Source organism: Halalkalicoccus sp. NIPERK01 (genome assembly GCF_030287405.1).
GTDB lineage: Archaea > Halobacteriota > Halobacteria > Halobacteriales > Halalkalicoccaceae > Halalkalicoccus.
Genome location: NZ_JASVVV010000007.1, coordinates 1 through 109,904, shown reverse-complemented (window position 1 = coordinate 109,904; position 109,904 = coordinate 1). Strand labels below are relative to the sequence as shown.

Sequence of the window (109,904 nt, the reverse complement as noted above, 5' to 3'; positions counted from 1 at the left end):
TGGCCCGTGCGATCTCTCCCGTCCTCGGCGTCGTCCTCCTCGCCGCCTGCGCGGTGCTCCTGAGCGCCACCGTCGGCGCGATGGCGCTGGCCTACGAGCCCGCCGAACCCGCCTCGACGGTCCTGGTCATCGGCGCGGTCGACGCCGGGGACAACGAGGTGACGCTCACCCTCGATCGGGGCGGTCCCCTCGACGTCCGGCGACTCACCCTCGTCGTCGAGATCGACGGCGAACCGCTCGAGAAACAGCCGACGGTGCCCGCCTACTCCCAGAGCGGCTTCACGGGCTTTCCGAGCGGCCCCTTCAACGCGGGGACGGACCCCGAGTGGAATCGCGGGGAGTCGGCGAGCCTGACCGTCGCGAAGACGACCAACAGCCCCCAGCCCGACCCCGGGAGCCGCGTCGAGATCCGGATCTTCGAGGACGACCTCCCGATTGCGACGGTCGAGACGACCGCCTCGTGACCCAGTGGCTCATACCGTCGGTCATGGGAAATCCAACGATACTACCTGATGTGACGGGCGACAGCGCGAATACGTCCTGTTCCGTCGACGACCGGTGTTGGGTGTGACCGACGGTATCACCCGGTGACGCGCGCGACGGTGGTGATCGCGATGTCGGGGTCGTAGGAGGGACCCATCAGGCGGTGTTCGACCTCCTCGAAGCCCGCCTCGGCGAACATTCTATCCGCTTCCTCGGCGTCGTAAAACAGCATGATCGAGTCGGCGACCCGCTGCATGATCCCCGTTTTCGGGTAGTTCGGGCCGACGACGAGGACCTGCCCGCCGGGTTTGGTCACCCGGCGGATCTCCGCGAGGGTGGCGACCGGGTCCGGCCAGTACTCGATCGACCCCGACGACCAGACGATATCGAAGCTGTCGTCCGCGAAGGGGAGGCGTTCGGCGTCGCCCAGATAGAACCTCACGGGGTCGTGTTTGCCGAGTTTCGCCCACGCCTTCTCCAGCTGGTGGGGGCTCTGGTCGAGGCCGTGGACGTCCTCGGTGTACCCGAGCAGTCCCTCGGTGGCGAAGCCGGTGCCACAGCCCACGTCGAGGACGCGGTCGGTCTCGGCGATGTCGAGCATCGAGAGGGCCTGTCCGCGCATCTGCTCGTTCCAGACGAAGGGGTTGACCCGGTCGTAGACCTTCGAGAGGTACTTGTAGAACAGCCGCGCCCGTGCCTTGTCTTCGAGGACTCCCATTGCCGGCGCGTTCGGGCCGTGTTCATATATACTGTTGGCTGTACGTCGACCGTACGATCCCTCGCGATTCGTGGTCGAACGCGCGGATCGAGCCGTAGTTTTCGCAACTCCCTTATAGCCCGTCATGCAACCTTCCTCCTGATTACAGTATGCCGAGGCCAGAGGTTTTAGACCGGATCAAGGAGGCCGAAGCGGAGGCCGACGAGATCGTCGCCGAGGCCGAACGCGAGCGCGAGGAGCGCATCGCCGAGGCCCGCGCCCGCGCGGAGGAGATCCGCGAGGAGGCGCGCGAGGAGGCGGACGATCTCGCCGAAACACGCCTCGCCGACGCCCGCGAGGAGATCGACGCGGAGCGCGAGGAGATCCTCGCCCGGGGCGAAGAGCAGCGCGAGGAACTCGAATCCCGCTCGGAAGGCCGCAGAGAGGATGTCGTCGAGTTCGTCGTCTCGCGGTTCGAGGAGGCGGTGCATGCTCAGACCTGAGCGGATGAGCAAGGTCTCGGTGACGGGCGCAAAGCGGGTGATGGACGACGCCATCGAGACGATCCACGGGCTCAACCTCGTCCACGTGGTCGACTACGACGACCGGTGGGAGGGCTTTCGGCCCGGCGATCCGGCACCCGAGGCCGAGGGCATCTCCGAGAAACTCGTGACGGTTCGCTCGATCGAGAGCATCCTCGACATCGACGAGGAGGACGCCGGCCCGAGCCGGATCGTCACCGACGAGGAGATCGACGCGGAGATCGAGGAGGTCCGCGCCCGCGTCAACGAACTCGACGACCGCCGGGTCGAGTTGCGCGAGGAACGCCGCGACATCGACGACCGACTCTCGTCCGTTCGCCCCTTCGCGACGCTCGGGATCGACCTCGACCTGCTCTCGGGCTACGACTCGCTCGAAACCCGCGTCGTCGAGGGCCGCGAGGCGGAGATCCGCGACGCGCTCTCGGCGGCCGACGGGATCAACTCGTTCGAGACGTTTGCCGAGGACGGCGTCGTCGCCGTCTTCGCGCACCCCGAATCCGGCCACGAGGACGTACTGGACGACGCGCTGGTCGGCGTCGAGGTCACGCCGCTTTCGGTTCCGGAGGCCGAGGCGAGCCCCGAGGAGTACGTCGCGGACCTCGAACACCGCAGACAGCAGATCGACTCGAAGCTCGCGACCATCGACGGCGAGATCGAGGAGCTGAAACTCGACGTCGCGGGCTTCCTGCTCGCGGTCGAAGAACAGCTCTCGATCGACGTCGAGAAGGCCGAGGTTCCCCTCTCCTTTGCGACGACGGATCGCTCGTTCATCGCGGAGGGGTGGGTCCCGACGAAGCGCTACGACGAGTTGGAGACCGCCCTCGACGCCGAGGTCGGCGAGCACGTCGAGTGCGAGGAACTCGAACGCGTCGACTACGACGACGTCGCCCACGGTCACGGCCACGGCTCCCACGACGACGAGCCGGGCGACGCTGGCGACGCGGAGCGCCAGCCCGCGACCGCGGCGACCGACGGCGACGGGCAGGCCGCAGAGGTCCGCTCGGATGGCGGTGAGCCGAGCGACGCGAGGCAGTCCCCGTCGAAGGCTCGCTCCGACGGCGGTCACGCGAGCGCGACCAGCATGCACGGCGACGAGCCGCCGGTCGTCCAGGAGAACCCGAAGACCGCACGCCCGTTCCAGCTGCTGGTCGAGGCGATCAACCGGCCGCGGTACTTCGAACTCGACCCGACGATCGTCCTGTTTCTGACGTTCCCGGTGATGTTCGGGCTGATGATCGGCGACGTCGGCTACGGGATCCTCTACATGGCGATGGGCTACGGGCTCTACCGGGCGGTCGACAGCCCCGCGCTGAAGAGCCTCGGCGGGATCGCGCTGTGGTGTGGGATCTTCACGACGGTCTTCGGCGTGCTCTACGGCGAGTTCCTCGGCTTTCACGTCGTCTCGACGGTGCTCTGGGAGGGGATCGTCGGGCTCGAACACGCCCCCATCGAGAAGGGCCTCGACAGCGCCTTCGCGCTGTTCTGGCTCGTGGTCGCGCTGCTGATCGGGCTGGTCCACCTCACGGTCGGCTACGTCTTCGGGTTCGTCAACGAACTCGAGACCGACGGCCTCGTGCCCGCCGCCGCGAGCAACCTCTCGTGGGCGTTTCTGGCGGTCGGGCTCTGGGTCTGGATCTTCAGCACGAGCTACGCCTCCTACAAGCCCGAGTTCCTCTTCACCGTCTTCGACGGCGAGCCGATGGCGCTGGGCTTCGGCGGCTTCAGCCCCGCGGTCGGGACCGTCGGGCTGGTCGTCGCGGCCGCCGGCCTCGCCGGCGCGGTCTACGGCGAGTACCTCCACGAGGGCGGCGTCGGCATCATCATCGGCGTCCTCGAGAGCCTCACCAACGGGCTGGCCCACGTCATCTCGTACACGCGGATCACCGCCGTGTTGCTCGCGAAGGCCGGGATGGCGTTCGTGGTCAACCTGCTCGTGGTCGGCGCCTACGAGGACGAGAGCGGCCACTTCCACTTCATGACCGGTAGTCACGCGGAGGTGCCCGAGGGCGGCGAACTCATGTTCGGCGGGATCGTCACCACCGACGCCGGCCTCGCCGTCGCCGCGGCGACGGTGCTGGCGGGCGCGCTCGTCTTCGTCGTCGGCCACCTCGTCGTCCTGGGACTTGGTATCACGAGTGCCGGTCTACAGGGCGTACGCCTCGAATACGTCGAGTTCTTTGGGAAGTTTTATGATGGCGGTGGGGAGAACTACGAACCGTTCGGAACCGATCGAACCCACACGACTGAGTAACGAGAAAACTCACATCCACTACTAATGTACGAAATCGCTAACGCACTCGCAGACGCAGTCGTATTGCAGCAGGAAACCGGCGGCCCGGCCATCGACAGCACGGGCGCGGCGGCGCTCGCGGTCGGGCTGGCGGCGCTCGGTGCGGGCTACGCGGAACGCGGCATCGGCAGCGCGGCGATGGGCGCGATCGCCGAGGACCGCGATCTGTTCGGTCTCGGGCTGATCCTGACGGTCCTGCCCGAGACGCTCGTGATCCTCGCGCTGGTCGTCGTGTTCGTCGCCTGAACGCCCCCTTTCCCTTCATCAATGAGTTTAGAAACGGTCGTCGAGGACATTCGAGACGAAGCCCGCGCGCGGGCCCGCGACGTCGAGCGGGACGCCGACGAGCGCGTCGAGGCGATCATCGCCGAGGCCGAGGCCGACGCGGCGGAGATCGAAGCCGAGCGCGAGCGCGAGGTCGAGCGTCAGATCGAACAGGAGCGCGAGCAGCGACTCTCGAGTGCGAACCTCGAGGCCAAACAGAAACGCCTCGAAGCCCGGCGCGACGTCCTCGAGGACGTCCGCGAGCGGGTCGAAGGGGAGATAGCGGGGATCGACGGCGAGCGCCGCGAGGAGCTCACCGACGAACTGCTGGCCGCGGCCGCCGAGGAGTTCGACGAGGGCGCGTCGGTAGACGTCTACGGCCGGGCCGACGACGAGGCGCTCATCGCGGCACTGCTCGAATCGTACGACGGCTACGAGTACGCCGGCGAGTACGACTGTCTCGGCGGCGTCGTCGCGGAGAGCGAGGGCTCGCGGATCCGCGTGAACAACACGTTCGACTCGGTGCTCGCCGACGTCTGGGAGGACAACCTCAAAGAGGCTAGCAGCCGTCTGTTCGAGCAATGAGCCCCAGGACGCGAACGATCGGGAGCTCGAACCCGGAGTACGTAAACGCCCGCGTTCGGGCCCGCCGCGCCGCGCTGTTCGACGAGGAGGAGTACCGCAAGCTGGTCCGGATGGGACCGAGCGAGATCGCCCGCTTCATGGAGGAGACCGAGTACGAAACCGAGATCAACGCGCTCGGGGCGCGCCACAGCGGCGTCGACCTGATCGAGTACGCGCTGCACGCGAACCTCGCGAAGCACTTCGACGACCTGCTGGACTGGGCCGAGGGGCGCCTCTACGAGTTCATCGCGAACTACCTCCGGAAGTTCGACGCCTGGAACGTCAAGACGGTGATCCGCGGGATCTACGCCGGTGCGGGCCAGGAGACCATCGAGGCCGACCTGATCCGGGCCGGCGAGTTCAGCGATCGCGAGATCGACCGCCTGCTCGAGGCGCGCTCGATCGAGGAGGTCGTCGACCAGCTCGACGGAACGATCTTCGGCGATCCCCTCGAAGCGGCCTACGAGGACTACGAGGCGACCGACACGCTCGTCCCCCTCGAGAACGCCGTCGACCGGACCTACTACGAACACATCCTCGACAACGTCGGATCGGTGAGCGCCGAGCGCGACGACCCGGTCTCCCAGTACGTCGAGTTCCTGCAGGCGGAGATCGACTTCCGGAACGCCAGAAACGCGCTCCGGCTGGCGCGCACCGGCGCGGACATCGACCCCGGCGAGTACTTCATCGAGGGCGGGACGCTGTTCGACCGGCGCGAGATGTCGGGGCTCGTCGCCAACCGCGAGGAGCTTCTGGCCCGGATCGAGGAGAGCACCTACGGCGACCGCCTCGACGAGGCGCTCGTCGAGTTGCGCCAGGCCGAAAACGAGAGCCTGATCGCGTTCGAACACGCCCTCGACATCGCGCTGTCGGAGTACGCCGACCGCCTCGCGAACCGCTACCCGATGACGATCGCGTCGGTGCTGTCGTACATCCTCGCGAAGGAGCGCGAGGTCGACAACATCCGGGCGATCGCGCGCGGCCGGGAGGCCGGGCTGAGCGAGGAGGAGATCGAGGAGGAGCTGGTGATACTATGAGCCAGGAGATCGCCGCCATCGGCAGCCCCGAGTTCACGACCGGCTTTCGGCTCGCCGGGGTACGCGTCTTCGAGAACGTCCCCGACGACGAGAAGGCCGAGCGACTGGACGAGGCCGTCGCGAACGTCCTCGAGAACGACGAGGTCGGCATCGCGATCATGCACGAAGAGGACCTCGAGTACCTCTCGCGGAACCTCCGTCGGGACGTCGAGACGAGCGTCGAGCCGACGTTCGTGATGCTCGGCGGCGGCGCGGGCAGCGGCGGGCTCAGAGAGAAGATCAAGCGCGCGATCGGTATCGACCTGATGGACGAGGACTCCTGATTACTCTACCACCGTAACACACACCACACAATGAGTCAAGCAACACAGACCGACATCGACGTCGTCAGCGAGGGTCGGATCGAGAGCGTGAGCGGTCCCGTCGTGAGCGCCACGGATCTCGACGCCCGGATGAACGACGTCGTCTACGTCGGCGAAGAAGGGCTGATGGGCGAGGTCATCGAGATCGAAGGCAACGTCACGACCATCCAGGTCTACGAGGAGACCTCGGGCATCAGCCCCGGCGGCCCCGTACAGAACACCGGCGAACCCCTCTCGGTCGACCTCGGGCCGGGCATGCTCGACACCATCTACGACGGCGTCCAGCGCCCGCTCGACGTCCTCGAGTCGCAGATGGGCGCCTTCCTCGACCGCGGGGTCGACGCGCCGGGCATCGACCTGGAGGAGACCTGGGAGTTCACCCCCGAGGTGAGCGAGGGCGACGTCGTCGAGGCCGGCGACGTCCTCGGGACGGTCCCGGAGACGGAAAGCGTCGACCACAAGGTGATGGTCCCGCCCGATTCGGAGGGCGGCGAGGTCAGTTCGGTAGAATCGGGCACCTTCGACGTCACCGAGACCGTCGCGGAACTCGACACGGGCGAGGAGATCGCCATGCGCCAGGAGTGGCCGGTCCGCGAGGCACGGCCCACGGCGAACAAGCGCTCGCCGGACCGCCCGCTGGTGACCGGCCAGCGCGTTCAAGACGGTCTGTTCCCGCTCGCGAAGGGCGGGACGGCGGCGATCCCGGGCCCCTTCGGCTCCGGGAAGACGGTGACCCAGCAGTCGCTGGCGAAGTTCTCGGACGCCGACATCGTCGTCTACATCGGCTGTGGCGAGCGGGGCAACGAGATGACCGAAGTCATCGACGACTTCCCGGACCTGCCGGACCCACAGACCGGCAACGCGCTGATGGCCCGGACCTGCCTCATCGCCAACACGTCGAACATGCCCGTCGCCGCGCGCGAGTCCTGCGTCTACACGGGGATCACCATCGCCGAGTTCTACCGCGACATGGGCTACGACGTCGCGCTGATGGCCGACTCCACCTCGCGGTGGGCGGAGGCGATGCGCGAGATCTCTTCGAGACTGGAGGAGATGCCCGGCGAGGAGGGCTACCCCGCCTACCTCGCCGCGCGCCTCAGCCAGTTCTACGAGCGCGCGGGGCTGTTCGAGAACATCAACGGCACCGAGGGGTCGATCTCGGCGGTCGGCGCCGTCAGCCCGCCGGGCGGGGACTTCTCCGAGCCGGTGACCCAGAACACGCTGCGGATCGTCAAGACGTTCTGGGCGCTCGACGCCGACCTCGCCGAACGCCGGCACTTCCCGTCGATCAACTGGAACGAGTCGTACTCGCTGTACAAGGACCAGCTCGACCCGTGGTTCGTCGAGAACGTCGCCGAGGACTGGCCGCAGGTCCGACAGTGGGCCGTCGACGTCCTCGACGAGGAGAGCGAGCTCCAGGAGATCGTCCAGCTCGTGGGCAAGGACGCCCTGCCGGAGGACCAGCAGCTCACCCTCGAGGTGGCGCGCTACCTCCGGGAGGGCTTCCTCCAGCAGAACGCATTCCACGACGTCGACCAGTTCTCGCCGCCGGAGAAGTCGTACCTGATCTGGCAGGCGATCAAGACGTTCAACGACGAGGCCTTTGCGGCGCTCGAAGCCGGCGTGCCCGTCGAGGAGATCACCGCGATCGACGCCGCCCCGCGGCTCAACCGGATCGGGACCCAGGAGGAGTACGAGGCGTACGTCGAGGAGCTCCAGGAAGACATCGAATCACAGCTCAGGGAGAAATACTGATGAAAGAGTATCAAACCATCACCGAGATCAGCGGCCCGCTGGTGTTCGTCGAGATCGACGAGCCGGTCGGCTACGACGAGATCGTCGAGATCGAGACGCCCGGCGGCGAGGTAAAGCGCGGTCAGGTGCTCGAATCCGAGAGCGGCATCGTCGCGATCCAGGTGTTCGAGGGCACGACCGGGATCGACCGCAAGGCGTCCGTGCGGTTCCTCGGCGAGACGATGAAGATGCCCGTCACCGAGGATCTGCTGGGACGGGTGCTCGACGGCTCGGGCAACCCGATCGACGGCGGCCCCGAGATCGTCCCCGAGGAGCGCCACGACATCGTCGGCGCGGCGATCAACCCCTACGCCCGCGAGTACCCCGAGGAGTTCATCCAGACGGGCGTCTCGGCCATCGACGGCATGAACACCCTCGTCCGGGGCCAGAAGCTGCCGATCTTCTCCGCCTCCGGACTGCCCCACAACGACCTGGCGCTCCAGATCGCCCGGCAGGCCACCGTTCCGGAGGAAGCGGCCGAGGACGAGGCGACCGACGAACCCGGCGACGAGGACGGTGAACTCGGCGAGGGTGCCGACGACGAGGGCTCGGAGTTCGCGGTGATCTTCGGCGCGATGGGGATCACCGCCGAGGAGGCAAACGAGTTCATCGACGACTTCGAGCGCACCGGCGCGCTGGAGCGCTCGGTGGTCTTCATGAACCTCGCGGACGACCCCGCGGTCGAGCGGCAGGTCACGCCGCGATTGGCGCTGACCACCGCGGAGTACCTCGCCTTCGAGAAGGGGTATCACGTGCTGGTGATCCTCACGGACATGACCAACTACTGCGAGGCGCTCCGCGAGATCGGGGCAGCTAGGGAGGAAGTCCCGGGTCGACGTGGCTACCCCGGCTACATGTACACCGACCTCGCCCAACTGTACGAGCGGGCGGGTCGGATCAAGGGTCGCGAGGGATCGGTCACGCAGATCCCGATCCTGACGATGCCCGGCGACGACGACACCCACCCGATCCCCGACCTGACGGGCTACATCACCGAGGGTCAGATCATGATGGACCGCGACCTCAACAGCCAGGGGATCGAGCCGCCGGTGAACGTCCTGCCCTCGCTCTCGCGGCTGATGGACGACGGGATCGGCGAGGGGCTCACCCGCGAGGACCACGCCGACGTCTCCGACCAGATGTACGCCGCCTACGCGGAGGGCGAGGACCTGCGCGACCTGGTGAACATCGTCGGGCGCGAGGCGCTCTCCGAGCGAGACAACAAGTTCCTCGATTTCGCCGACCGGTTCGAACAGGAGTTCGTTCAACAGGGCTACGACACCAACCGTGACATCGCCGAGACGCTCGACATCGGCTGGGAGCTACTCGGCATGCTGCCGAAGACGGAGCTCAACCGGATCGACGAGGAACTCATCGAGACGTACTACCCCGAAGACGCGGAGGAAAGCGAGGAGGGCGAGGCGGTCGGCGTCGAAGCCGACGACTGATTCCCTCGGACCGGTCGTTCTTTCGTTTCACCGTCTCGGAGCCATCGCCCCTCGCGTAGCGCTCTCCCGACTGAAAAGGATTAACAGCGTTCGGGTGCAACACCCGCCTAATGGCCAAGGACGTCAAGCCCACTCGGAAGAACCTGATGGCGATCGAGGACCGGATCGACCTCTCCGAGCGGGGCCACGACACCCTGGAGAAGAAACGCGACGGGCTGATCATGGAGTTCATGGACATCCTCGATCAGGCCCAGGACGTGCGCTCGGACCTCGATTCCGACTACGAACGCGCCCAGCGCACGCTCGACATGGCCCGTGCGATGGAGGGCGACATCGCGATCCGCGGCGCGGCCGAGGCGCTCAAGGAACACCCCGAGATCACGCTCCAGTCGAAGAACATCATGGGCGTGGTCGTCCCGCAGATCGAGTCCACGCGGGTGAAAAAGGGCCTCGACCAGCGCGGCTACGGCGTGCTCGGCTCCTCGGCGCGCATCGACGAGGCCGCCGACGCCTACGAGGACCTCCTCGAAACCATCATCCTCGTCGCGGAGGTCGAGACGGCGATGAAGAAGATGCTCGACGAGATCGAGACGACCAAACGCCGGGTCAACGCCCTCGAGTTCACCCTGCTGCCGACGCTCTACGAGAACCAGGAGTACATCGAGCAGAAACTCGAGGAGCAGGAACGCGAGGAGATCTTCCGCATGAAGAAGATCAAGGACAAGAAGGAACGGGAAGAAGCCGAGGAAGACGAGCCGGACGTCACCGAAGCCGCGCCGATCTCCGCCGACTGACCGGGAACCCGGATTCGTTTTCGATCACATGGACTGTCCCACCTGCGGCGGCGAGACCCTGCTCGTTTCCGCATTCGATCTCGGCACGTATCTGCCCGGCGAGCCCGAAACCCTCGCCGTCTGCCGGACCTGTCTGACCGTCGCGCCCGCCGAGGCCGACGCGGTCGACGACCCCGAGTCGGTGGCCGCCCTCTCGACCGCGCTTCCCGACGACCCCGAGACGGCGCTGGCGATGGCGCTGGTGGTGACGCTCTGTGAGTCGCTCGCGCTCTACCGGACCGAGATCGAGGAACTCGTCACGCGGATCGAGCGGGCGGGCGTCGACCCCCTGTCGACGCTCGCGTACCTGCGGGACGATCCCGAACTCGACCTCGCGCTCGACGTCGAACGGCGGCGGCCACAACTGGTCCAGTTGCTCCGGTAGTCCGCGTGGACGGACCTCTCACGTTACTGTCGCGCGCTCGGCCCTTCTCCCTCGCGCCGTTCCCCGTCGTCGGAGTTCCGCTACCGAGCACGCGCGGCGTAGGCGACGCCACCGACGACCGACGCGACGACGGCACAGCCGGGCCCGTAGACGATCGCCACCGCGAAAAACGGGTTGAGGCCCCACGCCAGCATCGTCGGATTCCCCGACGCGAGCGCGAGTCTCACGCCCGTGCCGAGACCGAACACGACGGCGAACGCGAGCCCGACGAGCCCCCCGGCCCCGGCGCCCTGAAACAGCCCCGCCGCGAGGTCCGGGCTGGTCGCTCCGACGACGACACCCGCGACCCCGCCGCCGAGGATCCACCCGTCCGGGCCGAACGCCGCCGCGGCTACGGTCCCGGTGATCACCCCGGCGAGCACGCCGATACCCACGCGCCTCCCGATCACGTCCACTCGGACGGTCTTTCTCCGCCCGGCAAGTAGTTACTGCCCGTCTCCTGCTCGTCCGCCGGCACTCACGCGGCGATTCGTGCCGAGAGGGCGCTCCGCTCGGCACGTTCACGAAGGTAGCCATCGATGCCGGAAACGCGGGTTCAGACGCCGGTCTCGTAGCGCAGGATGCCCGCGATGCCGCCGAAGGCGTCGTAGAGCTGTTCGCCCTTCTCGAAGTCCGTCGAGATGAACTTGGGTTCGGTGCCGCGCTGTTCCGCGATCTCGATTAGGTGTTCGATGACGTCCGCGCGCTCGACGACCTCCGCCTTGGAACCGTCCTCGCAACTGTGTTCGGGCGTCGAGTGTCGACCGTCGACGACCTCGTATTCTTCCTGTCCCCCGCAGTCGTAGACGACGACGTCCTTGCGGAGGTCCTCGCTGATCAGCAGGCGGTCGACCGACCCCATCACGAGGTTCTTCCGGGTGGGTTCGAACCCGTAGGTCGCGAGGCCGCCGTCGTGAAGCTGTTTGAAGAACTCCTCCATCTCGGATTTGTCCTTCATCACCTCGGCGTCCGCGAGTGCGTCCTCCGCGGCGTCAACGAGGTCGTAGAGACCCGACTCGTCGGTGTACGAGACGTCGAACTTCCCCAGCACCTTGTCCTGTAGCTCGTGATGCAGGTAGTCGCCGTCGAGGAACTCGTCCTTCGTGGGCGAGGGACCCCCCACTAGAACGCCCTCGAGGTCGTGACGTTCGGGCACGAACAGGTCGTTCGCCATCCCCGCGACCTCCTGGTAGAAGTTGTCGATGGCCTCGAGGCGGAGGCGGGCGAACCGCTGGGCCGACTGGCCACCCTTTCGCTGCTTTCCGGGCACCAGCGAGGAGGCCGACTTGACCGGTTCGACGCGCTTGCCGCGCAGCCAGCCGACGTTGGCCTCCCGCCTGTCGAGGACGATCAGCCCGTAGAGGCCCTGGTCGGCGAGCATGTGCTCGAGGGGCTCGGTCAGGAAGTCCGAATCGCAGTGGTACCGGAAGGACTCGACGGGCTGGGGCGGCCCCTCGAGCACCCGGGTGACCATCTCGGTCTGGCCGCCGCCCGAATCGACCGCGCCTGAAAAGAGCACCATCCCGTTCTCCGGCGGGTTCTTGTAGTACTTCAGGCGGTCCTTGATGCTCGTCAGGGCGTCCTGGACGTTCGTCCGCGTCTGCTTGGACTTGATGTTCGAGGCCTCCGAGTGTTCCTGGGTGACGTGGGCGACCACGTCGGAGATCTGCCGGTCCTCGGGGACGTAGATGGTCACGAGCTGGGTCCCCGAGCCCTCGAACTCGTTCAGCTCCTCGATCACCCGCCTGAACTCGTATTTCTTCCGGTCGGACTCCTCCGCGTCCTGACTACTCATTACCCCATATAGCCCGTCCAGCCGGTAAGTACCCTTTGACCGCCCGTTTCGTCCCCCGTAGTCGGTCTCCGGACGCCCGATTGGTCGAACTCAGAGGGCTTGTCGTAGCCACCGGAGACGGGGCGCGTCTCGACGGGGCCGGTGTTCGAGTCTCAACGAGAACATCCCTGAACTCCGACGATACGTCCTATCAGGGGGTCACATCGACTCGGGCGCCTCGACCCCGAGCAGCCACAGCGCGTTGGCGATCGTGGTGCGCGCGCTCGCCACGAGCGCGAGGCGGGCCTCGGTCAGCGCCTCGTCGCCGGTGAGCACCTGACGCTCCCGGTAGAATGCGTTGAACGTCTCGGCGAACTCGCGGGTGTACGTCGCCACCTGGTGGGGCTGGCGGTCCCCGGCGGCGGACTCGACCACCGCCGGGAACCGCGCGATCACCTCGAGCAGGTCGCGTTCCTCCGGGCTGTCGAGCAGGTCGGGGTCGACCTCGCCGGAATCGACCGTCTCGGGGCCGTGACCCGCCCGCTCGGCCTCGTCGAGGATCCCGCAGGTCCGGGCGTGGACGTACTGGACGTACGGCGCCGATTGGGCCTCGAAGTTCAGCGCGCGGTCCCACTCGAAGGTGATCGCCTTCGAGGGCTGTTTCGAGACGATGTCGTACCTGACGGCGCCGATCCCGACCTGACGGGCGATGCGCTCGATATCGCCCTCGGTGAGGTCGTCGTCGCGGATCCGGTCGTCCATGCGGACCTCGACCTCCTCGCGGGCGCGCTCGACCGCCTCGTCGAGCAGGTCGTCGAGGTCGACGCCCGTGCCCGCCCGGGTGCTCATCTTGCCCTCGGGGAGGTTGACGTAGGAGTAGAAGACCGAGTCCAACTGGCCGGTATCGTTGCCGAGCAGGTCGAGCGCCGACGCGAGCTGCTGGGCCTGCAGTTTGTGGTCCTCGCCGAGGACGGTGACGGCGTGGTCGTACTGTTCGAACTTCCACTCGTGGTGGGCCAGGTCCCGCGTCGTGTAGAGCGAGGTGCCGTCCGAGCGCAGGAAGACGAGGTTCTTCTCGAAGTCGGGAAGGTCGAGCTGCCAGGCGTCCTCCTCGTAGACGGCCTCGTCGAGTTCCTTGAGCCGGGCCACGAGGTCGTCGACGCTGCCGTCGCGGATGAACCGGGTCTCCTTGACGAACTCGTCGAACTCGGCGGGCAACCGCGAGAGGGACTCGCGCATCCCTCCCAGAACCGTGTCGACGACGCGTTCGACGCGCTCGTAGACGGCCTCGTCGCCATCCTCGAGCCCCTGCATGATCGACTGGATCTCGGATTCGGCGGCCTCGACCTCGCTCTCGTCGGCCTCCTCGAGGAAGCGATTGCCCTCGCGGTAGTACCGCACCAGGTCGTAGTCGGCCTTCTCGCGTTCGGGCTCGGGGAGGTCGTCCTCGTCGAACGTCTCGTAGGCCCACGTGAAGACGGCCATCTGCCGGCCGGCGTCGTTGACGTAGTAGTGGCGATCCACGTCGTCGCCCGCGAACTCGAGCAGGCGGGCGATCGAGTCGCCGATGATCGGGTTGCGCGCCCGCCCGACGTGGACCGGTCCCGTCGGATTCGCGCTCGTGTGCTCGACGACGACCTCTCTCCCAGTGGGTTCGAGCCGTCCATAGGTCTCCTCGCGGGCGTCCCCGAGGGTCCCCGCGTAGTAGGCGTCGCTCGCGTGGAAGTTCACGTACGGCCCCTGCGTCTCGACGCCCGCCAGGTAGTCGTAGCCCGCGACGTCGATCGCCTCGACGAGGTCGGCGGCGACGGCCGGGGGCGCTCTTCCCGCTTCCCCCGCGAGGCGGAAGGCGACGCTGGATGCGAGGATCGCCTCGACGTCTTCGGGTGGTTCTTCGAGCCCGAGATCCCCCGTCGGCAGCGAGAGCGCCGAGAGCGCCTCTTCGAGCGCCTCGGCGGCCTGAGCGCGGAGCGAAAGGAACATACTCGCCGTTCAGGAGCGGCGGATAAAGCCGTTTTCAATCGGCGAGGCCGGCGAGTTCGCCGTCGGTTTCGAGCGCGGTCAGACAGTCCCAGACGCTGTAGGCCCCCTCCTCGTCCCGACACGGGAACACCCGGCTGAGCTCCTCCTCGACGTGGACGGCGATACAGATGATCGGGAAGACGATCTCCCGGGCGTCGGCCCGCTCGTGTTCCTGAAAGAACGGTTCGATGGTGTGACCGATCTCGGTCGCCCGCGTCTTGAACGCCTCGAAGGTCTCGACCGTCTCGTCCGACCCGTTTTGGACGACCACCCGGTCGTCCCAGTGGCGAACGCGCAGGTCCGAGATCCGTCCCTCGCGCTCGAGACGCTCGGCTCGCTCTATCACCTCCTCTTGGCGCTCGCGGGCCGGCAGCGATGCGGACGCCCGGAGATAGACGACGAGCGCCGGCCGTGTGTTGCTCTCGATCATGGTATTCACCCACGCGGAGTGGATGCGTACCGATTGGATAGCCAACTACAAAGGTGCGGGGGCTACTGGGGCTGTTCGTCGATGAGGACGACCGCCTCGCCGTCGATCAGCGTCGTCCCGTCGGCCTCCGTCACCTCGGCCGTCAGCCGGTAGCGGTCCTGCCCGAGGTCCTCGACGATCTCACAGCGGGCGGTCAGCACCGAGCCGATCCGGGCGGGCCCCTTGAACTCGAGGCTTTCGGAGAGGTAGATCGTCAGCCCCGGCAGCCGTGCGAGGGCGGCGCTGATCAGTCCCCCGACGAGGGTGCCGTGGACGATCCGCTCGCCGAAGCGCGTGTTCGCGGCGAACTCGTCGTCGAGGTGCAGACGGTTCGTGTCGCCGCTGGCCTGTGCGAAGGCGTGGACGTCCGCGTCGGTCAGCGGCTTGGTGAACTCGACGTACTCGCCTACGCCGAGTTCCTCGCGGGTGTCGACCGAGCGCTCCATCGACCAGCCGACCGACCCGTAGGAGAGCTCGTCGACGGGGGCGTTGATCCGCTCGGACTTGTTCGAGGTGAGCCCCATCCCCGCGAGGATCGCCCGGTTGGCCTCGACGTAGCTGTTGACGACGTGTTTCGAGACGTCCGACCACGAGTCGACGAACTCCGCTACCGGCGTCTCCTCCCCGTTGGAGGTCCCGCTCATCGTCGTCCTCCACGAACGGGGACGAGTGTCGGGCGACACGTGGACTGCACGGTGTGGTCCATGGTCACACCTAGGCCACGAGCACCTTAAGTACATTGAACCTAAGCGGGGGGCTTTTGAGGCCGCCCGCCCAACGGGGTTCCCATGAGCGGGCCGAAGCAGGTCTCCTCGCCGGAGTACCACAGCGAGAACCACACCGCCGCCCAGACCTGCGGGTGGACCGCGAACGCCCTCCGCGGCGAGGGCAAGTGCTACAAGTACGCCTTCTACGGCATCGAGTCCCACCGCTGCATCCAGATGACGCCCGTCGTCAAGTGCAACGAGCGGTGCGTCTTCTGCTGGCGCGATCATCGGGGTCACGCCTACGAACTCGGCGACGTCGAGTGGGACGACCCCGACGCCGTCGTCGACGCCAGCATCCGCCTCCAGAAGCGACTGCTCTCGGGGTTCGGCGGCAACGACGAGGTGCCCCGCGAGGTGTTCGAGCAGGCGATGGAGCCGCGTCACGTCGCCATCAGCCTCGACGGCGAACCCACGCTCTATCCGTACCTCCCCGAACTCATCGACGCCTTCAGTGATCGAGGAATCACCACCTTCCTCGTCTCCAACGGGACCGACCCCGAGATGCTGGCGCGGTGTGAGCCCACGCAACTGTACGTCAGCGTCGACGCCGCCGAACGCGCCACGTTCGACCGGGTGGTCCGGGCGGTTGAGGACGACGCCTGGGAGCGCCTGATCGACACGATGGACGTGCTCGCCGGGAAGGACGACACCCGCACGGTGCTTCGCACCACCCTCGTCGGCGGCGAGAACATGCACGACCCCGACTGGTACGCCGCCTTCTACGACCGCGCCGACCCCGATTTCGTCGAACTCAAAGCCTACATGCACGTGGGCCACTCGCAGGGCCGCCTCGACCGGAGCGCGATGCCCGACCACGAGGACGTGGTGGCGTTCGCCGAGGACGTGCAAGAACACCTGCCCGAGCACGACTACATCAACGACGTACCGGTCTCGCGCGTGGCGCTGCTCTCGAAGACCGAGGAGACGTGGGTGCCGAAACTGGAGAAGGGCAGCGAGTTCTGGGAGGACGACCCGCTCGCGGCCGACTAGCGTCTCATTTCCGTTACGCATCCCAGATACGATACGCTTATGCCGGGTGCTCCCGAAGCCCGAGGTATGTCACAGACCGCGGTACGGGAGGTCGAATCCGACGAACTCGTCGCCCTCCGGCAGTTGGGCCTCGACGGCGCGCTCTCGGGGGAGGCGAAGATCTCGTGTTCGGCGCTGGCCACTAGGTTAGAGACCTCCAGCCAGACCGCCTCGCGTCGGCTGCAGGCCTTGGAAGCGGCCGACCTGATCACGCGCGAGACGGTCGCGGACGGCCAGTGGATCGCGATTACCGACGGGGGCGAGCGCGCGCTTCGCACGGAGTATGACGCCTACCGGCGGCTGTTCGAGGGGAAATCGAGCGTCGACCTCGAAGGAACCGTCACAGGAGGGATGGGCGAGGGCAAACACTACATCTCGCTTCCGGGCTACATGGAACAGTTCGAGGAGCGACTGGGCTACGCGCCGTTTCCGGGGACCCTGAACGTCGAGTTGGGCGAGGAGAGCGTCCGGCGGCGCGGCGCGATGGAGGCGTTCGAGCCGGTCCACATCGACGGCTGGGAGGACGACGAGCGCACCTACGGCCCGTGTGTCTGCTACCCGGCGACCGTCGTTTCCGAGGCGGAGTACGACGGGGCGCACGTCATCGCCCCCGAGCGGACCCACCACGACGAGGGCCAACTGGAACTGATCGCGCCCGTGAAGCTCCGCGAGGAACTCGCCCTCTCGGACGGGGATCGGCTCACCGTCCGCGTGGAGGAGAAATGACCCAACACCAGACGCGCTCGACCGCTCGGGCCGTCGAGGCGTTCCGTAGCGGCTCCCCGGTGCTGATCCACGACGCCGCCGACCGCGAGGGCGAGACCGATCTGATCTACCCCGCCGGCGCCGTCGGCTCCGACGACGTCGCCCGCCTCCGCAACGACGCCGGGGGGCTGGTCTGTGTCGCGCTCTCCGCGAGCGTCGCCGATCGGTTGGGACTTCCGTTCGTCCAGGAGGCGATCGACCACCCCGCGGCCGAGAACCACGACCTGGCCTACGACGACCGCTCGTCGTTTTCCCTGACGGTGAACCACCGCGAGACCCGGACGGGGATCACCGACGCCGACCGCGCGCTGACGATCACCGCGCTCGCGGGGGTCGCGGCGGAACCCGACGCCGGAGCCTTCGCCCGGACGTTTCGCGCACCGGGCCACGTCCACCTGCTCCGGGCCGCCGAGGGCCTGCTCGCCGAGCGCGAGGGCCACACCGAGTTCGGGGTCGCGCTCGCCGACGCGGCGGACCTCCCGCCCGCGGTCGTCGTCTGCGAGATGCTCGACGACCACTCCGGCGGGGCGCTCTCGCCCGGCGACGCCCGCGCGTACGCCGAGCGCCACGACCTCCCCTACCTCGAAGGGCGCGACCTCCGCGCCGGTCTCGGCCGGTAGACCCCCGAAACCGCACACTCATTACCGAGGGATTCGACGGGTCGGGTATGGGATTCGACGAGATGGACGTCGACACGATCTGGATGGACGGCGAGTTCGTCGACTGGGACGACGCGCAGATCCACGTTCTGAGCCACGGCCTGCACTACGGCACCGGCGTCTTCGAGGGGATCCGTTGCTACGACACCGAGGAGGGCCCCGCGATCTTTCGCTGGGACGAACACGCCAAACGCCTCTACGATTCGTGTCAGCCCTACGGGCTGGAGATCGACCACGAACCCGACGAGCTAGAGGAGGCGACGAAGGAGCTCATCCGCCGCCAGGACCTCGAATCGTGTTACATCCGCCCCATCGCCTTCTACGGCTACGACAGCCTGGGGGTGAGCCCGAAGGACTGTCCGACCCGGATCGCCATCGCCGCGTGGCCGTGGGGTACGTATCTCGGCGAGGATGCTCTCGAAAAGGGCGTGAAGGTGAAGGTCTCCTCGTGGCGAAAGCACGCCTCGAGCCAGATCCCGACGAACGCCAAGACCACCGGGCTGTACGTCAACAGCCTGCTGGCCGGCGAGGAGGCCCGGAGCCACGGCTACGTCGAGGCGCTCGTCCTCAACAAGGAGGGCAACGTCGCCGAGGGCCCCGGCGAGAACCTGTTTCTGGTGCGCGACGGCGAGATCTACACCCCCGGGCTCGCCGAGGGCATCCTCGACGGCATCACCCGAAACAGCGTCATCGAGATCGCCCGCGACCTGGGCTACACCGTCCACGACGAGGCGACGATCAGCCGCGGCGAACTCCACACCGCCGACGAACTGTTCTTCACCGGCACGGCCGCGGAGGTCACGCCGATCAAGGGGGTCGACAACGTCACGGTCGGCGAGCGCGGCCCCATTACGGAAGAGCTCCAGTCGCGATTCTTCGACGTGATCGAGCGGCGAACCGACGACTACGACGAGTGGTTCAGCTACGTCTAAAAGGTTCTTGTCGCTCGCCGTCGTATGGTACGTGATGACACGCGAAACCGAGGGGACGACGATCGTGACCCGCGAGATCGGGGGAGCGACCGTGGGGGTCGGGACGGACGAGGACGAGATCTTCATCGACCTGCCGATCAACCGGCCGATCTACATCCGCGTCCGGGAGGGGGACCACGTCCAGGAGGGGGACGTTCGCGCCCGGGGGACGTTCGAACTCGGCTCGGGGGGCTCGGAGCTCGCCTCGACGACGCTGCGGACCTGGGCCGCCGAGGAGATCACCCCCGAGACGGTGACGGTTCGGGATCTGGCGACGGACGAACCCGAGCGGTGGGACCGCGAGGAGTGCGAGGAGAACCTCGCGACCGGCGTCGTGAGCACGAACCTCACCGACTTCGAGCGGCTGAGCGTCGTCCAGACCGGGCCGTGGGACGACGACGCCGACCGTGGCGATCCGCACGTCACCGCGACGGCCTACGGCGACGACGGGCGGAAGTTCTCGCGGACCTATCGCTTCGCCGATCCCGCGACCGACGCCCTCGAGTACTGGCACCAGGACCGCTCGATCGAGACGTTCGACGAGAACCTCGCCGCCCACTTCGAACGGCGGATCGAGCAAGCGCTTGCCGAGGACGGCTACTCGGTGCGGTGAGGTCGTCTCACGGCGTCGTCGCGTTCGTGATCCCGATGGGAGCGGGCGGGCTCATCTCCCGACCCACTTCAGCACGAGCAGCGTCCCCTCAAACAGCGACACCATCGTCAGCGCGATGATGATCGGGGCCATCCCGGTCGGGTCGGGACTGGAGACGAACGCGAGTCCGAGGAACGCACCCCAGAAGTAGAGCCGCCGATCGGTGAGCCACCGCCTCGTGGTGAGCCCCATCATGATCGCCAGCATGATCAGAAGCGGGATCTGGAAGACCACCGCGAGGTACGCCATCAGGACGAGCATCAGACCGAAGGTGTCGCCGAGGCCGAACGCGATCGCCCCGGCGTCCTGCGAGTAGGTCAGGAAGTACGTGAAGATCGCGGGCAACACGACGAAGTACGCGAAGAGCACGCCCACGACCGCGAGCACCAGGCTGGTGGGGACGGCCGCGAGGTAGTACTTGCGTTCGTTCCTGTAGAGGCCGGGGCGCATGAACCGATAGCTCTCGTAGACCAGCACCGGCAGCGCGACGATGAGCCCCGCCAGACTGGCGACCTTGATGCGGGCGAGGACGAACTCGAGGGGGCCGTAGACGCGGGGCTGGGCGACGTCGCCGCCCGGCAGTACGGAGTACCACAGGAAGGTGATGAGCTGGTCGGCGAGCGGGAAGACGACGATGCTGACCGACCCGGCGACGACGATGACGATCGCCAGGCGCTTGATCATCTCCTCGATGTGGTCGGCGAGGGGCATCTCCTGGTCCTCGGCGGGCGCGGAGATGCCGCCGACGTCGGCCTCGTCGTCGGCCGTGGCCGACGCCGTGGTCGTCCCGCCGTCGGTGACGGCCCGCTCGCCGTCCATGCGATGCTCGCCCATTCACCGAGAGGTAGGTGTCCGGGCGGTTATAGGCTTTCTTTCTCGAATGCGCCCGCACGCGCTATCTGGAGAGAGAAGATTGATAACCGCCTATCGGCTAGCGATACTGAATGTCGAGTTCGATCGTCGACGAGGACACCGCCCGGAGTCTGAACAGCGGGCGGGAGACGATCGGGGCGGTGTTATCGACGGTCCAGACGCACCTCCAGAAGGTCTTCATAATCTTCGTCGTCGGCTTCCTGGGCACCTTCTACGCGCTCAGGGCCGTCGTCTGGGACTGGCTGCGGGCGGTGACGGTCTCGGAGATGCCCCCGCAGGTGATCGAGCAACACGAGATCATCGTCACGACCCCCTTCGAGGTGATCCTGCTGCAGGCGAAGATCGGGATCGTCGCCGGGATCGTCATCGCGATCCCGCCGCTTCTCTACCTCTCCCGGCACGAACTCCGGGCGCGGGGGTACTGGCCACGGACGCCGATCGCGCGCTGGAAGCTCGCCGGGATCGCCCTCATGTCGATGCTGTTGTTTCTCGGCGGCGTCGCCTACGCCTATGGCCTCTTTTTCCCGCTCATCCTCGGCTTCCTCGCCGAGTTCTCCTACAACGTCGGGATCGACCCGACCTGGTCGATCGTCATGTGGACGGAGTTCCTCGTCCTGCTCACCATCTCCTTCGGCCTCGCCGCCCAGTTGCCCCTCGCGATGAGTTCGCTCGCCTACGCCGAGATCGTCCCCTACGAGACCTTCCGCGACAAGTGGAAGCACGCCGTGTTGGGGATCTTCATCTTCGGCGCGATGTTCTCGCCGCCGGACCCGATCTCCCAGATCATGTGGGCGGTGCCGCTGGTCGTCCTCTACGCGTTCAGCCTCGGGCTGACGCGCTTCATCGTCAACCTCAAGCGCGGCGGCCGGGCGAACGTCGCGGCGACCGTCAAACGCAACCTCCCCGCGTTGCTCGGCGTCCCGCTCCTGCTCGCGGCGGGCCTCTACGCCGCGCTCATCGCCGGGGCGGGCGAGTACATCAACGACGCGCTGCTCGAACCCCGCGGGGTCGTCCTCCCCGAGGCGCTCTGGCTCCAGGAGCTGCTGGGCGTTCCCCGCGAGGTCGCGCTCGCGGTCGGGGCCGCGTCGATCCTGTTCGCGGTGGCGTTCGCGCTCGTCGCGTTCTACCTGCTGATCTCCTCGGTCGAGCCCTCGCCCTCGGGACCGGCCGGCCGGATGGGCGATCCCGGTGCGATCGACCTCGCGGGACTCGACGCGGCGGGCGTTCGGGCCGCGCCCGAGGCCGCGTTCGAGGCGCTCTCGGAGGACGAGGCGCTCGCGATCGCCCGCGGGGCGATGGAGGCCGATGACCCCGAGAAGGCGCAGGCGGTCCTCGACCGGTTCGACGCCGTCCACGCCGGGGACGAACCGGCGGCCGAGGCCGAGACCGAGGCCGGGACGACGGCCGACACCACGGAGGACGAGGAGGACGTCGGCGGGATCCTGACGGGGACCGCGACGGGGATGTTCGCGGCGTTCTCCGAGGAGAAGGACGAAGACGACATCGGCGGCTACATCTACGACATCAAGTACATCGCCGACAGCCTCCGCTCGCGGCTGCTGTGGATCTTCGCGGTCTTCGGCGCGGTGCTCCTGGGCGTCTTCACCTTCTTCTACATGGGCGGGGTGCGCGTCATCACGGGCGATTTCGTCTCGCGGATGCCGCGGGCGGTCGTCAGCATCGACGACATCCGGATCATCGACCTGCATCCGGTCGAGACGCTGATGTTCATCATCAAGGTGAGCACGCTCGCGGGCCTGCTGTCGATCCTCCCGATGGTGCTGTACTTCGCGTGGCCTGCGATGAAAGAGCGCGGCCTGACACACGGTCAGCGCTCGGTCGTCTACGAGTGGACGATCGCGATCGCGCTGGCGCTCGCCGGCGGCACCTTCCTCGGCTACTACTACGTCGCCCCCGGCCTCATCGGCTTTCTCGTCTACGACGCGACGCAGGCGGGGATGTTGATCTCCTACCGGATCAGCAAGTTCTCGTGGCTGATCATCTACACCACGGTCGGGGTCGGCCTGCTCGCCTGCGTCCCGATCACGATGTGGATGCTCTTTCGCGGCAAGATCGCCTCCTACCGGGCGATGCGCGATCGCTGGCGCGAGGTCACCATCGCGGTGTTCGCGATCGCCGGCGTCTTCACGCCCGTGAGCGTCCTGACGATGTTTCTGGTGGCGATCCCGACGATGCTCGCCTACGGGGTCGGCCTCGCGGGGCTGTGGGTCGTCACCCTCGGCGGTCGGCGCGACTTCGGCGAGCGCCCCGACGTCGAGACGGAGACCGGGAGTTCGAAGTGGCTCGCGCTGATCGTCGTCGTTCTCGTCCTGATCGGCGGTGCCGTCGCGGTGACCGGCGGCGGCCTCGAATCGGTCCTCACCGACGACGCCCCGCCGGACGTGCCGGGCACCGACGATCCGGCCCCCGACGACGGGACCGACGAGGCCGCCGACGGCGACTCCACCGACGAGGACGCCGCCGCCCCGGACACGAACGACGACGAGGGGCCGCCGGACGACGATGAACCGGCCGAGGAGACGGGCGACGAACCGGCCGACAGCACCGACTCCGACGACGAATCCGACGGGAGCGCGTCCGAAGGCGGGGACTCCGGCGACGGGACCGGGGGGACGGATACGGACGCCGGTGACGATGCGGATACCGGCGATACCGACGGGGGCGACGAGGACGGTGGCTCGGGGATCGACGTCCGCGAGCCGATAGACGAGTGAGGGTTACTGCTCGCCCGGCGCGGCGTCCTCGCTGAGCGCGAGCGAGAACCCGAGGTCGTCGGGGGCCGCCTCGGGCGCCGATCCGGGGTCCTGATAGCCGACGGCGAACGCCGAGTAGACGTGACCGGCCTCGGGTTCGAGTTTGAAGCGGGCGAGCGTCTTCCCGTCGGCCGCCCGGACCGCAACGACGGTCTCGCCGGCGGGGACCTCCGCGGTCTGGGCGTCGCCGAACGAGAGCCCCTGGGCGATCGTCTCGCCGGCCTCGGTCCGGACGTCGATCGTCGGCGTGTCGGGCGAGGCGTGGACCGCCCGGAGGCGGGCGTGGTCCGCTTTCGTCTGTCCGAAGTCGCCCTTCAGCGCGACCAGATCGAAGGCGTTGCCGCTCAGCGCACAGACCTCGCCGACCGCCGCGAGGGTACACGGCCCCGGCTCAATGTCGATCTCGGTCTCGACGAGGGCGTTCTCGCTGTCCTCGCCCGTCGGGACGGCGGCCACGTCGTAGGTGCCCGGTTCGGCGGGGGTCGCCCCCTGCTGGAGCGTCAGCGGTTCGACCCCTTCGAACCAGAGTTCGCCGTCGACGTAGATATCGAGCGCCGGGGCGTCCGGCGAGAGGTGGACGACGCGGGCGACGTCCTCCTGCTTCCGTTCGTGATCGTCCGCGCCGGCGACGGTGGTTCCGGCCGTCAGGGCGATCCCCGCACCGATCCCCGCGAGGACGCCGCGTCTGGTGTAGTCGGTCATCGTTCCACCCCTCTCTCCTACCGAATAATAAAAGCCGCCGAATCGAGCCGGCGGACTTATGTCGCCCCTCGATATTCTCCGGGTATGCCCAAGATAAGCGTCGAGGTCCCACAGGAGCTACTCGACGACCTCGATTCGCACGTCGGCGACGGGGGAAAGTTCGTCAACAGAAGCGAGGCGATCCGTGCCTCCGTCAGGAAGACCCTCGATCTGCTCGACGAGATCGACGCACGCCACGGACGGCTCGACGATGACGCGGAGTGAGGGCGTCGCGCGCCTCGCGCTGGCGGCGACCTTCGTCACGGCGCTGGTCGTCGCCCAGGTGCTCGCGGTGAAGATCCTCGCGCTCTCGCTCCCCGTCGATCTGCCGGTCGTCGGGGGCGAGATCATCGTTCCCGCGGGCGTGCTGGCCTACGCGCTGACGTTCCTCGCCACCGACTGCTACGCCGAACTCTACGGCAAGCGCCCCGCGCAGGCGCTGGTCAACGTCGGCTTCGCGATGATCCTCGTCATGCTCGGGCTGGTCTGGCTCGCGATCCTCGCGCCCGGGTCGCCCGTCGGCGTCGACCCCGACCTGTTCGCGCGGGTGCTCGCCCCGAGCACCAATATCGTCCTCGGCGGCCTGCTCGCCTACCTCGTCAGCCAGAACTGGGACGTGCTCGTCTTCCACCGGATCCGCGAGCGAACCGGGACGGAGCTGCTCTGGGCCCGCAACGTCGGGTCGACGGCGAGTAGCCAGGCGCTCGACACCGTCGTCTTCGTCTCGGTGGCGTTCTCGCTCGCACCCGCCCTCTTCGGGATCGGGGTGGCGCTCCCCGCGGGCGAACTGCTGGCGCTGATCGTCGGCCAGTACCTGATCAAACTACTGATCGCGCTCGCGGACACGCCCGTGGTGTACGCGGTCGTCGGGCTCGTGCGCTCCCGGCGGGACGAGCGAGGGGCGACGCCCGCCGACTAGTCGAGCTGCTTCGCGAACCCGAATCGCGGCTTCACGTCCTCGATCTCGATCTCGACGGTCTCGCCCTCCTCGGCGTCCGGAACGAACACTGTAAAGCCCTCGACCTTGGCGATCCCGTCGCCCTCGTTTCCCGTCCCCTCGATCTCGACGGTCAGGGTATCGCCAGGTTCGACCGGAGCCGTCAAAAAGCCCTTGGCGACGAGGTAGACCTCCGAGGACTCGTCTCGGGAGGCCGCAGGCGACGTCGTGCGGACGTACTCGAACTCGTTTTCGATGTCCTCCCTGAGCGAGTCGAGGTCCCGTCCCTCGAAGACCTTCACGACGAGGTCCCCGCCCGGCGCGAGGAGTTCCCGTGCGGTCTCGAACGCCTGGCGCGCAAGGTGGACCGAGCGGGCCTGATCCAGCGAGTACTCGCCGGTCATGTTGGGCGCCATGTCCGAGAGTACCACGTCGGCCTCGCCGACCCGGTCGACGACCTCCTCGCGGGTCGATTCGTCGGTCATGTCGCCCCTGATCGTCTCGACCCCTTCCAACGAGCTGATCCGCTGGAGGTCCACCCCCACGACCGTCCCGGTGCCCACGCGCTCGGTCGCGACCTGGAGCCACCCCCCCGGGGCGGCGCCGAGGTCGACGACGCGGTCGCCCTCGGAGAGGAGGTCCGCCATCTCGTCGAGCTGTTTGAGCTTGTACGCCGCCCGCGAGCGATACCCCTGCTGTTTCGCCTTGTTGTAGTACTCGTCCTTGCCGGCCATTCGATCGTCGGGAGTACGCGAGCGAGCGGCTTACGGGCTTCGTTCTCGTGAGCCAACGCGCGCACGCGCGTGAGGGGAAAAGTTGCCTTTTTAAGTCGTGCTTTCGTAGCCGGGGACAAGATGTTCAATGCGATCGTGAGTGCCGACACGCTTGGGACGGCACTCGATTCGGTGAGCGCGCTGGTGGACGAGTGTACGATCCACCTCAACGAGGACGGACTGGCGATCCGCGCCGTCGACCCCGCGAACGTCGGCATGGTCGACCTCACGCTCGACGCGACCGCCTTCGAGTCCTACGAGGCCGACGGCGGGCAGATCGGCGTCAACCTCTCCAGGCTCGAGGACACCGTCGGGATGGCCGACGCCGGCCAACTGGTCCACCTCGAACTCGACGAGGAGACGAGAAAGCTCCACATCCAGATCGACGGCCTCGAGTACACGCTCGCGCTCATCGACCCCGACTCCATCCGCCAGGAGCCCGACATTCCCGATCTGGACCTGCCCGCGAACGTCGTCGTCGAGGGCCGCGACATCAACCGCGCCGTGAAGGCCGCCGACATGGTGAGCGACCACATCGCGCTGGGCGTCGACGAGTCCGACTCGCTGTTTTACGTCGACGCCGAGGGCGACACCGACGACGTCCACCTCGAACTCGACGAGAGCGATCTCATCGACCTGACGCCCGGGCCCGCTCACTCGCTGTTCAGCCTCGACTACCTCAAGGACATGAACAAGGCCATCCCGAGCGACGGCGAGGTCACCCTCGAACTCGGCGAGGAGTTCCCCGTCAAACTCCACTTCGAGATCGCCGAGGGGGAGGGCCAGGTCACCTACATGCTCGCGCCGCGCATCCAGAGCGACTAGACCCTACCGTTTTACCCGCCACCGCTCCCGTAGCGGGGCCGACTCACGATCGTGGTGGCCGGCGATCTCCGCGTTCCCGACGACGAGCAGCGCGCCGGCACCCGCCGCCATCACGGCCACCTGGAGGCCCGTGGGAACGGCCATCGCCAGTATCGTCCCGCCGACGATGCCGACCCCGAACCCGACCTGCAGGAGGCCGATCGCGACCAGGGCTCGTATCGGACCCCGCCCCGTGGTCACGTAGAGGCCGGCGACGGCGGCGGTTTCGAGCGCGACGTGCCCCGCTATCAGCAGCGCGCCGACCGTTCCGACGGCCGACCCCGCGAGGTAGACGGCCGCGAGCGCACCCCCCTCGATCACCCGGTGTGTGGCCAGCGCGACGAAGGTCACGTCCGCGTGGTGTGCGTCGGTACGCGCGGCGACCGACCACGCGACGAGGCCGCCGCCGCCGATTCCGGCGGCGGCGAGCAGCGGGTACTCGCCCACGGCGGAGACGGCGAGGGTGACGCCGAGGACGACGAGCACGATCCCGATCCCCCTGTCGAACCCCGCCAGCATGCGGGCCCGCAGCGAGAGCCCCGTGAGCAGGACCACCACGCCCGCGGCGATGCCGACCCCGAGGGCCGCGGCGACGACGACCCCGAACGATACGCCGACGCCGTGGTCGACATCCCCGTGGGCCCGGACGAGTGCTGGGGTCCAGAGCACCCCGATCGAGACGAGCGCCGTTATTCGGAGCAGTGCCACACTGCCTGCCGTCCGGCGTGTCCGCTCGCTCATCGCCACGGGTTCTCGAACAGGCGAGCGCGGATGTCCGTCCCCACCTCGACCGTACAGTCGACCTCCGGCGTCGCTATACAGGTCAGGACGTAGCCCGCTTCGAGGTGGCGTCCCTTGAGCGCCCGTGGCGGTTCGACGTGGCGCGTCCCCCCGTCGAGCGCCCGTCCGGTACACGTCCCACAGACGCCGATCCGACAGCCGAAGGGGAGGCCGATCCCCGCCCGCTCGGCGGCGTTGAGCAGGGGTTCGTCGGGGTCGACCCCGACCGTCTCGCGTCGCCCGTCGGGCCACTCGAGGCTCACCCGGTGCATGCGAGCTACTGCCAGACGTCGCTGGTGCAGTCGCCGTCGGGCCAGCGGATCTCGTGGGCGCGCGCCGGCCCCTCCGGGAGGGTCCCGAAGTCGACGAGAAAGTCCTCATCGAGCGTCAGGGTCCCCCGTCGGGGATCGACGTCGGCCTTCAGCATCACCGACCCGCGCTCTTTCTCCTCGGGGAAGAACTGGTCGTCCCACGTCGAGTACAGCGACGTGGTCCAGTAGAGGCGCTCGCCGTCGAGGCTCAACTGCACCATCTGCGGCCCGGCCGCGAGTTCGCGGCCCTTCACCTCCCTGACGTCGCCGAAGTAGCCCCCGATGGAGACCGAGTCGGCGTGTCGCGGGTTCGCCGGATCACTGATGTCGTACATCCAGACCTCGCCGTGGAGCCAGTTCGCCCCGAACAGGTAGCGGTCATCCATCGAGATCAGGATGTCCGTCGGGAGCGCCGGGACCGGCATGTCCCACCCCTCGAGGTCGCGTCCCTCGAAGTCGATGACCTTCTCGGCGCGCCACTCGCCGTCTGCTCGCGGCTCATCGCCGCTCGCACCCTCGGAGGCGCTCCGCGCCTCGCGGTCCTCGAAGAAGTGGAAGATGTTCGACGAGAGCGCCGCGTTGACGTAGCCGTGGGTCGCCTCGGGGCTGTGGAGGAAGCGCACTTCGAGCGGGACCAACCCCTCCTCGCCCAGATCGACCGTCTGCTCGACCGTCTTGTCCCCCCAGTTCCAGAAGTGCAGTCGGTGGCCGTACTTGTCGGCCTCGACGTCCTCCATGTCGAACCCCGGCTGATAGGTCTCGGGCGCGGCCCACTCCGAGGAGATCATCACGTTGTGGCGCGGCTGGTACCAGAAGTCGTAGTTCATCTCGATCTCGCCGGGGAGATCCCAGCGCCCCTCGACCTCGAGGTCCTCGTTGAGTTCGAGAAAGCCCCCCGGCAACTCCCCGTCGGCGTTCCCGAGCATGCTGATCATGACCCCACCGCCGGCGGGACAGTGGACGGTGTGTGGCGCCGAGAGATCGTACTCGAAGACCTCCTCGGGCTCGATCACCCGCACTATCTCGGGATGGGCCCTGTTCTCGGTGTCGACGACCGTGATCCGCGATGAGCGGTTGCCCGGGATCACGAGGTAGCGTCGCTCCAACCCCTCGATATGGCACGACGACGAGCAGGCGTTCCACCCGAAGTGGTGGAGTTCGTCGCCCTTCGTCGGCATCTCGATCCGGTCCGTTATCTCGCCGTAGGTCCCCGAATCGGGGTCGACGTCGACGACCGCGAGGAAGTCGGGCGCGTCGACGTCGGTGCCCGTGTACAGTCCGATGACGTACGCCACCGTCTCGCGTTCGGACTCCTCGATGGCGGCCTGCGGCGTCGCGTAGCCCGGCCCCTCGACCCCGTGATGTTCGTGTTCCAGTCCGCCGTGTCCTTCCGATGTGTGACTGCTCATGATCCCCTCCGTTGTGCCCGTCTTCGCTCCGTGGCGACGTCCAGACCAACGGTATACGTTGGTCTCACTAACATAAATAAAATGATATGTACTGGCAGTCATATGCGGGTGAGCGATCAACGGGAGAGCTTCGTTACGGCATACAGTTCGAATGACGGCGAAGACACACGATGGGTTGCGATCATGCGGTGGCGCGAATCCAGCCCTCCCGCCTCGTGACGACCCTCTCGCTCGAACTCCACCGTCTATCGACCGGGTATCGGCCGGGTTATCGTCGTTCCGGCGGGTCACGCGCTCGAGAGGGCGTCGTCGGTCCCGATGGCCGTATATAACTGCGGGCGTTCACACAGGTTTATCGGCCTCGCTATCATAGCCGTGCGCGGATGAAGGCGCTTCACGCCCGGTACCCGTTTCTCGCCGCCGCCCGCGAGGCCGTCGAGGAGGCCGAGGTCGACCTCACTGAGCTAATCCGCGAGGAGGCCGTCGTCGCGCGGGCGACCGAGCGGGTCACGGGCGCGCTGTGCGAGGGCTCGATCGGCGATCCCCACCGGAGCACGCGGGTCGAACTGCTGTCGTACCCCGTCGCCCGCGTGCTCGTCTCGCTGGTCGACGAGCGTATCTGCACCCGCAAGTACGCCCGCGCGGAGGCGAACCGCGCCATCTCGCAGTTCGGCGCCGCCCGGGGGGCCGCGGCCGACCTCAAGAGCGACCGGACCGAGCGACTCGCGCTCGCCGACCTCCTCTCCGAGTTCGATCTGGCGAGCGCAATCACGGAGGACGAGACGGGCTATCGCGTCGCCGTCGGGACGTATCTCACGCTCGCATCCGACGTCTGGGGCGACCAGTGGCGCCTCGTCAACCGCACGCTCGCCGACGGCGAGGTGTTCATCGAACGCGCGGAGCTGCACACGCTCCTAGAGGAGGCGATCGCCCAGCGCGTCGCCCGTGGACTGCCGCTGTCGGTGCCCGAGGCGCTCGCCGAACCGCTGGAGACCGAGGTCGAGGCGGTCCGGGAAACCCTCGCGGACCTCGATCTCACGCGGGAGATCGACACCGTCGTCCCGGAGCGGTTCCCGCCGTGCATGAAGGCGCTGGTCGACTCGATCCAGCAGGGCGAGCACCTCGCACACCACTCCCGGTTCGCGATCACCGCCTTCCTCACCAGCATCGGGATGAACACCGACGAGATCATCGACCTCTACATGGTCAACTCGAGTTTCGGCGAGGAGATGACGCGCTATCAGACCGACCACATCCGCGGGGAGACGAGTCCGACGGAGTACACTCCCCCGAGCTGTGCGACGATGCAGTCCTACGGCGACTGCGTGAACAAGGACGACATCTGCGAGGACGTGATCGACGAGTCCCACCCCCTGAACTACTACGAACACCGCCTGGAACAGGCCGACGAGGACGAACTGGTCGACTGGCGCGAGGAGAACGGGGACGGGGAGACGGCTCAGCCCTGATCGAGGTAGTACGCCAGACCCACGCCGACCAGCGACATGAGGATCACGAACGCGGTGATCGCGCCGACGAAGGCCACGCCGCCCGTCGTCGAGAGGCCGTCCTGGTTGTAGGCGGTGCCGATCCCGACCAGCACCGCGACGAACAGCCCCACCGCACCCACGGAGACGACGATTTCGACGACCGTGTCCCGGTCTACGTCCATGGCGTGGCGTTTCCCGTCCCGGAGTAAAAGCACTTCGAAGCGATTTCTCCGCTTCCGTTTCAGGTGGAAGACTTACGTTGCTCGGGCCCCTACGGTAGTTGTAGCGATTCGGGGGTTCCAGTGGAACCCCCGGTGATTCCATGACGCAAGCCAGAAACACACCAGCGTCACTGCCGACCAGCGACAGCGAACTCGACCGCCGCTCGATCCGTGCCAGGGCCGAGCCGATGACCGTCACGGCCCTCGGCGACGCCCTCTACGAGGTCGAGACCGACCACGAGGTCAGCTACCTCGTCGACCTCGACGCGCGGCGATGTAGCTGTCCCGACTACACCTTCCGGAGCGTGCGCTGTAAGCACCTCCGGCGGGTCGCCATCGAGATCACCGAGGGGCGAACCCCGCCGCCGGGCCGACTCGCCGTCGAGTGTGCGACCTGCGGCGAGGAACTGTTCGTCCCCGAGGAGAACGCCGACCGTTCGCACTACTGCGAGGACCACGCGCTCGAACCGGGCGCGTTCGTCAGGGACCGGGAGACGGGCGATCGCCTGCTCGTCGTCAGCGTCTCCGATCGGCGGGCCGACCGGGTCCGGATCGGCGAGTCGGCCTACTCGGTCGCCACGTACCCGAACAACCGCGCGTACGACCCCGCCGACCCCGTCGTCGGCGCGGTCTACCCGCAGTCCGTGACGATGACCGAGCGCGGGCCCGAACCCGACGCGCTTCGGGTCTACTCCTTTCCCCGCTCGCGCCTCGACCGGGTCGACCAATCGAACGTATTAAACGACCTGGGATCTCACTAACAACTCAGTACGTTGCCGTGTTTCTCAATCATAGTAATCGACGAACCTTTCTCAAGGCTCTCGGTTCGACGGCCAGTATCGCGGGTACAACGGGCTGTACGGGTTTATTGGAGCGATCTCGCTCACCTGCATTCGAGGACCAGTTCGATGAGGGGACGCTCGATACCGATCGTTGGAACGTCGGATACGGATGGGGAAATAGCACGAACTGGTCGCTAGAGGAGATACAGAGAGACCACATCTGGGTCGACCGGGAGAACGATCAGCTCGTTCTTCAGCAATCCTACGACGGCGAACGGTACGTTTCGGGAGCGATTAACACACGGGGAATCCATGCCCAACAGCACGGCTACTGGGAAGCTCGGCTTCGAATCCCCACAACTGTGAACGGCCTGCTCCCTGCGTTCTGGGCGAAACCCGACAACGAGGACTGGCCACCGGAAATCGATTTCGTCGAGTTCATGGAGGATACACGGACGTCTCGTCACACCGTCCACTACGAGGACTGTGACGGGATGTACGGTGAGGAGTACGGTCAGTACGACACCGGCGAAGATATGTCTAACGAGTTCCACGTATACGGTTGCGAGTGGACTCCCGAAGAAGTTGTGTGGTACATCGACGACGAGGAGGTCTATCGAACGACTGTGGCTTCGGATAATCGATGCCGGTATCTCGATTACGGTGAGCCGTTTTACACCATGCTGAACGTCCATATCGCCGACGCGGACTGGATCGGTAATCCCGCAACGAATGACGATTGGCCCTACGAATATCGGATCGATTGGGTTCGAATCTGGGAGCGAATGTAGTTCACTCGTTTAGCCGCGTCTGTCTGGGGCCGCCGACGAACGACTCGAAGTCCTCGCCCTCGGCGAGCGCGGTCTCTCGCTTCACGCGGTAGTTGCCGCCGTCGGTCGTGTAGAGGTCGCCGGGGTGGAAGAAGTACCAGTCCTCGCGGTCGAACCGCACGCCGACGCGTGCCTTCGCGCCGAAGTTCCGCGCGAAGTAGACCAGCGCCTCGACCTCCTCGCCGGTGAGGTAGATCGGATCGCCCGCGCTCGATTTCGCCTCGATCGCGTAGAAGGTCTCGCCGTTGCCCGCGAGCACGTCCGGCAGTTCGCGGGTCGTCGCGCTCCCCGACGCCGGCGCGCGCATCACCGCGAACCCGGCCTCGTCGAGCAGATTGACGAGTTCGCGCTCGCGTCTATCCCCCTTCCTGTTAGCCATCTACGTCCCGTGTTCCCAGCTACCCATGTACTCGCGCTGTTCGGCGGTGAGCGAGTCGAACTCGACGCCCTCCGCTTCGAGTTTGATCTCCGCGATCTCCTCGTCGAGCGCGTCGGGCACGTCGTGGACGCCCGCGTCGTAGGCCTCTCCCTCGACGAGTTCGCGCACGCACGCCGCCTGCACGCCGAACGATTGGTCCATCACCTCGACGGGGTGGCCGAGCGCGATCGGTGCGGCGAGGTTCACCAACCGACCCTCGGCGAGCACGTTCAGTCGGCGGCCGTCGGCCATCTCGTAGGCCTCGACCCCGTCGCGAGCTTCATACGAGCTGACCGCGAGATCCGACAGGGCGTCGAGGTCGATCTCGATGTCGAAGTGACCGGCGTTCGCGAGCAGCACGCCGTCCTGCATGGCCTCGAAGTGTTCTTCGACTATTACGTCCCGGTTGCCCGTCGTGGTGAGGAAGACGTCGCCGACCGCGGCGGCCTCGCCCATCGGCATCACGTCGTAGCCCTCCATGTGGGCCTCGAGCGCGCGGCGGGGCTCGACCTCCGTGACGATCACGTTCGCGTTCTGGCCCGCGGCCTTCTTCGCGACGCCCTTCCCGCAGTAGCCGTAGCCCGCGACGACGACGTCCTTGCCCGCCCACGAGAGGTTCGTCGTCATCGCGATGCTCGCGAGCGAGGACTCGCCCGTGCCGTGGACGTTGTCGAACAGGCGCTTCATCGGCGTGTCGTTCACGGCGAAGACGGGGTACTTCAGCGCGCCGTCGGCGTCCATCGCGCGCAGGCGGTGGACGCCGGTCGTCGTCTCCTCGCAGCCACCGAGGATCGAGTCGATCAGGTCGGGATGCTCGTCGTGGATCGCCGCGACCATGTCCATCCCGTCGTCCACCGTGATGGAGGGTTCGTGGGCGATGACCGACTCGATGGCGGCGTAGTACTCCTCGTCGTCGACGCCGCGAACGGCATACGAGGTGATGTTCTCGTGGGCGTCGAGGGCGGCCGAGACGTCGTCGTGCGTCGAGAGCGGGTTACAGCCCGTGATCGCGACCTCCGCGCCGCCGTCGGCCAGCGTCTCGACGAGGTTTGCGGTCTTGGCCTCGACGTGCATCGCCATTCCGATGGTCTGGCCCGCGAAGGGTTCGCTCTCGCGGAACTCCTCGCGGAGGTGCGTGAGGATCGGCATGTGTTGGAACGCCCAGTCCATCTTGCGTCGGCCCTCCTCGCGAGCGGCCTCGACGTCGTCGAGGTGCTCGCTGATCGGGGGATACGCCGTCTGACTCATGGTTTCGGGTGAGCGGTCCGCGCCCAAAACCCTACCGAAGGCCGCGCCGATCACGATGATACCGGGCCATCGCGTCGACGAACAGGAGTTTGAGCGCGAAGGTGACGAGAAAGCCGACGAGCGTCCGGATCGGGTACCGGCGGTACGCCGAATACAGGGTGTAGAGATACAGCGGGACGTTGATCGCGTTGAGTACCTCGGGATAGCCCGTCCCGAACACCGGATTCCCCTCGGCGATCCACGCCTGCTCCCCGAGGACGCCCTCGCTCAGCCAGTTGTCGGTGTCCTTGGGTTCGGGAAAGAGGACGGGGTTGAGGGCGAGGAACGCGATCACCGCCCCGAGGGATTTCCACGCGTGGCGATAGAGCGCGAGCAGCAGTGCCGCGCCCGCGAGCACGCGCGTCGCGCCGCTGTAAGGGTTCGCGTGGCGTCGCCACGCCCGCTCGGACAGCGGGTTTCTGATGGCCATGTCCGGTCTACGACCGCCGACGGCAAAACCGAACCGTTCAGCGGCAGGGCGTAGACCTTTGCGTTCGGCCCACGAGGCGACTCGTATGAGCTACACCGACTCAGGCTACCGGACCACGATCGGCTGGTCGCTTCTCAGTTCGGGGCTCGTCACGCTGCTCCTCAAGGTGCTGCCCTTCGACTCGCTGTGGTGGGGCCTGCTGTTGATCGCGGCCGGTATCGCCGTGATGGTCTACCGTTAGGCGCGTTCGGCCAGTTCCCTCGCCCGCCTCTCGGCGGTCCCGCGCACCCGTTTTTCGTCGAGCGTCAGCACCTCCCGGTCGCGCATGAGCACCTCGCCGTCACAGACCGTGTGGCGCACGTCCGAGCCCCGCACCGCGTACGCGAGGTGGCTCACGGGGTCGTGGGCGGGCGTGAGGTGTGGTTTCTCGAAGTCCACGACCGCGAGGTCCGCGTTCGCACCCGCTTCGATTTTCCCTGATCGGATCCCGATCGCCTCGGCGCTTCCCGTGGTCGCCATCTCAACGACCGCCTCGGCGGGGACAGCACTCGCGTCCGAAGCCGCGAGCTTGCCGACCATCGCCGCGTCTCGCATCTCGTCGAAGGGATCGAGGTCGTTGTTCGAGGCCGCGCCGTCGGTGCCCAGCCCTACGGTGACGCCCGCGTCGAGCATCGCCTGAACGGGGGCCATACCGCTGGCGAGCTTCATGTTCGAGGCCGGGCAGTGAACGACTCCCATCCCGGTTTCGGCGAGCAACTCGATCTCCCGCCCGTCGAGGTGGACGCCGTGGGCGAGGAAGTCCTCCTCGCTCAGCAACCCGAGTTCGGCGGCGTATTCGAGCGGCCGCATTTCCCGTTCCTCGACGATCGGGTCGACCTCCTCGCGGGTCTCGTTGGCGTGGAAGTGGACCGGCACGCCGGCCTCGCGGGCGCCCTCGACCGCGCGGGCGAGGTGCTCCTCGGAGACCGTCGTGAGGCTGTGGGGCATCACCGCCGTCGAAATCCGCTTCTCTCCTGTGCCGTCGAACTCCCGGGCGACTTCGATGCTCTCTTCGACGTCCGCGCGCGCGTCCTCGTCGTCCTTGCCGACCGTGACGATCCCGTGGCCGAGTCGCGCGCGGGTTCCCGATTCCTCGACGGCGGCGGCGATTTCGGGGACCTCGAAGTACATGTCCGCGAAGGCCGTCGTGCCGGACTTGATCATCTCGACGATCCCCAGTTCCGCGCCCGCGCGCACGTCCTCGGGGGTGAGTTCGGCCTCGGCGGGCCAGATGTCCTCCTGGAGCCACGCGTCGAGGGGTTTGTCGTCGGCGTACCCCCTGAGAAGCGTCATCGCGGCGTGGCCGTGGGCGTTGACGAGGCCGGGGATCACCAGCGAACCGGCGGCGTCCAACCGCTCGTCGCCTGTCGGTAGTTCATCGGGATCGCCGACCGCGAGGATTTCGCCCGCCTCCCGATCCACGAGGACGTCCGCGCGCTCGACGGTCATGTCGGGCAGGAGGACCCGCCCGTCCGCGATCCGTAGTGTCGTCATGTCTCCCGTTTCCCGTCGTGGTCGCCTCAATCTGCCGGTCCTTCCCCGAACTCACTCGGCCCGTTCGTCGCTCCAGGGGCGCAAAACCGCCTCGACGGCCTCGTTCATCGGGACGTCGACGCCCGCCGCCTCGGCGTGGCGGACGACCGCCCCGTTGAGCGCGTCGAGTTCCAGGCGCTTCCCGTGGGTCAGGTCGTAGTGCAGCGAGGAACACATCCCCGGATCGAGGTCCCGGGCGAACGCGACCCACTCCTCGACCGTGTCCGCGGGGAGATCCACGCCCGAGGCCCGCGCGACGGCGACGACCTCCTCGACGACCCGACGGTACATCCGCCAGGACGCGGCCGTCTCGCGAATGGCGCCGATGGGCTTTCGGGTCGCCGCCGTCATGCCCGACTGGGCGCAGATGAACGCGAACTTCCGCCAGAGCTCCACGCGGACGTCGTCGGCCAGCACGGCCTCGACGCCGTCGCACCCCGAGAGGGCGTCGTCGAGCGCGTCGATGCGGGCCGTCAGCGAGCCGTCGAGTTCGCCGTAGACGAAGCGGGCCGGCCCGCCCGTGTGTGCGACCACGCCCGGCGACTGGATCGTCGAGAAGACGTACGCGACCCCGCCGACGACGTGGGACTCGCCGACCGCCTCGGCGATCCACCGCTCGTTGTCGACGCCGTTCTGGAAGGAAACCACGGCCGTCTCCGGGCCGATCAGCGGGTCGAGATCGGCCGCGGCCTCGCGGGTGTCGTAGGCCTTCACCGTGAACAGGACGCAGTCGACCGGGCCGATCTCGCCGGGGTCGTCGGTCGCGGGGAGGTCGACGGCGGTGTCCCCGGCGACGCTCTCGACGCGAAGCCCGTCCGATCGGAGGGCCGCGAGGTGGTCGCCACGGGCGATGAGAGAGACGTCGTGGCCGGCGTCCGCGAGCCTCGCCCCGAGATACGCGCCGATACCGCCGGCGCCGAAGATTGCGAACTCCATCCCGACGTGATTCGCGCCCCGGACCCATGAAGGTCACCCCGACGACGGAGGAGCCGTCCGAGCGCGCCGTTCCCGACCCGATCGTTCCGAGAGGGCCCGTCGAAGCGCATCGCAAGGCAGTTGCCGCCCCCGGACGAGATGGGGGTATGCAGATCGCCGTTCCGAACAAGGGCCGACTCCACGAGCCGACCGTCTCCCTGCTCGAACGCGCCGGGCTCCACGTCGAGAACGGCGCCGAGCGCAAACTCTACGCCGACACCGTCGACCCCGACGTGTCGCTTCTCTTCGCCCGCGCGGCGGACATCCCCGAGTACGTCGCCGACGGCGCGGCCGAGGTCGGGATCACGGGGCTCGATCAGGCCAGGGAGAGCGGTCACGACCTGCCGGACCTGCTCGACCTGGAGTTCGGGAAGTGTCGGCTCGTGCTCGCGGCGCCCGAGGAGAGCAATATCTCCTCGGTCGCGGACCTCCAGGGGAAGTCGGTGGCGACCGAGTTTCCCCGGATCACCCGGCGGTACTTCGCCGAGAAGGGCGTCGAGGTCTCGATCGTCGAGGTCACCGGCGCGACCGAACTCACCCCGCACGTCGAGATGGCCGACGCCATCGTCGACATCACCTCGACGGGGACGACCCTGCGGATGAACCGGCTGGGGATCGTCGACGAGGTCCTCGAGAGCTCCGTGCGCCTGTTCGCCCGCGAGGACGTCACGGACGACCCGAAGGTCGAACAGCTCCGCACCGCGCTCGAGTCCGTGCTGACGGCGAACGGCAAGCGGTATCTCATGCTCAACGCGCCCGAGGATCGGGTCGAGGAGATCCGCGAGGCGCTTCCCGGACTCGGCGGGCCGACGGTGATGGACATCGCGGGGGAGGGCATGGTCGCGGTCCACGTCGTCGTCGACGAGCGCGACGTCTTCGAGACGATCACCGAGATCAAGAAACTGGGTGCGAGCGGCATCCTCGTCACCGAGATCGAGCGGCTGGTCGAGTGATCAGCGCAGATCGGGAAGCGCGACGTCCTCCTCTACCCCGATCGCCCCGTAGCGCCACCGCACCCACGCGACGGTCGCCAGACAGCCGACGACCATCGCGCCGAACCCGAGCAACCCCGCTTCGGGCCCGAACGAGCCGCCGGTCGCGACCGCGGGGCCGCCCTGTTCGATCCCGACGAGGCTCGCGCCGAGGTCGAGGCCGCTGACGGGGAAGCCGTAGACGGTGCCCTGAAAGAGGTTCCAGGTGATGTGGAGGCCGATCGGGATCGCGAGGTCGCCCGTCAGCACGTAGCCCAGCGCGAGCATCACGCCCGCAAACGAGATCGAGAGCGTGCTCACGAGGGTGGCGTTGGGGTTGCTCGCGTGGAGCGCGCCGAAGACGAGCGACGAGGCGAGGATCGCGAAGGCGACCGCGCCCCCGATCCCGAGGAGGCCGCGGGCGCCCTCCGCGAGGTTCGTCAGCAGGTAGCCCCGGAGGAGCAACTCCTCGTAGACCCCGACGATCAGAAAGAGCAGCAGGCTCGCCACGAGCGCCGAGAGCAGCGCCTCGCCCGCGAACGCCCCCGTCACCTCGATCCAGCCCAGCGCGAGTTCGAGGAGGAAGATCCCCGTCATCAACAGCCCGCCGAGCGCCAGCCCGAACCCGAAGTCGATCCACCACGCCCGGTCGACCCCGAACCCGAAGTCGGCGAATCGCCGCCGATCGACGTACCGGCCGGCGAGCCAGACGCCGACGACGGCGGCGACCCCCCCGAGGCCGGTCGAGAGCAGCATGGCGCCGACGCCGGCGCCCGCGAGCAGCCCTACCTCCAGCAACGAGAGGACGAACAGCGGCGGGATCGTCAGCAGACCGGTCACGATGGCGAGGATCACGACGCCGGCGACGATCCGCACCGGCGTCCGTGGCCGCCCCTCCTTCGCGTTCCAGACCGTCGCTTTGAGGTTCATGTCGGGGCCGTCCCGAGCAGCGCCAGGAGGTTCTGCAGGGCGAACCCGAGCAGGAAGCTCACGGTGAAGTGGACCACGGTGATGAACCCCGAGCGACGATACGAAACGTCGTAGACCGACTGGACGACGATCACCTCGGCGGCGAGCGCGAGGGCCGCCGCCGGAACCGGCTGGCCCGCGAGCGTCAGCGCGACGACGATCGCGGCGGGGACGAAGCCCGCGAGCGCGTTCCTGATCGGCACGTCGCCCAGGACGTACCGGGCGGCGATGTGGAGCGTGAGACAGAAGCCGAGCCCGATCACCAGAAAACTCGCAGCGAGGGTGAGGAGGGCGTCGAGGACCATCCGGCTACTCGAGGAGGCCGAGTTCCTCTAGCCGGGAGACGATCTTGTCGACGGCGTGTTCGGCGTCGACGGGCTGTTTGCCGCCCGTGATGACGAGCTTGCCCGAGCCGAAGAGCAGGGCGACGACCTTCGGCTCGTCGAGGCGGTAGACCAGTCCGGGGAACTGCTCGGGTTCGTACTCGATGTTCTCGAGGCCCAGCCCGATCGCGATCGCGTTCAGGTTGAGGTTGCGCCCCAGGTCCGCGCTGGTGACGATGTTCTGGACGACGATCTCGGGGTCGTCCTGCACCTGGATCTCCAGATCACGGAGCTTGTCGAAGACGATCTGGAGGCTCTCGTGGACGTCGTCGGTGCTCTTTGCGCCCGTACAGACGATCTTGCCCGAGCGGAAGATGAGCGCCGCCGACTTGGGGTTCTGCGTGCGGTAGACGAGTCCGGGGAACTGCTCGGGGTCGTAGTCGGCCCCTTCGAGGTCCATCGCAACGCTCTGGAGGTCGAGTTCCTGTCCGATGCCCGTCGACGCGACGACGTTCTCGATGTTAATAGTCTCCTTTGGGTCCATCGTTCTCTTTATAAGATGTATTTAACCTTTATAAAGGTTGGTGGAGACCCGTCGCGGTCGCCGGCGTCCGACGAGGCTCGCGTGAACGCCCGAAGACCTCCCGGGTTCGGTCATGCGGGAACCACGCGGACGGCCCTCGTCCGAATCGAGTCCCCCGAGCCGAGAGCCCTACTGCGGCTATCGGTCGAGACATCCACCGTCTTTATTACCGACGTGGCTGTACACGCGCCATCGATGAACGTGCTAGAGGTACTCACGGTAACGACCGCCCTGTACTTCGCCTGCGTCGCCGTGTGGGTCCTGAAACTGGAGGACCTCCTGGAGGAACGCACGGACCGCCGATCGCGCCGGCGTCGGGGTGAGTCCTGATGGCGACCGAGGCGGTGATTACGTACGGGTGGGCGTTCCTCGTGCTGTACGTGGTGTTGATCCTCGGGCTCGGCTACTGGGGCTGGCAGCGAACCGATACCCAGGACGATTACGCGACCGCCCGCGGGGGGTTCGGCTTCCTCGCGCTGGCGTTCGCGTACGCGGCGACGGTCGCGAGCGGGTCGACGTTCATGGGGATCCCCGGGATGGCCTACGACATGGGGTTCAAAGCCGGCTACTACGCGCTGATCTACCCCATCGGAATCTACCTCGGGATGATGCTCGTCGCCCGGATCACCAAGAAGGTCGGCGACCGTTTCAACTCCCAGTCGATCCCCGACTTCCTCGGTGATCGGTACGGGAGTCCGCTGTTGCGGCTTCTCGCCGCGAGCATCGCGCTGTTCTTGCTGTTCTACGTCATGGCGCAGATCGTCGCCGCCGGCTGGATGTTCGACGCCATCCTCGGCCTGCCCTACGAGTTCGGCATCTGGTTCGCCGGCGGGCTCCTCCTCCTCTACCTGGTCGCCGGCGGGAGCCACGCCGACATCATCACCGACGCGGTCCAGGGCGCGATCATGGTCGCGATCACGGGGCTGATCGTCGTCATGTTCGCCACGGGCTGGGGGCTCGACGGCGGGGTCGGCGCAGTCAACGCCGCGCTCGACTCCGGCCAGCAGTGGGACAGCCACACCGATCCCGACAACCCCATCTTCGCCAGCTGGTGGGTGATCGTCCTGCTGTTCGTCGCCCACATCGGCTTCACCGCCCAGCCGCATCTCGGCAACAAGTTCTTCGCGATCAAGGGCACCCAGTACATCAAGAAGTTCATGGTGGTCGCCTCGATCGCCGGGATGGCGCTGCCGCTGATGTTCCTCGGCGGGGTGCTCGGGGCGGCACAGGGGATACGGATCGAGAACCCCGACGCGATCATCCCCGTGTTGTTCGTCGAGACGATGCCCGCGGTCGTCGCCGCGTTCCTCGGCGTCGCGATCCTGAGCGCGATCATCTCGACCGCCGACGGGCTCATCATCGCCGTCTCGCAGGTGTTCGCGAACGACCTGTACCGGAAGACGTACGTCCCCTGGAAGGGCGGCGATCCAAACAGCGCGGCGGTCGGGCAGAAGGCGCTGTGGATCTCGCGCGCGTCGACGGTCGTCGTGACCGTCGTCGCCGTCGCGGCCGTCACCGTGCCGCCGCAGTACCTCTCGGTGTTCATGTGGGTCGGGATCGGCGGCATCATCTCGGCGTACAGCGGCCCGTACTTCGTCGGCAGCTTCGAGGAGACGACCTCGAAGCGGGCCGCGATCGCCGGGTTCGCCCTCGGGTTCGCGGTCTACTTCGCGATCCACCTCGGTCCGCAGGCCGGGCTCTACGCCGGGTGGTATCCGTACAACGAGAACCCGTTCGCCGCGACCGGGATTGGCTTCATCGCGAGCTGTCTCGGGACGTTCCTCGCGAACCGGTTCACCGAGCCGTTGCCGACCTCGCACGTGAACGAGGTGTTCGGCGGCCGGGAAGCCAGTACCGACGGCGGGGCTTCGGACCGGACCGAATAGCTGATACGGCTCGTCCCGTGTGTTTCCCCGATGGAGATCAGGGCGTTCGCCCCGCAACTCGAGGAGGCCGCCGCCGTCGATCGAACCGACAGGCTGACGGTCCGGACGTACCTCTCCGCGACGATCCGCGAACTGATCGGCCGCGGGTACGAGCCCGAAACCGTCACGACGGTGTACTATCCGGATTATTTGGCGTACACGACGGTCGAACTCGATCGGCTCGTCCGCGGCGAGCGGACGGTCAGGTTCCTCGTCGGTATCGACGGGATCACCGGCCGCGTCGGCGAGGTGGACGTGGACCCGCCCGACCGGGTGACGGTCGACGTCTCGCCCGCGTCCGTCCTCCCGGCGGCGGTCTCCGAAGACGGGGCGACCGACCGGTGGCGCGACTGGATCTTCCCCTATCTCGACCGGACCTACCGCCCGGTCAGGCGCCCGGAGTCCACGATCGACCGGCTCGAACTCGTCTACACGCCGTTCTACGTCGTCGATTACGGCGACGCGGGCGAGCGCTACGCCGTCAGCGCCCTCACCAGGCAGGTCGAACTGCTCGAGGACATCGAACCCCTCGAAGCCCGATACGACTCGCTCGGCTAGTACCAGACGGTCCCGGCGTCGACGTTCACGTCCTGGGCGGTGATGTGGCGGGCGTCGGGCCCGAGGAGGAACGACACCAGCGCGGCGACGTCCTCGGGCCCGACCAGCTCGCCCAGCGCGGCGTCGTCGGTGAAGGTCGCCCGTTTCGCCTCCTCGTAGCTCACGCCGCGCCTCTCGGCCTGGCGCTCGATCACGCGCTCGATGCGCGGGCCCCGCGTCGCGCCCGGACAGACCGCGTTGACCGTCACGCCGTCCTCGCCCAGTTCGAACGCGAGCGTCCTGGTGAGACCGATCACCGCCGTCTTCGAGGCCGTATACGGGGCCCTCCCCTCGAGGGGGCGCTTCCCGCTGATCGAGGCGACATTGACGATGCTCGCCCGGTCGCTCTCCCGGAGCGCGGGCACGGCGTGTTTCGCCAGCAGGAACTGTCCGGTGACGTTGACCGCCATCGTCCGGTCCCACTCCTCGCGCGAGACCTCCTCGACCGGCGCGGTCGGGCCGGCGATCCCGGCGTTGTTCACGAGCGCGTCGATACCGCCGAAGGTCGATTGCGCCTCGTCGACGGTCGCCCTGACCGATCGCTCGTCGGTCACGTCGGTCTCGACCGGCAGGGCGCGCTCGCCCGCGCCGGAGTCCTCGGCGGTTTCGTAGATCCCGTCGCTCCGGGCCGCGAGCACGACGTTCGCCCCCTCGTCGAGGAGCCGCAACCCGATCTCGCGGCCGATCCCGCCGCTCGCGCCCGTCACGATGACGGTCCGATCCGTGTGCATGCTTCCCGTACCGTCCCGGACGCCTAACCGTTATCGACGGGGACGAAGGCTACGGTGGCCGCAGTCACAGCCTTAAAGCGGATCCCTCACGATTCTCCCCCGAGCATGTGCGCCAACGTCGAGTATCTCAAACGGACCGAGAGCGCGTCGATCTCGATCGATCGGGAGGTCACCGAATCGGTACAGGACATCCTCGGGGAGGTACGGGAGCGGGGCGACGAGGCGGTCGCCGCGTTCACCGAGGAGTTCGACGGCGTCGAACGCGAGCGCTTTCGCGTGGACGACGACGAGATCGAGGCCGCACGCGAGGAGCTCTCGTCGGCCGACCGCGAGGCCATCGACAACACCGTCGCGAACGTCCGGGAGTTCCACGAGGAACAGCGCGAGCACATCGAGGGCTTCGAACGCGAGTTCGAGGAGGGGGTTCGACTGGGCCAGCGGATCGTTCCCGTCGAGTCCGCGGGCACGTACGTCCCCGGCGGCCGCCACCCGCTCGTGGCCGCGCCCGCGATGTCGATCGTCCCCGCGAAGGTCGCGGGCGTCGAGCGCGTGGTCACCTGCGCGCCGCCCCAGGAGAACGGCACGATCCAGCCCGCCCAGCTGTACGCGATGGATCGGGCCGGCGCCGACGAGATCTACTGCATCGGCGGCGCGCAGGCGATCGGCGCGATGGCCTACGGCACCGACTCCGTGCCGGGGGTCGCGAAGGTCACCGGCCCGGGCAACGTCTTCGTCACCGAGGCCAAACGCCAGGTGTTCGGCCACGTCGGCATCGACTTCCTCGCCGGGCCGTCGGAGGTGCTGGTCCTCGCCGACTCGAGCGCCGACCCCGACCTCGTCGCGACCGACCTGCTCGCACAGGCCGAACACGACCCCAACTCTCGTCCGATCCTCGTCTCCACGGATCGAGCGGTCGCGGAGGCGGCCGTCGAGGCCTTCCACGACGGCCTCTCGGAGATCCGGACCGCGGACGTCGCCGGGGAGTGCTGGGAGAACAACGGCGAGGTCGTCGTCGCCGAGACGATGGACGACGCCGTCGAGGTCGTCAACGACTACGCGATCGAGCACCTCCAGGTGATGATCGACGAGCCGCGCTCGATCGTCGAGGACCTCACCAACTACGGCTCGCTCTTCCTGGGCGAGCACTCGCCGGTCGTCTTCGGCGACAAGGCGGTGGGAACGAACCACTCGCTGCCGACCCTCGAGGTCGCGCGCTACAGCGGCGGCATCTGGGTCGGCACCTACACGAAGACGCTCACCCACCAGGAGGCGACCGCGGAGGGCGCCGCCCGGATCGCGCCGTGGGCCGCGAAGATCTGCGAGCTCGAGGGCACCCACGCCCACCAGCTCTCGGCCGAGGCACGTCTGCGCGACGACATCAGCCCCGATTACGGTCCCGGCGCCTGATCCGGTTCGCCTGCGGCTTAGTCCACCGGTCCGGGCCGATCGAGACGTCCCGCCCGTTCTCGACAGCCATCGCGTGACCGGCACGCTGATTACGCTATCCGAGCGAGAACGGGGCGTGTACCTGCTGGAACTCGCCGGCGAGGACGACGCGTTCGCCCGGTGTGAGGCGCGTTCCGCCGCCAGCGCCGTCTCCCCGCTCGCGCCCGGGCTGGCGACCGCCCGCGGGATCGACGCTCGAAGCGTTCGAGGACTCGCCTACACGCACCGCGCGAGCGAACTGCTCGGGACCACCAGCGGGGAGATCGACTCGGCGCGCCTCCTGCTCGAACTCGCGGGGATCGACCGCGAGGGATCGGTCAGGGTTCGCGCCCGCCGGGTGCGGGACACGGCGGTCGACACCCAGCGCGCCGAGCGCGAACTGGGCTCCGTGCTGGTCGATCGTGGGTTCTCGGTCGATCTGGAGGATCCGGATCACGAGCTCCGGGCCGTTTTCTCCGCCGACGGCGCGGAACCCCGTTCCGCGGAACGGTCGAGCGGTGTCCGATCCGGGACACCGGGAGACGGGATCTGCGCGCTGGGCTGGCTCGCCGCCGAGAGCCGACGCGACTTCGGCGAGCGGATGCCGACCGACAAGCCGTTCTTCCAGCCCGGCAGCATGGACCCCCTCCTCGCTCGGGCGATCGCGAACGTCGTCGGCGCGGGCCCCGATGCGACGGTCCTCGACCCGATGTGTGGCACCGGGGGCGTGCTCGTCGAGGCCGGACTGGTCGGCGCACGGGTGATCGGGGCCGACGCCCAGGGGAAGATGGTGCGGGGCGCGCGCGAGAACCTCGCCCACTACGGCGTCGGGTTCGACCTATTTCGCGGCGACGCCACCCGGATCCCACTTCGCGACGGGTCGGTCGACGGGGTGGTGTTCGACGCCCCCTACGGCCGCCAGTCGAAGGTCGAGGGCGATCTCGCGGCGCTCGTCGAAGGAGCGCTCGCCGAGGCTCGCCGCCTCGCGCCCCGCGCCGTCGTGGTCGCGGATCGTTCCTGGGCCGGGGCCGCCGAGAGCGCGGGCTGGACCGTCGAGGAGCGCTTCGAGCGTCGCGTCCATCGGTCGCTGACGCGCTACGTTCTGGTGCTGGGTTAGTGCTCGGCGTCGCGTGCAACGTCCCGGAGATCGCGCTCCTCGTCGGTTTCGACCGTCACGTCGGGAACCGCGACGGGCGAGCCGTCCGCGTCGATCGCGATGAACGTGAAGGACGCCTCCGTCGTGAGCGCCGCCTCGCCGGTCCGGGGGTTCTCGCGCCACGCACGGATCCGGACCCGCACGCTCGTCCGTCCAGCGTCGTAGGCGTAGGCCTCGATCCGCGCGGTCTCGCCGATCGGTATCGGCTGTTGGAAGTCGAGTTCGGTCACGCCCGCGGTCACGCAGGACTCGCCGGCGAAGCGCATGGCGGCCATCGCGCCGACCTCGTCCATCCACTTCATCAGGGTGCCGCCGTGGAGCGACTCGTAGTTGTTCGCGTGGTTGGGCTGGACCCGGTAGCGGTTCTCGATCCGCGTCTCCGAGAGCGTCGTCATGCCCGTGGTTGGCCGCCGACCGTGATTAGGCTACGGGCCCGGTTCAGAGGACGAGCAGGGACGCGCCCACGACGACGACGACGTAGACGGAGACGACGGCCGCGTACCGGGCGAACTCGCGCCAGTCGAACCCGCGGATCGAGAGGATCCCGCAGAAGAGAAAGCCGAGCCAGAGGTTCGAGAGCCCCGCACCGTACATCACGGCGGTGATCGAGGCGACGAGGTCCGACCCCGCGGCGACCAGCGCCGGACCCACCAGGACCCAGACGGACGCGGGGTCCGGGACCAGGAGGCCGACTCCGAGCGCCGCGAGGAACGCCCCGAGAGCGCCCCCGAGAGCGTCGCCGATCGCCCCGTAGAGGCCCGCCGCAGAGAGGAGCGCGAAGACGACCGCGTAGAGCATGAACGGGATCGCGACGTGGTTCGCCCACCGGGTCGCACGGGTGGTCTTGCTCCTGAACGCCATCGGGCGGACGTGGACGAGCAGGCCGAGTATCATCAGGGTGAACAGCAGCCACAACAGCGTCAGCGCCCCGCCGGCCGCGAAGTACAGCCCGGCCGAACCGAGGCCGATGGCCACCGCCACCAGCGAGACGAGCCGCGACTGTTCGAGCAGGTCGGCCGGCGTGTACTCCCCCTTCGAGGGGAGGGAGTAGTGGTCGAACGTCTCGGCGATGGTGCCCTCGAGTATCGACTCGCCCTCGATCTCCGCCCGGTTCGCCTCCGCGCCGGGGGCGAGGGCGACCAGCACCAGCGGCAGCGTCACGACCAGGACGACGCTGGGGACGAGGTTCGCCGGCGCGAGGAGGAACTCGCTCACGGCGAGGGTCGCCGACCCGTCGAGAAAGCCGGTCATCTCGGCGACCCTCGTATCGGCCATCAGCAACGCGCCCGGGCTGGAGGGGCCCTGGTTCGCGAGCACGAGCGAGAGCAGGCCGGCGGTCAGTACGGCGGGGTAGTGGACCGCGACGCCCTCCTCGCGGGCACGCCGACAGAGCCGCCGCCCGACGAACACGCCCCCGAGGAGGCCGAGCGCCCAGTTGACCCAGCCGAACGCCAGCGCGAGCAGGCCCGTCGAGTAGACGATCGCGGGCTGGCTCGTCGGGATCGCGCGCGCGATCCGGTCGAACAGCGCGCCGACGGGCCGCGCCCCGACGACGGTCGCCGAGAGGACCCAGTAGAGGATCAGCGCCATCTGGAGGACGAACAGGTCGTAAAAGCCCGTCGCGAACAGCTCCAGCTGTTCGAGGGGGGCCAGATACGGGATCGTGACGAGAAGCGCCGCGAGCGCCAGCAGCACCGACAGCGCGAGCGACTCCGGGAAGAACCGCCCGAAGAAGGGCACGAACTCCCGGTCGGTTCCCGACGAGGCCGTTTCGGTCTCGGTGTGTGTTGCCATCCATCGATCACCTCAGAGTATCCCGTAGCCCATCAGCAGCGTGCCCACCCCGAAGACGGCCCCGCTGAAGACGAACAGGACGGCCACGTAGCCCATCATGTCCCTGATGGAGAGCCCGGCGATCCCCAGGACGGGGATCGCCCAGAACGGCTGGATCATGTTGGTCCACTGATCGCCCATCGCGAAGGCAACCATCATCGTCTCGACGTCGGTTCCGGGGATGTTCCGGGTCGCCGCGGCCAGCAGTTCGCCGGTGACGGTCCACTGCCCGCCGCCCGAGGGGACGAAGAAGTTGACGACGCCCGCCGAGACGAACACCAGCAGGTACCACGTCGTCTCGGTGGCGTACTCGGCGGCGGTCGACGCGATCAGTTCCGCCAGTCCGGAGGCGGCCATGATCCCCATGATCCCGCCGTAGAACTGGAACTGGATGATCACCTGGCTCGCCCCCTCGATGGCCTCGCGGAACACCTCGAAGAAGCTCCGAAAGGAGGCGTGAAAGACGAAGCCGAGCCCGAGCATCCCGGAGATGAAGAGGTTGATGTCCAGCGCCTCGGTGAACGGCGAGGTGGCGAACACGTAGCCGAGGTAGACCCAGATGAGCACGCCCGTGCCGATACACAGCGCGTTGCTGTCGACGACGACCCGCTTCAGCGCCGCGTCCTCGGCGGCCGGCCGGCCGCCGTCGGCCATCACGTCCGAGCCGGCCTTGCGGAGTTTCTCCTCGGGGATCGTGACCCGATCCTCCTCGGGGGCCATGAGCGGCATGAGCACGAGCGTCAACACGACGACCGCACCGACGGTGGCGAGGTTCGCGAGCGTGAACATGGTCTCCGAGACCGGCACCACCCCGATCGTGCCCTCGAGGAAGTGCCCCGGCGTCGCGCTCAGCAGGTAGGACGCGCCCGAGAGCCCCTGGTGCCACGGCAGCAACCCGGCGTAGGCGGTCGCCACGAGCAGCGGGTAGTGGACCCCGATCCCCTTTCGGTCCATCGCGATCCCGACCTCGCGGGCGAAGATCGCCCCGGCGATGAGGACGACCCCCCAGTGGAACAGCCCCACCAGTTGGCCGACGACCGCCGTCGCGAGGATCGCCTGCCGCTGTGAACTCGGGACCCTCGCGAGCCGTCGCAACACCCGCTTGACCGGCGGCGAGTCGGCGAGCGCCCAGCCGGTCAACAGCGCGAGCGAGGCCTGCATCGAGAACTGGATGACGTACCAGAACCCCTCGCCCCACTGGGCCGTGACCGCCGCGGGGCCCGAGGGCGTGAGCGCGACGGCCAGCGCCATCGTCGCGAACGTCAGGAGCAGCGCGAAGATGAACGCGTCGGGGAGATACCGTTGGACGAGTCGGCTCGCGCCCGCGCCCAGCGCGGTGAAGAAGTCGCTGATCGGTCGGGGGATCCGCACGCTCATCGCGCGGTTCCCCGGCCGGCGTAACAGCCACTACCGTATATCGGCCATCCTCCTTCAGTGACAACCATACACACCCCTATTGTCCGGACACCGATAGTTAAAGGCCCTGCTTGCACCCGATCCCGACCGCTTCGGCCCGCGTGGCGGGGTTCGGCGCTCGTACCGTCGGTCAAACACACGGACCAAGCCGGTGGGGACGACGGGCAGGGAACGCGCTCGTGCCCTTCAAATCGACCGTCGCCGTCGACGGTCCCGTGACCGACGGTATCAGTCGGCGCCCAGCTCGGCGAGCAACTGCCCGATCTGGATCCGGTCGCTCGTGCCCTCGGTCAGGTCCATGTCGATCTCGCCGGCCCGCCGGTGGAGGGCGGCCAGATCCGCACCGTCGTAGCGCGATCGGGAGACGGCGAGGACGTCCTCCAGCACCTCGCCGCCGTCGTAGCCCTCGTCGATCAGCAGTTCGTCGAGCAGTTTGCGGGCGTCGGTGAACTTCCCGTTCTCGGCGTTGACGAGCATGTCGCTGACCCGGTCGTCGATTCCGACGCCGCCCAGCGCCTCGTAGGCCGCCTCCATCGTGATCTCGCCGTCGGCCTCGGCGGTCGTCTGCGCGCCGAGGATCGCCTTCCGGAGGTCGCCCTCGGCGTAGCCCGCGACGTACTCCAGTCCCTCGCGGTCGTACTCGACCCCCTCGCGCTCGGCGATCCGTTCGAGCACCTCGACGATCTCGGCGGTCGTCGGCGCGCGCACGGCCACCGGGAAACACCGCGAGACGATGGGCGCGATCAGCGCCGCGGGCTGGCGCGTCGTGATGACGAACTGGGCGGCCTCGTGGTGGCGCTCCATCACCCTCCTGAGGGCTTGCTGGAAGTCCTCGCGGATCGCCTCGGCATTATCCAGTAGAATGGTCTTGTAGTCGCCCGAGACGGGCGGGTAGCTCGCCGACTCCTTCAGGACGTGGTTGATCAGGCCCGCCTTCGAGGTCTCGCGCCGTCGTTTCGGCGTGATGAACGGGGCGAATCGGGGGTCCTCGCTGATCTCCTTTTTGGTCATGCCGAAGAAGTCCGCGACGTTGATCTCGACGAGGTCGTTCTCCGAGTCGTGGGCCTCGTGGGCGAGCGCGCGGACGGCGGCGGTCTTGCCGGCCCCCTTCGGGCCGTAGAGGACGAGGTTGATCGGCTCCTCGGTCGCCCGCGTGAGGTACTCCCTGACCCCCTCCTGTGGGAGCTCCGCGAGCGTCGGGGCGTGCGTCTCGGTCCACAGCGGCGCGTCCATCACCGGCCCTTCTCGTGGCGCGGATACAAAGGCGTCGCTATGCGTTTGGTGGAGCGCGACCGGCGGCCGCGGGTATCACGCGCTCGCGCGCCACGCCTCGAGACACTCCTCGTCGCAGAAGTGAAGCGACGACTCGTAGCCCGGTTCGTCCTCGATGGTCGTCCACTCCATCGGGTCGAGGACGTCGCCACAGTGCTCGCAGACCTCCCGCGTGGTCTCGTTGCTCGGGTTCGGCGTCGTGTCGCTGGGCTCCTCCATATCCCTAGTTGGAGAGCGCCGCTCAAAACGACAGGGGATCGGCCTCCTCCCAGCGCGGGGCGAACTCCTCGTGGATCTCGGCGGCGAAGGCGGGGTCCTTCAGGTCGATCACGGCGAAGACCTCGCCCGGCCGGAGGGGGTTCGACACCTGCAGAACGACCTCCGTGCCGTCGACGAGGTTGAACGTCCCGTCGAGGTTCTCCGTGGTGCGCACCGAGAAGGCGGGGTGATCCGAGAGCCGCGACCGGTAGCGCTCGCCGACGCTCCCGGGGAGGCTCTCGACGACCTCGGGGGTCATCAGCACGGAGACGTCGACGCCCCGCTCGACGGCGGCCTCCAGGCGCTCCGTGACGACGTCGCCGATCGCCCCGAGGTCGAACTGCGGCGAGCGGTCGGCGACGACCATGACGACGGTCTCGTCGGCCGCGGCGAGGCGCTCTAAGAGCAGGTCGAGCGTCTCGTTCTCGCCGACGGCGGCCGTCCAGAACTGCTCCTCGACCGGCTCGGCGGACTCGAGTTCGTCGCTCAGCACGTCAACGAGCTCCTCGTACCGCTCGAGGGTCTCCTCGGCCTCGCGGCGCTTGTCCTCCAAGAGGCGTTCGAGGGCGGTGTCGGGTTCGACGGCGACGTACTTCTTGGGTCGGCTCGCCGTCTGGCTCCGCACGAGGTCGTGTCCCTCGATGCTGTTCAACACGTCGTAGATCCGCCCCATCGGGACGTCGCTCGCCCGCGACAACTCCTTCGCGGTTGTCGGACCCGTGCGCAACAGCGCCCGATAGACGCGGGTTTCGTACTCCGAGAGGCCGAGATCCCTGAGGCTGGCCATGCTCCGTTCTACGATTCGAAGGGTATAAACACACCGGCCGTTGTCGCTCAGGGACCGCTCGCGAAGAGCGCGCTCACCGCCCGTTCGAGGGCGGCGGGGGTCGCCACCGGATCGGCCGTCCGTTCGCCGACGCTCGCGAGCGCCCCTTCGCAGTTCGCCCCGGGGACGACCACCGCTTCGTGGTCGGCGATCCGCAGGGCGGCGCGGTGGAGGTCCGACCCGGCGGGCGCTCCGACCCGGATCACGAGCGGCTCGTCGACCAGCCGCGAGGCCGCCGTCGCGTAGCCCGCGAGTTCGGGTCCCATCCGGTCGCTCGCGCCCGCGAACGCCGCGAGCGCCTCACGGGCGGCCGTCCGGTAGCGCTCCTCGCCCGTGATGAGCGCCAGATCACACAGGCCGTCGGCGAGTTCGGCGGTCGCATCCAGCGGGTACAGCGGGTACGCGAGCAGGCCCGCGCCCTCGCTTCGCCCGTCCCGGAACCGGCCGTCCGCCACCTGAAGCGTCTCGATGGTGTGATCCGCGACCGCTCGTGCGGTCGCGAGCGCCTCCTCGCTCCCGAGGACCTCCCGGCTCGTCGAGAGCGCCCGGAGGACGCGCGCCTGATCGCTCAACAGGTCGCGCTCGCCGCCGGCACAGTGGGCGACGCTCCCGCCGTCGATCAGGTCGTCAAGGGCGTCGAGGGCGCGTTCGGCGAACCGCCTCGCCCCCTCGTCGTCGGTGTAGGCGTGGTACGTGAGCAGCGCGTCGATCGCCAGCGCGTTCGACCCGGCGTAGACGGTCGTGTCGACCGGCGGGTCGGTGCGCTCCTCGGGCGCGCCGTAGGAGCCGTCGGGTCCGGGTGCCTGGCTCGCGGCGAACGCCTCGCCGGTCCACAGCGTCGTCGTCAGGTACTCGACCGTCCGCGAGGCGGTCTCCCTGTCGGCCTCCTCGCCGGTCGCGAGATAGGCGTTGGCAAAGGCTCTGAGGAGGGCGGCGTTCTCGTCCGCGAGCTTCTCGTGGGAGATGTCGCTCCAGTCGCGGTTTCCGGCGTACCTGAAGAAGCCGCCCTCGTAGTCGTCGTGGAGGTGCGTGCGGACCGCTTCGAGGGTCCGGCGGGCGGCCTCGCGGTCGCGTTTCAGCGCGAACTCGATCGTCCGGGGGAGGGGGAACTTGGGGGCGTCGCCCCAGCCGCCGTACTCGGCGTCGAAGGCGGCGTCGAGCTGACCCGCCATCCGGCTCTCGACCCGCTCGTCCAGGTCGCCGGCCGGCGGGTCGTCCTCCCGGAGCGCCCGTGGAACGCGTCCGGGATCCGAGCGCTCGCTCCAGACCTCCCGAACGCGTTCGAGGACGCCCCGCAGGCCCTCGACACCCAGTTGGGTCGCGCCGGTGAGGATCTTCCCGTCGGGGGTGCAGAACACCGTCGAGGGGAACCCCCCCATGTTGTACCGGTCGCGCACGCGAGGACGGCGGTCGGCGTCGACCTTGACGGGGACGAACTCCGAGAGGTTGGCGCGGATCTGGGGGTTCGAGAGGGTCGTCGCCTCCATCCGTGCACACTCCTCGCACCACGTCGCCGAGAGGAAGAGCACGATCGGGTCCCCGCGCTCGCGGGCGAGTCCGAGCCCCTCCTCCCACGAACGCCAGTCGATCGCGGCCTCCGAGTCGTCCATGCCCGCGGTAGGACCGGCACGCGTTAAGGCCCTCCGATCGGAGCGGTGCTCCTCGCCCTCGAAGCGGTACGCGCGCTCGAACTGATCGGTGTATTGATATACGTGGCTGTAGTGCAAGCAAGTGCAGGGGATATATGTACATCCACAACGTCACTCGGCGAAACGGGTCGCTCTCGTCGGTCACCGTTGCGGACCCCGACGGCCGCACGGCGTCGTTCGCCGTCGAGGGCGGCGAGAGCGGTGTCGTCCTCGCACACACGCCCCAGATCTCCGACTCGTGGCGGCGCGAGGCGTGGGCGTACGCGAACGTCATGCTGGCGACGGAACTCGATACGACCCCGTGTGCGGCCAGCGCCTGATCGGCCGTGGACCTGTCTCCCGCGCAATGTAAAGCGTTTTGAGCGCGCGTCCGGTAGGGACGGGTATGTGGAAGCGCCTGCTGGCGGCGTTGCTGATCGTCCCCCTCGTCGACGCGATCTTCCTGATCGTGGTCGCCGACTGGCTGTCGTGGCCGGTAACGGTGCTGCTGGTCGTGCTGACGGCGCTTCTGGGGACGCTGTTCGTCCGCGCGGAGGGCCGACACACGATCCGGCGCTTCCAGCGGGCGCTCGCCGAGGGCCGGCCCCCGACCGACGAACTGCTCGACGGGGGCTTTCTGATCGCCGCGGGCGCGCTGTTGCTCACCCCCGGGCTGGTGACCGACGCGATCGGCTTCCTGTTCGTCCTGCCGCCGAGTCGCTACGCCCTGCGGGGGCTGTTGAAGCGGTTCGTGATCACGCCCTACGTCGAGAAGAAAACGGATGGGTTCGTCAGCGGGAACGTCTACACCTACGGGTTTCCCGACGGCGACGACGACACCGTCGACATCGGCTCGGAGAGCTACGATGTCCGCGACGGCGAGGGGTCGTAGGCGAAAGAGAAACCCTTAAACAGCACACCGGAATACGTGTAGGTGCGTTCGGGCCGATAGCTCAGTCAGGTTGAGCGCTCGGCTGATAACCGGGAGGTCCGCGGTTCAAATCCGTGTCGGCCCACTGTCCCTGTCACTCGACAGGGCGGTTACGCCGCACGGATTTGAATCAGGGAGCAGTTCGTCTGCGACCGTGGTTCAAATCCGTGTCGGCCCATCCCGATCCCTACCGGCTTTCAGCCGGGAGGAATCCGGGACCTCACCTCCCCAGCCACCCAATCCTCGCGGTTTCAGAAGATCGCCAGATGCGTCCATCTAGATGACGTCCGCTCTCCGCGCTCTCGGTCGTGGAACCGGTGCGTGTCACCGGACGAAAAGCGAGAGAAACCACCGCCGGAGCGTGTGCCCGGTCGTAGGTGCCTCTGAGTCTCCGGCACTTGCCCTTGACGCCCCCACCGTATAGCTATTGTCGTGGCGTTCTATTGACTGGTGGGTTGAAAATAATGTATATCTGCTTGACAGAAATTACTATTCACTCGGATCGTTCTGACAGCGTTCGAGCAGCAGTTCGATCGCCCGATGCTGTGTGTCGAGGGCCACGCTCGGCGGGACCGACCCGCCGCTCGTCGCCGCCTCCCGCCCCTCGCTCGCCGCCATTTCGGGGGTGAGCGGCAGGTGGACGAACCCCGCGGGGGCGTCGGTCACGCTCCGCGCGGTGTAGAGGGCGTGATTACAGCAGTGGGTGCCCGCGGTGTTCGAGACCCGGGCGGGGATCCCGGCCTCGAGGAGGGTCTCGACGCACGCGACGACCGGGATCGACGCGAGATGGGCGTCGGCACCGTCGGGGTCGATCCGCTCGTCGCGTGGGCTCGCCCCGTCGTTGTCGGGCGTCCCGCCGGCGTCGACCACGTTGAGCGCGACGCGCTCGACGCCCATTGCGCTCCGGCCGGCCGCGAGACCCATCGAGAGCACGAGATCCGGATCGACCCGCTCGATCGCCGATCCGAGTTCCTCGCTCACGCGGTCGAACTCGACGGGGAGGACGCGCCCGATCACGTCGTGGCGCCCGATCCGCTCGCCGTCGAGACGGGTTGCGAGTCGCTCGCTGGGATTGGTTTCGTGCTCGGCGAAGGGTTCGTAGCCGGTCAGAAGCACCGTCATGCTCCCCGCGACGCGTCAGGGGGTGATGGTGCTTGCGATCAGAGCAACAGCGAGACGATCGCGAGGATGACGAAGACGATGATGAAGATGCGGGCGATCTCCATCGAGATCCCCGCGACGCCGCGTGCGCCGACCGCCGCGGCGATGATCGCGAGGACGAAAAAGACGATCGCGTACTGGAGGAACTCGCCCGAGAACTGCAGCGGTGCGAGGGCGTCCATCACGGTGGTGAGTCGAACCATACCCCACCTTCTCTATCCTCCCTTATATGAATGGTGGCGGATTCACCCCCGAGAGCCGAGTGCGTACGTTCAAGCCACCCTCGACGCAAGTGGCAACATGGAGCTCGCAGCCCGGACGTGGCCCGAACTCGGGAGCTACTTCGAGACGGAATCGCTCGCGCTCGTCCCCCTCGGCTCGACCGAACAGCACGGCCCGCACCTTCCCGAGGGAACCGACCACATCATCGCCGAGTCGCTCGCTCGGGCCGCGGCCGACCGGACGGGCTATCTCCGTACGCCGACCGTCGATGTCGGCGTCAGCCCGCACCACCGACAGTTCCACGGGACGATGTGGGTCGACGCGCCCGTCTTCCGCGATTACATGGAAAGCCTCGTCTCGAACCTCACCTACCACGGCATCGACCGCGTGGTCTTCGTCAACGCCCACGGCGGGAACGTCGCCCACCTCCGGGAGGTCGGCCGGCGGCTCCACGACCGCGAGGAAGCCTACGCGATCGAGTGGATGTGGGACGAGAGCATCCCCACCCTCGTCTCGGAGCTCTTCGAACGGAACGGTCCCCACGGCGGTCCCAAGGAAACCGCGATGATCCAGCACCTCGCGGGCGATCTGGTTCGCGAGGACCGGATCGAGGAGGCCGCCGAGGGCGGGGCGACGTTCCCGAGCGACGACACCCACCAGAACGGCGCGCGGACCTTCTACGACTGTCTCGACAACTCCGAGAACGGCGTGTTCGGCGACCAGCGCGACGCCACCGCCGAGAAGGGCGAACGCCTGTTCGAGGCGGCGGTCGACCAGCTCTGTGAACTCTGCCGGTGGCTCGACGAACGGCCCTTCGAGGACCTCGTCGCGAAACCACACGTGTAGTCCGTCACCTCCCTCCCTACGGGCGGTCGTCGTGTTGTCGTGAACGCCGAGGCACGTCCGTCGCGTCGGGGCTCGCCCGGGTCCGGTACTCTCCGTGTTCGATCCCGAACCGATCGTCTCGCCCGCCCCAGATAAGTAACAAAACTTATATATTTTTAGAATATTGTATAAAATGATATGACAGCTGATACGGGCGTGGCGAACTGCTACACCTACTCCCGGGAGTTCTCCCACGGGGGCTATGCGTTCCGGGTACGGATCAACGACGACCTGATGTCCTACACGGCGACGGTCTCGCGCGACGGCGAGGTCGTCTCCGTCGTCGAGGACCTGGGCCCCGAGGCCGCCTCGTGGTCCCATGCGTTCCTCGCCCGGGCGGTCCTCGACTGAGGCGACTCGGTCCCCCTCGGGGCCGCGTGCATACGGCGAGTCGGGGACCTGCCGGGCGGGTCGGGAACACGTCGTGTGCACTCGTCCCGTACCATCCGACGCCAGAGACGTGAAAAAACGAACTGCACGCGCTCGGTGTTCGCGGTGCCTCTGACAGACGCCCGTTGGGAGCGGCCCCTTCCACCCAACGTGTCAATCGAGCGCGCGAGTCAAATACGTTCGGATCTCTCCGATACCGGTGTGTGTTCCCATCGCGTCCGGTCGATTCGGACGGGAGCGATCAGGAGACGAACACGGAGTCGGTGTGGCTTTAGGTGTGGGTCCCGTTTCACTGGGGGTGAACCCGAACGAGATCCATCGACAGTGGGCGGAGCGGTCGGGGGAGTACTCCCCGGACTACTACGCCTACTACGGGTCCAACGAGGCGAGCGAACTGCTCCGTCGCACGCTTGACCGTCTCCCGGCGTCGGACCCGTCGGTTCTCGAACTCGGCTGTAGTTCGGGCCGCCACCTCGCGCATCTCCACGAACACGGCTATCGGGACCTCTCGGGGATCGAGATCAACGACGAGGCCATCGACGTGATGGAGGAGACGTACCCCGCACTCGCCGCGTGTGGGACCTTCTACCTCGACACGATCGAGGAGGTCGTCACCGGATTCGAGGACGGACGGTTCGACGCCGTCTACTCGGTCGAGACGCTCCAGCACATCCACCCGGACAACGAGTGGGTCTTCGAGGAACTGTCGCGCGTCACCGCCGACCTCCTCGTCACGGTCGAGAACGAGGGAAGCGGGGACGAGACGGTGAACTACGTCAACGGCGAGTTTCCGCTCTACTACCGGGACTGGGAGGCCGTGTTCAGCGATCTCGACTTCCGCGAGGTCGAATCCCACGCCCTGAAGCGGGACACGTTTCGAGCGTTTCGCCGCACGTAGCGTCCTCGGACCCCGCGGTCGTTACCACGGTATCTTTCCCGTCGGGTCCTGGTCGCGAAAAACGGATGCGCCGTCAGAGACACCCGGGCGAGGACACCGACACCGTGCAGATAGCTCATCCCCTGTCTCCGTTGTCGCGTGACGTCCTCGTCCGGGTTGCTACTAACTACTCGTCGGACCCACTTGGGTGGACGGGGTGATCGCTCATGGTCTTTATCCCTCGACCGCCTCGCCCTCGCGGCGCTCCTCCGGACGGAGGCCCCGTCCCCACTTCGTTTCTATTATTTAATATATAACAGAAAATATTAAATTAGTAGAGAACATAGTAGGAAAAGAACAGTCGTATGATGACCCATCCAGAAGGCCACTGTCGTAACTGTGGCGAGCCCCTCCGTTTCCGGCCCTGTCTCAACTGTCGACATCGTTCGGTCTCGGTAGCAGGTAGCTGAAGGTACGTCTCCCCTGACATGACGGGCCGGATTCGATGATCGACCGACGCCCATCGGGACGGGGAACACGGCGATAGGAAAAGAAAGCTATACCTCCCGAGGAGACGTCGTCGTTCGAATGGCAAACACGACGACGATCGAAGCGCCGATGCCCGGCGTGTTCTACCGCCGATCCGATCCCGAGGAGCCATCGTTCGTCGAACCCGGAGACCGGGTCGAGGCGGGCGATACGATCGCGCTCATCGGCGTGATGAAGAACTTCAACGACGTCACGACGGACGTCTCGGGGACCGTCCGCGAGTTCCTGGTCGAGAACGAAGCCGAGATCAAAGCCGGCGACGGCCTCGCCGTCATCGAGATCGAGTAGTTCTCCGAAACCGGTTGCGATCCACCAAGCGCTCAGTCTTCGAGCGCCGGTGCGGTTTCGGGCGGTCGGCGGGGGTCCGCTTTCTGCTCGTAGGCGTATGCGAGCCCCACCAGCGTCGCCTCGTCGTAGGGTTTGCCGATGAGTTCGACGCCCACCGGCAGTCCATCGTCGGTGAGGCCGGCCGGCATGGAGACGGCACAACAGCCCGACTGGGAGGCGATGACGGTGTTCGTCGGGAACGTCAGCGTGTCGAGTTCCCCCGCCTCGATGGAGGCCGCCGTCGGCGGGACGACCTGCACGTCGGGACACAGCAGTACGTCGAGGTCGTGGTCGGAATAGACGGTAAGCACCGCGCGCTGGAAGGCTATCTGGGCGGCGACCCGCTCCCAGTACTCGGGATCGCTCTCGGGGTCTTCGGGCCCCTCCTCGGCGATCCCGATCAGGAGGTCGAGGATCTCGTGGTACTGGCCCGATTCGTACAGTTGTGCGACCGAGTCGATCGGGGCGTCCTCGCGGGCGGCGAAGAAGTCGTTGAGATCGCGTTTCGACTGGGCGATGTACAACGACGTCCGCTCTACGTGTTCGTCCAAGGAGGGGATCTCCACGGGATCGACGACCTCGGCTCCCGCCGCCGTCATCGTTCCGATGGCCTCGTCGACGAGTCGAGTGACGGGGCCGCTGTCGGGGTCGTCGGAATCGCCGAACGCGCCTCGTAGGACGCCGATCCGCGCGCCCTCTAAGGAATCCGGATCGAGCGCGTCGGCGTAGGAGACGCCCTCGACGAACTCGGTGACGGCGGTGTACTCGTCGGCCGGGTCGTAGCCGACGGCGACGTCGAGCATCGTCGCGAGATCAGCGACCGTCCGCGTCATCGGCCCGGGCGTGTCCTGGGAGACGACGAGCGGCGACATCCCTGTTCGACTCAACAGGCCGGGAGTGACGCGGATCCCGAAGAGGTTAGTGTACGCTGCGGGAAGGCGGATCGATCCACCCGTATCCTCGCCGATGCCGATCGTCGCGAGGTTGGCGGCGACGGCAGCGCCGGTCCCGCTGCTCGATCCGCCGGGATCGCGGTCCAGCGCGTAGGGGTTTTTGGTCCGGCCCAGCACCGACGAGTAGCCGAACCACGAGGTCGCCCAGTCCGGGAGGTTAGTCTTCACGAGGACGACCGCCCCCGCTTCCCGTAGCTTCCCGACCAGCGTCGCGTCGGTACTCGGTTGATAGTCCGCAAACGCCTCGGAGCCGAACGTCGTCCGCACCTCGGCCGTCTCGACCTGATCCTTGATCGCGACCGGGATCCCGTGAAGCGGGCCGACGAGCCCCTCCGACTCGAAGGCGGCGTCGAGTTCCTCGGCCCGTTCGATCGCGTGTGGGTTCACCGTAATGATCGCGTTGAGTTCCGGGCCGTTCCGGTCGTAGGCCTCGATCCTCTCGAGATACCTGTCGACGAGTTCGCGACACGTGAGCGTCCCGGCCTCATAGGCGTCGTGGACGTCGCTCACCGTCGCTTCGACGAGATCGAATTCCTGTGTCATCGCTTCTCTCCCTTCACGATCGACGGCTGCTCGATTAAGCGTATCGTATGACAAACGGCAGGTACGGCCACTATCCGTCGTTTTTCGCTGCGGGACGAAAGCTATAGTGCATCCGATCGTCAACCTCCCGCATGGTGCGGATCGATATCAACTGTGACATGGGCGAGAGCTTCGGGAACTGGGAGATGGGACGCGACGAGGAGGTGATGCCCTACATCACCTCGGCGAACGTCGCGGGCGGCTACCACGCCGGCGATCCGCACGTGATGGGGCGGACCGTCGCCCTCGCGGACGAGCACGACGTGGGGGTCGGCATTCATCCGGGGCTCCCCGACAGGATGGGCTTCGGCCGGCGGAAAATGGATATCACGCCCGAGGAGATGGCCGAGTACGTCGTCTACCAGTTGGGCGCGCTCGACGCGTTCGCGCGGGCCAACGGCGCGAGCATCCAGCACGTCAAACCCCACGGCGCGATGTACTCGATGCTCTCCGAAAGCCCCGAGCACGCCAGAGCCGTCATGGAGGGGATCCTCGAGGTCGACCCCGAGATCGTCTATCTGGCGACGGACACGAACATCTTCGAGGTCACGAAGGAGTACGACTCCCTGCGGGCGGTCTTCGAGGGCTACGTCGACCTCACCTATCGCGCGGACCGCAGCCTCATCGTCGAACGCAAGAAGGAGTCGCTCGACCCCGACCTCGTCGCGGATCGCTTCGTGAGCATCGCCCTCGACGGCGAGGTCGAGGCCGCAGACGGCGAGGTCATCGACGTGCCCGCCGAAAGCATCTGCATCCACGGCGATACGCCCAACTCGGTCGAGATCCTCGAGGCGATCCACGAGCGGATCGCGACCCACGACATCGAACTCGTGTCGCTCTCGGAGATCGCCTGAATAGCCTACTCCAGCGTCCCTCGGATCGTTTTCAACCGTTCGCTTCGCTCCTCCCTCGCCGCCAGTGCCTCTTCGAGGGTCACGGACTCGAACGAGACGGTGCCGTGGGTCGGGCGTTGGGCGAGGCGGTCCCGGTCGGGGCTGATGACGGTGGCGACCGTCGCGTAACCCCCGCCTGTCACCGCATCGCGCATGACCACGATCGGCTCGTCGGGGACCTGGATCGAGCCGACGGGGTAGCCCAGATCCACGACGTTCGAGGGGTCCGGTCCCGCGCCGAAGGGCTGTTCGCGCTCGACGAACTCGATGTCGATCCCGTCGGTGAGCCGGTAGCCGACGCGGTCGGCCTCCGAACTCACCGTCCACTCGGCGTCGAGAAACGCCCGCTTACAGTCCTCGGTGAGCCGATAGTCACACAGCCCCATCACGATCCGGATCGGGTCGTCCTCGTCGTACCTCGGTCGATGACTCTCCTCGACGGCGCTCCCGGTCCGGTCGCTTCGATCCTCCGATTCCCCGAGCGCGAGGCTGTCGCCCGCTTCGAGCGCCCGGCCCTCGTGGCCGCCCAGCCCGATCAAGGTGTACGTCGAGCGACTCCCCATGATCTCGGGGACGTCGACCCCGCCCGAGACGGCGAGGTAGGATCGCGTGCCCTCGGTCGCGTACCCGAAGGCCAGTTCGTCGCCCGCCTCGACGGCGACCGCCTCCCACAGGGGGATCGGCTCTCCATTGAGCTCCGGGGACATGTCCGGGCCGGTGACCGCGATCACCCGCTCGTCCCGGAACTCGACCGTCGGGCCCTGATAGGTGCATTCGAGGGTCGCCGCTTTTTCGGAGTTGCCGACGAGGGCGTTCGCCACGTCGTGTGCGAACCCGTCCATCGCGCCGGAGGGTGGCATGCCGATGTGGTACTGGCCGAACCGACCGGTGTCCTGGACCGTGGTCGAGAGGCCAGCATCGCGGATCTCGATGCTCATTCGAGGGCCTCCACGAGTTCGCGGTTGTACTCGTAGGGTCGCTCGAAGAACTCGCCGGGGACGAACTCGGTTTTTCTATACCTGTACTCGTAGGTTCCCCCCTCGACGCGCTCGCGGATCGCGTCGTACTCCTCGCGATCTATTTGCCGGAATTTGATGATGTCACCGGGGTTCAGGAAAACCAGTGAGTCCTCGAAGCCCGGGAGATCCTGCTCGACGTCGAGCACTTCGACGGGGGTGCGCCCGAACAGCTGGTAACCGCCGGCCCCGGGGACGGGATAGATCGCGGTAAAGGCCCCCCCGAAGCCGATCGCCCGGCTCGGGGTGTGGGTCCGTGGGGCGACGTATTTCGGTACCTCGATCTGTCGGTCGCGGGGCACCATCTGGAAGGCGAACGGAAGCCCCGGGACGAAGCCCATCATCGTCACCATGTGTGGCTGGCCCGAGTGGGCGTCGACGAACGCCTCGACGCTCTCGTAGCCGTTGATCCGCGCGGAGTACTCGAGGTCGGTCGAATCGGGGTCCTGATGGCGCTCGCGGAATTCCATCAGCGCCTCCTCGGTCCACGGATCTCCGTAGAGGACGGGGATCTCGATCACGCGGGTGTCCCAGCGGTACTCCGTCAGTTCGACCGACTCCTCGAGTTCCCGCAACTCCTCGATCAGCGCGTCGGGATGGAGCCGTTCGGGATCGAACTGGATCAGATACGAGGCGTTCGCGGGACAGATCTCGTTGACGCCGTCGAGGTCGCGCTCGCGAATCTGTTGGGTGATCGCCATCGCCCTGAAGTTTGCGTCGAAACTCATCTCCTCGGCCAACTCGACGAACACGTGGTCGTCGCCGCCGTGTTCGTAGCGGACGTCGGTGAGTTCCGTCCGCCCAATGGTTGTTGCTGGCATACACCGAGGCGGTTTCGGCGGCGTGGGTATATACTCTGCTCGAAGCCCCGGTTTTTCGGCATGTCGTCGCTCGATTCGAGGGGAGGGTCCTCTCGATGGGTTCGGCGATCCGGGACCCACAACTGCGTGCTTATACCGCCGGTCGGTGTAGGGACGGTATGTTCGACCGGGTGCTGATCGCGAACCGGGGAGAGATCGCCGTGCGGGTGATTCAGGCGTGTTACGACGCGGGCGTGACGCCGGTCGCCGTCTACAGCGACACGGACGAGACGGCGAAACACGTCCGGCTCGCGGCCGAAGCCCGACATATCGGCGCTTCGGTCGCCCGCGAGAGCTACCTCGATCGGGAGGCGATCATCGGGGCCGCCCGGGAGGCGGGCGTCGACGCGATCCACCCCGGCTACGGCTTTCTCGCCGAGAACGCCGCCTTCGCCGCCGCCGTCGAGGACAGTGAGTTCGCCTGGGTCGGCCCGCCCAGCGACGTGATGGCCGACTTCGGCGAGAAGACTCGTGCGCGCACGCTCATGGCGCGGGCGGACGTCCCGATCGTTCCCGGGACGACCGACCCCGTCGCCGACGCCGAGGAGGTGAGAGCGTTCGGCGAGGAACACGGCTATCCGGTCGCGATCAAGGCCGAGGGCGGGGGCGGCGGGCGGGGACTGAAGGTCGTTCGCACGGAAGGCGAGATCGACGCGGCCTTCGAGGAGGCCCGTCGCGAGGGCAGGGAGTACTTCGACAACCCGAACGTCTACGTCGAGCGGTATCTCGACGACGCGCGCCACATCGAGGTGCAGGTGCTCGCCGACACCCACGGCAACGCGATCCACCTCGGCGAGCGCGACTGCACCCTCCAGCGCCGCCAGCAGAAGCTCATGGAGGAGACGCCCGCGCCCGGACTGAGCGACGAGGAGCGAACGGCGATCTGTGAGGCCGCCCGCCGCGGCATCGCCGAGAACGACTACGTCAACGCCGGGACCGTCGAGTTCCTCTATCAGGACGGCGATTTCTACTTCCTCGAGGTCAACGCCCGGATCCAGGTCGAACACACCATCACCGAAGCCGTCACGGGGATCGACCTCGTCGGCTGCCAGCTACGGGTCGCCGCCGGCGAGGAACTGCCCTACACGCAGGACGACATCGACTCCCGTGGAGTCGCCATCGAGTTCCGCATCAACGCCGAGAACCCCGATGAATCGTTCGCGCCGATGCCGGGCACCTTGGAGACGTACCGCCCGCCCCGCGGGTTTGGCGTCCGCGTCGACGACGGCGTGGATCAGGGCGACGCCATCAGCCCGTACTACGACTCGATGATCGCGAAGTTCGTCGTCACCGGTTCGGATCGTTCGGAGGCCGTTCGACGGGGGAAACGCGTCCTCCGCGAGGCCGAAATCGAGGGTGTTCCGACGACGATCCCGTTCCACCGCCGAATGCTCGAGGACGAGGTCTTTCGCTCGAACGGCCACACGACGACGTACGTCGACGATCGGCTCTAGCACTCCGATACGCTGGGGCGCCGGATCAGACTACGGCCGCTCGTCGGGGCGTTCGGCCCGGTACTGTACCTCCGTTCCGTAGCCGAAGGAGTCGGTCGAAACGGGCGAATCGGCGCCGGGAGCCGTGGCGCTGTCGGCCCCGCTCGAGGCCGTTGCTGGATCGCCGGCGATGCTCGCGACGGTGTAGCCGACCGCGAGCGCCCCGAGGACCGCGCCCGGGCCGAACTGGTAGACGGTGTACGCTTCGAACAGCTGGTGGACGGCGAAGCCGACCGCGAGCGAGAGCATCCCGACGTCCACCCGGTCGTACCGGACGATCCCCTGGACGAGCGGGCCGAGGACGACCAGACAGTACGCGAGTCCGCCCAGTATGCCGGCACGGATGAAGATCGAGAGGTACGAGTTGTGGACGGAGCCACCGCCGTCGAGATACGGCGCGATCGCCTCCCGCGTCCCGACGATCCCCTGGCCGAACAGGCCCGAGTCGTGGTAGGTCGCCTCGATGCCCGCCCGCCACAGCGTGAAGCGCTGGGCGGGGTCGATCGGGATGACCGAGTAGTAGATCGCCACGAGGAAGGCCGGCACGGCGACGGCGATGGCGATCAGCGCCACCGGCAGGAGCCGCCTGTCGGTCGCCGAGAGGGTGTAGACGCCGATCGCGACCGCGGTCGCGAGCATGCTCGCGCGGCTGTTCGAGAGGAAGAGGCCGAACGCCAGTACCGGGAGCGCGCTCGCCGGCAGGATCGTCAGAAGGGGTCGCGAGCGGAGCGTCCGGTGTGTCGCGACGTAGGCGGCGACCGTGCCGGGGAACAACAGCAGTCCGAGCGTGTTGGGGTTCGCGAAGATCGAGCGCACGATCGGGACCTCCCGTTCGAGAACCGGGATCGTCGTGCTCCCGCCCCAGGTGCGGACCTCGAACAGCCAGAAGCCGTAGTCGCCGACGACGAGCGTCGGCAGGGCGAGGACGACGACGGCGGTCCCGATCGCGGCCGTCGACCAGTAGACGGCGTCCACGGAGACGTATCGAGGGAGGACGAAGCAGTTGAACGACAGCACGACCCCGGCGAAGACGGGAAACAGCCCCAGCCCCGAGCCCGCGGGGTACGCCGCGGCGTGCGAGAGGAAGATCCCAAACAGGACGGCGAACGCCGCGACGTACGGCCCCGCCGTCGGGAGGTAGCCCCGAAGGTCGTCGCGCGCGAGGACGAACGCGAGCAGGAGGACGAAGACGGCCACCAGTTCGAGGACGCGAAACCCGAGGCCGCCGACCACCAGGACGATGAGGACGGTGCCGAGCGCGAAGGTCAGGCCGACCTGCAGCGAGAAGAGCGGCGAGATCCCGTCGTGGACGCGAAAGTCGTACTGGTTGAACGCGATGACCGCCAGGAAGAGGTACCCGAGCACGACGTGGACGGCGCTGATCCGGTCTACGACGGGGGCGAGAACGACCAGACCGAGGGCGGACGCGAAGAGGAGATCGGTGAGTTTGTCCATGACGAGGATTACGATAGGCTCGTTGACCGTTCGTCACGGGGGATCAAATAGCTGTGTGTACGATTCGTCTAGTTATCGTAAGCGGACGTCGGCCGAAAGATTCACCTCCGCCGTCACGTCCGGACGATCGGCGCGCGTGTCGTGAGCCCGCACACGGACGGGAGCCGCCGGTATCGGCTCACTCGAAGTGCCAGTCCGTCTCCATCGTCGGCGCGTTCGCGAGCGTCTGGTACACCACGCAGTACTTCTCGGTCGCGCGCTGGAGCGACGCGGCGGTTTCTTCCTCTACCTCCCCGTCGACCGTGACGTCCATCCGGATCCCCTCGAACCCCACCGGGACGTCCTCGTCGATCCCCATCGTCCCCCGCAGGTCCAGGTCGCCGCTCACCTCCGTCTCGATCGAGACGTCGAGGTCGAACGCGTCGGCGACCGCCTGGGCGGTGAGCTGTGAACACGCCGCGAGCGCCCCCAACAGCAGGTCGCCCGAACACGCGCCGGTCCCCGGCCCCGCCGCGCCCTCGTGGAGTTCGGCCTCGTAGACCGCCCGCCCGATGTCGACGTCGCACGAGCGGACGTCCGCCTGCTCGCTGCCCGTCGCCGAGAGCGTGATCTTCGCGGCCTCGGGGTTCTCCGTGTACTCCTCCTTCAGCGGCGCCTGCTCCTCCTGTAAGGTACTGTCTGCCATGCCTTTCGGCCTACGGCGCGATACTACTTAGTCGCTGTCGACGCCGCGCTCGAAACCGGCGTTCGTCACCCCCTTCACAACGCTTAGGAGATGTCCGTGAGAGTATCCGGAGTGAACGTCCTCTCGGACCCCACGAGACGCCGGTGGCTCGCGTGGGGGGCGCTCGCGACGGTCTTCCTGCTGGTGAACCTCCACCGCCTCTCGACGGCGGTCCTCTCGGGGCGTCTGAGCGCCGATTTCGGCCTGACGGCCGCCCAGTTGGGGACGCTGCACGCCTCCTTCTTCCTCGTCTACGCGCTCGTCCAGATCCCGACCGGCGTGCTCGCTGACCGGGTCGGCCCCCGCCACGTCGGATCGGCCGGCGCGGCCGTCCTGAGCGTCGGCGCGGTCGGGTTCGCGCTGGGCGAGAGCTACCTCGTGGCGCTCCTCTCGCGGGGGCTGGTCGGGCTGGGAAGCGGCGTGATCTTCGTCTCGATCCTCCGGTTCTGTGCGAACTGGTTTCGAACTGATGAGTTCGGGACGATGACGGGGCTGACCGCCGGCGTCGCCGGCCTCGGGGCGATACTGGCGACGACGCCGCTCGCGCTCGCCGCCGCGACGATCGGCTGGCGACGAACCCTACTCGGACTCGCGGCCGTCGGCCTGCTCGCCGCCGTCGCGGTCTACGCCCTCGCGCGGAGTTCGCCCGCCGACGCCGGTCTCGACCCCATCGAGGGCGTCCCCGAACAGCCCTCGGTGTCGCTCTCGGGAACCGCCACGTACCTGCGGGCGCTCGCGGGCGACCGCGACCAGTGGCTCCTCTCGTTCGTCTTCTTCGCGGGCATGGGGACGATTCTGACGCTCATCGGCCTGTGGGGCGTGCCGTACCTCGTGGTCGTCTACGGCCTCGACGTGACGACCGCGTCGTACTACACCCTGCTGGGGTCGGTCGGACTGCTCGCCGGGCCGCCCGCGATCGGCTGGCTCTCCGATAGAATCGAACGCCGTCTCCTGCCCATGAGCGTCGGCCTCGCGCTGTTCGCGCTCGCGCTCGGGGTCGTTCCGGTCGTCGGTCGACCGCCGCTTTCGGTCGTCGCCGGGATCTACTTTCTCTGTGGATTCCTCGTCGGCTCGGCGGTGCTCGCCCTCTCGGTCGTCAAGGAGCGGTACCCGCCCGACGCCAGCGGCGTCGCCACCGCGACCGTCAACACCGCCGGGTTCGTCGGCGCGACCGTCTTCCCGACGGCGATGGGCGTGGCGCTGGACGCCTACAGAACGGGCGACGTCGTCGGCGGCACGGTCGTCTACACCGAGTTCGGCTACCGGGTCGCCTTCGCCATCGTCGCCGGCGCGGTCGCGCTCGCCTTCCTGTGTTCGCTGTGGCTGCTCGCCCGGGAGTCGACGCGCCCGTAGGTCGGGTCGTCGGTGGATCGACCGGGCGGCCAAACATCCTTGTCCGTCCGTCCCGATTGGCGGGCATGGTCAGGGAGAAGGACGAACGGCTCCTTCTGGACGAGGTCGACCGGGGCATCCTGTACATGCTCCAGGAGAACGCGCGCACCACGACCCACGACGAGATCAGCGCGGAGGTCGGCGTCTCGCCGAGCACCGTCCGCAACCGGATCGGACAGCTCGAGGACGCCGGGATCATCGAGGGGTACGGGCCACAGATCGACTACGAACGCGCGGGCTTCCCGCTTCACGTCCAGTTCGTCTGCACCGTCTCCGCCTCCGAACGGAGTCAGCGGGCACGGGAGGCCCTGGAGATCAACGGCGTCGTGAGCGTCCGCGAGATGCTCACCGGCGAGCGGAACCTCGTGGTCGAGGTCGTCGCCGTCGGGACGCGCGACCTCGGCGCGATCACCGAGGCGCTCAACGAGTTGGAGATGACCATCCATACGTCCGACATCGTCACCGGCTCGTACAGCCAGCCGTTCAACTACTTCAAACTAGATTCTGACGAAAAAAAAATCGGCGTCGGCGAGAGACATAAATGACGAATAAATACTGTTGAATAAACGCCCTGCCTTCGTATCGATGCGTAATCCGCAACTGATAGTACGGTATCAGCAACGCTTATGCCGATGGAACGCATTTGGGAATTCGGAAGGGACGGGGAGTAAGAAGTAGTGCCTCTGACACCTACGCCATTCCCTTCCACTCATGGTCGCGGCGAGAACCTGACGTGCCCACACGAGCGTCGGGTCTGGCGAAGGCAGTATGAACGAGGGGGTTGTTCTACTTAAATCTTAGTCATTTCCGCCTGCGTTGCGAAAAGCGCAATCCCCGGACCGGGACGTGCGTTCCATCGCCGGTCTGGGGCGGCGCCGATGGGAGGGTCGGCGATGGCCGTGGGAGCGGGGCCGGCGCGTTCGGCCACTGGACCGCCGGGAGCGTCGACGGCGAGTCGCTCGCTCTAGGGAGTCTCGTTGCCGATTATCGTTGTTTCGCCAGTCGTTCGAACCACAGCGGCTGGTTCGCTCATCTGGAGTCTCTGGTTTCTACCGAGAATCCCTATCGCCACCGTCGGTCCGGAGCGCGGGCGAGGAGAGGAGTTATGGTGGCGGCTTCGGACGGTCGAGTATGAACTCCGAGCGGATGGACGCGCTTCTCGCGCCCGACTCGATCGCGGTCGTCGGCGCGAGTCCCGACTCGTGGTACTCCTCGAACCTGGTCGAAAATCTTCAGGAATACGGCTACGACGGCGACGTTTACTACGTGAATCCGGGCCGCGAGGAGGCGTGGGGCGCGCCGTGTCACGACTCGATCACCGACGTGCCGGCGGTCGTCGATCTGGTGGTGGTAAGCGTCCCCCGGGAGTACGTCCTCGGCGTCGTTGAGGACGCCGGCGGGATGGGCGTTCCGAGCGCGCTGGTCATCACCGCCGGGTTCGCCGAGGCCGACGCGGAGGGTGCGGCACTCGAGGAGCGGTTGGGCGAACTCGCAGAGGAGTACGGAATGGCGATCTGCGGGCCGAACACGATCGGCCTCGCGAACACCCACGACGAGACGGTGATCACCTCGACGTGCTCGCGAAAGCCCGGAAAAGGGTCGATCGGGCTGGTGAGCCAGTCGGGCGCGCTCGCCTTTACGACCTTCTACGAGCGGGCCGCAGACGAGGACATCGATTTCTCCTATATCGTCGCCACCGGCAACGAGGCGAGCCTCTCGATGGCGGATTACGTCGGGTTCATGGCCGGCTCCGAGCGCGTCGACGTCGTCTGCGCCTACATCGAGGGGGTCGACGACCCCCGGCGGTTCGTCGAGAGCGCGGGCGCGGCGGTACGGGGGGGAACGCCCGTGCTCGCCACGAAGGTCGGTAGGTCCGACGTCGCCGAGCAGGCCTCGCTCTCGCACACGGGGTCGGTGACGGGTGACACCGCCGCGTGGGACGCCGCCTTCGAGCATGCCGGAATCGAGCGCGTCCCCGACATCCCCGATCTACTCGGCAGATCGCGGGTCCACACGGCGTTCGACCCGCCCGAGAGCGCGAACGTCTGTCTGGCCTCGACCAGCGGCGGCCTCGCCAGCCTGCTCGCGGACATGGCCGCCGAGCGCGACCTCTCGCTCCCGCCGCTTGCGGGAGAAACCGAGCAGGCGCTGTTGGACATGGAGGACCTGCTGACCTTCGGCGCGATGCACAACCCCGCCGACATTCGGGGGTACGGCGCGGACGTCCTCCCCGAGATCGCGGAGGTCCTGTTCGCCGACGACGATTTCGACGCCTACGTCTTCGCGGTCGGACTGCCCGCGGTCGGCGAGCGCGCCGAGGACATCGCCGACGCCATGCTCCGAGTCAGAGACATGGCCGACGATCCCGTCCTCTTCCTCTGGACCGGACGGAAGGAGCCCGAACCCGGGGATGGGTCGCCGCTGCCCTACGATCGGGTGCGCCGGGAGACGCCGCTGTACTACGACCCTGGCCGGTGTCTCGACGCGCTGGCCTCGTTGGTCCGCTTCGGCGAGCGGACAGAGCGAGAGTCGACGCGGTCGCTGACCGAGGTCCCGAGAGTCGAGACGCCGGCGCTCCCCGCCGAGCGGGTGTTGACGTGGGACGAAGGATCACGACTGCTCGAATCGGGCGGGATCTCCCCGGTCGAGACGCGCCTCGCGACGAGTCCCGAGGAAGCGGTCGACCACGCGGAAGCGATGGATGGCCCGGTCGTCCTGAAGGTCGATTCCCGCGACCTCCCCCACCGCAGCGACGCGGGGGCGGTCGCCGTCGGCGTCGCACCCGAAAACGCGGCCGAGCGCTACACGGAGGTCGTGACAAACGCCCGCGAGTACACGGACGACGCGGCCGAGATCGAGGGCGTGCTCGTCCAAAAACAGGCGAACCTCGACTCGTCCACCGAGGTCCTGGTGGGCGTCTCACGTGACGAGGGGTTCGGCCCCGTGCTGACGGTCGCACCGGGCGGCGAACTCGTCGAACTGTTCGGTCCCGGCGCGGGCGTGACGCTGCTTCCCCCGGTGGATCCCGACGAGGTCCGCGAGGCGATCGCCAGAACTCCGCTCTTCGATCTCCTCTCGGGCTATCGCGGCCGACCGCCGGGCGATGTCGATTCCCTCACGGAACTCGTGAGCCGCGTGGGCGACCTCGCGGTCGGCGCGAGCGCTCCGGAAATCGACGAACTCGACCTGAATCCCGTGCTCGTCGGTAGTGATGGGATCTCGGTCGTCGATGTCCTCGTGCGGACCGGCCCCTAGACGTTCGGGAGCACCTCGTCGCCCATCAGTTCGATCGACTCGCAGGCCCGCTCGTAGGGGAGACCGGGCCAGTGCGAGCGCACGACGACGTGGCTCGCGTCAAGGTCCTCCTCGTAGCGTTCGAGCGCCGCACAGACCTCCGCCGGGGTGCCGAGCACGAACCGGTCCTCGGCGAGGTCCTCGAACGGCCGGTGGAGGTCGTTCGCGTCCTCCATCGCCTCGTCCTGTCCCCACGAGACGTACCGCCGGTACTTCTCTTCGAGGTGCTCGCGGGCGATTCCGACGGCTTCCTCATGGGTCGGCGCGACGAACGCCTCGCGGATCACCGGGACTTCCGAACTTTCCCCGCGCTCCTCGCGGATCGGGTCGTACCACTGCGCCTTCTGGTCCGCGATCTCCCCGACCGTCGCGTGGGGGTTGACCAGCCACGCGTCGGCGAGGCGGGCGGCCCGCTCGACGGCCCGGTCTGCGTTCGCGGCGAGCCAAACGGGTATGGGCTCCTCGGGCCGGATCGGGATCGCGGCGTCCTCGACGGCGTAGAACTCCCCGTCGTGGGTGACGTTTTCCTCGGTCAGCAGCCGTCGAGCGAGTTTCAGGCCCTCGATCAGGCGGGGGACGCGTTCGGCCTTCGGGATCCCGAACGCCTCGAACTCGGCGTCGCGGTAGCCCGCGCCGACGCCGAACGCCGTCGGGCCGTCGTGGAGCGCGTCGATGGTCGCCACCTGCTCTGCGATCTCGACGGGGTGGTAGAAGGGCAGGAGGACGATCCCGGTCGCGATCTCCATCCCCTCGAGTTCGCCGGTGAGGCGCCCGAGGAAGGGCAGGAGCTGTAGCTGCGTGAAATCCGAGAGGTAGTGCTGGCCCGCCATCACCTGGTCGAACCCGGCCGCCTCGGCCGTCTTCGCGATCCGGATCATCCCCTCGCGGAGCTCCCGACCAGTCTCGCTCGCGGCCGTCTGGGGATTGACGTAGACGCCGAATTTCATGGCACGGAATGACTCGCTCGTCGCTTAAGCGTTCGGACCCCCGTCTCGATCCGTCGCCACCGCCAACCCTAAGAGCCGACTCGCGGATGGAGTACCATGGTCGAGGAAGGCCAGCCAGCCCCCGATTTCACGGTCCCGATCGCCGGCGGAGAGGCGTACAACGACGTCGGCGAGTTCACCCTCTCGGAGCATTTGGGAGAGGGCCCGGTGGTCCTCGCCTTCTTCCCGGCGGCGTTCACGAGCGGCTGTACCGAGGAGCTCTGTACCTTTCGCGATTCCCTGAGCGCCTTCGATGCGGTCGACGCGAGCGTCTACGGGATCAGCACCGACCTCCCGTTCGCCCAGAACGAGTTCATCCGCCAGGAGGGGCTCACCTTTCCGTTACTGAGTGACTTCGAGCACGAGGCAATCCGGAGATACGACGTCGTCCTCGAGGGCTTCTACGACGTGATGTCCGTCGCCGAGCGTGCGGTGTTCGTCCTCGATTCCGAGGGAACGGTCGTCTACCGGTGGGTTCGATCGGGCGAGAACCCGGATTTCGCCCTGCTCGTCGACGAGGTTCGCGAGGCCGTCGAGGCGATCGCGGACGACTAACGGACGTGATGCCGCTACTCGTCGGCCAGTAGCGCCTCGTCGCCGTACCGCTCGCGCAGCCCCTGGAGGTACTCGCGTTGCTCCGCGAGGCGCGGGGTCGGCTCCTCGAAGGCGTGTTCGAACATCTCGGCCGGGTCGCTCACGAACTCCTCGGCCCGGTCGACGAGTCCCGTGATCGACTCCTCGATCCCCCCTTCGATCTCCTCGATCCGTCCGTCGTCGAGCACTCCTTCGCTTCGGAGGTACGCCTCGAACCGGTCGATCGGGTCGCGCTCTCTCCACCGCTCGACCTCCTCGTCGTCGCGGTAGTTCGATGGATCGTCGGCGGTCGTGTGCGCGCCGTAGCGGTACTGGACCGCCTCGATCAGCGTCGGGCGGGCCTCGCCCTCGGCGGGATCGAGCGCCTTCTCGCGGGCGGCGCGCGTCACCGCGTACATCGCCAGCGGGTCCATGCCATCCACCTGCACGCCCTCGAAGCCGTAGGCGCTCGCCTTCACCGCGAGCGTCTCGCTCGCCGTCTGGCGCTCCCTGGGGATCGAGATCGCCCACCCGTTGTTGTTGCAGACGAAGACGGCGGGCGTGTCGAACACCCCTGCAAAATTCAGCGCCTCGTGGAAGTCGCCCTCGCTGGTCGCGCCGTCCCCGAAGTGCGCGACTGTCGCGCGGTCGTCACCGGCGAGTTTCGCGGCCCACGCCCAGCCGACGGCATGGGGAAGGTGGTCGCCGATGGTGATGTTCAGCGGGAATACGTCGAGATCCGCGAGCGCGGCGTTGCCCGCCTCGTGGCCCATCCAGTACAGCAGGTACTCCCAGGGCATCCCGCGGGCGACGAGCGCGCCGTGTTCGCGGTACTGATAGGAGATCACGTCGTCGTCCGCCAGCGCATACGTGCTTCCGATCTGGGAGCCCTCCTGGCCCGCCAACGAGGAGTAGGTCCCCAGCCGACCCTGTCGCTGGAGGCTGATCATGCGCTCGTCGAACCGCCGGCAGAAGCGCATGTCGCGGTACATCGCCGCCAGCCAATCGGATCCGAGGTCGGGAACGAGTCCCGGCGCGAGGACGCTCCCGTCGGGCGCGAGCACCTCGATCCGATCGTCCGGTTTCCGGTCGAAGAGGGTTCGTGCCATCCCGTCGGTACCGTCGGAGAGGGGACATAAAAACGTCCACCCGCTGGATCGGCGACGGGAGTAGTTGTCCAGCTATCAGAAACCCTTATTATGCTGTGTGCTATACTACCTCACACACCCGCCGCCCCGTTCGAAGCGCGGTGGGTACCCGCGATCGAATCGTCCACCAACCACCACGGTACACCGATACATCGAACGAGACCGACACAACAACCCGACGGACTGGAATCGTACGCTAACTACGGTATCGCGCGGCAACCACGCATCGTCTGCCAATCACTGCGTCACGGCGGTCCGACTTCGGTCCTCCCTGTCGGATCTGCCGATCTCGCTTCCACCTCGCCATAGCGTCGCCGGTTTCTCTCGCCGTACCGTTCTCCTTGAGGACAGAATGGTTCACTACTTCGATCCACCCGTGGTCGTGATACCGTCGGTCAGAGGACATCCAACGGCACGTCCCTGATGTGACGGGCCACAGCGCGAGCGAGTCCCGCTCTGTCAACGACCGATGGAGGTATGACCGAGTATGAACGACACGGGACGAGAGAGACGATACGTGAACGAGACGTGGCATCGGTACGTCGGTCGGGCCCGGCGGTTCGAGAACGTCGGGCTGGTTCTCGCTGCGGTCGTCCTCGGCGTCCTCGTGCCGGGGCCGGGTCGGTACGCCGACGTGCTCGTCACGCCGCTGGTGATCTTTCTGGTGTACGGCTCGCTTCGCGGGATCAGCGTCGCGACCGTCGAGTACCGCTCGTACGGGCTCGTGATCCTCTGTTCGCTGGCCGTCTCGTACGTCCTCCTGCCGTTCGGCGGGATCCGGATCGCCGACGCGGTCCTGACCGGCGACGCCCTGATCGGGATGGCGATCGTCCTCGCCGCGCCGACGACCGCCGGGAGCGCGATCATCTGGACCCGGCTCGCCGGGGGCGATTCGGAACTGGCCGCGCTCGTCTCGATCAGTTCGCTCGCCGTTGCGCCCCTGCTCACCCCGTTCGTCCTCTCGTCGCTTCTCGATCGCCGGGTTGCGCTCCCGGTCGAAACCATGGTGGTCGACCTCCTGGTGATCGTCCTCGGCGGCCTCGTCCTCGTGATCGCCCTCCCCGAGCACGTGATCGGTGACGCCGCCGTCGACCGGGGGTCGGGCCTCGCCATCCTGTGTCTCATCTACTCAAGCATCGCGAGCGTCGACGTCGGGGCGATCGACCCGGCGAGTTTCGGCGTCGTCGGGGCGCTCGTCGTGTCGCTGCTCGGCGTCGGATTCGTCGCCGTCCGGGCCGCGAGCGCCGCCATGGGGATCGACCGATCGACCTACCTCCCGCTGTTCTTCACCGCCGGGCTGAAGAACCTGGGTATCGCGCTGCTGATCGCGTTCGCGTATCGCTCCGCGATGGTCGTCGTGGTGATCGTCACCTACTACGTGCTCCAACAGCTCGTCGGTGCGGTCATCGCCGACTTCGCATAGGACCGGGTCGAGACGTCTAGTCCGGCGAAGGTGGATCACGACCGTGTTAGACGGGGCTGTATGATCCCCCGTGTCTATGAGTCGTCGATCGGAGTACTGACCGGGCTAGCCCCGGCAGTCGATGATCGCCCGGGTAAGCACGTCCACCCCGATTCGGAGCGCCCGTTCGCCGATGTCGGGTCGTGGTACCGCGACCCTCGGAAGCGTTATCCGTGGCAGGGGGCTACGTTTGTTTGTAATGGCAAACGGTACGGTTGATTTCTTCAATCAAACTGGCGGCTACGGTTTCATTTCCACCGAGGATGCGGACGACGACGTGTTCTTCCACATGGAGGACGTTGGCGGCGCTGACCTCGAAGAAGGGACGGATATCGAATTCGACATCGAACAGGCCCCCAAGGGCCCCCGCGCGACGAACGTCGTCCGCGCCTAAGACACCGACCGTCACCGCGCGGTGACGACCGGTAACAGTTCAGTTTTCTCGGAACTTCCCTTCGAGTGGTAACGACGTGTCGTAGGCGACCGCCTGGTAGGGGAATCGTGTGGCGTACTCCCGCTGGGCCTACAGAGGACGAGAGATCCCTCTCCAGCGAGCGTCGGTACTTCGTCGAGGCGCGTTCGTCCTCACTCACACGCGGACTCCCCGGACGAACGCGATTTCGAGGACGGTGACGACCGACAAGCAGCTGTAACGGTGCACCGATGCGAATGAAGTCGGAGAACGTCTAACCACCGGGTCCGTAGACGACGAGACTCGTCTGATAGCCCACGGGCGTCATAAACGCCGTGGAGGCCGCGAACGTAACGGCGAGACGAACGCGAACGCGTTCGCACCGATCGATTGGGCGGCGCTGGCAGCCACCGGAATCATCAACACGACGCTCGCGTTGTTGCTGATGACGCTCGTCAACAGAACCATCACCAGAATGGCGATGACGTCGATCGGGAACCGTTCAGTCGCAAAGAGAACGAGCGCGAAAACGACGAGCACCTCGACAGTCACTGGCGTCGAGACCAGCCCCTGGGCTGCCAGAGAAGTCAAAGAGAAGGACATACCGAGAAGAGACTCTTACGGGGAAAAGCACTGGTATCTACATCAACCGATCGACCGAGCGTTATAACCCGTAGCAGGAGACGTGACTAGGGGTGTGAAAATCCCGGAAGAAATGCACTCTTCTCGTTACCATCCACTGACGACTCGTGTTCCCTGTTGATCGGCTCGGATAGACTCGCTTCCTCTCAACTCGAGAGATATGCTGTCAGGTCCGTCGTCGTGATGACACCGATGACCCGTCCTTCGTCGACGACTGGAACGTGGTGGAAGCCATATTCGAGCATCAGATCCGCAACGCTACGGATGGATTCGTTCGCGGTGGTCGTGGTGACGTCCGAACTCATAGATGTGCCAACGATCGCGTTCGGATCGGGGTCTCCTTCTGCGATGATTCTGATGAAATCAGTCGCAGTGAGAATTCCTTCGAGTCGATCGTCGTCGCCGACGACGATGACCGAGCCGATACCGTGATTGAGCATCGTCCTTCCAGCATCGCGAAGCGACGTCTCGGTGCCCACGGTGTACACCGGCGAAGACATGAGGCTCCCGACGAAAACATCTCCCATCTACGAAGATAGCTTGTGTCTGGGCATAAGGGTTTTCACCGAAGTACAGATCTCGGAGATGAATGCTCCATGCTGTAGTGTGGCCGACCCAAGTGTTCGATTCGATCTCTTCCGGTAACCGTTCGTCCCCAAGCGTTACGGGTGGTTGATCTGTACAATTCGATCGCTCAGACACGAACTTTCAGCCGACGATCCAGCCAACGCTTATTGCCCTCGTGGGCCTCCTTCTAAGAGACAAATGGGATTGTTCAAACGGATCGGCAGGCAGGTCGAACGGGTCAAGCGGACGGCAACGGAGACTGCCCAAGAGGACACGAACTACCGGTGTCAGGCGTGTGACGCACGCTTTCACATCCATCACGATCAGTGCCCGGAGTGTGAGGCCCGTTCGATCGTCTCGACGTCGACCGGAGAGTGACCGGGCCTGCTGTTTTGAGTACCCTATCGAATCCACAGGGAGGTCTCACAACGGAACGTATCGTCGTGCCCTTAGTCGTCGAATTCGCGGTCGTATTGCTCGTAGGTGATCGTCAGTTCGCCCGCCGTTGAGTGCTTCGCTGCGTCTCGAAGCGTTTTGAACTCTTGAAGAAGCACAGTCGCGTCGTCTGTGCCTTCACGAACGCTCCGCGATTCTTCTCGAATCGTGTCGTATACTTTCTCTAGGATGCGCTGAGCGGCGTACGAGTCGGTTTTCGAGTCGATCTCGAAGGAAGCTTCGTAACGTGACATACTCGTAGTTGGTACTGCACCGAGTTAACGCTCCTCATGTACTACGATGGATCGAGCCGTTTTCCTCCATCCGAGGTGGTTCCCGTTCTCTCGAACCCACTAGGCAGGATAGCAGTCGGGAGACGCGCGGCGTCGACTGATTCACTCCTGCGAAATGCACTAGCCGGTCTTCCCCAAGTCCGTGGTCCCCAACTCGCCTCGCTGGTTTGTAATATCAACAATACGAGAAAGAAGAATCTAACAGGCCAGAATAACCGCCGGGTACGTATAGATCTTTCGCTCTTTGGCCCGGATGAGTTTACATCCGTACGCATGTAATAACTTCCGTGTATCAGATCGGAGAACCGCGCGTACACGGTTCTCGAATGGGAGTACTGACGCATGGTTCCCATAGACGAGAGGCCTGTTTACCCGACCGGTTCGAATACCGATGTCCCGTCGAATGAGCCGAAAATTCGCATCGGGGGGGTGCTCTACCGGCGAACAGACCCACGGTGTCCGGTTGTTTCGCGAAGATCCGTTGAACCCACGCCGTCTCAGATACGTATGTCCGATAACAGTCCCGAATCCTGAGCAGAATCGTGGTTCGTTCACGCAGACTTCGATTCACGAATAGTGAATTATATATGCCTGTGTGTGTTTTCACCTGGCATGGCCGGCACATCCAGAACGACGGTGGCTTCCGTCGAACGGTCCTACGAAATCGTTCACGCCCTTCAGGAACTGAACGGGGCCCGTGTTCACGAACTCGCCACGCATCTCGATCTCGCACCGAGTACCATCCACAAACACCTCGTAACCCTCGAGCAGCTGGGCTACGCACGGAAAGAAGGTGACGAGTACCGGGTCGGTATGCGCTTTCTCACGATCGGCGGCCATATCCGGAACAGTCGGAGGGGATACCGGTTGGCGATCGAAATGGTCTCGCGATTGGTCGAGGAGGTGGACGAACGCGCGCAGTTCGTCGTCGAAAACGGCGGGCGTGGCATCTACCTCCACACCGAGATCAGCCAACACTCGGTTCAGATAGACCGCTATACCGGCAAGCGTCGGTATCTCCACTCCAGTGCTGCAGGCAAAGCGATCCTCGCATACCTCCCCGATGACCGCGTGGAGGAGATCATCGACCGCTGGGGACTGCCCGCGGAAACGGCCGAGACGATCACCGACCGCGAGGAACTGTACGACGAGCTCGAACGGATCCGATCCGTCGGCGTGGCGTTCAACGACGGTGAATCGATCAAGGGGCTCCGAGCCGTCGGAGTTCCAGTCATGACGCCCCACGATTCCGTTCTCGGCGCGTTCAGTGTCTCGGCTCCGGCCCATCGGCTGAAGGGGGACCTCTACGGGGAGGAACTCCCGGATCTCATCCTCGGGTTCGCCAACGAACTCGAACTGAACCTGCTCAACTCCCCACAGTAACCGATCCTGTTCACCAACTTGATTTATATACTTGCGATCTCATACGTGGAATCATGGCTGAGACAGCGCTGCTAGCCGACTTCACGGCTGAGACTACGTTTTCGGACATCACGACCGACGCCATCGATCACTCCCAAACGGCGATTCGGGACTACATCGGGGTCGCACTCTACGGGTCGCATCACGACGTCGGGGACCGAATCTCCGCCTACGTCGATCGTAGCGCCTCCGGCGACCAGAGCACCGTCTTCTGCCGAGGGACGGCGAGCGTTCCCGGTGCTGCTCTGGCCAACGGCGCGTTCGGGCACGCGATCGATTACGACGACACGTTCGAATCGATCGTCATCCATCCGACTTCACCGGTCTTCGCCGCTTCGCTCGCCGCTGCGGAGTCCATCGATACGACGACTCGGGACCTCCTGACCGGCTACGTCGTCGGTTGTGAGGTGGCGTTCAGAGTCGGCCACAGTACCTACCCCGAACACTACCGGAACGGGTGGCATGCGACGGGCACGATCGGTACGTTCGGAGCGGTCGCTGCTGCCGGCTCGGTTCTGGATCTCGACCGGACCGCGCTCGTGCACGCGTTCGGAATCGCCGCTTCCCTCTCGTCGTCGTTGAAGAAGAACTTCGGATCGATGACGAAACCGTTACACGCGGGGCATGCCGCCGAGATGGGCGTGAGATCGACACTGCTCGCCGACGAGGGATTTACCGCCGACGAAGCCGTCTTCGAAGGCGACCTCGGCTACGGGGAGGTGATGACGATGCACGACGGCTACGATCCGGCGGAGATCACGGAGGGGCTGGGCGAATCGTGGAACGTCACGGACATCGGGTACAAGCCGTATCCGTCCGGCGTCATCACCCACGCGGCGATGGATGCCATGCGTAACCTGGTGCTGGAACACGATCTGACGCCGGAAACGGTCGATCGGATCACCGTTTCCCTCGAGGATGCCGCTTCCGAGATGCTCATACACGCACAGCCGGAGAACGCCCTCCAGGCGAAGTTCTCGATCGAGTTCTGTCTCGCGGCCATCCTCCGGGAGGGCGAGGCCGGTATTCACGAGTTCACCGACGAGTACGTTACCGATCCTCAGACCCGGGCGACGATCGACAAGGTCGAGCGCGCGTTCGAGGACGACCTGTTCGGTGACGACTTCGCCGGCTACGGGGCGACCGTACGCGTTCAGACGACCGCTGGCGACGAACTCACCGCCCGAGAGCAATACGCACCCGGCAGCCCGAACAACCCGTTGAGCGAGGAGCGTCTTCGTGACAAGTTCTTCGAGTGCGCCGAGACACGGCTCGATCGATCGGCGGCCGAAGAGCTCGAAGCGACGATTCAGCGACTGAAGGACGACCTCCCGGTCGGCGAGCTCACCGCACAGCTCGATCCATAGGAGCGCTGACTCTCCTCTCGTTCTGGCAGGCGAGGCAGTGACGCGGTACCGCGCCCGTCCTCGACACCGGAATATTGATTAGCTGGCCGACAAACGACGGTCCATGCAGATCCGAGACGTAGAGGCCGTCGCGCTGTACAGAGACCTCGACGAACGGTTCGCAAACGCACAGAAGTGGATCGATAGCCGGGAGTACTGTCTGGTCCGGATCGAAACCGACGATGGCACCGTCGGGTGGGGCGAGTGTTGGGGGCCCGTCGCGGGCAACCGGGAGGTCGTTGAGGAGTACGTCACCCCCTGGTTGATCGGGAAGGACCCACGCGACGTCGAACGCATCCACGACGAGTTGACGTTCAAACTCCGCTCGTCGTATCACTCCTACGTGCCGGCCAGCGTCGTGAGCGGCGTCGATATGGCGCTTTGGGACTGTTACGGGAAGATCGCCGGCGAGTCGGTCTCGCGTCTACTCGGCGGTCGGCGGCGTGAGGCGGTCCAGGCGTACGCCACAGGCCATTTCTTTCCCGACGTCGATGGCACCGATGCGTTCAAACGAGCCGTCGTCGAGGAGGCGGAGGGCAACGTCGATGCCGGGTTCGACGCCCTGAAGGTGAAGATCGGGGTCGGTCGTCACTTTCCGTGGTCCATCGATACCGACGTCGAGATACTGCGCGCGATACGGGACGCCGTCGGGGACGATATCCGGCTGATGGCCGACGCGAATCACGGATACGACACGGCCGACGCGCGGCGGGTCGGGAGACGGCTGAACGACCTCGACATCTACTTCTTCGAGGAACCGATCGGACCACAGCACGTCGAGGAGTACGCGAGGTTGAACCGCGAACTCGACGTCCCGATCGCCGGAGGGGAGTGTTGGGCGTTCGTCGAGGAGTTCGACCGGGTGTTCGATCGGCAGGCGGTCAGCTACGCCCAGCCGGACGTGACGAGTGCGGGCGGCATCACGTCGATGCGGCGGATCGCGTCGCTTGCGGATGCCAGGAACGTGCAGTGTTTACCCCACGTCTTCGGGAGCGTCGTCGCCTTAGCCGCGAGCCTACAGGTCCTCGCTACGATCCCCGGAAACCCGATGCTCGAGTTCGACCGCACGCCGAACCCCATCCGTGACGAGCTCGCGGTCGACCCGATCGTCAACGAGGGGGCGTCGGTAGCGGTTCCCGGCGGTCCGGGACTGGGCATCGAGATCGATCACGGCGTCCTGGAACGGTTTCGCGTCGACTGATCGCTAGGCCCGCCAGGCGCGTGGTTCGAGCCGATCATCACCGTCTCGTGGGGTCTCAAACACCCCGAGCGACTCCCTCGATCCGAGGCCAACCTCTTTGTACGGGGGGATAGATGGCTGGTCACATGGATGCCGTCGTGTGTGAGGCGTTCGGCGAGGCTCGTGTCGAAGACGTTCCGATGCCATCGATCGGGGCGACCGACGTGCTCGTCGAGGTCAAGCGCGTTCAACTCAGCGTCACGGAATGTAACCTCTATCACGGGGAGGAGATCGCCCATTACGAGACGGTCCGCGATCGGCTCGACGGCGGGAGCGCTCGGCTGTTCGGTCACGAGTTCTGCGGAGAGGTCGTCGAGGTCGGCGACGAGGTAGCTTCCTTCGAGCCCGGCGATCGGGTCTATGCCCCCGGCAAGATCCCGTGTGGTGAGTGCAACTACTGTACGTCGGGCCGGGCACTCCACTGTACGGACAAGACCTACATCGGGTACGACATCCCCGGTGCCCTCGCGGAGTACGTCTCGCTTCCCGCCGAGCCGCTCTGTCGGGTACCCGAGGGGGTCAGCGATGCGGAGGCCGCCGCGATGCAGCCGCTCGCCAGTTCCGTGCTGTGTCTCAGAGACGCCGGTATCGAACAAGGTGATATCGTCGCCGTCGTCGGGACGGGGGTCATGGGGTTTCAGTCCGCGCAACTCGCCCTGCTCCAGGGCGCAAGCGACGTCATCGTCGTCGATATCGATCCACGGAAACTCGATATCGCTGCTCGCCACGGACTGTCGCCGATCGATGCCACTTCGACTGATGCGGTCACGGCAGTCCGTGAACGAACCGGTGGAATCGGCGCTGACGTCGTGATCGAGGCCGTCGGCGGCGATCAAGACCACGGGACGGACGGGTCCGACCCGCTCGCCCAGGCGGTCGACATGGTCACGCGGGGCGGTACCGTCCTGCAGGTGGGCTACATCATCGGCGATCTCACGGTCACACCGCGCACCCTTCGGTCGAAAAGCGTCGACTGGATCAACCCCGTCTCGGGACTGTTGACCCTCGGGCCCGGTCGGACGACCGGGACGCTCGCTGCACGGTTGGTCGAACAGGGCCGGATCTCCATCGACGACTACATCACCCACGAACTTTCGGGCCTCGACTCGTTCGAGCGCGCGGTCGAGATGACGCTCCACAAGGAGCAGTACGGCGCGCTGGGGCCGGCACAGATCGTCCTTTCCTGAGGTCTGGCTCGTTCCGAATCGGCAGGGGGCGTGTGACACGTGAAGTTATTTACGTGTCGGATGAGAGCGTGGGTCATGGAAATCACGAACGTCGAGCCGATCCGGCTAGAGCGTGCGCTCGATACGATCACACGACGAGGCGGCACGTCCGAGCAGAACATCACCGTCACCCCCGTCGTCGTGAAGGTCCATACCGACGAGGGGATCACGGGTCTCGGTGAATCGTTCGTCTTCGACCCCACCGGCGAGGAGGCGAAGTTCCTCGAGCACGGCATCAACGCCCTCTCGAAGAAGCTCGTCGGGCGGGACCCGCGCGAGGTCACGCGGCTGTGGCACGAGATGTACGTCGAGGTGAAGCGATCGGGTGCGTATCGCGCGCTCAGCGCGGTCGACGAGGCGCTCTGGGATATCAAGGGGAAGAACGCTGGCCAGCCCGTTTACGAACTGCTCGGCGGTCAGGTCAACGAGATCAAGGCGTACGCGACCTTTCCACATTTCAAGGAGAGCGAACGGCTGGTCGAGGACGCCGTCTGGCTCTCGGAGAAAGGGTTCGAGGCGATCAAGATCGTCGGTGCGAGCGTCGGCGTCAAGCACGACCAGGAGCGTATCGAAACGATCAGCGAGGACTTGCCCGAGGGGATGGACCTCGCGATCGACGTCAACACGTCCTACAACACCGCCGAAGCGCTCGCGGTCGCCGAGACCGCGAGCGAACACGATCTCGCGTGGTTCGAGGAACCGATCTCTCACCTCGACGTTCAGGGTATGGCCGAACTGAACGAGCGCGTCTCGGTCCCGATCGCCGCCTACCAGACGCAGACCCCCCATTATCCGGCCATCGAACACCTCCGGGCCGACGCCTTGGAGATCTATCAGCCGACCCTCGATCTCGTCGGCGGGATCACGTCCGCGAACCGCGTCGCGACGTTCGTCGAGGCGTTCGACAAACAGTTGGTCCCTCACACGTTCGGACCGCTCATCAACTACGCCGCGAGCCTGCACGTCGTCGCCGCCAGCCCGGCGTGTTCGCTCATCGAGTTCGCGGTGTTCGACGACGAGATCGACGACCCCGGGGAGTTCATCGCCAGTCCCTACGTGAAGAACCAGGAGGCGGTCTACGTTCAGGACGGGGGCACGATCTCGCCGCCCGAAGGCCCGGGCCTCGGGATCGAACTGGACGAGGACAAGGTCGAAGAATACCGCGTCTGACGCCCTCATCACCGAGAGCTCCTTCGGGCACACGCGTCCGACCGGATCGCCGAGTCGACCCATCTCGTCGAGCGCGACGTCGTCCAGTTCGACTGAGTCTCGACCGGTTTTCCGACTCCGGTTGGGAAGCGGGTGTGAGTAACACTACCGTGTGTTTTCATCTCAATTCTTAAGTAGTGGAACTGAGAATGAGCATCCGCAATGGAAATCACCGAAATAGAGACCGCCGTACTCGAGAGCCCGGTCGATGCGGCCTCGTTGCCGGCGCAGGTCGGCGATCGGTCACTCGACATCAGTTCCGTCCTCGTGCGGATCCACACCGACGAGGGGATCACCGGCCTCGGGGAGTCGTTCTACCGCTCCGTCGAGGACAACCTGTTCCTCGAACGGAGCATCCGATCGATGGCCCGCCATCTCGTCGGCAAGGACCCCCGTAACGTCAAGAAACACTGGCACGAGCTGTACCTCCACGTGAAGCGTGCTGGCGCCTACGGTGCGCTCAGCGCGCTCGACGAGGCGATGTGGGACATCAAGGGGAAGAACGCCGGCCAGCCGCTTTACGAGCTGCTCGGCGGCGAGTGTGGCGATATCCACGCCTATGCGACGTTCCCGGCCGAAAAGGAGATTGACGAGCTGATCGAGGACGCCCACTGGCTGGCTGATAAGGGCTTCGTCGCGATGAAGGTCGGCGCCGGGTTCGGCGTCGAGGAGGACCGAGAACGGATCCGCGAGATACAGACCAACACGCCCGACGAGTTCGGATTGGCGATCGACGCCAACACGTCCTACGATTTTCCCGACGCGCTGCGTGTCGCCAAGACCGCGAGCGAGTACGAACTCGAGTGGTTCGAGGAACCGATCGCTCACACCGACATCAGCGGCCAAGCCGACCTCAACCGGAAGGTCACGGTGCCGATCTCCGGGTATCAGACGCACACGCCGCACTACCCCGCGGTCGATCATCTGAAGGCCAACGCGCTCGAGATCTATCAACCGTCGCTGGATTACGCGGGCGGCGTCACCGGCGCGACCCGCGTCGCCGACCTCGTCGAGGCGTTCGGCAAACAGCTGATCCCCCACGCCCTCGGTCCGGCGGTCAACTACGCGGCGAGCCTGCACGTCGCAGCCGCCAGCCGGGCGTGTGAGCGGATCGAATTCGCCGTCCTCGTGGACGACATCGACGACCCCGGCGAGTACGTTGGCGGGCCTCACATCGCCAACCAGGACGATATCCGAGTCGAGGACGGCGGCGAGATCACGCCGCCCGAGGGGCCCGGCCTCGGCATCGAAATCGACGAGGACGTCCTCGCGGAGTACACCGTTTCCACGTCCTCGTAAACGGCGCCACAGCGGCGAGTGAGACGGGTTTTGGCGGAACCGGTCGTGCCCGCTCACGTCTCGAGCACGCTGATGACGGCGATCCCGAAGAGCAGACCGACGATGAGGACGACGAACGCAGCGGTAAATCCGACGGTATCCGACAGATAGCCAACGAGCGCGGGGGAGAGCGCGCCGATCACCGTCATAACGGTTCGGACGATACCGAGGGTGCCACCTCCGATGGACGAGGGGATGATGTCCATCAGGTAGGAGTCCCGAACCGGTCTGAACCCGTGGAGTCCGATGCCCATCACGACCGTGAGAACGAGGAGCGGGACTAACGCCTGTACCGCGATGATCAGCGCGAGGCCGACGATCATGAGGACGAACAACAGGAGCGCGACCCGAAGCCGGCCGAGCCGATCGCTGATATCGCCGGTCACCAACTGGCTGAGACTCGCCGCGAACAGGAGCGAGTACGCCAGCCCGGCCATGTCGGAGGACATCCCCTTCTGTGTCGCCAGGAACAGCGGAAAGAACGACGCGATCCCGTTCCAGACGAACGTGAAAAGCGTCGTCACGACCAGGAACAGGACGAGCCTCCGATCGGAGAAGATCGAGAGGTACGCCCGAACGCCGGGGTCATCGCTTCCGTCGGTCTCCGCACGGCTCCGTTCGGACTGTACCGTCGTCGACGAGGTGGTGCTGATGAAAAAGATCGCCCCGAGCCCGAGGCTTACGACCGTGATCAGGGTGAACACGACGTTCCAGTGAAGCGGACTCGCCAACAGCCCGACGACGACGACCGGTGCGACGATACCGCCGAACTGCCCGATCGTGTCCAGTACGCCGAGCGCCAACCCCGTCCGCTGGGGGTACTCCTTCGAGAGATAGGGGATCGCGACGGTCTTGTGTACCCCCGTACCCACGCCGATCACGACCGCTGCCGCGGTCAAGAGCGCGAACGTCGGCGCGAGAAACGCCCCGATCGCTGCCGTAGCGAACAGTCCCACCCCGCCGAGGATGACGCGGGGTTCGCCGAACCGATCGCCGAGCACCCCTGCCGGTAACTGAGCCGTCGAGTACCCTAGCATCAACAGCGTAAACAGCAGTCCCGTCTGCGTGTTGGACACGCCGTACGTCGCTTGGAGCGTCTCGAACAGTGGCGGGAACACGTACCGGACGAACTGCACCATGAACCAGATGAGCGAGACGAGGATGATCAGTCGGTATTCGACCGCTCGTCGTCCCGCCGTGACAACCGATGATCGTGCTCGCGACACGTTTCTCGTCTCTAGTGTGGTCATCGGCCATTTGACTCTTTGCTTCCCGGTGGTCCACACCGGGCGAACGGTTATGTCGGTCGGGCCGAATCCCACGGCCATGGGTCAGACCGTTGCAGAGAAGGTCCTCGCGAACCGATCGGGATCATCCGGCGTTTCTGCTGGTGAGTACGTCGTTTGTGGCGTCGACGTCGCGATGGTACAGGACGTCCACGCGCCGGCCGTCTTCAACCGCCTCGACGAGAGGGGGATTTCTGAGCTCTGGGACCCCTCGAAGGTCGTCGTGGTCTTCGACCACGTGGCGCCATCCCACGGCGTCGATGACGCCGATACGAAAGCCCGGGTTCGACGGCTGCTCGAATCGTACGGCGTCGAGCATTTCTACGACGTCGGCACCGGGATCAGCCACCTCGTCCTCCCCGAACGCGGACACGTCCGTCCCGGCGAGGTCGTCATCGGAACGGATTCGCACACGGTCTCGCACGGCGTTTTCGGGGCTGCCGGCACTGGCGTCGGCGATACGGACATGGTGTACGCGTTGTTGACCGGGGAGGTCTGGTTTCGGGTACCGGAGACGATACGGATTCACCTCACCGGCGACCTCCCCCCGCACGTCTCCTCGAAAGACGTCGTCCTCTCCTTGGCCGCCAACTACGGCCTCGACGTGGCCCGGTATCGGGCGATCGAGTTCACCGGGCCGGTCGTCGAAGACCTCTCGATCGACGACCGGATGACGCTGACGAACATGTCGATCGAACTCGGCGCGAAGTTCGGATTCACACCCGTCGACGAACGGGTCGAGGAGTACGTCAGGTGTCGCACCGACGAGCCGTTCGCCGCCGTCGAGGCGGATCCCGACGTGGACTACGAGACGGTGATCGAACACGACGTCACCGGGCTCGAGCCGCAAGTCGCGAGACCACACGACGTCGACAACGTCGTCCCCGTCTCCGCGGTCGAAGGTGTCGACGTCGATCAGGTGTTCGTGGGGACCTGCACGAACGGATCGTACGACGACCTCGCCGCCGTGGCGGCCCTCCTCTCGGGAAACGAAGTCGCACCGGATACCCGGATGATCGTCACGCCGGCGACGCGAGCGATCTACCAGCGAGCCACCCGTGACGGCCTGATCGAGACCCTCACGCAGGCAGGTGCGACGGTCACGAACGCGACTTGTGGGCCCTGTCTCGGGTTGGGGATGGGCATCATCGGCGAGGGCGAGACCTGCTTTGCCGCCCAGAACCGGAACTACCGGGGTCGAATGGGAAGCGACGAATCCGAGATCTACCTCGGTAGCCCCGAGACCGCCGCTGCAACGGCGATCAGCGGACACATCGCCGACCCACGGGAGGTGTGAGATGCGCGGCCGCGCGTTCGTCTTGGGTGACGACGTCAACACCGGCTACATCACGCCGGCCCAGTACGTCGGTCGACCGATGGACGAGATCACCGACCACCTCTTCGAGCCGATTCGACCGGATCTCGCCGCCTCGATCGATCGGGGTGACTTCGTCGTCGCCGGCAGCAACTTCGGTGCCGGAAGCAGTCGAGAGACCGCACCTGCCGCCCTCCATCACGCCGGTGTCGGTGCGGTCATCGCTGAATCCTTTGCTCGCATCTTCTATCGGAACTGTATCGCGGTCGGCCTGCATCCGATCAGGTGTCCCGCCGTTACCGACGCCGTCGCCGACGGGGACGTCCTCGACGTTCAACCTGAACGACGGCGGATCGAAAACCGCACCAGCGGCGAGACGATCGACTGTCAGCCGTTACCGTCCGCATTACGGGAGATCTGTGCGGCTGGCGGGTTGCTTGCCTATTACGAGGACCACCCCGAGGGGATCGTCCTCGAGAACGGGACCGGTTCGGATAGGACTAAATGAGTCGATCGAGTACACGTCCCATGGACCTTCGATTGGCGGATAAGACGGCGTTCGTTGCGGCGTCGAGCAAGGGGCTCGGTCGGGCGAGCGCGATGCGACTGGCGAAGGAGGGCGCGAACGTCGTCGTGTCCTCACGGAGCGAGGAGAACCTGGCGCGTGCACGCGATGCCCTCGTATCGGAGCCGGGCATCGAGGAGGCCCAGGTCCGGACGACGGTCTGTGATCTGAGCGACGCCGCCTCGATCGACGCGGCGATCGAGACGACCGTCGAGGAGTTCGGCGGACTGGACGTCCTTGTGAACAATCACGGCGGACCTCCAGCGGTAACGTTCGAGGCGGCAACCGACGAGCAGTGGGACACCGCGTACACCACCGTCATCAAGGCGAACGTTCGCCTCGCCCGTGCCGGGCTCCCCCATCTCCGGACGAACGGGGGCGGGTCGTTGATCACGGTGACGAGTGCGTCCGCCCGTGAGCCGGGCGAGAACCACGTCCTCTCGAACGTCTTCCGACTCGGCCTGTACGGTTTGACCAAGTCGATCGCCCACGAGTACGCTCCGGAGGTCCGTGCGAACTGCATCACCCCTCGGTTCGTGATGACGGATCGAATCGAATACAAGATCGAACGCCGAGCGGAACACCGAGGTATTTCGGTCGAAGAGGCGACCCGGTCGAGGGAGGACGAGGTCCTTCTGGATCGGCCCGGTGACCCCGACGAATTCGCGGACGCGGTCGCGTTTCTCGCCTCGCCGCGAGCCAGCTACACCACGGGGAGCGTTCTGAGTGTCGATGGAGGGTGGGCCCGAAGCGTGTTCTGAATACGCGAACGCAGGTATCGATACCAGTCCAACCGACGAAAGACCCACACCGATGACCGATTCGAATACACATCCCTCGTCGCGCCCGCTCGGCATCTCGCCGGACGAGCTCGGCGACCGACCGACAGCACAGTCCTCGAGGATCACTCGCATCCCGTGGATCGACAGCCACCAACACACGCAGACGCTCTCGTGGAACGACCAGGAGAAGTTCGCCTTGAGCGGGGCACAGGCGGTGGTGATGATCGCCGCGAACTACCACTGGAGCCCGTACCGTCCGGTCGACCCGGATGACGTGCGCTTTCTGTGGGACCTGGCGATCAAATGGGTGGACTTCCTGAACCGGAAACACCTCTTCGATACGTACGTCGCGATCGGTATCCACACCGTTGCTCGCGTCACCGATTGTGACGCGCTGTTGGAGGCGCTGCCGGCGTACTGCGACCTGGACGAAGTCGTCGCGATCGGCGAAACGGGAATCGAGCCGGTCCAGTACGCATCACGATGGCCCGTCGAGGAGCAGAAACCGATCGTTCGAGAACAGATGAACATCGCCCACGATACGGGTGTTCCGTTGATCCTGCATACGCCGACGAAAAAGAGCACAGCGGGCGCGTCGTCCGAGCGCGGGTGGGGCGGCCTGGGGCTGTCCGAACCGGATCCTGCGTTCGAATACGACACGCCCAAGCTAGAGGCGACGGAGATGGATGTCGAACTCCTCGACGAGTCCAAACTGTCCGATGAACGGGTGATCGTCGATCACGGAGCGCCTTCCATCGTGGAATACGTCATGGAGAGCACCGACTGCTACCTCGGGTTCAGCGTCAGTTCTCCGCTCAAGGGCGTCACGACCCGGGACATCGCAGCGGCGATCGAGACGTATGGTTCCGATCGAATCATCGTCGATAGCGACACCATGGGCTATCGTGACTGCGATCTTTTCTGTATCCCGCGAACGATACAGGAACTGTATCGCCTGGGGATCGACGAGGAGGAACTCCTCGACGTCGTCTATCGTAACCCCAACGAGGTGTTGTCGCTGGATTACACGATTTAATTCCTACTATAAAAATTGAAAATTAATACCAACGGATCGGGTATGGTACTACCCCAAGATTTATTATGAATTAATGCAGAGTCGTAGTTAGCATGGGAGAGAAGCTGTACCAAGCCAATAGACGTACGTTCCTGACAGCGGTCGGGAGCGGAGTCGGCGTGACCCTCGCGGGATGTATGGGTGGCGGCGGTTCCGGCGGAGGCGGTAACGGGGCTGGCGACTTCCCCAGCCAGTCGATCACCCACGTCAACACCTATTCCGAGGGAGGGGGAACGGATACGAACCTCCGACAGCTACAGCCATACTTCGACGAGGAGTTGGGTGTCAACACGCAGATCGAATACCGGGCTGGTGCTGGAACACGGATCGGGACCAACTACGTCGCGAACGCCCCGCCGGATGGCTATACGATCGGTGCGACACGGTCCCCGGCGTTCGAGTTCACCCTTCTCATCGACGAGGAGGACACCGAATACCAGCAGGACGACATCTACCCCATCGGAAGCCTGATGACCGAGCACGCGATCATCAGAGCCAGAAACGACGAGGACCGGTTCGGAACGATCGAAGAGCTCGTCGAATACGCGACGGCCAACCCCGGCGAACTCACGTGTGGGGTTTCCGGCCCGACCAACCGGAACATGCTGGCGATGGTCCTCCTGATGGAGGAAACGGACGCCGAATTCACGATGGTCCCGTTCGATGGCGGGGGTGCGACACAGACGGCACTGCTTCAGGGTGAGATCGACATCGCGAACCGAAGCGTGTACAACAGCGCGGACATCGCGGACCAGACGCAAGCGCTCACCATCTATGCGGAAGAAAACCAGTGGCCGGATCTCACCAACGACGCTCCTCCACTGAACGAAGCGCTTGGAACCGATATCCCGTATGGACCGACCGAAGGGCGACAGTTCGACTTCGCACCCGCAGGGCTGCCCGATGAGAACCCCGATCGGTTCGAGTACATCGTCGACGCGTACGAAAGCGCCGTATCGAGCGACGGGTATCGATCGGACCTCGAAGAGCTCGGTGAGGAGGACAAGATCTCGTATATGTCTCCCGATGAGACCTGGAATCACATCGAACAAAACCTCACCGACATGGAAGACTACGTGGACGTGATGCTCCAACAGGTCGAAGAGTGAGCTTCGACTACAGCCGAATCGATCCGATCGATCGGACGAACCGACGTGATGGTTCCGGATCCTCCTAACTCAACCATAGGTCATGTTTTAGAATGAACGAGAGAACCGATTCCCTGTTGGGGTACTGGATCGAATGTATCACACATCCCGATACATCTTCGTCACCGTTTCACGGTTTTCCGTCCAGGGGTGACTATGGTAAAGAGTAGCGTAGAGTACATCGACAGAGACGTCGAGGCGGCCGCTACCGACGACGAAGATGATCGAGAGCCGATGGCGTGGGAGTTGGCCGCGATACTGAAGCTGTTGATACCCGTATTCAGTACCGCTTTCGCGCTCCTCTATCTGAACAGCGTCTTCGGTCGAATCGCCCTCTCGAACCTCTATTACCCCCTGTTCGTTATCGTCGCGTTGTTGGCCCTTCTGGTGACGGTGTACATCGAGGAACTGATCGACGTCTATCGGATCTACAGGAACCACGATCGATCGGCGAAAGTGGAGGTGCTCGAGCTGTTCGAAGAGTGGAAACAGTCCATCGGACTGCTCGTCGTTTCCCTCGTGTATCTCTATCTGGTACCGCTTCTCGGGTTTTTCTCCGCCAGCTTTCTCGCAATGATCGTCATCATGCCCCTCGGTGGGTATCGTGACTGGCGGGTGATCATCGCGACGGCCGTCGGGGTCTTATCACTGATCTACGTCCTCTTCGTCGTCGTAGCGAACCTCCAGCCTCCGACGGGAGCGTTACTGTTCATCCAATAAAACGATGCAAATAGGAATAATCGTCGAGGCGGCGCAAGTACTGCTCACACCAGCGAACGTACTTCTGATCATCATCGGGGTCTGTCTCGGGATGGTCGCCGGGTCGATTCCGGGATTTACCGGCACCAACACCGTCGCGATCGCGCTTCCGTTTACCCTTCCGATGACGGCGGAGATCGCACTGGTGTTCCTGTCTAGCTTGTACGTCGGGGCGAACTATGGGGGTGCGATTCCCGCGATCCTGATCAATACGCCCGGGACCTCCGGTGCGACCGCGACCGTTCTGGACGCGTATCCGATGTCACAGAAAGGCCAAGCAGCGAACGCACTGGGGATCTCCCTCCTCGCGAGCGTCATCGGCGGGTTTTTGGCCGCGGTCGCGTTGCTCGTACTACTGGACCCCATCGGAGACATCGCGTTCATGTTCACGAACCGGGAGATATTCGTGCTGGCCCTGTTCGGTCTCGCTGCCGTCGCGGCCACGCTGGGGGACAACCTCCGGAAAGGACTCATCGCCGGATTCTTGGGGTTAACGATCGCGATGATGCCGGTCGATCCTACGACGGGGCAACGACGGCTCGATTTCGGGTTCTTCGCTCTCTACGACGAGGTCCCGTTCATCCCGATCGTCGTCGGGTTGTTCGCCATCTCGGAACTCTTCTTCCTGATCAAGCGTGAAGCGATCAGCCAGGACACCGATATCGATATCTCCTCCTACACCGAGGTGATCGAAGGCTGTAAATACGTCCTCTCCCGGCCGTTTCAAACGCTCCGTGCAGTAGTTATCGGCACGCTCGTTGGGGCGATGCCCGGCTCCGGAGCGACGTTGGCGAACTTCCTCAGCTGGGCGATAGCGAAGACGTCCTCCAAAACGCCCGATCGATTCGGGAAGGGTAATCCGGACGGCGTCATCGCATCCGAAGCCTCGAACAACGCCGTTACCGCCGGCGCGTTGGTCCCGACATTGGCATTGGGAATCCCCGGCAGCGGTACGACAGCCGTCATGTTGGCCGCGTTGTTGCTCCATGGCGTCGTCCCCGGTCCCGAACTGATGATCGACTACGAGCTCGAAGCGTACGTTATCATGGTCTCCCTCCTCCTCGCGAACATCATCCTCCTCGTGTTCGCGTTCTGGGTCTCGAAATACCTCGTCAGGGTCATCACGCTGCCGGCGAGTCTCCTGGTCCCGTCCATACTGGTGTTGACGGTTGTGGGGACGTATGCCGTCAGGGTCCAGATATTCGATATCTGGCTCATGATCCTATTCGGCGTCATCGGGTTCGTGATGCGGAAGAACGATTATCCGCTGGTCCCGTTGCTCTTGGGCGTGATTCTCGGTCCTATCGCCGAAGGCGCGTTCCTCCGCAGCATGCTGATCAGTGGTGACGATCCGCTGGTGTTCCTCGCCGGGCCGATCACGAAGATCCTATGGGTCTTGATCCTACTCGTCCTGTTTGGCCGCCCGCTTTACAATCGCGCCTCGGATCGGTTCCTCTCGTGATCCGCTTTCTGTGGTAACGAACGTGCGTGTTACCGATCTACCCTCTTCGACGCACCTGTTTCGTACGTATACAGTGTGATCACGACTCACGGATCGTTCGGACCACGTTCGAAGTAGTTCGAAGTTGTTCTTCCTCTCGTAAACGGGGGTGTAGATCATCACGCGACTAGCGGTACTCGATGGAACTGTCTTTTCGTCGTACTTATGAATACCGAGTGTGAAACAGATCCCATGACCATCGTCGCTGCCATCGATATCGATGACAACGCCGAGCGAATCGTTTCGGAAGCCGCAGAACTCGCGACGGCGTTCGACGAAGACCTACACGTCGTACACGTTAGGGAGCTCTCGGAACTGAAACAGGGTCCAGAGGGTGACGCGGCGGTCGACAGACGGAGTGTTCAACAACAGGTGCGCGACGAGGCCGCGCGTGTCGCATCAGCCATCACCGACGACTTCACCCCGATAGGGCTGATCGGCAAGCCGGCGTCCGAAGTCGTTTCCTATGCCGCTTCTCAGGACGCGACCTACCTCGTTATCGGCGGAACGAAACAGTCTCCCGTCGGGAAGGCCGTGTTCGGCAACACTACTCAGCAGATCCTTCTCAACGCCCCGTGTCCGGTCGTGACGACACCGATAGCAAAGTAAACGGCAGTTCCCATCCTCCGACCGATTGGAGAACTCCTGGAGGACCTCGAACCTGATTTCGTTCGAGATTCCCACCGAGAGGTCCGATAACTCCTAAGCAGATCGTAACCTCCTCAGCCCATACATTCGATACGGGACGATACTCGACGCGAGCACTCCCCCCTTCCAGACGCCGGTCGTGAAGGATCGATGAACCCATCAACTGGCGTCGGGTCACTAGCCTTCAATAAAGATACCTCTAACCGGACCTTCATTAGCCGTCAATATAATTCCTTCGTACGTGATTATTCGGCCCTCGGTCCATCCCGGCGATTATTACAAGCGTATCGATGTAATCATCCGCTGTATTTGAGGTTGAGTTCGATCTCGTTCGTCGCGCCGAGGAGGAGATTCGGGATCTCCTCGCTGAGTTTGTCGCCTTTGAACCGCTGTGCGGGACCCGAGATGCTTATCGCACCGAGGACCTGCCCATCCGGACGTTTGACGGCCGTTCCGGCCGCATTCAACCCCATCACCGACTCTTGCTTGTTGAACGCGACCCCGCGATTCGCGATCTCTTGGAGTTCCTCGAGGAGCGTCTCCCGATCGGTGATCGTGTTCGGCGTTACCCGTGAAAGGCCCCGTGTATCGATGATCTCCTCCACGCGGGTTCGGGGCAGTGCTGCCAGGATCGCTTTTCCTGCGGCGCTACAATGAAGCGGGCCGCGTTTACCGATATGGGCGTCCGTCTGGACCGCGTCTTCGCCGACGGATGCGTGGATGTAGACTCGCTGACCGTGTTCTTCCGTGATGAACTGGACTCGCTCGCCGGTCGTCAGCGCGAGCTGCTGGACTTTGTCCTTCGCGAGCTGGTAGCCCCGCTCGTTGTGTTGGATGTAGCCGCCGATCGTGAGAAACCGAAGGCCGAGGTGGTAGACGTCGCCCCGCTTCGTGACGTAATCGTGCGCCCGTAGCGTCGTGAGATGGCGGTGGATCGTGCTCGGTGCGGCGTCGAGGTGATTCGCGATCTCGTCTATTCGTCCCCCATCGAGTTCGTAGAGCGCATCGACGACTTCCAGGGAGGTTTCGGTCGTCTTGAGCCGTGAGGGCCCCGGTTCGTTCGCCATAGCCGACCGTTGGTGACGCTAGTATATAAGATCCCGCACAGTGGGATTCTCGCTTCGAGAGCGATAATTCCGCTCCTATGCGGTGAATATTAATCACGAACCCGGGATTCATCCCGGAGACTGGGATCACAGGGCTCGCAGCACGAGTCGATCTCGAATGTAGTACTTGTTCGAAAAAAGAGCGCTCGCTGTCGGGGAGCGAACTAGTCTAGCAGTTCCCGGCGGAGCGTACCGTCGTCGACCACCGTCGTGCCATCGAGTTTTACGGTCGGTGATTTGATCACGCCATCGAGGTGGATATCGCTCTTCGTCGTTCCGCCGAGCGATTCGTTGTCCCCGACCGCGAAGTGGATAGTCCCCTCGCGTTTCTTGTCCTCCGCCGTGTTTCCGATCAGCTTCGCCTTCGGGTTCGTTCCGATGGCGAACTCGGCGAGGTTGCGGGCGTTCTCGTCGGCTCCCTCGAATATCTCCTCCAGTTCTGCCGCCTGCGTCCCTCCCTCGACGTCGACGACGAACCCGTCTTCGAGGGTCAGCTCGATCGGCTCCTCAAGACGGCCGAGGTTGTCCATCGCGACGTCGATGACGATGGTCCCGTTGGCCGTTCCCTCCGCGGGATGTGTCGGTGCCTCGCCCGGCGGAAGCGTCGCGAAGCCGTACTCCTCGTGGAAGTAGCCGTCGAGGGAGAACGACTGACACCCCTCTATGCTGAACTCCACGTCCGTCCCTCGATCGCTGGTGACGACGGCCTCCTCGGCGTCCGTGATGATCCGGGCCATCGCCTCCGTTCGGCGGCGGAGCGACTCGAAATCGACGGTCATCGCGCCGTCGATCATCATCTCCTCGGTGACCCCTCGAAGCACTCCTATTCGAGTTCCCTCCTCGGCCGCCCGCAGTCGGGCCCGAGTATGGGTGATCGCGTGTGTCGTACAGGTGAACGCCACGTCGGCGGTCGCCATCGCGTCCGCGACGGTCTCCAAGGGTTCGTTGCCGTGACTCTCCAGCGTCGGCATGACCGACGTCACCACCTCGGCGTCGACACCGTTCGCCGCCGTTGCGATGCTCTTGCCCACGCCGAACGTCTTCGGGTCGGTGAGAACCAGCACTTCCTCTCCCGGCTGTACATCCAGGCATTGTTCGACGATTCCACGCGAGGCTGAGGCCATCTCCACATCGATCATGTCCTGTGACATTGTCCCACAATGCCGCTGCCGTACCATATATCTTCGTTTATCGGTTGGAACACGCAGGGAAGGACGGCCCGGCTTACGGGGTATAGAACCCGGTCCCTTCCATCAGGCGCCGTTGGGTCCGGTACACGGTGACGCCCTCGACCGTCCCGGCCTCCCGATCCACGTCCGCGCTCGCGGACATGGTCCCCTTCGGGTGGCCGAGCGTCACGGTCGCGCCGTCGAGGTCGGCCACCTCGTTCGGGATCGTCCCCGGCAGGAGCGCCGCCGCGGCGGTACAGGAGACGCCGGTGACGGCGTACACCGGGTGGAGCTTCTGCATGCTCATGTAGCGCGCGACGAGGTTCACCTCGTCCGCGTCGACCGAACCGCCCTCGGGCGTCTCGTAGTCCGTCGGCTCCGCCACGAAGACGAGCTTCGGGTAGCCCGGCGATTCGATCGAGGCCCGCTCGGGGTCGTCGACGAGCCCGAGTTCGGCACAGATCGTGGCCCGGATCCGTTCGAGACGCTCGAGCAACTCGGGGTCGCCGTCGATCTCCTCCCGTCCCTCGGTCGCCGTCAGCCCGATGTCGGCCGCGCGCACGAACGCGATCGGCGTCGTCACGTCGACGACGCTCATCTCGAGCGGCTCGCCGTCGATCTCGCGCTCGATCGTCGGCCCGCCCAGCGGGAACAGCTCGTCGGTGACGGCGCCGGCCGGATCGAGGAACGTCGTGTCGATCCGGGCCCCGGTTCCCGGCACGCCGTGGACCTTGAAATCGCCGCGCGTGGCCGCCCGCCCGTCGTTCGTGAGCGGAACGCGCTGTTCGATGTGGGCGTCGGTGTTGGTGTTGTAGAGGCGCAGATCCACGACGTCCGCCTGGGGATCGACGTCGACGAGCCCCTCGTCGATCGCGAACGAACCGATGGCGCAGGTGAGGTTCCCACAGTTGCCGCCGTAATCGACGACCGGCTCGTCGACGGCCACCTGCCCGAACGTATACGAGACGTCCGCGTCGGTATCAGTGGCTGGACCGACGAGCATCAGCTTCGAGGTGGTCGACGTCGCGCCACCCAGGCCGTCGATCTGCCGGTCGTCGGGGCTGCCGAACAACGAGAGGATCGCCTCGTCGCGGTCGTCCTCGGGTACCTCCTCGTCGCGGATGAACACGCCCTTGCTCGTCCCGCCGCGGACGAGGGCACACTCGAGCGTCCGCTGGTCTCCGATCATCGGTTGGCCTCCAGGTACTCCGCGCTCTCCTCGGCGGCGATCCGTCCGAACACGGCGCCGTTCGCGAGGCCCGTCCCGCCGGGATAGTTATCGAAGAAGAGGCCGCCCGTCGTGTTGCCGGCGACGTAGAGCCCGGGGATGGGTCGACCGATCGTATCGAGCGCGCGCGCACGGTCGTCGGTCGCGGCGCCGCCGAAACCGAAGGTGATGCCGCCGGTGACGCGATAGCCGTGATACGGCGCCTCGTCGAGCGGGAGCGCCCAGTTCGACTTCTCGAGGTCCAGTCCCTCCGTCCGATTGCCGTCGAGCGAGTCGGGATCGAACTCCCCGGGATCGGTCGCCGCGTTGAACGCCTTGATCGTATCGGCACCGGCCGCTGGCGACTCGCAGCCGAGCTCCTCGAGGACGCCCTCGACCGTGTCGCCGGTCACCCAGTCGCCCGGGCCCGTCGCCCGCATGTGTTCGGTGAGCGAGTCGTCGATGACGATGTACGCCTCGTGGCCGGGTTCCTCGAAGATGAGTCGGCCGAGTTTGGCGTAGGTGTGTGCGCGGGCGTCCTCGCCCTCGTCGAAGAACCGCTCCCCGTCGTTGTTGAGCAGCACGCCGTACTGGTAGCCGTCGACGCGGTTCGCCCCGCCCTCGTAGTCGGGCGCCTCGCTGTCGATCAGCGCCATGTGGGCGCCGCCCCACTGCCCGGTCGCGCGGCCGCCCGCGTCGAGCACCATCTCGATCCCCTCGCCCGTGTTGTACCGGCTTCCCCGCACCTTCATCGCGTCGTAATCGGGGCCGTAGTAGCGGGTCCGTTTCTCCTCGCTCGACTCGTAGCCGCCCGCGGCGACGACGACGGCGTCGGCCTCGAACTCGACCTCGCCGTCGTCGGTCCGGGCACGAACCCCCGCCACCTCGCCGTCATCGAACAGGAGTTCGCGGGCCTCGGTGCGGTACTCGAACGTCGCACCCTCGGTTTCTGCCGCCTCGACGAGCGCGCTCACCAGCTGTTCCCCGTCGAAGAACGTCCGCGCGACCGTGTACCCCGAGTTGAGCGGCTCCATGTCCCACTCGACGCCGCGCTCCGTGAGCCACTCGACGGTCGGACCGATCTCGTCGACGATCGTCCGGGCCAGGCCCTCGTCGGCCCGTCCGTTCGTCTGTTTCATGATGTCGTCGTAGAAGTCGTCCGGGGAGTAGTCGTCGATGTTGAACTCGTAGCCGTACCGTTCGAGGTCGGCCTCGGTGGAGGCGACGCGGAACGACTCGCTGTGCCACGTGTGTCCGCCCCGCTTGTCCTTCGGGGACTTCTCGAGGACGGTGACGTCCATCCCGAGTTCGACCGCCCGGTTCGCCGCGCTCAACCCCGCGATACCGCACCCTACCACCACGAGGCGCTGATCGTTAACTGCGTCCATCTCCACGAAGTACCTAAAAGGCGACCACCATAGACGTTTCGCCCTGCAGCCACGCCTCGCTGGATATCGTGTCCGAGGATATTTCTACCAGCCCATGGACTGAGTGGTATGGACGCGATCGTCGTCGAGGGATTCGAATCGTTCAGCGTCGAGGACGTTGACCGCCCCGAACCACGGGAGGGGGAGGTCGTGATCGACGTTTCCCGAGTCCAGTTGAGCGTCACCGAGTGTCTGCTCTACCGCGGTCGGGAGATCGCTCACTACGACGCCGTCGAACGGTCGATCCACGCCGAGGGGGGCGCCCGGTTGTTCGGCCACGAGTTCTGCGGCGAGGTCGTCGAGTGCGGTCCGGCCGTCGAGGCGTTCGGCGTCGGCGACCGCGTGTACGCACCCGGAAAGATCCACTGTGGCTCCTGTCCGTACTGCCGGGCGGGATACGCCAACTACTGTCCGGACACGACCTCCATCGGCTCGATCGGCCGGGAGCGCTCGCGGAGTTCGTCCGGCTCCCGACCGGGCCGCTGCGACGGCTTCCCGACGACATTTCCGACGCGGAGGGCGCCGCGCTCCAGCCGTTGGCGAGTTCCGTCCTCTGTACCGTCGACGCGGGGATCGACCCCGGCGACGACGTGCTCGTCGTCGGCGTAGGAGTGATGGGGTTCCAGTGTGCGTTGCTCGCGAAGCGCTTCGGCGCTGGCGAGGTGTACGCCGTCGACGTCAGGAACCGGCCGCTGTCGATCGCGGCAGACCACGGCGTGAGGCCGATCGACGCCACTGCGACCGACCCAGTAACGGAGATCCGAGCGGCCACCGACGGCCTTGGCGCCGACGTCGCCATCGAAGCCGTCGGCGGCGAGCAGTCACACGCCACCGACGGCGACGATCCCCTCGCGCAGGCGTTCCGTGCGGTTCGTCGCGGCGGGACCGTCCTTCACGTCGGCCACATCGATGGCGATATCGAGATGACCGCTCGCGCCGCTCGATCGAAATCGATTCGGTGGGAGAACCCGCGCAAGGGCGTCGCGGACGTCGGTCCGGGGACCGATACCGGCGACCTCGCCGTCGAACTCGTCGCCTCCGATGCGATCCCGATCGTCAAGTACGTCACGCACGAACTCGACGGCCTCGAGTCGTTCGGAGAGGCGGTGGAGATCACGCTCGACAAAGGGGCGTACGACGCGCTCGGACCGGCACAGATCGTTCTCGGCGACGCATAACACCGGACATTCGTGTTCGTGGCGATCGGTCGCTATCAGGCTGGTTCGAACCGAGGTGAGTGTCGATCACGAACACCTAATACAGCCCTCCGTATGACCCGACGTATGCCGAACCCGGAATCGACGCTACAACGGGGTATCGAGGGCCGTCTCATCCGTGGCGGCACCAGCAAGGGGTTCTTCGCGGACCCGGCGGCGTTTCCGGCGGATCCGACGAAACGGGACGAGGTCGTGCTCGAACTGTTCGGGTCGCCGGACCCGTTACAGGTCGACGGTCTGGGCGGCTCGCACACCCACACGAGCAAACTGATGCTCGTCGACGAGGGCGACCGTTCGGACGTCGACCTCGCCTACCGGTACGCACAGGTCGGTATCGACGAGGCGACGGTCGACTGGGACGGGAACTGTGGCAATCTCGCGAGCGCGGTCGGCGTCTACGGGCTCCTCGACGGCCTCGTCGAACCGACCGAGCCCACGACGACGGTTCGCATCTACAGCGAGAACACGGATTCGCTCCTCGAGCAGGACGTACCGGTCGCCGAGGGCGAGCCCACCCCGTACGGGACCCGCCGGATCGACGGCGTTCCCGGCTCCGGCGCACGGATCCCGACTCGGTATCTGGACCCCTGTGGCGGCATGCTCGGCGCGGCACTTCCGACCGGGGAGCCGACCGACGAACTCGTGGTCGACGGCGAGTCGTACACGGTCTCCATCGTCGATGCGACGAACGTGACGGTCTTCCTCCGTGCGGGCGCCCTGGGCCTCGACGGGACCGAACTGCCGGCGGCCATCGAGGCGGATGCGGGACTTCTCGATCGTCTCGAACGGATCCGGGCGGCGGCGTGCGTCGAACTCGGGCTCGTCGACGACCCCGAGCGGGCCTCGATCGAGCGGCCGACGATGCCGTTCGTCGCCCTCGTCTCCCCGCCTCGGGGGTACGCGACGTCGATCGAGGGTCGCGTCGACGCCGCGGAGATCGATATCACTGCCAGGATGGTGTCCACCGGCCGCCCACATCACGCTTACGCGACGACCGGGGCGATGTGTCTCGCGGCGGCGACGCGGCTCCCGGGAACGATTCCGGCCGACGTCGCCCGCGGGACCGGGGATGCGGTACGGATCGGCCACCCGAAGGGAACGATCCGGATCGGTGTCGATGCCCGTTCCACGGGACCGTCGGTTCGGAGCGTCTCGATCGACCGAACGGCCCGCCTCCTGATGGCGGGAACGGCCTTCGTCCGGGATCCCGATCGGATCTAGCGGCCGTCCGCCCGAAACGGACGAAGCGCGTCGACGACGGTCGGATCCCGTGATCGACGAATTCCGGGGCCTCACTGCCCGGATCTCGCCGATCGTTGGATCGATCGACGGGCCGTTTCAGGAACGTATTAGTAGCCGCCTGTGTGATGTCGGGACATGGACTCCGTTCAGGAGATGAAGGGTGCGAGTATCGTCGTCGAGACCTGTGCTGCCATTGAGCCCGGTGAAGACGTCCTCGTGGTCTCCGACTGGCAGGTCGCCGACGTCGCGGAGAGAGTCGCCGCTGCCGCGAAGGAACGCGACGCGAACGTCACGATGACGCTCATGGATCCGCGGGAATACGACGGGAACGAACCCGAGGACGTCGTCGCGGCGGCGATGCTGGAGGCGGACGTCATCATCACGCCCGTCCACCGGTCGATCACGCACTCGGCGGCGGCCGCCGAAGCGAAGGAGAACGGTGCCCGACTGATCAGCATGGTCAAGTTCACCGACGAACAGCTCGTTCGCGGCGGGTTGTACGCCGACTACGAGGGGATGCGTCCGCACTGCGAGGAGATGGCCCAGAAGTTCTCCGAGGCCAGCGAGGCGCGCGTCACCTCGCCGCAGGGGACCGACGTCACGGTCGATCTCGAGGGCCGCGATGGCAACGCCCACCCCGGTATCGCCGACAGGGCCGGCGAGTTCACCGCCCTGGTACACATCGAGGCGAACATCGCGCCGGTCGAGGGGGGCACCGACGGCACGGTGGTCTTCGACGGGGCGATCCCGAACCTCGACATCGGCGTCCTCGAAGACGAGGTTCGCATGGAGATCGAAGACGGCGCGGTCACCGCCGTCGAGGGCGGGAAGGAAGCCGAGACGATCCGGCGCGTCTGGGAGGAACACGACGACCCGGCCGTCTACAACATCGCCCAACTCGCCGTGGGGATGAACCCCGAGTGTCCGGAGTTCAACGGCTGGTTCTCGAACGACCACGGTCGGTACGGCAACGTGCATTTCGGTATCGGCACGAGCAGCAACCTCGGCGGAACGACGCGCGCCCCGGTCCACTTCGACGCGATGATGGCCGAACCCACGCTCGAACTCGACGGCGAGGTCGTTCTGGAGGGGAGCGATTTCACGTTTTTCTAATGTGACTCTCTGCTGTATATCGCTGGAGAGGCCGCGAGGACGCTGTTTATAGCATACCAAGACGCAATCAAAACCTTTATTTAGTTATACTAGTGTGTCCCACACGCATGAGGGACGAAACCACGGGCCATCGCACTAATCGACGACGGGTCTTGAAGAACGCCGGTATCGCGTCGGCATTGGTGACGGGATTGGCGGGTTGTACCGAGACCCTAACAGGGGGTAGTAGCGGTGGTGGGGACGGCGGAGACGGATATCCCAACAACGACCTGCGGTACATCATTCCCTTTTCAGAGGGGGGCGGAACCGATACGTTCGCCCGACAGATGATCCCCGTCATGGGCGAGGAACTCGGCACCAACATCGCGATCGAGAACATCCCGGGTTCTGCTTCCCTCCGCGGAACGGGCGAGTTGTATCACGCCGAACCCGATGGCTACACGTTCGGTGGGTTCAACCCGCCGTCCACCCCGGTATCCGCGATGGTCAACCCGCCGGATTTCGAGATGCAGGAGCTCAAAGGCGTCGGCGCGTACGCTCGAACCCCGTTCGTCATCGTCGCCAACCCCGAACACGAGATCGAAGGGTTCGAGGACCTGGTGAGTCGGTACCAGTCCGGGGAGCTAGAGACGTTCTCCGGCAAGCAAAAGGGCGGGGTCGATCACGTTCTGGCGCTGTTGATGCGGGACAACCAGGAGTACGACCTCGCCTGGCAGCGTTACGTCGGGTACGACGGGTCCGGTCCCGCAGTCCAGGCGACCGTCTCCGGCGAGGTGCCCGTCGCCATCAGCACCGATACGGCCGCGCAGGGTGCTGCCGAGGACGGGAGGGTCGACACCGTCGTCTCCCTCTCTAGCGAGGGGTCCGGCGTCTTCCCCGACCTGCCGGCGGTCACCGATGTGGGGTATCCGAACATCGATTACCTCGGTCAGCTTCGCCGATGTATGTACGTGCCACCGGAAACGTCCGACGATCACATTCAAACGCTCACCGAGGCGCTCGAAGCGAGCCTCGAAGACGAGGAGCTTCAGCAGTGGGCCGAGGATACGGGCAACGTGCTCGAGTACGGCGGACCGGATGTCGCCGAAACCGCCGTCAGCGACGCCTTCGAGAACATCCCCGATCAGGTCGATCTCGACGAAGTCAGGGAAGCCAACTGAGCCGCTCGACTTCCCTACTAGAGGGCCGTGATACGACCATGAATCACCACCAATACATGTCGTTTACATACACCACCGACTTCCACAATGACGTTTGAAGACCAGTACAAACGGTTCTCGGAGAGGTTCGTCCATCTGGAGACGATCCTTCTCCTGATCATGTTCGTGAGTTCGGCGTACATGCTCTGGGGGACCTTCGGCTTTCAGAGCGCCAGTGCCGCCCGATTCCCCCGGCTCACGGCTGGGACCGTCTTAGTCGGCTCGGCGCTCCTGCTGTCTCGAAACTACCTCCCGGATCGGGTCGCGGCCGTTCTCACCGAACAACCGGAGGTGTTCGAGACCGATGAGGAGCTAGAACAGAACCTCGATCAGTCCACGTCGGAGCAGACCGCTCCCGCCTCGGAAGCGACCGACCTGTCCGTCGTCGGTCGTCCGATTCCCGACTCGCTGTTCACCGCGATCGCGATCGTCGGATACGGGGTGCTCGGATTCGCCATCGGCATCTACCTCGCGACACCGATCTTCGTGTTCGCGTACGCCCGTTGGTTCAAGCTCTCGTGGAAGATGACCATCGCGCTCACCGTTCTCGCGGTCGCCATCGGCGACGTGTTCATGGGACTGCTCGGCGTCCCCCTCGATCGGGGTGAGATCCTGTTCCCCACCGGGGTGTTGAACGTCTCCGGTCTCCCGCTCGTGGGGATCCTCGCATGAGCGGACTCGGCCTCGTTGCACAGGCCGGAACGATCGGGGCGCTGACCGAAGCGATCGGCCTCGTCTTCACCGGGCAAACCCTCCTGTGGATCGTCGTCGGGCTCGTCCTCGGCATGATCGGCGGCGCGCTCCCCGGCGTCGGCTCCTCGTTGAGCATGGCCATCATCCTGCCGCTCACCCTCCCGCTCTCGCCCGTCAACGCGATCATCCTCCTGGTGAGCATGTACAGCGGCGCGATGTACGGCGGGAGCATCGCGGCGATCCTCGTCAACGTCCCCGGCACCGGTGCCGCCGCCGCGACGACGTTCGACGGGTATCCGATGTCGCAACAAGGGCGAGCCGTCGATGCGTTGTCGATGTCCGCGACGGCGTCGTCCGTGGCGGGCTTCCTCTCGGTCCTGACCCTCCTCCTCATCTCGCCGTTGCTCATCGAGGTCGTCCTCCTGTTCGGCTCTCCGGAGAACTTCATGATGGCGGTCCTCGGGTTGGCGATGATCGCCATCGTCGCCCGTGGCTCCGTCGTCAAGGCGATCGTCTCCGGCGGCTTCGGCCTGATGATAACTGCGATCGGTATCGCACCGAACTCGCCGGAACTCCGATACACCTTCGGCCAGATCGGCCTTCGAAACGGCGTCGACTTCATCGCCGCGTTGATCGGGATGTTCGCGATCGCCGAGATGATCAAGCTCGCCGGTCAGGAGGGCGGTATCGCCGACTCCGCGATCGAGATGACCGGTAATCGGCTCGCGGGTGTCCGAGAGACGTTCCAGCACCCGCTGACCCTCGTGAAATCGGGCTACATCGGGATGCTCATCGGGGCGATCCCGGGCGCCGGTGCGACCGTCTCGAACTTCATCGCGTACGGCGAGGCGATGCGGAGTTCGGTCACCCCCGAACGGTTCGGCAAGGGCGAACCGTTGGGCGTGATCGCGGCGGAGGCGTCCAACAACGGCACGATCGGCGGGTCGCTCATCCCGACGATCGCCTTCGGAATCCCCGGCAGCGGATCGACCGCCGTGTTGCTCGGCGGGCTGTTGATGCACGGGCTTCGTCCGGGACCGCAGTTGTTCGAGACCGATCTCCACCTGACGTACACGTTCCTCATCGCGCTGCTCATCGGGAACTTCTTCATTCTGTTCGCGGGCGTCGTGTTCGTCACGCGAATGGGCCGGCTGACGCAGATCGATACCCACGTGATCATCCCGATCGTCGTCGTCCTGTCCATGGTCGGCGGGTTCACCCTCAACAACAACTGGATGGACATCCTGACGGTGATCCTCCTCGGTCTCATCGGCTATCTGATGGTCAAATACAACTATTCGGTGATCGCGTTCGTCCTCGGCGTCGTTCTGGGGCCGATCGCCGAGGAGAACCTCCTTCGGTCGCTGCAGATCTCCGGCGGCGACTACTCCGTGTTCGTTAGCCCGGGGCAACAGCCCATCGCGTTCGCCCTCTTGGTGGTGACGATCCTGATACTCGTCGGCCCGTTCGTCAAACCGCGGCTCGAGCGAGCGTTGTCCTGAGATCTATCGAGGTTCCGCGGCCTCCGTTTCTCGGCTCTGTGCGACCGTTTCGGTGGCGGTACTCAGGTGACGAGAGGCCAGTAGAGGAACCACGACAGCGCGATGATGACTGCCGCGAGGCACATCGTGACGAAGCCGAAGCCGAGCACCTCGCGGTTGGTGAGCGGGCCCCGATCGAACGAGATGAGGACTGCGGACGTGTTGAACGGGAGGAAGGTCGTCGACCCGATGAGGATCAGTACCGATAGCGCGAGGTACAACGGGTTCGCACCGCTGATCTCGCCGAATTCGAGGATGATCGGGAGGACGATCACGATCGCGGCGGAGGCGGTCGAGAAGAACACTCGAATGCAGACGGCCAACACCAAGAGGGTCGTCACTGCCTGCCACGTCGGCAGCGACGAGAACGCCACGTACTGCGTGATGCCGTCGACCACGTACCCGAGCGTTCCGGACGTCTCCATCACGTTGAGGATGGAGAACATCGCCCCGATGAGGAAGAGAACGCCCCAACTCACGTCCCGGATGTCCTCGGTCGTGATGATGTCGATCCCGGGCATCGCCAGTACCACTCCGGCACCGATCGCCGGAACGATCGTCGGGAGCCCGACGAACGACCCGACAATCCACCCGAGGATCGCACCGAGCATCACGACCGCGACGATGCGCTGGTCGCGCGTCAGCGGCGACGGCTCCTCGTCGACGTCGGCTCCCAGTTCCCCCTCGTCGGTGCTCTCTTCGACGGTAACGGTATCATCGACGCCGTAGATCACGCCGGCGCTCGTCGCTGCCAACCCGTAGAGGGCCAACGTGGGCGGGATCATCAGAACCCCCCACTCGACCCAGGTGACGGTCCTGACCGTGGAGTTGACGATCTCCGAGGTGATGATCGCCATGCCACCGCCCGTCATCAGGGCCATCGACGCGATCGGGTTCACGTGACCGAGGAGGATGAACGAGGAGCGGGTGAAGCTACTGTTCTGATCCAGTCCGTAGACCGACGTCAGGCGGCGGACGACCGGGATGAACGTCACCGTCCGGGCCATGGCGGACGGCATGAAAAACGACAGGATCAGCAGATTGCTGGCCAGCGATCGAATCGTTCGGCGGGGCGTGCTCTGTGACGACAGGAGCCCCTTTGCGACGCGGTCATCGAGCTCTACCGCGGAGATCGCGTTCCCCAACAGCAAGAGGACGAACAGGAAGAAAAAGAGCGTGGACGCGTAGCCGATGGCGGCTTCCTCGAACGTCTCCGTGAGCCCCAGCGTGAACAACAACACCACGCTCAGAACGCTCGAGAGGGTGTAGGGAACCGCCTTCGTGAGCCACAGCACGAGCGCGAAGAAGAACACCGTTAGCACCGACTGTATCTCGGGGGTCATCCCTGCCGGGGGTGGAGAGAGGACGCCGACGACGAGCACGACCAGCGCAAGCACCAGTCCAAAACCCCGCACAGAAGGGAGAAACGGCACGATACTCGTCCCTCGGAACCGATCCAATCGCATTACCGATCCTATTTCGCTCCTCTGCAAAAAGTTACCGAAGCGCCCGGTTTCAACCGGTAGTTCCGCCGGGCCCGAGTGCCGGAATGAGGATGACTTATAAGTGTCCCTCGTTTCTGTATACCGGTAGCATGGTCGTTATTGCCGCGGTCGATAGCCAAGCGACGGGATCCGCCGTCGTGAGCGAAGGACGGACGCTAGCGGACGCGATGGGTGAGCCGTTACACGTCGTGCACGTGTTGAACCAGTCGCGGTTCCGCGAACTCGAACGGACGAGCCTCGATGAGACGGGAGAGCCGATCGACGTTGAAACGATCCGGGAGATGGCCACGGACATCGCCGATGACGTCGCCAGCGCGACTCTCGAGACCGGGTATACCGCCGTCGGCCTCGTCGGTGATCCCGCAGAAGCGGTCCTGAAGTACGCTGCCAACGAGGACGCCTCCTACCTCGCTATCGGCGGGCGAAAGCGCTCGAAAGTCGGCAAGGCCCTCTTCGGTAGCGTCACTCAATCCGTCCTGCTGGATGCTGACGTCCCCGTCCTCACGGTGATGAGCGACGATGACTGAGCGGCCCTCCGAGCCCGTCTACGGGCTCGTCGATCAGGACGTCAAACCCCGCGATCGATTGCTCGAGCGAATCGGCGATCGCTTCGCCCTCGACGTGGGTGTCGCCCCGACGGAACCGGCCGTCATCGAGAAACTGCGTGGGAAACGGGTCCTGTTTACGACCTCGCGACTGCCGCTTACGGCCGACGTGTTCGAGGCGACTGATTCGTTGCGACTGGTCTCGAAGATCGGTACGGGGCTCGACAGCATCGACCTCGAGGCGGCGGCCGCCAACGGGGTGGCCGTTCTCTACACGCCGGGGATGAACGCCCTCTCCGTCGCCGAGCACGCCCTCTCGCTATTGCTGGCCGTCAACCGGAACATCGTCGTCGGTCAGGACGCGCTCCGTAACGGGTTGTGGCGGGACGAAGTCCCCAATGCACGGCCGGTGACGGGGACGACCGTCGGGATCATCGGATTCGGAAACGTCGGAAGTCGGTTGGCCGGGTTGCTCTCCGGGTTCAACGTCGACGTGTTGACCTACGATCCGTACGTCCACGACATCGACACCGACGTCACCGGCGCGGAGCTGGTCGACTTACCGGCCCTGCTAGACGCCTCGGACGCCGTCGTGGTCACGGCCGAACACACGGCGGAAACGCACCGGATGATCGATTCGGCCGTGCTATCGCGGATGAACTCCTCGGCGGTACTCGTCAACACCGCCCGGGGATCGATCGTCGATCAAGAGGCTCTCGTCGACGCGCTAGCGAACGGTACCATTGCGGGGGCTGGCCTCGACGTCTTCGAGGACGAGCCTCTATCAGCCGATTCGCCCCTCCACGACTTCGAGAACGTCGTCGTCACCCCCCATATCGCCGCGTCCTCGATCCGAGCGAGGAGCAACATCATCGACACCCTCGTGGACTGTACACACGACTACTTCGAGAACGAGTCCATCGACGACCGGTTCGTCGCCGTTCTCCCCTGAACGACGCGCCGATCGATTCCCACCGATGGCGGTCTCGGATCGGTAGCCGCCTCCGCGTCTTTGTCATGGTGATCCGATCCGAATTTAATCTATTGAAATTAATAGTGGATTGATCGTCCGTATTCTCGTATCTGCTGGCGATATCACACGATTTTTATAACGCTGATGACTCTGTGGGAGTGCTATGAGCTACGAGCGAGTCGACGTCCCCGACGAGGGTCAGGCCATCGAATTCGACGGCGACCACCTGACCGTCCCCG

The 109,904-nt window shown here is 65.9% G+C and carries 114 protein-coding genes, 1 tRNA gene and 1 pseudogene (1 of these 116 running past the window's edge); 69 read left to right on the top strand and 47 right to left on the bottom strand.

Annotated elements, in window-relative coordinates; genetic code table 11:
• Window positions 1-464, top strand: partial view of a type IV pilin N-terminal domain-containing protein gene (locus QRT08_RS16470; RefSeq protein WP_286047068.1) — the 3' portion only. 1 nt of this gene lie to the left of the window's left edge; 464 of the gene's 465 nt are visible here — the last part of the coding sequence; only part of the start codon is in view: it crosses the left edge, with 2 bases visible at window positions 1-2; the stop codon is at window positions 462-464.
• 116 nt (window positions 465-580) lie between these two features.
• Here the strand turns inward: QRT08_RS16470 and QRT08_RS16465 are convergent, their stop codons facing one another.
• The gene (locus QRT08_RS16465) at window positions 581-1,201 is read right to left on the bottom strand and encodes a methyltransferase domain-containing protein (protein ID WP_286047067.1); all 621 of its coding nucleotides are present in this window, start codon (window positions 1,199-1,201) and stop codon (window positions 581-583) included.
• A 149-nt stretch (window positions 1,202-1,350) separates the two neighbouring features.
• Here QRT08_RS16465 and ahaH point away from each other — a divergent pair, with 149 nt between their 5' ends.
• The 10 genes from ahaH (at window position 1,351) to QRT08_RS16415 (ending at window position 10,759) form a co-directional block, all read left to right on the top strand.
• A complete protein-coding gene (ahaH, locus tag QRT08_RS16460; protein ID WP_286047066.1) occupies window positions 1,351-1,683 on the top strand; it encodes an ATP synthase archaeal subunit H in 333 nt (110 codons plus the stop codon).
• Window positions 1,670-3,973 (top strand): V-type ATP synthase subunit I, encoded by a 2,304-nt coding sequence (locus tag QRT08_RS16455; protein WP_286047065.1) that lies wholly within the window; start codon window positions 1,670-1,672, stop codon window positions 3,971-3,973. Before ahaH ends, QRT08_RS16455 begins: the two co-directional genes overlap by 14 nt.
• 24 nt (window positions 3,974-3,997) lie before the next feature.
• A complete protein-coding gene (locus QRT08_RS16450) occupies window positions 3,998-4,258 on the top strand; it encodes a F0F1 ATP synthase subunit C (RefSeq protein ID WP_286047064.1) in 261 nt (86 codons plus the stop codon).
• 21 nt (window positions 4,259-4,279) lie between these two features.
• The gene (locus tag QRT08_RS16445) at window positions 4,280-4,861 is read left to right on the top strand and encodes a V-type ATP synthase subunit E (protein WP_286047063.1); all 582 of its coding nucleotides are present in this window, start codon (window positions 4,280-4,282) and stop codon (window positions 4,859-4,861) included.
• Window positions 4,858-5,937, top strand: a complete 1,080-nt coding sequence (locus QRT08_RS16440) for a V-type ATP synthase subunit C (RefSeq protein WP_286047062.1) — start codon at window positions 4,858-4,860, stop codon at window positions 5,935-5,937. Before QRT08_RS16445 ends, QRT08_RS16440 begins: the two co-directional genes overlap by 4 nt.
• Window positions 5,934-6,260 (top strand): V-type ATP synthase subunit F, encoded by a 327-nt coding sequence (locus QRT08_RS16435; protein ID WP_286047061.1) that lies wholly within the window; start codon window positions 5,934-5,936, stop codon window positions 6,258-6,260. The genes QRT08_RS16440 and QRT08_RS16435 overlap by 4 nt, the downstream gene beginning before the upstream one ends.
• A gap of 30 nt (window positions 6,261-6,290) precedes the next feature.
• A complete protein-coding gene (locus QRT08_RS16430) occupies window positions 6,291-8,054 on the top strand; it encodes a V-type ATP synthase subunit A (protein ID WP_286047060.1) in 1,764 nt (587 codons plus the stop codon).
• Window positions 8,054-9,541 (top strand): ATP synthase subunit B, encoded by a 1,488-nt coding sequence (locus tag QRT08_RS16425; RefSeq protein WP_286047059.1) that lies wholly within the window; start codon window positions 8,054-8,056, stop codon window positions 9,539-9,541. The genes QRT08_RS16430 and QRT08_RS16425 overlap by 1 nt, the downstream gene beginning before the upstream one ends.
• A 110-nt stretch (window positions 9,542-9,651) precedes the next feature.
• Window positions 9,652-10,335 (top strand): V-type ATP synthase subunit D, encoded by a 684-nt coding sequence (locus QRT08_RS16420; protein ID WP_286047058.1) that lies wholly within the window; start codon window positions 9,652-9,654, stop codon window positions 10,333-10,335.
• A 28-nt stretch (window positions 10,336-10,363) separates the two neighbouring features.
• Window positions 10,364-10,759, top strand: a complete 396-nt coding sequence (locus tag QRT08_RS16415; protein WP_286047057.1) for a DUF6276 family protein — start codon at window positions 10,364-10,366, stop codon at window positions 10,757-10,759.
• 80 nt (window positions 10,760-10,839) lie between these two features.
• Here QRT08_RS16415 and QRT08_RS16410 read toward each other — a convergent pair whose 3' ends face one another.
• The 5 genes from QRT08_RS16410 to QRT08_RS16390 all read right to left on the bottom strand — a co-directional run bounded on the left by QRT08_RS16410 (window position 10,840) and on the right by QRT08_RS16390 (window position 15,707).
• Complete coding sequence (locus tag QRT08_RS16410) at window positions 10,840-11,208, bottom strand: hypothetical protein (RefSeq protein WP_286047056.1); 369 nt, start codon at window positions 11,206-11,208, stop codon at window positions 10,840-10,842.
• A 146-nt stretch (window positions 11,209-11,354) separates the two neighbouring features.
• Window positions 11,355-12,593: a peptide chain release factor aRF-1 gene (gene prf1 / locus QRT08_RS16405; RefSeq protein ID WP_286047055.1), complete on the bottom strand. Its 1,239-nt coding sequence runs from the start codon at window positions 12,591-12,593 to the stop codon at window positions 11,355-11,357.
• A 198-nt stretch (window positions 12,594-12,791) separates the two neighbouring features.
• Window positions 12,792-14,555: an arginine--tRNA ligase gene (gene argS / locus QRT08_RS16400; protein WP_286047054.1), complete on the bottom strand. Its 1,764-nt coding sequence runs from the start codon at window positions 14,553-14,555 to the stop codon at window positions 12,792-12,794.
• Window positions 14,556-14,589: 34 nt separating this feature from the next.
• Window positions 14,590-15,024, bottom strand: a complete 435-nt coding sequence (locus QRT08_RS16395) for an HTH domain-containing protein (protein ID WP_286047053.1) — start codon at window positions 15,022-15,024, stop codon at window positions 14,590-14,592.
• A gap of 62 nt (window positions 15,025-15,086) precedes the next feature.
• Window positions 15,087-15,707: a MaoC family dehydratase gene (locus tag QRT08_RS16390; RefSeq protein ID WP_286047052.1), complete on the bottom strand. Its 621-nt coding sequence runs from the start codon at window positions 15,705-15,707 to the stop codon at window positions 15,087-15,089.
• 144 nt (window positions 15,708-15,851) lie between these two features.
• On the opposite strand from QRT08_RS16390, the gene twy1 reads away from it, so the two are divergent.
• The 5 genes from twy1 (at window position 15,852) to QRT08_RS16365 (ending at window position 19,867) form a co-directional block, all read left to right on the top strand.
• Window positions 15,852-16,820, top strand: coding sequence for a 4-demethylwyosine synthase TYW1 (gene twy1, locus QRT08_RS16385; protein ID WP_286047051.1), 969 nt, complete (start codon window positions 15,852-15,854; stop codon window positions 16,818-16,820).
• Between the two features lie 66 nt (window positions 16,821-16,886).
• Window positions 16,887-17,585 (top strand): DUF120 domain-containing protein, encoded by a 699-nt coding sequence (locus QRT08_RS16380; protein ID WP_286047050.1) that lies wholly within the window; start codon window positions 16,887-16,889, stop codon window positions 17,583-17,585.
• Window positions 17,582-18,244 (top strand): 3,4-dihydroxy-2-butanone-4-phosphate synthase, encoded by a 663-nt coding sequence (gene ribB, locus QRT08_RS16375; protein ID WP_286047049.1) that lies wholly within the window; start codon window positions 17,582-17,584, stop codon window positions 18,242-18,244. The genes QRT08_RS16380 and ribB overlap by 4 nt, the downstream gene beginning before the upstream one ends.
• Window positions 18,245-18,291: 47 nt before the next feature.
• Window positions 18,292-19,215, top strand: coding sequence for a branched-chain amino acid transaminase (locus tag QRT08_RS16370; RefSeq protein WP_286047048.1), 924 nt, complete (start codon window positions 18,292-18,294; stop codon window positions 19,213-19,215).
• 34 nt (window positions 19,216-19,249) lie between these two features.
• On the top strand, window positions 19,250-19,867 hold the full coding sequence (locus tag QRT08_RS16365) for a hypothetical protein (protein ID WP_286047047.1): 618 nt from the start codon (window positions 19,250-19,252) through the stop codon (window positions 19,865-19,867).
• 51 nt (window positions 19,868-19,918) lie between these two features.
• On the opposite strand, the gene tatC (QRT08_RS16360) is transcribed toward QRT08_RS16365, so the two are convergent.
• Window positions 19,919-20,740, bottom strand: coding sequence for a twin-arginine translocase subunit TatC (gene tatC / locus QRT08_RS16360; protein WP_286047046.1), 822 nt, complete (start codon window positions 20,738-20,740; stop codon window positions 19,919-19,921).
• Window positions 20,741-20,850: 110 nt separating this feature from the next.
• Between tatC (QRT08_RS16360) and tatC (QRT08_RS16355) the strand changes: the two genes are divergently transcribed.
• The gene (tatC, locus tag QRT08_RS16355) at window positions 20,851-23,514 is read left to right on the top strand and encodes a twin-arginine translocase subunit TatC (RefSeq protein ID WP_286047045.1); all 2,664 of its coding nucleotides are present in this window, start codon (window positions 20,851-20,853) and stop codon (window positions 23,512-23,514) included.
• Between the two features lie 3 nt (window positions 23,515-23,517).
• Here the strand turns inward: tatC (QRT08_RS16355) and QRT08_RS16350 are convergent, their stop codons facing one another.
• Entirely contained in the window at window positions 23,518-24,255 is a 738-nt protein-coding gene (locus QRT08_RS16350) for a DUF4397 domain-containing protein (RefSeq protein WP_286047044.1), read from the bottom strand.
• 84 nt (window positions 24,256-24,339) lie between these two features.
• Here QRT08_RS16350 and QRT08_RS16345 point away from each other — a divergent pair, with 84 nt between their 5' ends.
• Both QRT08_RS16345 and QRT08_RS16340 read left to right on the top strand, forming a co-directional pair.
• Window positions 24,340-24,519 (top strand): ribbon-helix-helix domain-containing protein, encoded by a 180-nt coding sequence (locus QRT08_RS16345; protein WP_286047043.1) that lies wholly within the window; start codon window positions 24,340-24,342, stop codon window positions 24,517-24,519.
• Window positions 24,506-25,213: a queuosine precursor transporter gene (locus QRT08_RS16340; RefSeq protein ID WP_286047042.1), complete on the top strand. Its 708-nt coding sequence runs from the start codon at window positions 24,506-24,508 to the stop codon at window positions 25,211-25,213. Before QRT08_RS16345 ends, QRT08_RS16340 begins: the two co-directional genes overlap by 14 nt.
• Here QRT08_RS16340 and QRT08_RS16335 read toward each other — a convergent pair.
• Window positions 25,210-25,965, bottom strand: a complete 756-nt coding sequence (locus QRT08_RS16335) for a 23S rRNA (uridine(2552)-2'-O)-methyltransferase (RefSeq protein ID WP_286047041.1) — start codon at window positions 25,963-25,965, stop codon at window positions 25,210-25,212. The genes QRT08_RS16340 and QRT08_RS16335 overlap by 4 nt on opposite strands.
• Window positions 25,966-26,085: 120 nt before the next feature.
• Between QRT08_RS16335 and QRT08_RS16330 the strand changes: the two genes are divergently transcribed.
• Window positions 26,086-26,829: a DNA polymerase sliding clamp gene (locus QRT08_RS16330; protein ID WP_286047040.1), complete on the top strand. Its 744-nt coding sequence runs from the start codon at window positions 26,086-26,088 to the stop codon at window positions 26,827-26,829.
• Between the two features lie 3 nt (window positions 26,830-26,832).
• Here QRT08_RS16330 and QRT08_RS16325 read toward each other — a convergent pair whose 3' ends face one another.
• The 3 genes from QRT08_RS16325 to QRT08_RS16315 are packed head-to-tail and all read right to left on the bottom strand — an operon-like array spanning window position 26,833 to window position 29,368.
• Entirely contained in the window at window positions 26,833-27,609 is a 777-nt protein-coding gene (locus tag QRT08_RS16325) for a hypothetical protein (protein ID WP_286047039.1), read from the bottom strand.
• Window positions 27,606-27,920: a 2Fe-2S iron-sulfur cluster-binding protein gene (locus tag QRT08_RS16320; protein ID WP_286047038.1), complete on the bottom strand. Its 315-nt coding sequence runs from the start codon at window positions 27,918-27,920 to the stop codon at window positions 27,606-27,608. The genes QRT08_RS16325 and QRT08_RS16320 overlap by 4 nt, the downstream gene beginning before the upstream one ends.
• Before the next feature lie 5 nt (window positions 27,921-27,925).
• Entirely contained in the window at window positions 27,926-29,368 is a 1,443-nt protein-coding gene (locus tag QRT08_RS16315) for a selenium-binding protein SBP56-related protein (RefSeq protein WP_286047037.1), read from the bottom strand.
• Between the two features lie 383 nt (window positions 29,369-29,751).
• Here QRT08_RS16315 and priL point away from each other — a divergent pair, with 383 nt between their 5' ends.
• Complete coding sequence (priL, locus tag QRT08_RS16310) at window positions 29,752-30,837, top strand: DNA primase regulatory subunit PriL (protein ID WP_286047036.1); 1,086 nt, start codon at window positions 29,752-29,754, stop codon at window positions 30,835-30,837.
• Here the strand turns inward: priL and QRT08_RS16305 are convergent.
• On the bottom strand, window positions 30,828-31,040 hold the full coding sequence (locus tag QRT08_RS16305) for a DUF7472 family protein (protein ID WP_286047035.1): 213 nt from the start codon (window positions 31,038-31,040) through the stop codon (window positions 30,828-30,830). The genes priL and QRT08_RS16305 overlap by 10 nt on opposite strands.
• Window positions 31,041-31,180: 140 nt before the next feature.
• Between QRT08_RS16305 and QRT08_RS16300 the strand changes: the two genes are divergently transcribed.
• Together QRT08_RS16300 and QRT08_RS16295 are read left to right on the top strand one after the other, a co-directional pair.
• On the top strand, window positions 31,181-31,840 hold the full coding sequence (locus QRT08_RS16300) for an SWIM zinc finger family protein (protein ID WP_286047034.1): 660 nt from the start codon (window positions 31,181-31,183) through the stop codon (window positions 31,838-31,840).
• Window positions 31,841-31,947: 107 nt separating this feature from the next.
• Window positions 31,948-32,652, top strand: a complete 705-nt coding sequence (locus tag QRT08_RS16295) for a glycoside hydrolase family 16 protein (RefSeq protein WP_286047033.1) — start codon at window positions 31,948-31,950, stop codon at window positions 32,650-32,652.
• A 1-nt stretch (window position 32,653) separates the two neighbouring features.
• Here the strand turns inward: QRT08_RS16295 and hjc are convergent, their stop codons facing one another.
• From hjc to QRT08_RS16280, 3 genes are read right to left on the bottom strand one after another with little or no spacing between them, the layout of a single operon-like run.
• Window positions 32,654-33,070, bottom strand: a complete 417-nt coding sequence (gene hjc, locus QRT08_RS16290; protein WP_286047032.1) for a Holliday junction resolvase Hjc — start codon at window positions 33,068-33,070, stop codon at window positions 32,654-32,656.
• Entirely contained in the window at window positions 33,071-34,357 is a 1,287-nt protein-coding gene (locus QRT08_RS16285) for an adenosylhomocysteinase (protein WP_286047031.1), read from the bottom strand.
• A 31-nt stretch (window positions 34,358-34,388) separates the two neighbouring features.
• On the bottom strand, window positions 34,389-34,826 hold the full coding sequence (locus QRT08_RS16280; protein WP_286047030.1) for a DUF6653 family protein: 438 nt from the start codon (window positions 34,824-34,826) through the stop codon (window positions 34,389-34,391).
• Window positions 34,827-34,911: 85 nt separating this feature from the next.
• Here QRT08_RS16280 and QRT08_RS16275 point away from each other — a divergent pair, with 85 nt between their 5' ends.
• A complete protein-coding gene (locus tag QRT08_RS16275; RefSeq protein ID WP_286047029.1) occupies window positions 34,912-35,067 on the top strand; it encodes a hypothetical protein in 156 nt (51 codons plus the stop codon).
• Here QRT08_RS16275 and QRT08_RS16270 read toward each other — a convergent pair.
• Together QRT08_RS16270 and QRT08_RS16265 are read right to left on the bottom strand one after the other, a co-directional pair.
• Window positions 35,064-36,359: an amidohydrolase gene (locus QRT08_RS16270; RefSeq protein ID WP_286047028.1), complete on the bottom strand. Its 1,296-nt coding sequence runs from the start codon at window positions 36,357-36,359 to the stop codon at window positions 35,064-35,066. The two genes, QRT08_RS16275 and QRT08_RS16270, sit on opposite strands and share 4 nt — an antisense overlap.
• A 51-nt stretch (window positions 36,360-36,410) precedes the next feature.
• Window positions 36,411-37,334, bottom strand: a complete 924-nt coding sequence (locus QRT08_RS16265; protein WP_286047027.1) for a 2-dehydropantoate 2-reductase — start codon at window positions 37,332-37,334, stop codon at window positions 36,411-36,413.
• Between the two features lie 146 nt (window positions 37,335-37,480).
• Between QRT08_RS16265 and hisG the strand changes: the two genes are divergently transcribed.
• Complete coding sequence (gene hisG / locus QRT08_RS16260; protein WP_286047026.1) at window positions 37,481-38,326, top strand: ATP phosphoribosyltransferase; 846 nt, start codon at window positions 37,481-37,483, stop codon at window positions 38,324-38,326.
• Here hisG and QRT08_RS16255 read toward each other — a convergent pair whose 3' ends face one another.
• Genes QRT08_RS16255 through QRT08_RS16245 form a run of 3 tightly spaced genes read right to left on the bottom strand, consistent with a single transcriptional unit; the run spans window position 38,327 to window position 40,180 of the window.
• On the bottom strand, window positions 38,327-39,274 hold the full coding sequence (locus tag QRT08_RS16255) for a CPBP family intramembrane glutamic endopeptidase (protein ID WP_286047025.1): 948 nt from the start codon (window positions 39,272-39,274) through the stop codon (window positions 38,327-38,329). It lies immediately after the preceding gene.
• Entirely contained in the window at window positions 39,271-39,618 is a 348-nt protein-coding gene (locus QRT08_RS16250; RefSeq protein ID WP_286047024.1) for a DUF7473 family protein, read from the bottom strand. The genes QRT08_RS16255 and QRT08_RS16250 overlap by 4 nt, the downstream gene beginning before the upstream one ends.
• A gap of 4 nt (window positions 39,619-39,622) precedes the next feature.
• Window positions 39,623-40,180, bottom strand: coding sequence for a TATA-box-binding protein (locus QRT08_RS16245; protein ID WP_286047023.1), 558 nt, complete (start codon window positions 40,178-40,180; stop codon window positions 39,623-39,625).
• A 234-nt stretch (window positions 40,181-40,414) separates the two neighbouring features.
• On the opposite strand from QRT08_RS16245, the gene QRT08_RS16240 reads away from it, so the two are divergent.
• Genes QRT08_RS16240 through QRT08_RS16230 form a run of 3 tightly spaced genes read left to right on the top strand, consistent with a single transcriptional unit; the run spans window position 40,415 to window position 42,702 of the window.
• Window positions 40,415-40,549 carry a hypothetical protein gene (locus tag QRT08_RS16240; protein WP_286047022.1) on the top strand — a complete coding sequence of 45 codons (135 nt, stop codon included), beginning with the start codon at window positions 40,415-40,417 and terminating at the stop codon, window positions 40,547-40,549.
• Window positions 40,549-42,105 (top strand): sodium:solute symporter family protein, encoded by a 1,557-nt coding sequence (locus QRT08_RS16235; RefSeq protein WP_286047021.1) that lies wholly within the window; start codon window positions 40,549-40,551, stop codon window positions 42,103-42,105. Before QRT08_RS16240 ends, QRT08_RS16235 begins: the two co-directional genes overlap by 1 nt.
• Before the next feature lie 30 nt (window positions 42,106-42,135).
• A complete protein-coding gene (locus QRT08_RS16230; protein WP_286047020.1) occupies window positions 42,136-42,702 on the top strand; it encodes a hypothetical protein in 567 nt (188 codons plus the stop codon).
• Here the strand turns inward: QRT08_RS16230 and QRT08_RS16225 are convergent.
• The gene (locus QRT08_RS16225; protein ID WP_286047019.1) at window positions 42,699-43,472 is read right to left on the bottom strand and encodes an SDR family NAD(P)-dependent oxidoreductase; all 774 of its coding nucleotides are present in this window, start codon (window positions 43,470-43,472) and stop codon (window positions 42,699-42,701) included. The two genes, QRT08_RS16230 and QRT08_RS16225, sit on opposite strands and share 4 nt — an antisense overlap.
• A 105-nt stretch (window positions 43,473-43,577) precedes the next feature.
• Between QRT08_RS16225 and hisD the strand changes: the two genes are divergently transcribed.
• Entirely contained in the window at window positions 43,578-44,879 is a 1,302-nt protein-coding gene (gene hisD / locus QRT08_RS16220; protein WP_286047018.1) for a histidinol dehydrogenase, read from the top strand.
• Window positions 44,880-44,994: 115 nt separating this feature from the next.
• Window positions 44,995-46,014: a methyltransferase domain-containing protein gene (locus tag QRT08_RS16215; RefSeq protein WP_286047017.1), complete on the top strand. Its 1,020-nt coding sequence runs from the start codon at window positions 44,995-44,997 to the stop codon at window positions 46,012-46,014.
• Here QRT08_RS16215 and QRT08_RS16210 read toward each other — a convergent pair.
• The 7 genes from QRT08_RS16210 to QRT08_RS16180 all read right to left on the bottom strand — a co-directional run bounded on the left by QRT08_RS16210 (window position 46,011) and on the right by QRT08_RS16180 (window position 53,268).
• Window positions 46,011-46,448 (bottom strand): acyl-CoA thioesterase, encoded by a 438-nt coding sequence (locus tag QRT08_RS16210; protein WP_286047016.1) that lies wholly within the window; start codon window positions 46,446-46,448, stop codon window positions 46,011-46,013. The two genes, QRT08_RS16215 and QRT08_RS16210, sit on opposite strands and share 4 nt — an antisense overlap.
• A gap of 43 nt (window positions 46,449-46,491) precedes the next feature.
• A complete protein-coding gene (locus QRT08_RS16205) occupies window positions 46,492-47,847 on the bottom strand; it encodes a TIGR00366 family protein (protein WP_286047015.1) in 1,356 nt (451 codons plus the stop codon).
• A gap of 12 nt (window positions 47,848-47,859) precedes the next feature.
• A complete protein-coding gene (locus tag QRT08_RS16200; protein WP_286047014.1) occupies window positions 47,860-49,263 on the bottom strand; it encodes a short-chain fatty acid transporter in 1,404 nt (467 codons plus the stop codon).
• A gap of 267 nt (window positions 49,264-49,530) precedes the next feature.
• On the bottom strand, window positions 49,531-50,535 hold the full coding sequence (locus tag QRT08_RS16195) for an AAA family ATPase (RefSeq protein WP_286047013.1): 1,005 nt from the start codon (window positions 50,533-50,535) through the stop codon (window positions 49,531-49,533).
• 75 nt (window positions 50,536-50,610) lie between these two features.
• Complete coding sequence (locus QRT08_RS16190; RefSeq protein ID WP_286047012.1) at window positions 50,611-50,793, bottom strand: DUF7576 family protein; 183 nt, start codon at window positions 50,791-50,793, stop codon at window positions 50,611-50,613.
• Between the two features lie 22 nt (window positions 50,794-50,815).
• A complete protein-coding gene (locus QRT08_RS16185) occupies window positions 50,816-51,619 on the bottom strand; it encodes a TrmB family transcriptional regulator (RefSeq protein WP_286047011.1) in 804 nt (267 codons plus the stop codon).
• Between the two features lie 47 nt (window positions 51,620-51,666).
• On the bottom strand, window positions 51,667-53,268 hold the full coding sequence (locus tag QRT08_RS16180; RefSeq protein ID WP_286047010.1) for a DUF255 domain-containing protein: 1,602 nt from the start codon (window positions 53,266-53,268) through the stop codon (window positions 51,667-51,669).
• Window positions 53,269-53,402: 134 nt separating this feature from the next.
• Here QRT08_RS16180 and QRT08_RS16175 point away from each other — a divergent pair, with 134 nt between their 5' ends.
• From QRT08_RS16175 to QRT08_RS16165, 3 genes are all read left to right on the top strand, one after another.
• Window positions 53,403-53,627 (top strand): hypothetical protein, encoded by a 225-nt coding sequence (locus tag QRT08_RS16175; protein WP_286047009.1) that lies wholly within the window; start codon window positions 53,403-53,405, stop codon window positions 53,625-53,627.
• Between the two features lie 65 nt (window positions 53,628-53,692).
• Window positions 53,693-54,178 carry an FxsA family protein gene (locus QRT08_RS16170; protein ID WP_286047008.1) on the top strand — a complete coding sequence of 162 codons (486 nt, stop codon included), beginning with the start codon at window positions 53,693-53,695 and terminating at the stop codon, window positions 54,176-54,178.
• Between the two features lie 50 nt (window positions 54,179-54,228).
• Window positions 54,229-54,302, top strand: a tRNA-Ile gene (locus QRT08_RS16165).
• Between the two features lie 404 nt (window positions 54,303-54,706).
• Here QRT08_RS16165 and QRT08_RS16160 read toward each other — a convergent pair.
• Together QRT08_RS16160 and QRT08_RS16155 are read right to left on the bottom strand one after the other, a co-directional pair.
• Complete coding sequence (locus tag QRT08_RS16160) at window positions 54,707-55,339, bottom strand: pyroglutamyl-peptidase I (protein WP_286047007.1); 633 nt, start codon at window positions 55,337-55,339, stop codon at window positions 54,707-54,709.
• Window positions 55,340-55,377: 38 nt separating this feature from the next.
• Window positions 55,378-55,581, bottom strand: a complete 204-nt coding sequence (locus tag QRT08_RS16155; RefSeq protein WP_286047006.1) for a DUF1328 family protein — start codon at window positions 55,579-55,581, stop codon at window positions 55,378-55,380.
• Between the two features lie 97 nt (window positions 55,582-55,678).
• Between QRT08_RS16155 and QRT08_RS16150 the strand changes: the two genes are divergently transcribed.
• The 4 genes from QRT08_RS16150 (at window position 55,679) to QRT08_RS16135 (ending at window position 58,589) form a co-directional block, all read left to right on the top strand.
• On the top strand, window positions 55,679-56,446 hold the full coding sequence (locus tag QRT08_RS16150; RefSeq protein WP_286047005.1) for a creatininase family protein: 768 nt from the start codon (window positions 55,679-55,681) through the stop codon (window positions 56,444-56,446).
• 177 nt (window positions 56,447-56,623) lie between these two features.
• On the top strand, window positions 56,624-56,836 hold the full coding sequence (locus QRT08_RS16145) for a hypothetical protein (protein WP_286047004.1): 213 nt from the start codon (window positions 56,624-56,626) through the stop codon (window positions 56,834-56,836).
• Window positions 56,837-57,173: 337 nt separating this feature from the next.
• Window positions 57,174-57,773, top strand: a complete 600-nt coding sequence (locus tag QRT08_RS16140) for a class I SAM-dependent methyltransferase (protein WP_286047122.1) — start codon at window positions 57,174-57,176, stop codon at window positions 57,771-57,773.
• A 567-nt stretch (window positions 57,774-58,340) separates the two neighbouring features.
• On the top strand, window positions 58,341-58,589 hold the full coding sequence (locus QRT08_RS16135) for an acetyl-CoA carboxylase (protein ID WP_286047003.1): 249 nt from the start codon (window positions 58,341-58,343) through the stop codon (window positions 58,587-58,589).
• A gap of 32 nt (window positions 58,590-58,621) precedes the next feature.
• Here QRT08_RS16135 and QRT08_RS16130 read toward each other — a convergent pair whose 3' ends face one another.
• Entirely contained in the window at window positions 58,622-60,124 is a 1,503-nt protein-coding gene (locus QRT08_RS16130; protein WP_286047002.1) for an amidase, read from the bottom strand.
• Between the two features lie 131 nt (window positions 60,125-60,255).
• Here QRT08_RS16130 and QRT08_RS16125 point away from each other — a divergent pair, with 131 nt between their 5' ends.
• The gene (locus QRT08_RS16125) at window positions 60,256-61,017 is read left to right on the top strand and encodes a LamB/YcsF family protein (RefSeq protein WP_286047001.1); all 762 of its coding nucleotides are present in this window, start codon (window positions 60,256-60,258) and stop codon (window positions 61,015-61,017) included.
• 5 nt (window positions 61,018-61,022) lie between these two features.
• On the opposite strand, the gene QRT08_RS16120 is transcribed toward QRT08_RS16125, so the two are convergent.
• Together QRT08_RS16120 and QRT08_RS16115 are read right to left on the bottom strand one after the other, a co-directional pair.
• Complete coding sequence (locus QRT08_RS16120) at window positions 61,023-61,994, bottom strand: 5-oxoprolinase subunit C family protein (RefSeq protein WP_286047000.1); 972 nt, start codon at window positions 61,992-61,994, stop codon at window positions 61,023-61,025.
• A complete protein-coding gene (locus tag QRT08_RS16115; RefSeq protein WP_286046999.1) occupies window positions 61,991-62,893 on the bottom strand; it encodes a 5-oxoprolinase subunit B family protein in 903 nt (300 codons plus the stop codon). The genes QRT08_RS16120 and QRT08_RS16115 overlap by 4 nt, the downstream gene beginning before the upstream one ends.
• A gap of 158 nt (window positions 62,894-63,051) precedes the next feature.
• On the opposite strand from QRT08_RS16115, the gene QRT08_RS16110 reads away from it, so the two are divergent.
• Window positions 63,052-64,386: an acetyl-CoA carboxylase biotin carboxylase subunit gene (locus QRT08_RS16110; protein ID WP_286046998.1), complete on the top strand. Its 1,335-nt coding sequence runs from the start codon at window positions 63,052-63,054 to the stop codon at window positions 64,384-64,386.
• 30 nt (window positions 64,387-64,416) lie between these two features.
• Here QRT08_RS16110 and QRT08_RS16105 read toward each other — a convergent pair whose 3' ends face one another.
• Both QRT08_RS16105 and QRT08_RS16100 read right to left on the bottom strand, forming a co-directional pair.
• The gene (locus tag QRT08_RS16105; protein ID WP_286046997.1) at window positions 64,417-65,880 is read right to left on the bottom strand and encodes an O-antigen ligase family protein; all 1,464 of its coding nucleotides are present in this window, start codon (window positions 65,878-65,880) and stop codon (window positions 64,417-64,419) included.
• Window positions 65,881-66,058: 178 nt separating this feature from the next.
• Window positions 66,059-66,565 (bottom strand): OsmC family protein, encoded by a 507-nt coding sequence (locus QRT08_RS16100; RefSeq protein ID WP_286046996.1) that lies wholly within the window; start codon window positions 66,563-66,565, stop codon window positions 66,059-66,061.
• A 111-nt stretch (window positions 66,566-66,676) separates the two neighbouring features.
• Between QRT08_RS16100 and QRT08_RS16095 the strand changes: the two genes are divergently transcribed.
• The 3 genes from QRT08_RS16095 (at window position 66,677) to QRT08_RS16085 (ending at window position 71,251) form a co-directional block, all read left to right on the top strand.
• Window positions 66,677-67,957 (top strand): MFS transporter, encoded by a 1,281-nt coding sequence (locus QRT08_RS16095; RefSeq protein ID WP_286046995.1) that lies wholly within the window; start codon window positions 66,677-66,679, stop codon window positions 67,955-67,957.
• A 65-nt stretch (window positions 67,958-68,022) separates the two neighbouring features.
• On the top strand, window positions 68,023-68,541 hold the full coding sequence (locus QRT08_RS16090; RefSeq protein WP_286046994.1) for an Lrp/AsnC family transcriptional regulator: 519 nt from the start codon (window positions 68,023-68,025) through the stop codon (window positions 68,539-68,541).
• A 586-nt stretch (window positions 68,542-69,127) separates the two neighbouring features.
• Entirely contained in the window at window positions 69,128-71,251 is a 2,124-nt protein-coding gene (locus tag QRT08_RS16085; protein WP_286046993.1) for an acetate--CoA ligase family protein, read from the top strand.
• Here QRT08_RS16085 and QRT08_RS16080 read toward each other — a convergent pair.
• Window positions 71,248-72,237: an LLM class flavin-dependent oxidoreductase gene (locus QRT08_RS16080; RefSeq protein ID WP_286046992.1), complete on the bottom strand. Its 990-nt coding sequence runs from the start codon at window positions 72,235-72,237 to the stop codon at window positions 71,248-71,250. The two genes, QRT08_RS16085 and QRT08_RS16080, sit on opposite strands and share 4 nt — an antisense overlap.
• A 96-nt stretch (window positions 72,238-72,333) precedes the next feature.
• Between QRT08_RS16080 and QRT08_RS16075 the strand changes: the two genes are divergently transcribed.
• On the top strand, window positions 72,334-72,831 hold the full coding sequence (locus QRT08_RS16075) for a redoxin domain-containing protein (RefSeq protein ID WP_286046991.1): 498 nt from the start codon (window positions 72,334-72,336) through the stop codon (window positions 72,829-72,831).
• Between the two features lie 14 nt (window positions 72,832-72,845).
• Here the strand turns inward: QRT08_RS16075 and pdhA are convergent, their stop codons facing one another.
• Window positions 72,846-73,958 (bottom strand): pyruvate dehydrogenase (acetyl-transferring) E1 component subunit alpha, encoded by a 1,113-nt coding sequence (gene pdhA / locus QRT08_RS16070; protein ID WP_286046990.1) that lies wholly within the window; start codon window positions 73,956-73,958, stop codon window positions 72,846-72,848.
• Window positions 73,959-74,484: 526 nt separating this feature from the next.
• On the opposite strand from pdhA, the gene QRT08_RS16065 reads away from it, so the two are divergent.
• Together QRT08_RS16065 and QRT08_RS16060 are read left to right on the top strand one after the other, a co-directional pair.
• Complete coding sequence (locus QRT08_RS16065) at window positions 74,485-75,420, top strand: bile acid:sodium symporter (RefSeq protein ID WP_286046989.1); 936 nt, start codon at window positions 74,485-74,487, stop codon at window positions 75,418-75,420.
• Between the two features lie 238 nt (window positions 75,421-75,658).
• The gene (locus QRT08_RS16060; RefSeq protein WP_286046988.1) at window positions 75,659-75,853 is read left to right on the top strand and encodes a cold-shock protein; all 195 of its coding nucleotides are present in this window, start codon (window positions 75,659-75,661) and stop codon (window positions 75,851-75,853) included.
• Between the two features lie 195 nt (window positions 75,854-76,048).
• On the opposite strand, the pseudogene QRT08_RS16055 reads toward QRT08_RS16060, so the two are convergent.
• Window positions 76,049-76,333, bottom strand: a pseudogene (locus QRT08_RS16055) (anion permease); the annotation flags it as partial.
• Between the two features lie 326 nt (window positions 76,334-76,659).
• Window positions 76,660-77,040, bottom strand: coding sequence for a CBS domain-containing protein (locus tag QRT08_RS16050; RefSeq protein ID WP_286046987.1), 381 nt, complete (start codon window positions 77,038-77,040; stop codon window positions 76,660-76,662).
• Between the two features lie 238 nt (window positions 77,041-77,278).
• Between QRT08_RS16050 and QRT08_RS16045 the strand changes: the two genes are divergently transcribed.
• On the top strand, window positions 77,279-77,458 hold the full coding sequence (locus QRT08_RS16045; protein WP_286046986.1) for a hypothetical protein: 180 nt from the start codon (window positions 77,279-77,281) through the stop codon (window positions 77,456-77,458).
• Between the two features lie 71 nt (window positions 77,459-77,529).
• Here the strand turns inward: QRT08_RS16045 and QRT08_RS16040 are convergent, their stop codons facing one another.
• Window positions 77,530-77,769, bottom strand: coding sequence for a hypothetical protein (locus tag QRT08_RS16040; protein ID WP_286046985.1), 240 nt, complete (start codon window positions 77,767-77,769; stop codon window positions 77,530-77,532).
• A gap of 651 nt (window positions 77,770-78,420) precedes the next feature.
• Between QRT08_RS16040 and QRT08_RS16035 the strand changes: the two genes are divergently transcribed.
• From QRT08_RS16035 to QRT08_RS16010, 6 genes are all read left to right on the top strand, one after another.
• A complete protein-coding gene (locus QRT08_RS16035) occupies window positions 78,421-79,191 on the top strand; it encodes an IclR family transcriptional regulator (protein WP_286046984.1) in 771 nt (256 codons plus the stop codon).
• A gap of 53 nt (window positions 79,192-79,244) precedes the next feature.
• Window positions 79,245-80,597: an MmgE/PrpD family protein gene (locus QRT08_RS16030; protein ID WP_286046983.1), complete on the top strand. Its 1,353-nt coding sequence runs from the start codon at window positions 79,245-79,247 to the stop codon at window positions 80,595-80,597.
• 103 nt (window positions 80,598-80,700) lie between these two features.
• A complete protein-coding gene (locus QRT08_RS16025) occupies window positions 80,701-81,837 on the top strand; it encodes a mandelate racemase/muconate lactonizing enzyme family protein (RefSeq protein WP_286046982.1) in 1,137 nt (378 codons plus the stop codon).
• Window positions 81,838-81,962: 125 nt separating this feature from the next.
• Complete coding sequence (locus QRT08_RS16020) at window positions 81,963-83,063, top strand: zinc-dependent alcohol dehydrogenase (protein ID WP_286046981.1); 1,101 nt, start codon at window positions 81,963-81,965, stop codon at window positions 83,061-83,063.
• A gap of 75 nt (window positions 83,064-83,138) precedes the next feature.
• Window positions 83,139-84,272 (top strand): mandelate racemase/muconate lactonizing enzyme family protein, encoded by a 1,134-nt coding sequence (locus tag QRT08_RS16015; RefSeq protein WP_286046980.1) that lies wholly within the window; start codon window positions 83,139-83,141, stop codon window positions 84,270-84,272.
• A gap of 201 nt (window positions 84,273-84,473) precedes the next feature.
• The gene (locus QRT08_RS16010; RefSeq protein ID WP_286046979.1) at window positions 84,474-85,610 is read left to right on the top strand and encodes a mandelate racemase/muconate lactonizing enzyme family protein; all 1,137 of its coding nucleotides are present in this window, start codon (window positions 84,474-84,476) and stop codon (window positions 85,608-85,610) included.
• Window positions 85,611-85,663: 53 nt separating this feature from the next.
• Here the strand turns inward: QRT08_RS16010 and QRT08_RS16005 are convergent, their stop codons facing one another.
• Window positions 85,664-86,788 carry an MFS transporter gene (locus QRT08_RS16005; protein ID WP_286046978.1) on the bottom strand — a complete coding sequence of 375 codons (1,125 nt, stop codon included), beginning with the start codon at window positions 86,786-86,788 and terminating at the stop codon, window positions 85,664-85,666.
• A 187-nt stretch (window positions 86,789-86,975) separates the two neighbouring features.
• On the opposite strand from QRT08_RS16005, the gene QRT08_RS16000 reads away from it, so the two are divergent.
• From QRT08_RS16000 to QRT08_RS15965, 8 genes are all read left to right on the top strand, one after another.
• Entirely contained in the window at window positions 86,976-88,232 is a 1,257-nt protein-coding gene (locus QRT08_RS16000) for a 3-isopropylmalate dehydratase large subunit (RefSeq protein WP_286046977.1), read from the top strand.
• 1 nt (window position 88,233) lies between these two features.
• On the top strand, window positions 88,234-88,758 hold the full coding sequence (locus tag QRT08_RS15995; RefSeq protein WP_286046976.1) for a LeuD/DmdB family oxidoreductase small subunit: 525 nt from the start codon (window positions 88,234-88,236) through the stop codon (window positions 88,756-88,758).
• A 20-nt stretch (window positions 88,759-88,778) separates the two neighbouring features.
• Window positions 88,779-89,576: an SDR family oxidoreductase gene (locus tag QRT08_RS15990; protein ID WP_286046975.1), complete on the top strand. Its 798-nt coding sequence runs from the start codon at window positions 88,779-88,781 to the stop codon at window positions 89,574-89,576.
• A 52-nt stretch (window positions 89,577-89,628) separates the two neighbouring features.
• Window positions 89,629-90,633, top strand: a complete 1,005-nt coding sequence (locus tag QRT08_RS15985) for a TatD family hydrolase (protein ID WP_286046974.1) — start codon at window positions 89,629-89,631, stop codon at window positions 90,631-90,633.
• A 92-nt stretch (window positions 90,634-90,725) separates the two neighbouring features.
• Window positions 90,726-91,781 (top strand): Bug family tripartite tricarboxylate transporter substrate binding protein, encoded by a 1,056-nt coding sequence (locus QRT08_RS15980; RefSeq protein WP_286046973.1) that lies wholly within the window; start codon window positions 90,726-90,728, stop codon window positions 91,779-91,781.
• Between the two features lie 195 nt (window positions 91,782-91,976).
• Window positions 91,977-92,540 carry a tripartite tricarboxylate transporter TctB family protein gene (locus QRT08_RS15975; RefSeq protein WP_286046972.1) on the top strand — a complete coding sequence of 188 codons (564 nt, stop codon included), beginning with the start codon at window positions 91,977-91,979 and terminating at the stop codon, window positions 92,538-92,540.
• Window positions 92,541-92,544: 4 nt separating this feature from the next.
• Window positions 92,545-94,041: a tripartite tricarboxylate transporter permease gene (locus QRT08_RS15970; protein WP_286046971.1), complete on the top strand. Its 1,497-nt coding sequence runs from the start codon at window positions 92,545-92,547 to the stop codon at window positions 94,039-94,041.
• A gap of 231 nt (window positions 94,042-94,272) precedes the next feature.
• Entirely contained in the window at window positions 94,273-94,689 is a 417-nt protein-coding gene (locus QRT08_RS15965) for a universal stress protein (protein WP_286046970.1), read from the top strand.
• Between the two features lie 335 nt (window positions 94,690-95,024).
• Here QRT08_RS15965 and QRT08_RS15960 read toward each other — a convergent pair whose 3' ends face one another.
• The 4 genes from QRT08_RS15960 to tcuA form a co-directional block, all read right to left on the bottom strand.
• On the bottom strand, window positions 95,025-95,795 hold the full coding sequence (locus QRT08_RS15960) for an IclR family transcriptional regulator (RefSeq protein WP_286046969.1): 771 nt from the start codon (window positions 95,793-95,795) through the stop codon (window positions 95,025-95,027).
• Between the two features lie 203 nt (window positions 95,796-95,998).
• Entirely contained in the window at window positions 95,999-96,985 is a 987-nt protein-coding gene (locus QRT08_RS15955) for an aminopeptidase (RefSeq protein WP_286046968.1), read from the bottom strand.
• A 73-nt stretch (window positions 96,986-97,058) separates the two neighbouring features.
• Complete coding sequence (locus QRT08_RS15950; protein ID WP_286046967.1) at window positions 97,059-98,192, bottom strand: 2-methylaconitate cis-trans isomerase PrpF family protein; 1,134 nt, start codon at window positions 98,190-98,192, stop codon at window positions 97,059-97,061.
• Complete coding sequence (tcuA, locus tag QRT08_RS15945) at window positions 98,189-99,598, bottom strand: FAD-dependent tricarballylate dehydrogenase TcuA (RefSeq protein WP_286046966.1); 1,410 nt, start codon at window positions 99,596-99,598, stop codon at window positions 98,189-98,191. Before tcuA ends, QRT08_RS15950 begins: the two co-directional genes overlap by 4 nt.
• A gap of 108 nt (window positions 99,599-99,706) precedes the next feature.
• Between tcuA and QRT08_RS15940 the strand changes: the two genes are divergently transcribed.
• The 7 genes from QRT08_RS15940 to QRT08_RS15910 all read left to right on the top strand — a co-directional run bounded on the left by QRT08_RS15940 (window position 99,707) and on the right by QRT08_RS15910 (window position 106,603).
• The gene (locus QRT08_RS15940) at window positions 99,707-100,246 is read left to right on the top strand and encodes an alcohol dehydrogenase catalytic domain-containing protein (RefSeq protein ID WP_286046965.1); all 540 of its coding nucleotides are present in this window, start codon (window positions 99,707-99,709) and stop codon (window positions 100,244-100,246) included.
• Window positions 100,174-100,815, top strand: coding sequence for a zinc-binding dehydrogenase (locus QRT08_RS15935; RefSeq protein WP_286046964.1), 642 nt, complete (start codon window positions 100,174-100,176; stop codon window positions 100,813-100,815). Before QRT08_RS15940 ends, QRT08_RS15935 begins: the two co-directional genes overlap by 73 nt.
• A 105-nt stretch (window positions 100,816-100,920) precedes the next feature.
• Window positions 100,921-102,075, top strand: a complete 1,155-nt coding sequence (locus QRT08_RS15930) for a PrpF domain-containing protein (RefSeq protein WP_286046963.1) — start codon at window positions 100,921-100,923, stop codon at window positions 102,073-102,075.
• Window positions 102,076-102,231: 156 nt separating this feature from the next.
• Entirely contained in the window at window positions 102,232-103,209 is a 978-nt protein-coding gene (locus tag QRT08_RS15925) for an aminopeptidase (protein ID WP_286046962.1), read from the top strand.
• A gap of 107 nt (window positions 103,210-103,316) precedes the next feature.
• Window positions 103,317-104,369: a Bug family tripartite tricarboxylate transporter substrate binding protein gene (locus QRT08_RS15920; protein ID WP_369684856.1), complete on the top strand. Its 1,053-nt coding sequence runs from the start codon at window positions 103,317-103,319 to the stop codon at window positions 104,367-104,369.
• 87 nt (window positions 104,370-104,456) lie between these two features.
• Window positions 104,457-105,080: a tripartite tricarboxylate transporter TctB family protein gene (locus QRT08_RS15915; protein ID WP_286046960.1), complete on the top strand. Its 624-nt coding sequence runs from the start codon at window positions 104,457-104,459 to the stop codon at window positions 105,078-105,080.
• A complete protein-coding gene (locus QRT08_RS15910; protein WP_286046959.1) occupies window positions 105,077-106,603 on the top strand; it encodes a tripartite tricarboxylate transporter permease in 1,527 nt (508 codons plus the stop codon). The genes QRT08_RS15915 and QRT08_RS15910 overlap by 4 nt, the downstream gene beginning before the upstream one ends.
• 62 nt (window positions 106,604-106,665) lie before the next feature.
• On the opposite strand, the gene QRT08_RS15905 is transcribed toward QRT08_RS15910, so the two are convergent.
• The gene (locus QRT08_RS15905; RefSeq protein ID WP_286046958.1) at window positions 106,666-108,039 is read right to left on the bottom strand and encodes an SLC13 family permease; all 1,374 of its coding nucleotides are present in this window, start codon (window positions 108,037-108,039) and stop codon (window positions 106,666-106,668) included.
• Between the two features lie 197 nt (window positions 108,040-108,236).
• On the opposite strand from QRT08_RS15905, the gene QRT08_RS15900 reads away from it, so the two are divergent.
• Together QRT08_RS15900 and QRT08_RS15895 are read left to right on the top strand one after the other, a co-directional pair.
• Window positions 108,237-108,674: a universal stress protein gene (locus QRT08_RS15900; protein ID WP_286046957.1), complete on the top strand. Its 438-nt coding sequence runs from the start codon at window positions 108,237-108,239 to the stop codon at window positions 108,672-108,674.
• Window positions 108,667-109,644: an NAD(P)-dependent oxidoreductase gene (locus tag QRT08_RS15895; RefSeq protein WP_286046956.1), complete on the top strand. Its 978-nt coding sequence runs from the start codon at window positions 108,667-108,669 to the stop codon at window positions 109,642-109,644. Before QRT08_RS15900 ends, QRT08_RS15895 begins: the two co-directional genes overlap by 8 nt.
• Window positions 109,645-109,904: the final 260 nt, after the last annotated feature.

Excerpts from the sequence above, each read along its gene's own strand:
- QRT08_RS16465 (WP_286047067.1), bottom strand. The coding sequence starts at position 1,201 with ATGGGAGTCCTCGAAGACAAGGCACGGGCGCGGCTGTTCTACAAGTAC.
- ahaH (WP_286047066.1), top strand. The coding sequence starts at position 1,351 with ATGCCGAGGCCAGAGGTTTTAGACCGGATCAAGGAGGCCGAAGCGGAG.
- QRT08_RS16455 (WP_286047065.1), top strand. The coding sequence starts at position 1,670 with ATGCTCAGACCTGAGCGGATGAGCAAGGTCTCGGTGACGGGCGCAAAG.
- QRT08_RS16450 (WP_286047064.1), top strand. The coding sequence starts at position 3,998 with ATGTACGAAATCGCTAACGCACTCGCAGACGCAGTCGTATTGCAGCAG.
- QRT08_RS16445 (WP_286047063.1), top strand. The coding sequence starts at position 4,280 with ATGAGTTTAGAAACGGTCGTCGAGGACATTCGAGACGAAGCCCGCGCG.
- QRT08_RS16440 (WP_286047062.1), top strand. The coding sequence starts at position 4,858 with ATGAGCCCCAGGACGCGAACGATCGGGAGCTCGAACCCGGAGTACGTA.
- QRT08_RS16435 (WP_286047061.1), top strand. The coding sequence starts at position 5,934 with ATGAGCCAGGAGATCGCCGCCATCGGCAGCCCCGAGTTCACGACCGGC.
- QRT08_RS16430 (WP_286047060.1), top strand. The coding sequence starts at position 6,291 with ATGAGTCAAGCAACACAGACCGACATCGACGTCGTCAGCGAGGGTCGG.
- QRT08_RS16425 (WP_286047059.1), top strand. The coding sequence starts at position 8,054 with ATGAAAGAGTATCAAACCATCACCGAGATCAGCGGCCCGCTGGTGTTC.
- QRT08_RS16420 (WP_286047058.1), top strand. The coding sequence starts at position 9,652 with ATGGCCAAGGACGTCAAGCCCACTCGGAAGAACCTGATGGCGATCGAG.
- QRT08_RS16415 (WP_286047057.1), top strand. The coding sequence starts at position 10,364 with ATGGACTGTCCCACCTGCGGCGGCGAGACCCTGCTCGTTTCCGCATTC.
- prf1 (WP_286047055.1), bottom strand. The coding sequence starts at position 12,593 with ATGAGTAGTCAGGACGCGGAGGAGTCCGACCGGAAGAAATACGAGTTC.
- argS (WP_286047054.1), bottom strand. The coding sequence starts at position 14,555 with ATGTTCCTTTCGCTCCGCGCTCAGGCCGCCGAGGCGCTCGAAGAGGCG.
- QRT08_RS16395 (WP_286047053.1), bottom strand. The coding sequence starts at position 15,024 with ATGATCGAGAGCAACACACGGCCGGCGCTCGTCGTCTATCTCCGGGCG.
- QRT08_RS16390 (WP_286047052.1), bottom strand. The coding sequence starts at position 15,707 with ATGAGCGGGACCTCCAACGGGGAGGAGACGCCGGTAGCGGAGTTCGTC.
- twy1 (WP_286047051.1), top strand. The coding sequence starts at position 15,852 with ATGAGCGGGCCGAAGCAGGTCTCCTCGCCGGAGTACCACAGCGAGAAC.
- QRT08_RS16380 (WP_286047050.1), top strand. The coding sequence starts at position 16,887 with ATGTCACAGACCGCGGTACGGGAGGTCGAATCCGACGAACTCGTCGCC.
- ribB (WP_286047049.1), top strand. The coding sequence starts at position 17,582 with ATGACCCAACACCAGACGCGCTCGACCGCTCGGGCCGTCGAGGCGTTC.
- QRT08_RS16370 (WP_286047048.1), top strand. The coding sequence starts at position 18,292 with ATGGGATTCGACGAGATGGACGTCGACACGATCTGGATGGACGGCGAG.
- QRT08_RS16365 (WP_286047047.1), top strand. The coding sequence starts at position 19,250 with ATGACACGCGAAACCGAGGGGACGACGATCGTGACCCGCGAGATCGGG.
- tatC (WP_286047046.1), bottom strand. The coding sequence starts at position 20,740 with ATGGGCGAGCATCGCATGGACGGCGAGCGGGCCGTCACCGACGGCGGG.
- tatC (WP_286047045.1), top strand. The coding sequence starts at position 20,851 with ATGTCGAGTTCGATCGTCGACGAGGACACCGCCCGGAGTCTGAACAGC.
- QRT08_RS16350 (WP_286047044.1), bottom strand. The coding sequence starts at position 24,255 with ATGACCGACTACACCAGACGCGGCGTCCTCGCGGGGATCGGTGCGGGG.
- QRT08_RS16345 (WP_286047043.1), top strand. The coding sequence starts at position 24,340 with ATGCCCAAGATAAGCGTCGAGGTCCCACAGGAGCTACTCGACGACCTC.
- QRT08_RS16340 (WP_286047042.1), top strand. The coding sequence starts at position 24,506 with ATGACGCGGAGTGAGGGCGTCGCGCGCCTCGCGCTGGCGGCGACCTTC.
- QRT08_RS16335 (WP_286047041.1), bottom strand. The coding sequence starts at position 25,965 with ATGGCCGGCAAGGACGAGTACTACAACAAGGCGAAACAGCAGGGGTAT.
- QRT08_RS16330 (WP_286047040.1), top strand. The coding sequence starts at position 26,086 with ATGTTCAATGCGATCGTGAGTGCCGACACGCTTGGGACGGCACTCGAT.
- QRT08_RS16325 (WP_286047039.1), bottom strand. The coding sequence starts at position 27,609 with ATGAGCGAGCGGACACGCCGGACGGCAGGCAGTGTGGCACTGCTCCGA.
- QRT08_RS16320 (WP_286047038.1), bottom strand. The coding sequence starts at position 27,920 with ATGCACCGGGTGAGCCTCGAGTGGCCCGACGGGCGACGCGAGACGGTC.
- QRT08_RS16315 (WP_286047037.1), bottom strand. The coding sequence starts at position 29,368 with ATGAGCAGTCACACATCGGAAGGACACGGCGGACTGGAACACGAACAT.
- priL (WP_286047036.1), top strand. The coding sequence starts at position 29,752 with ATGAAGGCGCTTCACGCCCGGTACCCGTTTCTCGCCGCCGCCCGCGAG.
- QRT08_RS16305 (WP_286047035.1), bottom strand. The coding sequence starts at position 31,040 with ATGGACGTAGACCGGGACACGGTCGTCGAAATCGTCGTCTCCGTGGGT.
- QRT08_RS16300 (WP_286047034.1), top strand. The coding sequence starts at position 31,181 with ATGACGCAAGCCAGAAACACACCAGCGTCACTGCCGACCAGCGACAGC.
- hjc (WP_286047032.1), bottom strand. The coding sequence starts at position 33,070 with ATGGCTAACAGGAAGGGGGATAGACGCGAGCGCGAACTCGTCAATCTG.
- QRT08_RS16285 (WP_286047031.1), bottom strand. The coding sequence starts at position 34,357 with ATGAGTCAGACGGCGTATCCCCCGATCAGCGAGCACCTCGACGACGTC.
- QRT08_RS16280 (WP_286047030.1), bottom strand. The coding sequence starts at position 34,826 with ATGGCCATCAGAAACCCGCTGTCCGAGCGGGCGTGGCGACGCCACGCG.
- QRT08_RS16275 (WP_286047029.1), top strand. The coding sequence starts at position 34,912 with ATGAGCTACACCGACTCAGGCTACCGGACCACGATCGGCTGGTCGCTT.
- QRT08_RS16270 (WP_286047028.1), bottom strand. The coding sequence starts at position 36,359 with ATGACGACACTACGGATCGCGGACGGGCGGGTCCTCCTGCCCGACATG.
- QRT08_RS16265 (WP_286047027.1), bottom strand. The coding sequence starts at position 37,334 with ATGGAGTTCGCAATCTTCGGCGCCGGCGGTATCGGCGCGTATCTCGGG.
- hisG (WP_286047026.1), top strand. The coding sequence starts at position 37,481 with ATGCAGATCGCCGTTCCGAACAAGGGCCGACTCCACGAGCCGACCGTC.
- QRT08_RS16255 (WP_286047025.1), bottom strand. The coding sequence starts at position 39,274 with ATGAACCTCAAAGCGACGGTCTGGAACGCGAAGGAGGGGCGGCCACGG.
- QRT08_RS16250 (WP_286047024.1), bottom strand. The coding sequence starts at position 39,618 with ATGGTCCTCGACGCCCTCCTCACCCTCGCTGCGAGTTTTCTGGTGATC.
- QRT08_RS16245 (WP_286047023.1), bottom strand. The coding sequence starts at position 40,180 with ATGGACCCAAAGGAGACTATTAACATCGAGAACGTCGTCGCGTCGACG.
- QRT08_RS16240 (WP_286047022.1), top strand. The coding sequence starts at position 40,415 with ATGAACGTGCTAGAGGTACTCACGGTAACGACCGCCCTGTACTTCGCC.
- QRT08_RS16235 (WP_286047021.1), top strand. The coding sequence starts at position 40,549 with ATGGCGACCGAGGCGGTGATTACGTACGGGTGGGCGTTCCTCGTGCTG.
- QRT08_RS16230 (WP_286047020.1), top strand. The coding sequence starts at position 42,136 with ATGGAGATCAGGGCGTTCGCCCCGCAACTCGAGGAGGCCGCCGCCGTC.
- QRT08_RS16225 (WP_286047019.1), bottom strand. The coding sequence starts at position 43,472 with ATGCACACGGATCGGACCGTCATCGTGACGGGCGCGAGCGGCGGGATC.
- hisD (WP_286047018.1), top strand. The coding sequence starts at position 43,578 with ATGTGCGCCAACGTCGAGTATCTCAAACGGACCGAGAGCGCGTCGATC.
- QRT08_RS16210 (WP_286047016.1), bottom strand. The coding sequence starts at position 46,448 with ATGACGACGCTCTCGGAGACGCGGATCGAGAACCGCTACCGGGTCCAG.
- QRT08_RS16205 (WP_286047015.1), bottom strand. The coding sequence starts at position 47,847 with ATGGCAACACACACCGAGACCGAAACGGCCTCGTCGGGAACCGACCGG.
- QRT08_RS16200 (WP_286047014.1), bottom strand. The coding sequence starts at position 49,263 with ATGAGCGTGCGGATCCCCCGACCGATCAGCGACTTCTTCACCGCGCTG.
- QRT08_RS16195 (WP_286047013.1), bottom strand. The coding sequence starts at position 50,535 with ATGGACGCGCCGCTGTGGACCGAGACGCACGCCCCGACGCTCGCGGAG.
- QRT08_RS16190 (WP_286047012.1), bottom strand. The coding sequence starts at position 50,793 with ATGGAGGAGCCCAGCGACACGACGCCGAACCCGAGCAACGAGACCACG.
- QRT08_RS16185 (WP_286047011.1), bottom strand. The coding sequence starts at position 51,619 with ATGGCCAGCCTCAGGGATCTCGGCCTCTCGGAGTACGAAACCCGCGTC.
- QRT08_RS16180 (WP_286047010.1), bottom strand. The coding sequence starts at position 53,268 with ATGGACGACTCGGAGGCCGCGATCGACTGGCGTTCGTGGGAGGAGGGG.
- QRT08_RS16175 (WP_286047009.1), top strand. The coding sequence starts at position 53,403 with ATGTACATCCACAACGTCACTCGGCGAAACGGGTCGCTCTCGTCGGTC.
- QRT08_RS16170 (WP_286047008.1), top strand. The coding sequence starts at position 53,693 with ATGTGGAAGCGCCTGCTGGCGGCGTTGCTGATCGTCCCCCTCGTCGAC.
- QRT08_RS16160 (WP_286047007.1), bottom strand. The coding sequence starts at position 55,339 with ATGACGGTGCTTCTGACCGGCTACGAACCCTTCGCCGAGCACGAAACC.
- QRT08_RS16155 (WP_286047006.1), bottom strand. The coding sequence starts at position 55,581 with ATGGTTCGACTCACCACCGTGATGGACGCCCTCGCACCGCTGCAGTTC.
- QRT08_RS16150 (WP_286047005.1), top strand. The coding sequence starts at position 55,679 with ATGGAGCTCGCAGCCCGGACGTGGCCCGAACTCGGGAGCTACTTCGAG.
- QRT08_RS16145 (WP_286047004.1), top strand. The coding sequence starts at position 56,624 with ATGACAGCTGATACGGGCGTGGCGAACTGCTACACCTACTCCCGGGAG.
- QRT08_RS16135 (WP_286047003.1), top strand. The coding sequence starts at position 58,341 with ATGGCAAACACGACGACGATCGAAGCGCCGATGCCCGGCGTGTTCTAC.
- QRT08_RS16130 (WP_286047002.1), bottom strand. The coding sequence starts at position 60,124 with ATGACACAGGAATTCGATCTCGTCGAAGCGACGGTGAGCGACGTCCAC.
- QRT08_RS16125 (WP_286047001.1), top strand. The coding sequence starts at position 60,256 with ATGGTGCGGATCGATATCAACTGTGACATGGGCGAGAGCTTCGGGAAC.
- QRT08_RS16120 (WP_286047000.1), bottom strand. The coding sequence starts at position 61,994 with ATGAGCATCGAGATCCGCGATGCTGGCCTCTCGACCACGGTCCAGGAC.
- QRT08_RS16115 (WP_286046999.1), bottom strand. The coding sequence starts at position 62,893 with ATGCCAGCAACAACCATTGGGCGGACGGAACTCACCGACGTCCGCTAC.
- QRT08_RS16110 (WP_286046998.1), top strand. The coding sequence starts at position 63,052 with ATGTTCGACCGGGTGCTGATCGCGAACCGGGGAGAGATCGCCGTGCGG.
- QRT08_RS16105 (WP_286046997.1), bottom strand. The coding sequence starts at position 65,880 with ATGGACAAACTCACCGATCTCCTCTTCGCGTCCGCCCTCGGTCTGGTC.
- QRT08_RS16100 (WP_286046996.1), bottom strand. The coding sequence starts at position 66,565 with ATGGCAGACAGTACCTTACAGGAGGAGCAGGCGCCGCTGAAGGAGGAG.
- QRT08_RS16090 (WP_286046994.1), top strand. The coding sequence starts at position 68,023 with ATGGTCAGGGAGAAGGACGAACGGCTCCTTCTGGACGAGGTCGACCGG.
- QRT08_RS16085 (WP_286046993.1), top strand. The coding sequence starts at position 69,128 with ATGAACTCCGAGCGGATGGACGCGCTTCTCGCGCCCGACTCGATCGCG.
- QRT08_RS16080 (WP_286046992.1), bottom strand. The coding sequence starts at position 72,237 with ATGAAATTCGGCGTCTACGTCAATCCCCAGACGGCCGCGAGCGAGACT.
- QRT08_RS16075 (WP_286046991.1), top strand. The coding sequence starts at position 72,334 with ATGGTCGAGGAAGGCCAGCCAGCCCCCGATTTCACGGTCCCGATCGCC.
- pdhA (WP_286046990.1), bottom strand. The coding sequence starts at position 73,958 with ATGGCACGAACCCTCTTCGACCGGAAACCGGACGATCGGATCGAGGTG.
- QRT08_RS16065 (WP_286046989.1), top strand. The coding sequence starts at position 74,485 with ATGAACGACACGGGACGAGAGAGACGATACGTGAACGAGACGTGGCAT.
- QRT08_RS16060 (WP_286046988.1), top strand. The coding sequence starts at position 75,659 with ATGGCAAACGGTACGGTTGATTTCTTCAATCAAACTGGCGGCTACGGT.
- QRT08_RS16050 (WP_286046987.1), bottom strand. The coding sequence starts at position 77,040 with ATGGGAGATGTTTTCGTCGGGAGCCTCATGTCTTCGCCGGTGTACACC.
- QRT08_RS16045 (WP_286046986.1), top strand. The coding sequence starts at position 77,279 with ATGGGATTGTTCAAACGGATCGGCAGGCAGGTCGAACGGGTCAAGCGG.
- QRT08_RS16040 (WP_286046985.1), bottom strand. The coding sequence starts at position 77,769 with ATGTCACGTTACGAAGCTTCCTTCGAGATCGACTCGAAAACCGACTCG.
- QRT08_RS16035 (WP_286046984.1), top strand. The coding sequence starts at position 78,421 with ATGGCCGGCACATCCAGAACGACGGTGGCTTCCGTCGAACGGTCCTAC.
- QRT08_RS16030 (WP_286046983.1), top strand. The coding sequence starts at position 79,245 with ATGGCTGAGACAGCGCTGCTAGCCGACTTCACGGCTGAGACTACGTTT.
- QRT08_RS16025 (WP_286046982.1), top strand. The coding sequence starts at position 80,701 with ATGCAGATCCGAGACGTAGAGGCCGTCGCGCTGTACAGAGACCTCGAC.
- QRT08_RS16020 (WP_286046981.1), top strand. The coding sequence starts at position 81,963 with ATGGATGCCGTCGTGTGTGAGGCGTTCGGCGAGGCTCGTGTCGAAGAC.
- QRT08_RS16015 (WP_286046980.1), top strand. The coding sequence starts at position 83,139 with ATGGAAATCACGAACGTCGAGCCGATCCGGCTAGAGCGTGCGCTCGAT.
- QRT08_RS16010 (WP_286046979.1), top strand. The coding sequence starts at position 84,474 with ATGGAAATCACCGAAATAGAGACCGCCGTACTCGAGAGCCCGGTCGAT.
- QRT08_RS16005 (WP_286046978.1), bottom strand. The coding sequence starts at position 86,788 with ATGGTGCAGTTCGTCCGGTACGTGTTCCCGCCACTGTTCGAGACGCTC.
- QRT08_RS16000 (WP_286046977.1), top strand. The coding sequence starts at position 86,976 with ATGGGTCAGACCGTTGCAGAGAAGGTCCTCGCGAACCGATCGGGATCA.
- QRT08_RS15995 (WP_286046976.1), top strand. The coding sequence starts at position 88,234 with ATGCGCGGCCGCGCGTTCGTCTTGGGTGACGACGTCAACACCGGCTAC.
- QRT08_RS15990 (WP_286046975.1), top strand. The coding sequence starts at position 88,779 with ATGGACCTTCGATTGGCGGATAAGACGGCGTTCGTTGCGGCGTCGAGC.
- QRT08_RS15985 (WP_286046974.1), top strand. The coding sequence starts at position 89,629 with ATGACCGATTCGAATACACATCCCTCGTCGCGCCCGCTCGGCATCTCG.
- QRT08_RS15980 (WP_286046973.1), top strand. The coding sequence starts at position 90,726 with ATGGGAGAGAAGCTGTACCAAGCCAATAGACGTACGTTCCTGACAGCG.
- QRT08_RS15975 (WP_286046972.1), top strand. The coding sequence starts at position 91,977 with ATGGTAAAGAGTAGCGTAGAGTACATCGACAGAGACGTCGAGGCGGCC.
- QRT08_RS15970 (WP_286046971.1), top strand. The coding sequence starts at position 92,545 with ATGCAAATAGGAATAATCGTCGAGGCGGCGCAAGTACTGCTCACACCA.
- QRT08_RS15965 (WP_286046970.1), top strand. The coding sequence starts at position 94,273 with ATGACCATCGTCGCTGCCATCGATATCGATGACAACGCCGAGCGAATC.
- QRT08_RS15960 (WP_286046969.1), bottom strand. The coding sequence starts at position 95,795 with ATGGCGAACGAACCGGGGCCCTCACGGCTCAAGACGACCGAAACCTCC.
- QRT08_RS15955 (WP_286046968.1), bottom strand. The coding sequence starts at position 96,985 with ATGTCACAGGACATGATCGATGTGGAGATGGCCTCAGCCTCGCGTGGA.
- QRT08_RS15950 (WP_286046967.1), bottom strand. The coding sequence starts at position 98,192 with ATGATCGGAGACCAGCGGACGCTCGAGTGTGCCCTCGTCCGCGGCGGG.
- tcuA (WP_286046966.1), bottom strand. The coding sequence starts at position 99,598 with ATGGACGCAGTTAACGATCAGCGCCTCGTGGTGGTAGGGTGCGGTATC.
- QRT08_RS15940 (WP_286046965.1), top strand. The coding sequence starts at position 99,707 with ATGGACGCGATCGTCGTCGAGGGATTCGAATCGTTCAGCGTCGAGGAC.
- QRT08_RS15930 (WP_286046963.1), top strand. The coding sequence starts at position 100,921 with ATGCCGAACCCGGAATCGACGCTACAACGGGGTATCGAGGGCCGTCTC.
- QRT08_RS15925 (WP_286046962.1), top strand. The coding sequence starts at position 102,232 with ATGGACTCCGTTCAGGAGATGAAGGGTGCGAGTATCGTCGTCGAGACC.
- QRT08_RS15920 (WP_369684856.1), top strand. The coding sequence starts at position 103,317 with ATGAGGGACGAAACCACGGGCCATCGCACTAATCGACGACGGGTCTTG.
- QRT08_RS15915 (WP_286046960.1), top strand. The coding sequence starts at position 104,457 with ATGACGTTTGAAGACCAGTACAAACGGTTCTCGGAGAGGTTCGTCCAT.
- QRT08_RS15910 (WP_286046959.1), top strand. The coding sequence starts at position 105,077 with ATGAGCGGACTCGGCCTCGTTGCACAGGCCGGAACGATCGGGGCGCTG.
- QRT08_RS15900 (WP_286046957.1), top strand. The coding sequence starts at position 108,237 with ATGGTCGTTATTGCCGCGGTCGATAGCCAAGCGACGGGATCCGCCGTC.
- QRT08_RS15895 (WP_286046956.1), top strand. The coding sequence starts at position 108,667 with ATGACTGAGCGGCCCTCCGAGCCCGTCTACGGGCTCGTCGATCAGGAC.